The organism is Pseudomonadota bacterium (genome assembly GCA_038533575.1).
In the GTDB taxonomy this organism is placed as follows: Bacteria; Pseudomonadota; Alphaproteobacteria; order Rhodobacterales; family Rhodobacteraceae; genus Shimia_B.
On record JBCAYL010000002.1, the window covers coordinates 168824 to 284166 of the forward strand.

Below are 115343 nucleotides of genomic sequence, written 5' to 3' on the forward strand. Positions count from 1 at the left end.
TGCGCATCTCGATCACGTCGCGAAAGCCCTCGGTGGTCACGAAGGCCGTGCGTGCCCCGCGGCGCTCGATGAGCGCGTTGGTCGCGAGCGTCGTTCCGTGGATGATCTGGGTGATCTGGCTTGCCGCGATCCCCGCCGCGGCGCAGACCTCGGCCATCCCCGCCACGATGGCGTCCTCGGGCGCCGCATAGGTCGTGAGGACCTTGGTGGAGCGCTGGCCGAACGGGCCCTCGAGGACGACATCGGTGAACGTCCCGCCGATATCGACCCCCATCCTGATCTTGTCCGCCACGTCCGTCTCCACCTCGCCTCGCTGGCGCTGACGCTACCTGCCTCTTTCGGCGGCGGGAATGGCTTTCTGCGGCGCCCGGCGGGGCGCGGCGATCCCGTGCTTTGACCGGCGGCACTTTGACGGTAGGCCTTGGGCAACACGAAGGGTGCGCCAATGACCGAGTTCCTGCTTCTGGCCTTCACGTTTCTCGTCGCGGGGGTGGTTGCCGTGCCCATCGCCACGCGGCTCGGGCTGGGCTCCGTGCTGGGCTATCTCATTGCGGGCATCGTGATCGCGCCGCTTCTCGCGGCCCTCGGAGTGGACGTCATATCGATCCAGCACTTCGCTGAATTCGGCGTGGTGATGATGCTCTTTCTCGTTGGCCTCGAGCTCGAGCCGAAGCGCCTCTGGGAGATGCGGGGCACGCTGGCGGGGCTCGGTCTCGGGCATATCCTGACGACGACGCTCATCGTCACCGGGCTTGCCATGCTCTTTGGCCTGGCCTGGCATTTCGCGCTGACGATCGGGCTCATTTTCTCGCTCTCCTCGACGGCCATCGTCCTTCAGACCCACCAGGAAAAGGGTCTGATGCGGACGGAAGGGGGGCAGGCCTCCTTTGCGGCGCTCCTCACCGAGGACGTGGCCGTGATCCCCATGCTCGCGCTCCTGCCGCTCCTCGCGATGCCGGAGCTCATGGATGTGGCGGGCGATGTGGGCCATGGCGGCGATCATTCGGGTGATCACGGGGGCGGCCACGGAGGTGACCACGGCGACGAGCACGGGGATGACCACGGGTCGGGCATGAGCCTCGTGAGCGGTCTCAACGGGTGGCAGACCGCGCTCGTCTCCTTCGGGGCCATCGGCGCCGTCATCCTCGGCGGCAGCTACCTGACCCGCCCGCTCTTCCGCTTCATCAGCCAGGCCGGTCTGCGAGAGCTCTTCACCGCCACCGCGCTGATGCTCGTCGTGGGCATCGCCCTCCTCATGGGGCTCGTGGGCCTCTCGGCGGCGCTGGGCACGTTCCTCGCCGGGGTCGTCCTCGCCAACAGCGAGTACCGCCACGAGCTCGAAAGCGATATCGACCCGTTCCGCGGCCTACTCCTCGGCCTCTTCTTCATGACCGTGGGGGCGAGCATCAATTTCGGCCTGCTCTTCGAGGCACTGCCCTTCTATCTCGGTCTGACCCTCCTCGCGATGTTCATCAAGTTCGCCGTGCTCTTCGTACTGGGGACGCTCATCGGCATCCACGGCATGGACCGATGGCTCCTCGCGCTCAGCCTCGCACAGGCGGGGGAGTTCGGCTTCGTGCTGCTGAGCTTTGTCACCGCCAATGCCATATTGCCCGCCGCCATCGCCGATCAGGCGCTGCTCGTGGTGGCGCTCTCCATGCTCTTCACGCCGCTTCTCTTCATCTTCTACGAGCGCGTCATCGTCCCCCGCTCGGTGAGCGATCAGACCCGCGAGGCCGACGAGATCGAGGAGCCCGGAGAGATCCTCATTTGCGGCCGTGGCCGCGTGGGCGGGATTGTGGAGCGCATCGTCTCCGCGGCGGGCTACAAGACGACCGTCGTCGACTACAATTCAAAGCAGATCGCCAACCTGATGAAGTTCGGCATCAAGACGTATTACGGCGATGCCACGCGCCCCGATCTCCTGCATGCCGCGGGCATCGAGCGGGCGCGCATCATCGTCGTGGCCGTGGACGGCGAGGAAAGCATCAACACCATCGTGCGCCATGTGATCGAGCACTACCCCCATGTCCACATCATCGCCCGCGCGCGCAACAGGCACCACGTCTACGTGCTCTGGTCGCTCGGCTGCCGCGACATCATCCGCGAGACCTATGACAGCTCGCTCCGCATGGGTCGCTCGGCCTTCGAGGCGCTGGGCATCGAGCGGCAGGCGGCGGAGGAGATGGTCGAGGCCTTCAACCAGAACGACCGCGAGGGGATGATCGAGGTGGCCGGGCTCTATGACGCCTCCATCCCTGCCGTGGAGAACGAGCCCTACGTTCGGAAGGTGCGCGAGATGCTCGAGACACGGGTACCGCAACTCAGCCGCGAGATGCAGGAAATTCAGGCGCGCGCCCGAGGGTAAGTCAGGGCAAAGCCGGGTGTGAGGCTGTCGGTGCACGGTCGCATGCATCGCTGGAGACAATTCTTGCATTCGTTTGCAAAGAGGCGCATCCTGCCCGCGCAGAAAGGACGCACCCATGAGTCTCGACGACCCGAAAAAGATCACGAAAACCGAAATGGAAGCCCGCATCGTACGCTACGGCGACCTCCGGCCTTGCAAGACCGCCTTCATCGATGCCCACACGCCGGGTTCCGATCAGAAGGAGAACTTCACCATCATCGGCGGCGGGGTTTCTGAGGCCGCGGACCAGTTCGTCCATCTGCGCGAGACACCGGGCTTCAATATCGGCGCCGCGGGCCAGCCGCCCAAGTGCCGGAATTCGCTGCATTCCCATCGCACCGCCGAGGTCTTCTTCGTGCTCAAGGGCCGCTGGCGGTTCTTCTGGGGGCGCTGGGGAGATGCGGGTGAGGTCGTGCTCGAGGAGGGGGACATCTTCAACATCCCCACCGGCATCTTCCGCGGCTTCGAGAACATCGGCACCGACTACGGGATGATCATGGCGATCCTCGGCGGGGATGACGCCGGGGGCGGGGTGCTCTGGGCACCGCAGGTGATCTCGGACGCGGCGGCCCACGGCCTCGTGCTGGGCGACAACGGCAAGCTCTACGACACCAAGCAGGGCGCATCGCTTCCCGAGGGGGTGGCGCCCATGGCTCTGGCCTCCGACGAGGTGCTGGCGCGCATGCCAGAACCCACCACGCAAGACGTGGTGCCCCATTACGTCGCCCGCTACTGGGACCTCGTGGCCCTGAGCGACCGCCAGCCCGCCAAGGTCATCGGCGAGGCGGCCGTGCTCCGCGACAAGCCGGGCTTCGAGGTGGAGCTGTTGAGCCGTTTCTCGATCCAGGATGCGCCCTACGCCACCGATCGCCACGAAATCCTGATGCCCATGCGCGGCCATTGGCGGCTAAGCTGGGAAGGGGGCACGACGGTGCTCAACCCAGGCGACACGATGGCTGTCCCGCCGGGTCTCGAGCGCTCACTCGCCCCGGCGATGACGGGCGAGGCAAGCCTCTACAGAGTGCTGAGCACCGACGACCCCGCAGGCCCGACGCAGCCCCGCTGAGCGCAGCGGCGTCAAGGCCCGCGAAAGCTGCCCGCGTTAGGGCGGCAGAACTCGTACTCGGCGCGCACACAAGCCAAACGCGAAGCATCGGCAAAGGCCAAACGTCCAATCGCTTAAAGGTGCGCAGGGCCATAGCGCGCGTCGTTAAGACTTTGGCAATAAACGCTTGTGGACGCTTCAGGCCCTCAGCGCACGCCGTCGGATCTACGGCGTTTCCGGGAGCCGCTCTGACGCCCAGACCGCCGCCTGGGTCCGGTTCTTGACCCCGATCTTCTGATAGCAGGTGCGGAGATAGACCTTCACCGTCGCCTCGCAGATGCCGAGCGCGTTGGCGATGTCCTTGTTGGACCCGCCTTCTCGAAGCTTGAGCATCACGGCGCTTTCGCGCGGCGAGAGCGGCGCGACCTGGGGGCCGCTTTTCCAGGTCGTGGCCGCAATTGAGGAGCGAGGGTGCTGTTGCCTGCGGCCGTTGCCGAGCTTGAGCGTCTTGCCGTTACGGGCACTCGGCTCCACGACGCGGTAGCCCTGCATCGCCACGGCGAGCACACCGACGAGTGTCTCGGTGGGTTCGTCTTCGGGCATAACGGCGAGCACGTCTTCGTCGAGCGCTACGCGCAGCGCGGAGCAAACGTTCTCGGGTGCGATGATCATCATGCGGCACTCCGGGCAAAGCGCACGCACCTCGACGACCTGATTGGTAATTTCGCCGACGGGACGGCGGGTATGAAGAACGACGAGGTCGGTCGGGTCGATCTCCGTGACGTCCTGCGTGGTTGCGCAAACCTGCCGGATGTCAAATCCGCGTTGCTCGCAAGTGGACTTCAAAATGTCCCGCACCATATGAATTTTACTGATTATGCAAACGGCCATCAAACAAACCTCCAAAATCACACACGCTAATATGCGGTCTTCTACTAAATATGACCGTGAGGAGGAGTGGGGCGAAGTCGCAAGAAATCGCCCATTCGGCTCCGAACCACGGTTTGACCTTGTTAACCAAACGTTAGCTTGTAGGTCTCAATATCACCAAGGTGTTTGTGCGTCGGCTTAGGCGTACCACTTCGGTGCTAGGCTGGAGCTAAGCTCCGCGCGCAAAGCTGCGCGAAGCCCGTTAAAAAAGTCATTTGTTCGCAACCACTAGGCGCGCGCCTTCCCCCATCGGCGCAATCGTCTTGTTTTGGAAACAATTAGTTTCACATCTGAGTCGGATCGCGCTGTGGTTGCATGGCGGCATAGACTTGCTCGCTTGAGTGGGCAAAAGCGGTAATTTGATTCGTAAGATTTGCACCTTCACGGTGACCTAGTGTCACGAACCCACCTCCCAGTGGCAGGTTTCTGACCGGTCGGGTTAAGCCTCATGCTTCCTTACGTCACGTCGCCCCTATGGTACCTTGGCTGCGTTACACCGGGGGAAATTTGATGAATGTGTTTAGCTGGGGCGGGGTCTCTGCGCCTACGTACTGTCAGTCAGCTGCCCTGAGAAAAAATCTGACGACGATCTGTGACGGCGCATTTGTGCGCATCGATGTAAATGGTGCAAGGCTCCTCCTGAAAACATCCAACCGCTCGCCCTTGGCGGGCCCTGTCGACCTCGGTCTGCCGCGGTCGGCCGCAGCGCGCGTTGATGGCGCGCCTGGTGAAATCGTGGCGCTCGAGTTGCTCAAGCCCGACGCCAGCGACCTACCGCCGCTCACGGAAGCAGGCAGTGGTAAAAAATGGCTGGCCTTCGCCTGTACTTTCGCGAACGGCGCCGTCGACCACATTTTTCTCAGCCTGCGCAGCGATCAGGCGGACATCCACGTGGAAAGCATCCTAAGAGCCGTTTGGCCGGTCCTTCGGGCCGATTGTATCAAGGAAGTGCATAGCCCGGAAGCGGAGACGGCCATCAGCGCCATGCTCTGGACTGTGTCGAAGAAGAGCGACTCCGCGATCTTCGTCCTCAACATGACCTGCGAAGTCATGCACATGAATGCCGCCGGTCGTGACATGCTCGCCTCCAAAGAGCTGCTCTCAGAGAGCTGTTCAGGGTTGACCTGCAGCGCGGCTTCTCAGACCAGTGCGCTCCACAAGGCCGTGCGAACCTGTGCCCTTGAGACGTCGCAGGATACCGATTTCATCCTGCTTCTCGACAGTGCGGACGGGACCTCCCGCGTGCCGGTGTCGCTGTCGCGCCACCAGGCCTCGCAGACTTCGCAGCCGCTGGTCGTCGCGATCGTGCCGCAGCAACCGGACCGCCGCCGCATCGAACAGCTCGCGCTGACGATGGGGCTCACACAGTCCGAAGCGCGGGTCGCTGCGCTCATGCAGACCGGTCTCCCCAATCGTGAGGCGGCGCGTGTCGCCGGCCTCAAGGAACAGACATTCAGTACTTATTCAAAGCGCGTGCTCGCCAAGCTCAACGTGAGCTGCCGGGCCGAGATGGCGCATATGCTGACGTGGCAAGGATCTCTGGGGCGCGTGTCATGAACAAGATCTTGGCGAACGGCGAATACGAGAAGAGCACAACTTCGGACCTTCAGCCCCTCGTGGCCCGGTCCGACCAACGGGTCGATCCGAAATCGGAACCTGGCGACAGGGCCACCAAGGCCCGGGGCGCCGATCCGCGCGAGGCCGCAGCGCAGGATGGGTCGCGCACAGCGCCTCAGCCTGCGGCCACTGCTCGCCTGACCGAGACTGACCTCCGGGCACTGCAGCGCACGCTCCTGACCGGCGACGCCGCTTTGGCGCGGCGGTCTGATCTGGGGGAGTTGAACACCCGGATCGTCCGGATGTTCGAGACGCTCAAGAAGGGTGTCGGCGAGATGTATGTCTCCAAAGCCGAGGCCGACCGCTTGATGCTGAGCGAGCGGATCGACACGCTCGAAGACGCAGTGAACCGCATGGAAGGTGCGCTGCGAATCGAGCTCGAGCCGGTGCTTCGGGAGGCCGTCGCGCAGGTGATGGCCGAGCAGGTCGCGTCTCGTCCGCGTCGCGGTCGCTTCCTTTGGACAGGCCTTGTTTTGCTGGCGGGGCTGGCTCTTGGGGCGTTCTTCCAGGACCAGCTCGTGGGGCTCATGGCCCAGATCGAATCGCTGATCTCTATCGGCGCCTCGCGTTTCCTTGAGAATTCGTGAATTTTGTACCCAAAAAGGGGCATTTCTGAGGCGCTTGGTTTGGTTGTGTAATTTCAGAAGGCAATTTCTGCCTTTGTTTATCCGCCGGTCTGTGCCGGCACGTTTGGGGGAAGTTCAACAGTGGGCGGCTTAGCCGTCAGGTTTGATCGGACTCCGCTTATTAACGGAGAAGTGAGATGGCAAATCCAGACGGTACTCCCACCTGGAAGGTGTGTGATCCCAACTGTGACATCGAATACAGCGACAGCAAATTCGACGTAAACTACAACGATGGCACCTACGAATACGGTGACAACAACGCAGACCAGATTGACCTCAACGAACCGGAGTCGGCACACAACGCCGAAGCGGGCGCAGGCAACGACGCCGTTTACGGCGACGACATCTGGAACATCATCGACGGTGAAGAAGGCCAGGACTACCTCGAAGGTGGTGGCGGCAACGACCAGATCTTCGGTGGCACCGGCAATGACTTCATCTACGGCGGCGACAATGACTCGCAGACGAACGAAGTCGATCCCGAGAACGGCCTTTTCGACGACGATTGCATCGACGGCGAAGCAGGCTGCGACTATATCGACGGCGAGCAGGGCGACGACCTCCTCAAGGGCGGTCAGGACTCTGACATCATGTTTGGCGGTCTCGGCGACGACACCATGTTCGGTGACGACGGCGACGGCGACTACACCAACGACCTGAGTGCGGCTGCCAACGAGCGCGGCTCCGACGACTGGATGTCCGGCGGCGAAGGCGACGATTGCATGGACGGCGAGTCCGGCAACGACTGCATGTGGGGCGATGATGGTGACGACACCATGTATGGCCGCACGGGCGACGACCGCATGTCCGGTGGCGAGGGCAACGACAGCATGGCTGGCGGCCTCGGCGACGACATGATCGCTGGTAACGACGGTGACGACGAGATCTTCGGCGACATCTTCCCCGGCGACAACACGGGCGTCGGTGCTGATCCGGGCGAGGGCGACAAGGGCCCGATCCCTGGCGGCGACGACTGCATCTTCGGCGGAAACGGTGACGACACGGTCGATGCCGGTGAAGGCGACGACGTTGTCTACGGTAACGCCGACAATGACCTGCTTTTCGGTGGCCGTGGTGACGACACCATGGACGGCGGTTCCGGCCGTGACGACATGCAGGGCGATGCCGGCAAGGACCAGATGCGTGGTTCCGGCGGCAACGACAAGATGCACGGTGGTGCGCAGGCCGACGTTCTGTTCGGTGACTTCGCAATGTCCGCGGAAGTCAGCCACGCAGGCTACGGAAATCTCGACTGGGTCGGCGATTGTTGCGAAGTGACCAACGGCGAAGAATCCGTCCGTGAAGCCGTCTACTTCGACGACAATGGCGAACCTCTGTTCTGCCCGACTTGCGACTTCTCGGATATCCATGAAGACGCAGGCAACGACGTCATCCGCGGTGGCGGCGGCAAAGACAAGATCTTTGGCGAAGACGGCAATGACCGCCTCTACGGCAACAAGGGTGATGACGACATCTGGGGTGGTAACAACAACGATAGCGTCACCGGCGGCAACGGCGATGATGAGATCTGGGGTAACGACGGAGATGATTGCCTGTACGGCCAGAATGGTGAAGACACCATTGAAGGCAACGAAGGCGACGACAAAATCCGCGGCGGTGAAGACAACGATTGTCTGTTCGGCAACAATGGCGAAGACAAGATGCACGGGGATGATGGCGACGACTTCATGTCCGGCGGTGCCAATGCTGACATGATGTTCGGTGGCGAAGACAACGACCAGATGTACGGTGACGGCGGCAACGACCGCATGTTCGGCAACGAAGGCAACGACTACATGGAAGGCGGCGGTGGTGCTGACTTCATGAAAGGTGGTTCCGGCGATGACGTCATGCTCGGTAACGCTGGCTTCGACGAACTTGCTGGTGGGTCTGGCGACGATTGCCTCTACGGCAACGAGGGCAGCGACGATCTGTTCGGCGACCTCGGCGACGACAGCCTCTATGGTGGTATCGGTGACGATGACCTCGATGGCGGAGACGACAACGACTACCTCGTTGGCGGCGAAGGCAACGACGATCTCACCGGCGGCGAAGGCAAGGATGTGTTCATCATCGACCTGATCTGGAACGGCACCGACATGTCGTCCGTTGCAGGAGAGGACACCATCCATGACTTCGACATCGATGAGGATCTCGACACCATCCTGTACCGTGTGACCAACGTCGGCGCAGGTAAGGGCGCTAGCTCGTCCGATGCCTTCCAGGTGCTTCAGGGAACGGCCAGCGACATCGAAGAGCCCAACGGCCAGGCGGTTGTCATGGAAGTCAACGGCACCGACACTCAGATCGAGGTCAACGGGTCTCTCCTGCTGATCAAGGGTCTGACCAACGGTCCGAGCACCTACACGTCCATCGGCAACGATGCTCTGCCCATCGGCGGCGTCGGCATCAACTCGGCTGCCTCTGGCAACCCGAACTACCTGCCGATCGATGTCGTAGCACGGGACGCCATTGGCGACGATGGGTTCCCCTACGACGACGAGCACGACTACTTCGACACGTATGACATGCTCTGCGTGCACCCTGACACCGCGACCTAAGCGTCACGGCATAAAGTGGCCCGGTCCCAGCAATGAGGCCGGGCCACTTTTAGCCCTGGTTTGAGACGCTTGAAACTGGTCCCCCGGCCAAGGAAAGAACTTGGGCCAGGGCGCCGTTCAAAGTTTGGAAAAGAGTATCGGTTTTATTTCTAGTGTGTCCGGGGGGACGCGAGAATGAAAAGTAAAAGAGTTTTTGATGGGCAGCGCGGCCTGATTACATCGGTCTTCGTTGCGAGCCTCTTCATAAACATTCTGGTCCTGACGGCGCCACTGTACATGTTGCAATTGTTTTCCCGGGTCATGTCCTCGGGAAGCATGTCCACCCTGATCGCTCTCACCGTCGGTGCGGCGATCGCTTTGGTTTTCTTCTTCTTTTTCGATGTGCTGCGGCAGCGGCTCGTGGCCCGGCTGGGCACACGGCTCGAAGCCAGCCTTGGTCCGACGATCATGGCCGGCATCATGTCAAACGAGATGCCGCCCGAAGTTCACGGCGTTCAGCCGCTCCGCGACATCCAGGGGCTTCGGAACTTCGTCACCAGCCCCTTCCTTATCGCTCTCTTGGACGCCCCTTGGTCGGTGGCGTTCGTAGGTCTGATTTTCCTCTTCCACCCAATGCTCGGCACCGTTGCGCTCGTGGGCATCATCGCGCTCTTCATCATCGGCGTGGTTAACGAGTTCGTCGGGCGCAAGCCGGACCAAGCTTCGACCGAGGCATCGGCGGAGGCGACGATCGCAGCCGACGAGATGCTCACCAATGCCGAGATCGTGCATTCCATGGGCGCGACCCGGACGCAGATCGAGCGTTGGACGATGAAGTCCTTCTCCGCGATGATGTTCGGCACGGTGGCCACCGATCGCATGGCGACGCTGAGCTCCTTGGCCAAGCTGGTGCGGATGGCCATGCAGATCGCCATCATGGGCGTTGGCGTGATCCTTGTGGTCCGCGGTCAGCTCTCTCCCGGCTTGATGATCGCAGCGTCTATCCTGATGGGCCGCGCGGCTGCCCCGGTGGAGCAATCCGTCGCTGGCTGGCGCGGTCTTCTTCAGGTGCGCAACAATATCCGCCGCCTCAATCTCGTGCTGAGCCTCGTGCCGGACACCGACAGCCGCCTGGAGCTCCCCGAGCCCGAGGGGCGCCTTGCCGTGCAGGGGGCGAGCGTGATCGCCGATGGCGTGCAGGACCCGCTGCTCCTCGATGTGAATTTCACACTTGAGCCTGGGCAGGTCCTCGGTTTGATCGGCCCCTCCGGCGCGGGCAAGACGACGCTGGCGCGCGCCCTCGTGGGTCTGCAGGGCCTCGCGCGCGGTCATGTCCGCATCGATGACGTGGCGCTCACGGACTGGCCCCGCGCTCAGATCGGCAGCTATATCGGCTTCCTTCCTCAGAGGGTGGAGCTCTTCGACGCGACCATTGCCGAGAACATTGCTCTGATGGATCCAGACGCACGCCCGTCCGACATCGTGGCCGCCGCGAAGCTCGCGCAGGTCCATGACCTCATCGTCAAGCTGCCTGGTGGCTACAATGCCAAGGTCGGCGAGCGCGGCAACAACCTCTCCGCCGGTCAGCGCCAGCGGATTGGCCTGGCACGGGCGGTCTACGGCAACCGGAAGCTCATCGTGCTCGACGAGCCCAACGCCAATCTCGACCCGGAAGGCGAGGCCGCGCTGGCGCGTGCCATCAAGGCACTGTCCAACCGGGGCGCTATCGTCGTCGTGATCACGCACCGCATGAACCTCCTGCGCCAGGTGACCCATGCGGGCATGCTCGAGGGCGGGCGTCTGACCAAGTTCGGGGAGGCCAAAGCCGTGGTCGAAGACGCGGCCCGGTCGATCACGCAAGACGCGCAGGACGAGGCCAACGTGGCCATTTTTCGGCGTCGGAGCGGAGAAGACGGCGCTGGGCCAGACGCCGCGGCTGGAGGAGATAAGTAATGAGCATTGTTGAAGCCAGTCCGCGCGAGATCGCTGAGAAATCCGGTTTTGCCGACCGCATGCCGGATGTGAAGCTGCCCAAGGCACCGCCCATGCGCGTGCGCCAGCTCACCTTCATGCTGTTCTTCCTCGGCTTCGGGGTGTTCGGCGGATTGATGGCCTGGGCCAGCGTCTCCAACATCACGAGCGCCGTGGTCGCCAGCGGGGTCTTCCGCGTGGCCAACGAGCGGCTCGTGGTCCAGCATCTCGAGGGTGGTCTCGTCAACGAAATCCGCGTGGTCGAAGGCGAAGTCGTGGAAGAAGGCCAGATCCTCGCTGTCATCGACGGCACCCGGACGAAGTCGCAAAAGGGAATTCTGCGAAGCCAGCTTGTGAGCGCGCTGTCCCAGGAAGCGCGACTCACCGCCGAACTTGAAGGCGCGGAGAACCTCGCGCTCACGCCTCAGATCGCCAGCCTTATCGCGGAGGATCCGCGGCTCGAGAAGATCTTCGTGGCGCAGCAGAGCATCCACCGCTCCAACCAAGAGATGGTGAACGGCCGGGTCGGCATCATTCGCGATCGCAAGCTCCAGTTTCACGAACAGACCAACGGCTTCATGGCACGCCAGACCGCGTTCCAAGAGCAGCTCGACCTCCTCGAGGAGCAGATCGACAAGCTCGAAGTGCTCTACGAGAAGGGCCTCGTGACCGGCCCGCGCATGGCGTCTCTTCGGCAGAGTCAGGCGAGCATCCTCGGTAATATGGGCTCGCTCGACAGCAGTATCGCCAACGTCCAACAGCGCATGGCCGAGCTCGACGAGCAGGCTCTGCAGCTCCAGCGGGATCGCCTCAATGGTGTCACCGAGCAACTCCTGCGCGCGCAGGAAGCGGTCTTCGACATCGAAGAGCGGCTGAACACTGTAAACGACATGGAAGAGCGTCGCCTAATCCGCGCGCCGCAAGCGGGCAAGATCGTAGGCCTAACCGTCAACACGCCGGGCAGCGTGATCAGTGCCGGGCATACCTTGCTGGAAATCGTGCCGACCGATGCACCGCTAGTGGTCGAGGCGCAGGTCCGGCCGACGGATATCGACGAGGTTGTGCTCGGGGGGAGCGTGCAGGTGCGTTTGACCGCCTACAATGCCCGCAATACCGCCCCGGTGAACGGGACGGTGGTCCATGTCTCGGCGGATAGCATGACCGATTCCGACACGGGCGCGGACTACTTCCGCGTGGACGTTGAGGTGCTGCCGGAAGAGATGGCGACCCTCGGCGAGAGCAAATTGCAGGCGCAGCCCGGCATGCCGGCGCAGGTGATGATCGAGACCGGTGAACTCACGGTCATGGATTACATCCTCGAGCCTGTGCTTCTGAACCTCGAGACGGCGCTCAAGGAAGGCTCCTGATCATGTGCCTTGGCGCTTAAGCTCGTTCCCTGGCTGACGCCGGGGGCGGCTAGACAAGCTCCAGGTCGTTCAAGAGCAGGTCGGCGTCAAAAATACCGAGGATGTCCAGAGCTGCCCAGGTCGGCACATCGAGCTGTGTGCCGCCAGCGATCGGCGTTGCGAAAGAGGAGATGACGTCCTGCTTCGAGAGGCCGCCCCCCCAGATCGACGCGTCGAGCCAGATCGTGTCCACGTCGTCCTGAAAGTCGAGGATCACGTCCTTACCGTGACCGAAGATGAAGACATCGGCATCGTCGCCTCCGGTCAGCGTGTCGTTTCCGAGGCCGCCGTCGAGCGTGTCCTTGCCGTCGCCGCCTTCAAGCTTGTCCCGGTTGTCTCCGCCGTCGAGACGGTCGTTGCCGACCTCGCCCATCAGCACGTCCTTGCCCTCGCCGCCAGTGACGGTGTCGCCACCATTGCCACCCTGAAGGCGGTCGTTTCCATCTCCGCCGTCTAGGAGGTCGCGACCACTACGCCCGAATAGTCGGTCCTCTCCGTCTCCTCCACTCATGGTGTCTTCGCCACGTCCCCCACTGAGGCGATTGTCGGCGGCGTTCCCGATAATCTCGTCGTCGCCGTTACCGCCCCAGGCTTCCTCGATGACGGTGTCGCGCGCGATGATGAGATTGCCCTTGAGGCCTCCCACATCGGAGACTGCCTCGACATTCAGGTCGATCCTCTGGTCGGCGGTTTCGAATTTGAAATTGAGCCGGTCGATCCCGCCCGCGTCGTAAATGGTAAAGGCGTTCACGGTGCCCGATGTACCCTCGTTGAAAGCATCATCGAAGATCTCTTGTAGCGCGCCGCCGACGTTTGAGTTCGCACCGTAGACGGTATCGCCGATCTGGGCCTTGGACTTGCCGTAGAGATCCTGGACGGCGACGATATCGGCGAGCATCAGGGTTGCGGCGTAGGCTTTGTCGGCGTCGAGCCACTGGTTCTCTTCCTGGTCGAAATACGACATCAGGCTCATCTGCCAGCTCTCGTTGATGAAGTGGTTGTCGGTCCCCCAACTGGCCTGACCGTTGTAGTCGCCCGGGTGTCCGAGCCCGAGGGCATGGCCGATCTCGTGCATGAAGGTCTGCATCGAGTAGCTGCCGTAGCTGTTGCCGTGCCAGGGGGTGAACCAGCCCGTCGAAATGCTGACGAAGGCGCTGAGGATTGTATTGCCGGAGTAGGAGTGGCCACCCACGGCGCCGCCCGAATTGTGGTCGAAGCGGATGTCGCCGCCGCTCGACACCTCTTGGAATTGGATGTCGATCACGTTTTCCCATGCCTCCAGCGCCGCACGCGCGAGGCTTAGTCCGGTGCTGTTGAGGGCCGTGAGGTTTACGGTGATCGTGTCTCCGGGATCCGTGTCGAAGGCCCGCCATTCCCTGCCCGAACGATCTTCCCAGTAGCCGTGGACGAGGTAGTCCGCGATCTGGTCGGGAGAGTAGATGGGCAGCGGCATGTCGATACACCTTCGGTATGTGGCCAAGAAAACCCGCGGGGTCGGTGCCCCGCGCGGGCATGCGCACCGGCAATTATTCCGAGCGCTTCTTTCGGCCTTCTACGGTGGCGGTGCGAGGTGTCAGCCGTATGGCGAAAATGCGATGAGATTGGGCGATTACCCGCCAAATGGCGCGCGGCTCTCGCTGGATTCCGCCGAATCGCTGGCATCGAATCGTCGTCGGAGATCGGTGATTTTAGGCCCTGAAAAGAAGGCTCGACGCCCGTGATTCGCGCGCCGTGAAATGGCCGCGATACCCCGAAATGGGTACTGACCGTTTCACCGCCACGCAGTAGCTTTGTGTCATATCAGTGTCCGAAGGGGCGCGGTGCTGGCGATTTCCGCGCATCCTTTAAACATTGAAAAGAATTTTCAGCACGGACGAGGAGCCCTTGTTTTCTGGGCTTCGCATCCCCGGAGAATACAATGTCTTTTCCATTCGGCGGCAAAAGCTCCTTCTTCAAATCTGGTCGTTTCTTCAGGGCGGAAACACAGTTTCTGAAAGGGAAACAAGGAGGTTCAGGATCGCCTCTCGTCAGCCGCCGCCGGAGCCGTCGTGGCTCCCTAGGTGGGTCCGGGTTCAAGATGGAGGCACTGGAGCCGCGCTACCTGCTTTCGGCAGACGCCATGCCGTTCCTCGTCGACATGCAGGTCGACGGTGATGACCTCTCGCTGAAATACGATCGCCTGACCGAGACTGTGCAGCTCTATGACCGCACGAGCGGCACGCAGATCGGCCATCGCCTGGTCCAGGAGATGACCCTTGTGCGCGTCGCCGGCACGGCGGGCGATGACGTGCTCGAGCTCGATTTCAGCGACGGGTTTGTCTTCCCGGTCGAAGTGTCCTTCGAGGGGGGCAGCGGCTCAGATCAGCTGATCCTGACCGGCGGCACCATCGACGAAGTGCTCGTCGGCGCGGATGGAAGCGGCGCTGCCGACATCACCTTGCAGGACGATGCAAGCCTCGTGTCCATCAGCGTCACGGGAACAGAGGCCATTGCGGATCGCACGGATTCCGATACGCGGGTGTTCTCGGATCGGAGCGGGCAGGCAAATACACTGCGCCTTTCCGATGTTGCCGCGGAGCCCACGGGGGCCGCGCGGATCACGACAGGGGGCGCGCTGCTCGATTACAGCTTCGACGCGCCAAACGTCGAACTGAAGGTGAAGGCCGGCGCGGGCGACGATGTCATAGTCAACGAGGGCATCGACAGCCAGCTTGCCGGCAAGGTCGTGGTCATGGGCGGAGCGGGATCCGACACCCTAGCCGGGCCGCCGGATGACACGATCTGGAGTATCACCGGTGACAATGAAGGCGATGCCGCGGGCGTCGCCTTTGTCGCGGTTGAGAACCTCTTGGGCGCAGCCGACAATGAAGACATCTTCCGCGTCGCCGCTGAAGGCAGCGTCGACGGCGTCCTCGACGGCAACGACGGCGGCTATGACACGATGGAATTCACCGGCGGCACGTTCGCCAACATCGAGTACATCGCCTTCAACTCCCACTCGGGCACCGTCAACCGCGATGGTGACGTGATCGAGTATTCCGGCCTCGAGCCGATCTTCGACAATACGAACACCACGGACCGCGTCATCGACCTTTCGAACACCGAGTCCGACACCGCGACCCTCTCGCAGGATGCCGGAGGCACGCTCACCGTCGGCACCACGGCAGGGGCGCTGATGACGTTCGAGTCAGTGACGTTCAACAAGCCGTCGACCAGCCTTACGATCAACATGGGCGCCGACGAGGATGCTCCCTTCCTGTCGCGTGACGTGCTGACGGTGGACGGCACCGTGAACACGCTTGACCTCGCGGGCATCAATCTCATCGTCGACGGCCAGGACGGCGAGGACACCGTCGAATTCGTAGGGACCGTGATCACCGGCGACCTGACGGTGACCGCCGAGACGATCACCGTCGCGGGGACGCTCACTACCGAGGCGCTGACCTTTAATGCACTTGCAGAGGATGATGGAGAGGTCGTCCCCAACGGCGAGCTTGGCGGACTCTTTGACGGCCTTTTTGTGGCCGTACCCGAGGCCCTGATCGACCTCACCGGCGGCATGATCACCGCCGGGGCAGTGGACATGAACGCCACCGCGACCGCCACGATCAATGCGACGCCCTCCACGCTCGGCGGGACGGTCGACGCGACCGTGCTCACGCTCCTGCCCAAGGCCAACATCCTCTTCGACGGCACCACGCTCACGGCTGACTCCATTGCCGTGGATGCTACCGTCAACGTCACCGCGGCTTTCGAGGACGAGACCGACTCCGACGACGATCCCAACAATGGCGGCGACGCCACCTCCGACGCGGCCGTCTCGATCGTGGTCGTGGCCTCCAAGGCCGACGTCACCACGACCGGTGCCACTGTTATCAACTCCGACGGGGCCATCGGGCTCAACGCCACGACGAACCTGACGGTCAATTCCACCGCCGATGGCGGGGGTGATGGCAACGCCGTAGGCGCCACGGTCGCGGTGACCGAGATTTCGGCCGACACCAATGTCGAGGTGGGCGGCGCGACGGCCATCGGCGGCGGGGCCGACAGCATCGCCGTCGGGGCGGCGCTGACCTCTGACGTGACAACAACCGCCACCTCCACGGCCGGCGGCTCGCAGGAAGGCGATGGATCGAGCGAGAGCGAAGAGCGCCTCGAGGATCCCAACGACGACGGCGACGATAGCGACCAGGCACGGACCTCGGACGGGGCGGTGACTTTCGCCGGCGCGGTGGTGGTCTCCGATTATCGACCGGAGACGACTGCGATTATCAACACCAGCGGGCTGCTCGAGACCGACGGCACCCTCACCCTGAGCGCCATGTCGACCGACAGCGTGACCGCCGAGGCCAACGGCATGAACACCGGCGCGGGCTCGACCGGCGTGGGCGTGGCTGTCGTGGTGGGCGTGGTCGACACGGTCAACCGCGCTGTGATCTTCGACCAGGGCAGCCTCAACGCAACGGGTGGCGTGATCGTGAGCGCAGTCATGGACGCTGACGAGACCTTCGCCGTGAAGGCCGTCTCGGGCGCGGGCGGGGACGCCACGCAGACCGCAATCGCAGGCTCGCTTGCCATCCACACCGTGCTGAACAGGGTGGAGGCGGGTATCGCCGACGGGCCGGGCACGGGCGTCGACCTCAATGGCGGGAACCTGACGGTGACCGCCACCGCCGATACCAGTGTCAAGACCGAGGCCATACCGGACGAGGACGGCGCCACGGGCGAAAGCCTCGGCATCGGCGCCTCGGTGGCGCTGACGATCCTCGATCAGGACACGACAGCCAACATCGCCAACGGCGCAGATGTGCTCAACGCCGACGCGATTACGCTCGGTGCGACCGGCACCCATGCCGCCGAGACCCAGGCAACAGGCGCAGCGGAGGGCGGAGGCACCACGGCGGCGGCCGTCATCGCCATCACGATGAATTTCAACGACACCACGGCCTTCGTGGGCACCGGCGGCCTTCTGAGCACGAGTGCGCTCACCGTGACCGCGACCCATGACGTACAGACGATGAACAACGCCGAAGGCGATGCCGATGGCGGCAGCACGGCTTTGGGCATTTCCTTCGCACTCACGATCTCGGAAGAAAGCACCAGCGCGCAGCTGATGCGCGACGTGCTCGCCACCTCGGGCGCGGTTTCCCTGGTGGCGTCCGGCGCGGCGCGCTCGCGCAGCGCTGCGGCGGCCAGCGCGGCGGGTGCGAGTGACGATGATGGCGGCTCTGACGTGAATGCCGACAATCAGGAACAACAGAACTTCGCCAACAGCCAGGCCACAGCCCGGTCGGGCGAGACGAGCTCCGAGACCACGCCGCCAGACAGCTCCACCGGCGACGGATCGCTTGCCGTGGCAGCCGCAATCGCGCTCGACATCCGCAATTCAGATGTAACCACCGACTTGGCCGACGGCGTGACCGTGGAAGCCGAAGAGGGCGTGATCGTTCGTGCCCACGCGAACCATGACAGCTGGGCCGACGCCACGGGCGAGGCTGCCGATGGCTCCTCGGGCACGGTAGGGGCCGCGGTGGGGATCGCCGTCTCGAACGTGGACGTCACCGCCGCGACCGGCGACAGCGTGATCGACGCCGATGGCCTGACGGTCGAGACGACGGCGCTAGGCTCCGAAGCCGGGCTTTCTGTGGAGACCCGTAAGACCGTCGATATCGCCGATGACACGATCTTCGTGGGCCATGACGCCGAGATCGCCGTGGGCGACCAGGTCACCTATGACGCAGGCGACGGTGGCGGCGCCATCGCGGGTCTCGCCGACGACACGATGTATTTCGTGGTCGCCAAGGAAGACGGGCGTGTGAAGCTATCCGCGACCGAGGGCGGCGATGCTCTCGACCTGGCCAGCCAAGGCGCTGGGACCGAGCACAGCCTGACGAAGGCCGGCGAGGATGCGATCACCTTCGACCCGGCGGCGGACGTCTTCAACCTCGCCTCCGACGATCAGGACCGCCTGCGCACCGGCGACAAGGTGGTCTACACCTCCGGCGCGGGTGCCGATATCGGCGGGCTTACCGACGGCGAGACCTACTACGTCATCAATGACGGGACGACGCTCAAGCTCGCGGAGGATGCTGAAAAGGCGCGCGCCGGTGAGGCGATCGAGATCACCGGTACCGGCACGATGGACGAGCACCGGCTCACCGACACCACGAGCCGGGCGGCGGCGGATGCCGTCTCGGGTGCCTCGGGCGGATCGGTCAGCGTGGCAGGCTCCATTGCCATCGCGGTCGGCGAGACGACGAGTGAAGCGCGGATCGACGGCGGCGCCAGCGTCACCATGGCCGACAAGGGCGACGGCGGTAACGACGTGGGCGCGATCAACGTCCAAGCAGGCGCAGACAGCGCGGTCGCGACAAAGGCCGCCGCGGCGCAGAGCGCCGAGGAAGACGGCGCCACCGGAGTCGGGGCCTCCTTCGCGCTTACCATCACGGGCCACGAGACCCGCGGGGTCATCGAAGATGGCGCGGCCTTCTCTGGGGCCGCGGACATCTCCGTCGGCGCCAAAGGTACCTATGAGGCTGCTTCCGAGGCTGAGGGTGGCGCCGCGGGCGGCACTGCCGTTTCGCCTGTCGTGGCGATCTCGGTCATCTCCAACGAGACCTCGGCAGAGGTCGAGGGCGGCACGGCACCGGCTTTGGCGCTTTCAGGCGATCTTTCCGTCACCGCCGAGCACGACGCCGACACGGTGACCTCCGCCAAGGGCGACGCCGTCGGATCGGACGCCGCCGTGGGGCTGAGCCTGGGGCTCGGTATTTCCGAAGATAGCGCCAGCGCACTCATCTCGCGTGACGTCACCGCGGGCGGCGGTGTCACGCTCGACGTGACCGGCACGGCCAGCTCCTCCGCTTCTGCCGCGGCCTCCGCCAAAGGCGCCGAGGGCGATGACGAGCCCGGCACCGACGAGGGCGACGTCAATGCGGAGAACCAACGCCAGCTCGACAACGCCTCCACCGAAGCCGCCGACCGGCGCTCCTCGGGCGAAGGCGCGTCCGAGACCACCGCCCCCGACGCCTCGACATCGGACGGCGCGCTCGCCGTCGCCGCGGCCGTGGGTATCAACGTGGGCTCCGCGAGCTTCGAGGCGAGCCTCGCCGACGGGGTGACGCTCGACGCGCAGGACGCGACCGTGATCCGTGCGCGCGGCAATGGCGACAGCTCCGCGGAGGCCACCGGCGAGGCCGTGGATGCGGGCTCCATAGGTATCGGTGCGGCCGTGGCGATCAACGTGGGCGACATGGACGTCACCGCCGATACCGGCGCCACCACCATCATCACTGACGGGTTGACGGTGGAAGCCGGGCAAACCACCGACGGAGACGACGCGCGCCATGAACACACCGCCAAGGCCACATCGGGCGCGGGCGGCGGCAATACTGGGATCGCGGGCTCGGTTGCCATCAACGTGGCAGAGACCCAAGCCACCGCCGAGATCGACGGTGCGGCCAATGTCACGCTGCGCGACGGCGATGATGCAGATACCGACATCGGCGACAGTGCCGTATCTGCGACAGCGGCCAGCACGACCGTGACGGAAGCCAAGGCTGCCCAGACCTCCGAGGAAGAGGGTGCCACCGGAATCGGCGCCTCCTTTGCGCTCACCATCACCGATCACTCAACGCGTGCGACCGTGCTCTCGGGCGCCGCGATTTCGGGCGGCGGCAACCTCGCGGTGGCGGCCACAGGCAGCTACGACGCAAGCACCACTGCCGAGGCCGGTGCCGAAGGCGGCACCGCCGTTTCCCCCGTGGTGTCCATCTCCGTCGTGCGCAACTTGACCGAGGCCTCCGTGGAGGCGGGCGGTGCGCTCTCGCTCTCTGGCAACCTTGAAATCAAAGCTGCCCATGACGCCGACACCGTCACGATCGCCCGTGGCGATACCAAGGGCTCGAATGCCGCGGTGGGCTTGAGCCTCGGGCTCGGCATCGTCGACGACGAGGCCAGCGCACTTCTCGAGCGCGACGTGACCGCCGGCGGCGGCGTGATACTCGAAGCGACCGGGACGGCGGCGAGCCGGACTTTCAGCGAAGCGGGTGCCGAAGGCGCGGGAGAAGACGACGAGACCCCCGAGACCGAGGAGGGCGCCGTCGACGCCGAGAACGAGCGGCAGCTTGGCAATGCCAATACGCAAGCCGAGGCCCGGCGCAGCTCGGGCGAGGGGTCCGGCCAGACAGAGACTCCCGACGCCTCCACCGGCGAAGGCGATAGCGGCGGTTCCCTGTCTGTGGCCGCAGCCGTAGCGATCAATCTGGGCGATGCGGCCTTCCGCGCCGAACTCGTGGGCGCCGTTACAGTGGTTGCCACCGGCGCCGTCGTGCTGCGCGCGAAAGCCAATGCCGACGCCTGGGCCTTGGCCACTGGCGAAGCCGTGGGCGCAGGGTCTGCCGGGATCGGCGCCGCAGTGGGTCTCAACGTGGCGGATGCCGATATCATCGCGCTGACGAATGCCGCGACGATCACCGGCAACGGCCTGACCGTCGAGGCCGGGATGACCGAGCGCAGCACGGGCATATCCGTGGAAAGCGCCAAGGTCGTGGACACCGAGGAAAACACCATCCAGCTGGACGAGGACAACGGGTTCTCCACCGGCGACGAGGTGACTTACGAGCAGGGCACGGGCGGCACCGCGATCGACGGGCTCACCGATGGCGTGACCTACTTCGTCATCAAGGGCGAAGACGGAAAAATCCAGCTTGCCGCGGACATGGCCAAAGCGATGGATGGCGAAGCGATCGAGCTTGGCGATCAGGGCATGGGTTCCGAGCACACGCTCACCTCCGTCGAGCCCGACAGTGAACCTGTCACGTTCAATCCTGACGAGGATCTCTTCACGCTCTCCAACAAGGATGCCGACGGCTTCCGGACGGGGGATGCGCTCCGCTACGAGAATGGCGGAGGTGCCGATATCGGCGGGCTGACCGGCGGCACCACCTATTTCGCAATCACCGACGGGGAGGGCGGCTTCGCGCTGGCCGAGACCCGCGACGCGGCCATGGCCGGCGACGCGGTCGAGATCACCGGGACCGGCGGGGGCGATGCCCATACAGTGGCGGAATCCGTCCACCGCTCCGCCGCGGATGCCACGTCCGGCGCAGGCGGCGGCAACGTCGGCATCGCTGGCTCTGTCGCGATCAATCTGGGCGAGACACGTGCGCTGGCCGAGATCGATGGCGCGGCGACGGTCACGATGACGGGCGACGGCGACGTGGCCGTCATGTCCGAGGCTGCGAGCTTTGCGGGCGCGCGCGCGGCGGCAGCCCAGAGCGAAGCCGGCAATGTCGGCATCGGCGCAAGCTTCGGCCTCACGATCACGGATCACCTGACCCGTGCGGCCATCGCCGATGGCGCGACGGTCACCGGTGCCGACGACATCACCGTGGCCGCCACGGGCACCTATGACGCGCGGACCGATGTCGAGGGAGGGGCCGAGGGTGGCACCGCTGTCGCACCCGTGGTGGCGCTGTCGATTACCCGGAACCTCACCGAGGCGGTCGTCGGAACCGGCGGCCAGCTCACGCTGGGCGGGGACCTCTCGATCACAGCGACGCACGAGGCCGAGACTGTTACCGTGGCCAAAGGCGACGCCACTGGCAGCAGTGCCGCGGTTGGCATCTCCTTCGGACTGACAGTGGCCGAGGACGACGTGACCGCGACGCTCCTGCGCAATGTCGATGCGGGGGGCGGCGTGGCGCTCGTGGCGCAGGGACGGGCCACGACCCGGACCGAGGCCGAGGCCTCCGCGGCCGGGGCCGAGGGCGAGGACAACGAAGGCGATCCGCCCAACGATCAGAACGTGAACGACACGAACGCCGCACAGCTCGACAACGCCAACACCCAAGCAGAGAACCGGCGCTCCTCGGGCACCGGCAGCGACGAGACAGCGACGCCCGACGCCTCGACATCGGATGGGGCGGTTACGGTAGCTGCAGCCATCGCAATCGATCTCGGGACCTTCAACGCGACCGCCGATATCGCCGACGGCCTCGTCATCACGGCAGGCGGTGCCGTGGCCATGACAGCGCGTGGCAGCGTCGACGGCAAGGCGCGGGCCGATGGCTCGGCCAGCATGGGCGACAATGGCTCGGTCGGGGCGGCTGTGGCCATCGTGAAGGCCGACGGCACGATCACCGCAGACCTTGACAACGCGACCATCACTGCCGGCGGCCTGACCGTTAAGGCGCTGGTCTATGATGCGTCCGGCGACGGGGTCAGCACGTCGGAGGCGGGCGCCACGTCCGGCGCGTCGGGCGGCGGCCTCGGGGTCGCGGGCTCTTTCGCGCTGAACCTGTCGGCGGTTGAGGCGACCGCGAGCGTGGGTTCGGGTGTCACCTACACCGGCGACGACGCGGGCGACGTGACCGTTGCGTCGTCGAACGCGATGGAAAGCAACGCCATCGCCTCCGCGGCACAGGAAAAGACCGAGGCCGAAGAGGCCGAGGAGGAGAGTCAGCAGGGTCAGCAGGGCCAAACTGGTAATGGCGGGACCACCGACACCCAGCAGACCGGCAACACGCTCGGCATCGGCGCCTCCTTCGCGCTCAATATCGCCGACATGTCGACCACCGCGGAGATCACCGATGACGCTGCGCTCACCGGCGCAGGCGACCTCACGGTGCAGGCCGATGGCAGCCATACCGCCGTCACCAAGGCCGTCGGCGGCGCAGAGGGTGGCAACGCCATCACGCCGGTCGCTGCGATCACTGCCGTCCAGAACAACGTACGCGCCGCGATCGACACCAGCGCACCCGGGGCACTGACGGCCACGGGCGATGTGGCCGTGACAGCGTCGCTGACCGCAGACAGCTCCAGCGATGCCGAAGGCAGCGCGGATGGCACCAATGCCGCCGTAGGCGTGAGCGTCGGTGTCACGGTGAGCGAGGACGTGGTCCTCGCGCTCATCACCAGCCAAATCGAAGCCACGGGCGGCGTCGCTGTCAGTGCGACCGGTATCGCCTCCTCCCGCGCCGATGCGACGTCCAGTGCGGCTGGCGCCAAGGGCGAGAACAACGACGGCTCTACTGACGGCCCGACGACCCAGCAGACCACCGACCAGCAAGTCGGCACCGCCAACACGCGCGGGGGTACCAACGCGTCCTCGCCCAGCACCGAGACCTCCTCCACCGACAATAACGGCGGTGGCGCAGTGAGCGTGGCCGCGGCGATCGCGGTCAATGTCTCGAGTCTGAGCGTGCAGGCGCTGATCGGCACGCCGCAAGACGATGCGACCATCACGGCCGGAGGCCCCGTCTCGGCGACCTCGGCCGCCAATGCCGATGCCGGCGCCTTTGGCGACGGATCCGCGACCAACGAGACCTCAGGCACGACCGTGGGCGCCGCCGTTTCTGTCAACGTCTCGGACGTTCAGAACCTCGCCACTATCGACAACGCGACCGTCACGGGCGACGGCGTCCGCGCGGACGCTGTCATGGCTGAGCGTGACGTGGACATCGAGGTGACCGAACGCCAGATCGTCAATACGGAAGATAATACCCTCTTCCTCGCCCCAGAAGAGGCGTTCACCGCCAATGAGCAGGTGGTCTACAAGAACGGCGGCGGCGACGACATCGAAGGGCTCGAGAACAACGAGACCTATTTCGTGCTGCTGGGCGAAGACGGTTTCATCCAGCTCGCCAGCGAAGCCGATGGCGAGGCCATCGATCTCAAGAGCCAGGGCATGGGCGACGCCCACGTCCTGGAACGCACCGACAAAGACACTGTCACCTTCGACCCCGACGAGGCCCGGTTCGAGATCGATCTCGAGAACCCGCGCGGCCTGATCACTGGCGACCGGGTCGTCTATGACAATGGCGGTGGCACGAGCGTCGGCGGACTGAACCAGGGTGACACCTACTTCGCCATCGTGACGGGCGACGGTACCCTGGAACTTGCCGACAGCTTCGAAAATGCCTTTGCAGGCGACGCCGTTGAACTCACAAGCGCCGGGATGGGCGATGGCCACGTTCTGAAGAACGCGACCCACGCCATAGGTGTAGACGCGCGCTCCGGCGCGGGTGGCGGCAAGACCGGCGTTGCTGGCTCCGTGGCGATCAATATCGCAGGTGGCACCACCAAGGGTGAATTCGGAGAGACGGCCGATATCAACGTGACCGGCACCGGGGGATCGTCGATCACCGGCGAAGCGGACACGCTCGTTCTGACGCGCGCTGTGCCCTCGGTCGCGACCACGGGCACCAGCACGGGCATCGGTGTGTCCTTTGCGCTGGGCATCGCCGGGCACGACACGGACGCCACGCTGGCGGCTGGAGCGACCGTGGACGGGGCAGAGGATCTCGCGATCACGGCCAAGGGCGATCACGTTATGATCACGCTGGCACAGGCTGGAGCGACCGTGGCGGCCAGTGGCACCGGCGTCGGCGGGGCCGTGGGTCTTTCGGTGGCCGAGAACAGCACCGATGCAACTGTTGCGACCTCCGACAACGTGCTCGACGTGAACGGTGATCTGACCGTGTCGGCAGACAGCACATCACGCGTGCAGACAGAGGCGGACGCCGACACCAAGGGTGGCAAGACCGGCGTCGGGATTGCCATCGCGCTGACCTGGGTCGAAGACGACACCTCCGCACTGCTTGATCGCGACGTCTCCACGGGCGCGGCGGATGCCGATGATGTGTCGGTGACCGCCAGCAGTGCGGTGGACGCCACGACGTTGGTCACCGGCAGCGCCGAGGGCGCGGCCTCCCAATCCAGCGGCGGCCAGACGGCGAACCAGCGCACAGCGCAGGAAAGCAGCTTCGTCGATACGCGCTCGAATTCCAGCCTGTCGGATCCGCAGCCCGCGACGCAGGTGCAGAACGCAAACACGACGTCGCAAAACCAGACAAGTAACCCGGGCGGCGGCAACAATACGCAGAATTCCACGCAGAGCACCTCGGGCGGGTCGGTCCAGGTCGCGGCGGCAATCGGCGCCACGATCATCACTCCGGTGGTCACGGCCACCATCGCCGACGGGCGCAGTGTGAATGCCATGGGCGATGTGCGCGTCGCCGCCATAAGCGACGCGGATGCCGACACCCAGACAACCGGTCTGGCGATGTCGAAATCCGGTGGGACGACCGTGGGGGCCGCCGTGTCGGTCAACGTGGGCGTGATGGAGACGACCGCCTATCTCGGCGATGGTGGCATGACCGGAGATAGCCTCGAAGTAGAGGCCGGAACCTCCGAAGGAGAAGTAAACGAATTCAAAACCCTAGCCTTGGCCGGCGCGGGCTCTACGCAGAATTCCGGTGGCGGTGGTGGCAGCAACGGCGGTGCTACGTCGGTCGCCGGGGCGGCTGGCGTCAACGTACTGGTCTCCGACACAACTGCCGAGATCGCTGCCGACACGACGGTCGCGGCGGCCACGGGCGATGTGTCCGTGGTGACGCGGCAGGATATCGGGCTGCAGAACCTCGCAGGCGGCGTGTCCTTCGTGAAATCGAGCGGTGGCAGCGGCAGCTCCAATTCCGTCGGTGCGGCGGTGGGTGTCAACGTCGTCGATGCGACCACCGAGTCCTTTGTGGGCGAGGGCACCACGATCACTGCGGGCGGCGATGTGACGGTTTCTGCCAAGGGCTCGCTCAACCCCATTGATTTCGAACTGCCGATCGTCGGCGACGAGCTCGAGCTCGATATCTTCGACCAGCCGGTCACCAACATGGTTCTGGGCGCCGGCATCGACGGAAGCTCGAGCTCAGGATCCGGATCCGGCGGTGCGGGCGGCGCTGGATCGGCGGTGATCAACGTACTGACACCGATCACGCGCGCCGTCGTGGGCCAGAATGCCCAGATCAACGCCGGCGGTGATATTTCCGTGCTGGCCGAGGATGAAAGCAAGGTCATCAATATCGTTGGCGCCGTGGGCGCCTCGCTCAACGGTAAGGGCATCGGCGCCGGGCTCGACGTCACGGTATTGACCAAGACAACCGAGGCGGCGGTGATTTCCGCGTCTGGCCTTGGCGACACGACGACGCTTACGGCGGGCGGCACGGTCGCCGTGCGCGCTGTCAGCGTCGAGGACATCTTCAGCGTTGTGCTCAATGTCGGCATCGGCGATTCCACCGCTGTGGCCGGCGGTGCACTGGTGCTGGTGCTCGACACCGACACGCTGGCCTATGCCGGGCATGATGGCGATTTCGTTCCGGCGGCAGCAGGCAACGTTGTGCTTAGCGCGGGCGGATCCGTGATCGTAACCGCCGACAGCACCACCGAGACTGAGGCGAGTGCGGGATCTCTCGCCGTGTCGCTCAGCTCCGACAGCATCGGCGCGGCGGTGACCGTGCTGGTGGATATCGACGACACGATTGCCTTTGTCGGCGACGGAGCCGTGGTTACTGCCTCCGGCGTCGGGGCCGCTGTCGATGTCGCGGATATCGACGGCGATGGCGACCGGGTCACCGAGAGTGTCACGGGGCTCGCCATCGGTGCCACCTCGATCGAAGATCACTTCCTCTTGGCAATCGGCGGTGCGCTGTCTCTTGAATCCAACAAGGTCGGCCTTGCGCTCTCGGTGGGCGTTGGGGTCATTCACGGCCGCACGCGCGGCACACTCGGCCTTGGCGCGCAGGTGACGGATGCTAGCGCAGTGCTGCTGCGTGCCGCGGATCAGACTGACGTCCAGACCATCATCGGGGGCGCTGGGGCCTCCGGCGGACAGGGCTTCGGCGGCGCGGTCTCGGTCCTCGATGTGAGCAACGAGGCCTATGCCGACATGGAGGGCGCGAACGATGTGACGGCGAGCGGCGATGTTCGGCTCGATGCGCAGTCGGCCACCGACATCAACGCGCTGGCGATTTCCGTGGCCGGCGCGGTGTCCACTGGATCGCAGAATTCCTCGGGCGGTGTGGCCTTCGCGGGTGCTGCATCCGTAACCGTCAACCTCGTCGACAATGATAGCAGCGCCACGATCGGCGCCGGCAGCACGGTGTCCACGACCGGAGATGTCAGCGCAACGGCAGCTGACACGTCAGAAATCACGGCGGATGCCGGAAACGCGACACTTGCGATCAGTACCGAGGACAGCGCGGGCGCGGTCGGTGCCTCTGTCGCGGTCAACCAGATCGACCTCGGCATCGCCGCAGGTATCGCCGACAGCGATATCACCGCTGACGATGTCACGGTCACTGCCGACAAGGCCGCGTCGATCATGGTCCTCACGGTTGCAGGCGCGGCGACGGCGGCCACGAAGGGCGGCACCGCCGTGGCCGGAGTTGGCTCCGGCGCGGGCAACAGGATTACCCATTCGACCACGGCACTGATCACAGACAGCACCGTGAATGCCAGCGGTGCAGTGTCGGTTCGGGCGACGGATAGCGGCCTCATCGAGGCCGATGCGGGATCTGGTGCACTCGCGATCTCTGTAGGCGGCAACAGCACCAACGCCGCCATCGCGGCCGGGGCCGCGGCGGCCACCAACGAGGTTACCGGGACGGTCCATGCCCGCGTGCTCGACAGCTCTGTGACCGCGGGCGGCGCATTCGACGCGGAAGCCACGTCCGACACCGCGATCATGACGAAGGCGGTCGCCGTATCGGGCTCGATCACCAGCAGCCAAGGAACGGGCATCGGCATCTCCGGCGCGGGCACGGGCAACGGAAACGAGATCGGAAACTCCATCATCGCCTCGGTGGAGCGGAGCACGATAGAGGCGGATTCCGTCTCGCTGCTGGCCACCGACGATGCCGATATCACTGCGCTTGCGCTCGCCGTTGCGGGCACTGTCACGGTCAGCCAGGGCACGAATGTGGGCATTGGCCTCGGCATCTCGATCTCGGTCAACGAGATCACAAACGAGGCGCTGGCGATCATCGACGACAGCGATGTGATCTCCGCTGGCGCGGTGACCCTGGCCGCGAGCTCCACCGGAGACATCACCGCGCAGGCGGTGGGCGTATCCGTCTCCGTCACCACGAATTCGGGTAGCGGGGCGACGGTCAATCTGGATGGCACCGTGGCGGTGACGCTCAACGAGATCACCAATACGACCCGCGCCGCGATCGAGGATAGCGATACGAATTCCGAGAATACGCTGACCGCGCAGGGTGCCCTGAGCCTGTCGGCGACCGACAGCGGCAAGATCGAAGCAGATGCCGCCGCCGCAACGGCATCGGTCTCCGTGGGCAGCTCCTCGGGCCCCAACATCACTGGAAACATCTCCGTCGCTGTGGCCGAGAACACCATCACAAACGTCACCGAGGCGATCATCGACAGCGTCGACGCGAGCTCGCAGGGTGGCGTCGCGCTGACGGCGCAGTCCATCAAGGACATCGACGCTGTGGTCGTAGCGGCCTCGGTGGCCTTCTCAGGCGGCAGCGGGTCCAGCGCCAGCGTCGCCCTGACTGGCGCGGGAGCGCGCGCCACCAACGAGACCAATAACTCCGTGCTGGCGATCATCCGCAACACAGAGGTCGTCGACAGCGCGGGCGCTGCGGCGCTGAGCGCCACCGACGCCACCGACATCAACGCCGCCGTCGTCGCCGCGTCCGTCAGCGCGTCCATCGACAGTGGCAGTTCGGCTTCCGGCTCCCTTTCGGTCACGGTGTCGCTGGCCGAGAATAGCATTACCAACACCACTCGCGCGGTCGTCGAGAACGATGCGAGTGTGACGGTTCCGGGTGATTTCAGCGCCATGGCCGCGTCTTCGGGTGCGATCAGCGCGGTGGGTGTCTCGGCCTCGATCGGGCTCACCGTGGGCGGGGGCAACCTGAGCCTCACCGGGTCCGGCACGGGCGTCAATGTCACCAACGCGATTGCCAACACCATCGAGGCGGGAATCCTCGGAGGGTCTTCTGTCTCGTCTAACGCGGCTACCATCAGCGCGATGGACACAGCGGATGTCTCATCGGTCGCGACCGCTGTGGCTGCGACGATCGGGGCGGGGTCTTCCACCGTCAACGTGACATTGGCCGTGGCTGTGGCGATCGCGGAAAACACAATCACCAATACCGCAAGCGCGCGGATCGACGATTCCGCGCTCGACGCGAGCGGGGCCCTGACGATCTCGGCAGCCTCGACCAAGACAGTGTCCTCCACCGGTGTCTCGGCCGCGGTCTCCGTTTCCGCGGGCTCGGGCACGCTGACCCTTTCCGGGGCAGTGGGGGCGGCGCTTGCGACCAACACGATCGGCGGCACCGTCGAGGCGGTAATCCGCGATGCCGATGCCGGCGACGGCCAATCCGTCAGCGCGGGAGGACCGATCTCGGTCACCGCGGACAATACCAGCGATATCGATGCGACCCTCGTGGCCGCGGCTCTCGCAGTTTCGGTCAGCAGTGGGCAGGTCGCCATCTCGCTCTCCGGGGCCGTGGCGCTCGCTGAAAACACGCTGACCCAGGTCACTACCGCAGGCATCGACAATTCCGTTGTTTCCACGTCTGCCGGCGCCACCGAGATTGGGGCGATGGCCAATAGCAGCATCAACGCGGTGTCTGTCGCAGCGGCGATGAGCATCTCCGGCACGTCCGGGCAGGTGGCCATTTCCGGCGGCATGACCGCGGCCCGCGCGGCTAACCAGATCGGCGGCACCACGCAGGCTCTCATCACCAACGGCAGCAGCCTGACCGGGGCCACGGACGTGTCCGTGACGGTCGAGGACAAGGCATCTATCACCTCCGATGTGGTGGCCGCGGCGCTCACCATCGGTGCGTCCTCGCAGGTCGCGGCAAGCATTAGCGTCACCGTGACCCTCGCCGAGAACATCATCACCGGCGTGAGCCGCGCGGCGGTCGACGACTCCACCGTGACGACCGGCGGCGACGTCACGGTCGGCGCGACGTCGATGAACGCGATCGACGCTCTCGCAGTATCGGCCTCGTTCACGCTGTCGGGCAGCGGGTCGGTGGCGATCTCGCTCGGCGGCTCGGGCGCGAGCGCCCTCAACACGCTCACAAACACCGTTGCAGCAGACATCGTCGACGCCACGGTGACGGCGGGTGACTACGTCTCCGTGACCACGCAGGACATGTCGAGCATCCTGGCCGATGTGGCTTCGGCGGCGGCGACGGTCTCGCTCTCCGGCAGCGCGTCCTTGGCGGGCGTGGTGGCGATCACCATCGCGGAAAACACCCTGGCCGGAACGCACCGGGCTCTCGTCGATAACAGCACAGTCGCCGGCACGAGCGGCGACGTGACGGTCTCGGCCACGGCGCAGAACTCGATTGACGCACTCGGCGTCGCGGTGGGCTTCGCGCTTTCGGCCAGCGGGAGCTTCGCCGGAGCCGGCGCGGGCGCGGGGGTCGAGGCACGCAACGTGCTGACAAACACTGTCGCGGCCACGGTCGAGAACGGATCGGACGTGGATGCCGGCGGCAACGTGACCGTTTCGGCGGCGGACAGCTCGACCATTACCTCCGACACGGCGGCGATTTCCGCCTCTGTCTCGCTGTCCTCCAGCGTGGCCATCTCGCTGGCGATCAGCGTGCCGATCGCGGAGAACATCATCGGCTCGACCACCAAGGCGAGCGTCGACGGATCCGATGTGCTGGCGGATGACAACGTGTCGGTGGCCGCGCTGCGCAATACGTCGATCAACGCGTTCGGCGCCGCGGTTGCGATCAGCGGCGGGGCCAGCGGTTCCGTGGCGGTGACGGGCGCAGGTGCCGGTGCTGTTTCACGCAACACGATCACCGGCGGGGCCGAGGCCTCGATCATCGACAGCATGGTGGCTGCAACAAACGGCAGCGTCCTCGTGGACGCGGATGACACGAGCAGCATTGACTCCACGCTCTTCGCGGCCTCCGTCGCGCTCAGCGTGAGCGGTACGGCGGCGGTCAGCGTGGCGATCTCCGTCACCATCGCCGAGAACGTCATGTCCGGCAGCACGCTCGCCACGATCTCCAACTCGACCGTGACGGCAGGCGACGCGGTCACCGTTGAGGCGACCAACACCAACACCATCGACAGTCTCGCTGTCGCTGCGGCAGTTGCGCTTTCGGGCAGTGGCGCCGTTGCGATCAGCGGCGCGGGCGCGGGCGCATCCTCCAGCAACGTGATGAACAACGGCGTCGAGGCCTCGATCAAGGCGGCGTCAGACGTCACGGGCGCAGGGAACATCGGCCTCTCAGCGACCGACAGCTCGAGCATTGCCTCCACCACGGCTGCCGTGTCGTTCGCGGTCTCGGTGTCCGGCACCGTGGCGGCCTCTGTCTCGGTCGCGGTGACGCTGGTCGAGGTAGAGTACAATACCCAAACACGGGCCATCATCGATGACTCGGACGTCGAATCCACCGGCGGCGATGTCACCCTGGATGCTCTCGCCAATGGCAGCATCTTCGTCGAAGGCTTCGGCGTTGGCGTGGCGGTGGCCGGATCGGGCACTGTGGCACTTGCCGGCGCGGGCGTCGGTGTGGTCAGCAGGGTCTCGGCTGGCAGCGTGACGGAAGCAGCCATCACCGGGGGCTCGGATGTCACCGCAGACGGCCTGGTGCGGGTCAATGCGGTTGAGGCGATCGACATCGATGTCTTCGCGCTTGGTGTGACCCTCGGTGTGGCGGCCTCCGGCACGGTGGCCCTCGCGGGGGCGGTGACAGTCATCGAAGGGATCACGTCGATCCAGAGCACTGTTCGGGCACAGATTTCCGATAGCGGCGTCTCGGCGCAAGACACTGTGACCGTCAATGCCAAGGCCATGACCTCAGCTGAGACCGAAGCGAATGGTATCGCGCTGTCGGTGGCAGGCTCGGGCGGCTTCTCCGGCGCATTCGCGGCTGCAGCGGGCATTGTCCGAAACGAGATGTCCCAGACGGTGGAGGCGCTGATCATCGGCGCCGATGCGGGCGACGGCCAGATGGTCGGCAGCGCCAACGGTGACGTGATAGTCACGGCCGAAGATGCGGTGAGCCTGACGGCCATCGCGCGGGCGATCTCGGTCTCGGTCGCGGGCGGCATCGGTGCCGCTGCGATTTCCGTCTCCGCGGCGATCGCAAGCAACGGATTGCAGGGCAGCACCAAGGCACGGATCGGCAACAGCCGCGTGGCCGCTGACGGCGGTCTTGTCCGCGTATCGGCCACGTCGAACAGCGATCTCGTGACCACCCCGGTGGCCTTCGCGGTCTCCGGGGCCATCGGCATCGGCTTCGCGGCTTCTGGCTCCGGGGCGCAGGGCGTCAACACGGTCACGCGCGCGATCTCCGCGCGGGTGGACGACAATTCGGATGTCACGGCGGACGGCAGTGTCACGGTAGAGTCGCATGACAGCCTCACCGCACGCGCCGAGGTCGGGGCCGTGGCCGTGACTGCGGGCCTCGTGGGGGCCTCTGTCAGCGTGGCGCTCGGAAAGAACGTGATCGCCAGCCAGGTCGAAGCGATCGTCGAAGACAGTACCGTCGACGCTGGTGGCAATATTCTCATCGACGCCGACGCTGAGCATGAGGACGGCGATATCCAGACCATCGTGCGCACGGTTTCCCTCACGGCGGCGATCGGCGTGGCGGGCGCTGGCGGCGAAGCGGTTAGCGTGATCGATACCACCGTTGAGGCGCGGGTGCGCAATGCAGGCCTCACTGCTGACGGCACAGTGGATGTCGATGCCGACAGCAAGGACTTCGCGACGGCAGATATCTTCGGCCTCGGCGCGGCGCCGGGCCTCGCCATTGCCGCGTTGGTGGCGACCAGCCGGGTCGAGGGCGCGACGATCGCGGCCATCGACGGCACCTCTTCGGTCACCTCCTCAGGGGCGCTGGACGTCACGGCCGACAGCATCGCCAAGGCGCTGCCTGACGGCGATGCGATCGCCGTTGGTGGTATCGCGGGCGCGGTCACGATCATGGATGCCGATGTCACCCGCAGCACCGAGGCCTATGTCGGCGGCGCGGTTGACGTAACCACCGTGGCCGATACGCGGCTCAACCGGATTTACGTGCCCGGGCAAGACGTGCCCTTCGCCACCGGCGAGATCGTGACCTACAACAGTAATGGCGGCGCCGCCATCGGCGGGCTAACCAGCGGCCAGCAGTACTACGTCATCGCTTCCGAGACCGGCTACATCCAGCTGGCGCGGGTCCTGACGCCGGACGCAAACACCAATGCCGACGATGATCTGAACGCGCGCAAGGTGATCGACCTGACCAGCACCGGCACGGGCGGGAATCACAGCTTCAGCCGTGACACCACGGCGGCGATCGACGCGGTCGACGCCGACGACGATCTCCTGGAGTTCTCCGGCACGGCAATCCCGCTCCAGACCGGTGAACGGGTGATCTACACCACCACCGGCAGCGCCATCGGTACGCAATCCCCATCCACCCGAACCACGGTGGATGTGGGCGCTGACACGATCTTCGTGGGCAGCCCCGACAACCCCTTCAGCGCGAACGAGGAAGTCGTCTATAGCACCAGCGGCGGCACTGCCATCGACGGTCTCGTCGAAGGTGAAACCTATTTCGTGATCCTTGCCGGCAACGGGCTCATCCAGCTCTCCGAGACGTCGGGTGGCCCCGCCGTGGATCTCCTCGATCAGGGTCTGGGCTACGAGCACATTCTCGATCGCTCCGACGCCGGTCATCCGGATTTCGTGTTCGATCCGGTCGAGACGCCCATCGTGGTCAATGGCCAACTCGTGGATGGCGGCCAGTATTTCGCCATCGCCGGAGCCGACGGTGAAATCCGTCTCGCCGAGACCGAGGCCGATGCGCTGGCCAACAACTTTATCGACCTGCGCACCCTCGGGAGCGGCACGCAGTCGCTGCAGCGGCTCGACATCTCGACCGTCTCGGTTGCCCCCTCCGAACTCCTGGCGCCCGGCGCAGCTCCGGTGTCGACGACGCTCGACATCGGCACCCGCGCACTCAACATCGCCGCGAACTCGACTTACGAGGCCAAGGCGGACAGCCTCGCGGGCGGCTTCGGTCTGCTGGCCGGTGCCACGGTGACGAAGTCCGACGCTACAGTGCTAGGCCAGACCCTTGCCTATGTGGGCGAGGCGACCTCGGTGGATGCGGGTGAGCTCGATGTCGTGGCGAACGGGACCGACATCGCAGCCTCGCTCAACGAATTCTATGCCATCGGCGGCGCCCTCTCGGTGAACGTGACGATCGCAAATGCGAGCATCGAGAGCCGCACGGAGGCCTTCACGGGCACCTTCGCCGGCGAGACGCCCACCCCGGGCGCACAGACGATCATCACGTTGACAGACGCGGCAGGGGTGGATGGCACCGCGCGCATCGATGCCGATGGCAGCCAGACAGCCACGGCCTCCGCCGAGGGCATCGGCGCCTCCTTCGCTATCAGCGTCAACGTCTTGCTGCCCACGGCAGACACGTCGGGCACGATCCGAGCCTATGTGGGCGAAGGCACGACGCTCACGGCCGATGCGCTCAACGTGACCGCCGATGGCGACACCATGAATGCTACGGCAGCCGTGACATCGGGGACGATCTCTGGCTTTGCGAGCGTCAGCGTGTTGTCCTCGCTTGCCAAGGTCACCGGCGAAGTCGAAGCCTTCATCGGGGCACAGCACGACCAGGGATCCTCTGCCCTCTCAGCGCCTGTCCTGACGATCGCTGGCAGCAATGCCGGCGACGGCGAGGTCGTGATCGACACCGACGCGACGATGAACGCCAACGCCGACACCTTCCTCGTTGGGGCGAGCTTCGGTCTAACGGTCAACGCGGCTGAACCAAAGGCGGAAGTCTCTGGCAAGACCCGCGCCTATGTGCGCGACGGGGTGGCCATGACCGCCTCTGGTCTCGAGGTCGAAGCAGGCGAGAGCAGCGACCGCGTCGCCTACACCGCCGATGCCGATACATTCCTGCTCACACTGGCAGGAATCGCGGCGGTCTCGATCCTCAAGGCGAACGCTCTGGTCGATGGCGTGGTGGAAGCCTATGTCGGCGCGCCCGTGGGCGGCCCGGTGACCGGCGGCGCAGGTGTCACGGACATCTCCGGCGCCATCACCGTCAATGCCTGGTCGGACATGAACGCCGATGGCGGCATGGACAATTCCGGGTTCAACGATGGCGATCCGGAGTTTACAGGCTCCCTCGCGGGCCTCGCATCGATCAGCATCTTTGACACGCTGGCCAACGTGGCTGGCACAACGCGGGCCTATGTGGGGCAAGGCGGCACCCTAGAAGGCGCGTCGCTGAGTGTGGTCGCGGACGGCGATTACGATGCCAACGCCAACACCGTCGCGGTGGCAGTCTCCGGTCTCATCACCGCATCCGACATCAAGGCCACGGCCAAGATCACTGGCACGGTGGATGCCCATGTGGGCTCCGGCGCGGGCACAGAGCCCAACGGGCTCAACATCGGTGTCGTGGACATCGAAGGCGACATCACCGTGACCGCAACGGGCCGGATGCTGGCGACGCCGGACATCCTCAACGTGGGCGTGGCGGGTCTGGCGACCCTGTCTCTGCTGACGCAAACCGCCGAGGTCTCCGGCGCTGTGCTGGCCTACATCGGTGAGGGCGTCGACGTGGATGCATCCAACGTCACGATCAAGGCCGACGCACCTGAAATGAAGGCCGATATCCAGACCCAGAGCTTCACCGGCGCGGGCCTTCTGGACGGCAGCTTCGTCACATCCGACGCAACCGTCTCGGGCCGCGTTGAGGCCTTCATCGGCGCCAGCAGCGACCGCGATGCCAGCAATGTCACGACGGATGTAGACGTGGACGATGGCACGGTCTTGGTGGAGGCCGACAGCGACATGCAGGCCATCGCCAACCTGACGGGCGCGGGCTTTGCCGGGCTGATTTCGGCCGGTATCTTCAAGCCCACGGCCACCGTCTCCGGTCAAACCCGGGCCTTCGTCCGGGACGGCGTGAACATGGATGCCGATGTCCTCAACGTCTTTGCGGGCAAGCAGGCGGGTTCTGACCGAGTGGTCAACAAGGCCACGGCGACGGTCTTCGGTGTCAATGTCTCTTTCCTTGCATCCGTCCAGAACCTCGAGGCGACAGCGATCACCTCGAGCGTGGTGGGGGCATTCCTCGGTGCGCCGGACACGCGCGACGGCGGCGGCGACCCGTCTGCTGTTCTCGATATCGGCGACGGCGCCGCAAACGCGGTCACGGTCTCGGCCCGGTCCGATATCGATGCCGAGGCCAAGACCGAAGGCGGTTCCGGTGGCGCGGTCACGATCAATCTTTACAAGCCAACCGCCATCGCGGGCGGCAAAACGCAGGCCTATGCCGGGGCCGGGATCGACATGCGGGTCACCGATCTGACGCTGACCGCGGATGGCGACGTCAAGGCCGACGCGCTGCTCGACAGCGTGGCCGTGGCGGGCGCTGTGGCGTTCGGTGGCCTGTCGCCCACTGCCAAGACCACAAACGTGGTCGAGACCTATGTCGGACGCAGCCAGTCCTATGTCGACGACGTGCTGCCTGCCAACCGAAGCCAGGCCGAGATCAACATCCTGAATGCCGACGGCACCTCGCGCGGGGCGGTGAACGCCACCGCCACCGGACGCAGCCTGGCCGAGGCGACAACCACCGCGCTCGACATCGCGGGCTTGGTCGGGGTGTCGGTCACCGAGGCCAACGCCACCATGGAAGGCTCCACGCGGGCTTATATCGGCACCTACACCGATCTGACCGCTGGTACGGTTACGCTCAACGCCTCGGAGGCAACAGCCAAGGCCTTTGCCCAGATCTCCGATCAAGGGGGCGCGGGCATCGCGGACATCAACGTGCTGGAAGCCAAGGCCAATGCGGCGCGGGCCACGGAAACCTATGTCGGCCAGAATTCCGTCGTCGACCTAGGAGGTTTCTCGCTCACCGGGACGGCCACCACATCCACTGGCGAGGAACTCTCGAAATCCGACGTCGCAGCCTTCGGCGTTGCGGGCATCGCCAATGTCAGCGTCCTGAAATCGACGTCGGTGGTGGGCGACAGCGCAAACCAGCGTTCGGTCACCCGCTCCTTCGTCGACGACAATGCGCAGGTCACCGCCAACAACGTGACGCTCACCGCGACCTCGAACACGACGGCCGAGGCGGATGTACGCCGTGCCGGCGGGGCGGGCATCGCCGATATCTCCACGACGACGATCATTGCCAAGGCGGCGCATGATACGGAGGCCTATGTCGGCGACAGCGCCACGCTGATCCTGTCGGGCAACCTCTCAGCCAATGCCAATGCCATCTCCTCGGCGACGCCGCTGTCGCAGTCGGTTGGTTTCGGCGGTGTGGTACAGTTCGGCTCTGCATCGGTCACCACCGAAGTCGGCAGCGACACGTCCTCTTGGATCGGGGCTGGCAGCAATGTCTCCGCTGACGCGGTGACGCTGAACGCTGATGCCACCCATACCGCAAGTGCGACCGCGGTCGAGGCGGGGGGATCACTCTTCGTCGCGATCTCGAGCATGGATGCCATCGCCAAGGACACCGGGTCGGTCAACGTGCGCATCGGCGCGCTGGCCTCTGAGGGGCAGGCCACCACCACGGTGACGACCACGCAGGGCGATATCGACGCCGATGCCGACCTGACCTCGGACGTCGCCTCGACTGCCGAGGCCGTCAAGTTCGGTTTCCTCTTCTCGGCGGGGGACGTGAAGTCCGTGGCGGAGAATGCCTCCAAAGTGACTGGCCGGATCGGCGGCAACGCCAACATCACTTCGGCGGGCAGCTTCGACATGCAGGCTCGTCTGATCGGTGACGCCGTCGCCTCGTCCACGAATGTGGGCGGCAGCACGATCTCGGTAAATACCGCCAACGCGGATGCCGATTTCAACGCGATGGTCGAATTCACGACCGGCACCGGTGGCTCGATCCATGCCGACAGCAACATCAACCTAGCGGCGTTGCTGAACCATGACGGCGGCAGCTTCCTGTCCACCGATGACGGCGATTTCGCCACCGGGCGCGGCGCGATCGCTTCGGCCAGCAACACGTCTGGCGGTGTGGGCAACGTGCAGACCGGCAGCGTGAATGCTGAGGCCGACTCGAAGCTGACGCTCAGCGTCGCCACGGGCCTGTCGCTGACGACAGGCAACGGGACAACGACGGGCGGCAACATCAACATCGCTGGTCGGCACGCCAACAACGCCTTCGGCAGCATGTCCAACAAGGGCGGCGGCGTAGTCAACGTGACAACGGGCACGGTCACCGTCGAGGCGAACGGCTCCACCACCGTGGGCTTTGAAGGCAATGTCGACCGCGGCGTGGACAACAGCGGCAACAGCCTCAACGTCCTCGCCGAGACCAATTCGACCTCCGAGGCGATCTTGGCAAGCGCCGGCGGCGGCGCGGTCAACGTGTCCAGCGGCGGCACCATCGCTGCCAATACCGACACCACCCAGAACCTGACCTTTGCAGGCACTGGCAGCATCATGCGGCTGGACGGAAGTATCAACGTGTCCGCCAATCTCGTGACCGATGCAGACAGCAAGGCCCGCTCGGCCGGTGGCGGCATCGTCCAGGTAAGCGACATCAATCCTTCTTCGGACGGCAAGGGGACGGTCAACTTCAACGTCGGCAACTCGCAGTTGATCGAGGCCGGCGGAGACATCACGTTGACCGCCAATCACGGCGCGCCCGGACAGGACTTCTCGGACGGCACCGTGCAGTCGGTGGATGCCTCCAACTCCGGCACCTCCAGCCCGGCATCGTCAAACAGCATCGATTTCGGCCTCGACCATCTCTTGCAGGATGGCGCGTCGATCACCTTCACAGGCCAGGATTCCGGCGGCCTCGTGCAGGATCGCGAATACAAGGTCATCAAGCGGAACGAAGACGTCATCCATCTTGGCAACGTGTTCGGCAGCGGAGCCGTGAACCTCGCGCAGGACACCATCACCATCGCCAACCATCTCTTCGAGGATGGACAGCGGGTTTACTACCACTCCAACAACGCCGCGTCGGTCATTGACGGGCTGACCAACGGCGTCCTCTACGAAGTTAAGGTGATCGACCTCGATACGATCAAGCTGCAGACCCCCGGTTTCGTGGAATCGACGGCGACTGTCTCGCGCGGGAATGTCGACGCTGGTGCCGACACGATCTCCGGCCTCGGCGGCTTCGCCGGCACGCAGCCGATCACGTACCGGCCGGACGCCGCAAAGCTCTTTGCTTCGAACCTCGTGGACGTGAATATCAACAATCCGGACTCCGACTTCGAAATCGTGTTCGATGGTCGTAACCGCATCTACATCGAAGATCACGGCTTCAGCATTGGCGAAGAGGTAGTGTACCGCTCCTCGGGCGCTGCCTTGGGCGGGCTGGTCGACGGGCAGACCTACTTCGTCGCGGGCGGCAGCCAGAACCTCTCGGGAGGCTCTAACCCGACCTACACGTTCAACAGTGATTACATTCGTCTCGCGAACACACTGGAGGAGGCGACAGGCTTCTTGGACACCGGGCCCGACCCCGACGTGTGGGTGCCACCCTCAGAGATCAACCTGATACGTGCCACCAGCCAGTCTGCTGTCGCGGTCGAGCATTCGCTGCGCAACGTCGATGACGAGCCAATCGGCGGCCTCATCGAGGGCAATGTCTACTACGTGGTGAACGGTAACCAGCTCTCGACCACTGAAGGTGGCGGGGCGATCAACCTCTTCCTTGGTGGCAATACCGGCGGCGGCACGCATCGGTTCGTCGCCGAGGGGCTCGACCTCAAGAGCGGCGGGCCCGGGGCCGACCAGTTCCTCGTGGTCGATATCACCGGCAACCTCGTCGGTCTTCCGGATGGCAACGGCGGCACCCTCGCGCCTGTCTTCGACGGTGTGGGTGGCGCGGTGGGCTTCACCGACCCTGCAGCCGGTGACGGCACATACACCTCGTCGGCCACCGGCGCAGGCGGCGGCATTATCGAGGTCGGCGGGGCGTCGAGCGAGGCTGATGGCCTTGTCAAAACCAACCTCACAATCGCGGATGATGCCCATCTGAAGGGCAACAACATCCTCATCGAGAGCAACAGTACGATGGGGGTCACCGCGATCTCCGACGGCTCGGCTGGCGGTCTCGTCGCCGTGGGTGGGGCATTTGCAGAAGCCGACGGCACAAACGAGAGCACACTGACGGTCGGCGACTCGGCGCATATCGAGGCCTTGGGGGACCTGACGGTCTCCGCAAACCAGATCTCCAGCGTGACGTCCAAGGCGCAATCAACCCGCGGCGGTGTCGTGGCGGTGACCAATTCCACCTCCGACTCCGATCTCGACTTCGGCACCAAGCTTGTCGTCGACGGCGCTCTCTTGGCGGGTGGTGACGTGGTCGTGGACACCGAAGTGACCACCAACGCGGATTCCGATGCTCGTGCCTATGGTGGCGGGCTTGGCGCAAGCACCAATGTAACGGCCGGCACGAGAATCAATGCCGAAGACCAATTCGAAGGCAGCGAGATCGAGCTGCGTGACAATGCCGATATCCAGGGTGACACGGTCGTTATCAGCTCCGAGATCAAGAAGCAGCGGACCCGCTCCTACACCGACACAACTGCAGGCGGTGCAGGCGGCAAGGCCGAGTCTTACTCGACGAGCACCATGGACAGCGACAACCTCGTCGACATCCTCGACGGTGCAAACATCGTGGGCAACGAGTCGATCCTGATCGAGGCAGACTACTCCGAAACCAGCAACAACTCGCGTTCGAAAGCGCGGCTCTACGCCATCGGTGGCTCGACCCGCTCCAACGCTACCTCGACCGTGAACAACGACGCCAAGGTCGAGGCTGACTGGGAATCCACGATGACCACCGCACGCCTCGACGTGGATGTGCGGGACGAGAACTTTGCAAACAACCGGTCGCGCAGCGCGGGCGGGGCCTATATCGGTCCGGCGCGTGAAGGCGGCAGCGTCTCGGCGTCTCGCGCCCGCGACATATTCTGGGAGGCCCATGTCTTCCTGCGAGGTGAGCCCAACCCGGAACTGGTGGTGAACGAAAACGGGATCATCGAAAAGATCACCAACGTCACCCTGCTCGATGGCGACGGCGACGCCATTGCCGCCGATGTGGGCACAGATCTGTCCGGTCTTGCCCAGATCATCGTTGATGACCTCATCTACGACGAGGTCGGCAAAGCGGAATTCTTCGCCACCGATGGCGGTAATACGTCCAACATCTGGGGCAATCGCGGCGTCTTCGAGATCGCGCGCAGCTGGAGCAAGGTCCGGCTGGAGAATGCGTCCGACAAGGACCTGGTGGTCAACATCATCGATCCGGTCCTCGACGAACCCTCCACCTCCGGATTCAACCCGGCCGATGTCGAAATCCGGCTCGATAACGTGCCCGGCCCCGACGAGATGGACGGCAGCAACAACAACAATTCCCTGCCCTCCAATGTGGTCGGAAACACCTTTGAATTCGACGTGTTCAACAACTGGCGCCGGACGGTCATCGATCTGCTGAATCTGCAGACCGGCGGCACCTCTGCCTCCGACATCGTCGTCGATGGTTGGATCCAGAACCCGATCGGCATCACGAATATCCGCAACGAGCGAGGCAACATCTTCGCGGGCTCGGATAGCGCCGTCGAGGTGATCCGCACAAACGAGATCGACATCGATGCCACCGGCGGGAGCGTCGGCACAGTGGGCGATGCCGGCAACGCCGTGGCTTCCACGGGGCGCGCACCGCTTTCCATCGAGCTTGTCCGCTTCCAGGATGCGTCCGACAGCGACATCACGCCCGACATCGCGGCTGGCCAGGTCTTCACGCCCGACATCGAGGCGGATGCGACCGGCGACGTGGTTCTGGATCTGGCTTACATGGACCGAGCAGACGGTTTGGCCGGTGGAGATTTCTCGCAAGTGGCCGAAGTCCGGCACATTTCTGCCGGCGATGACGTCTCTCTGGTGGTCAACGACATGCGCGAAGGCACCGGTACGAGCGTCCTCGGCGTCCTCACGGTGGCCGACCGCGCCAACAACGACCTGCGGACTGTCGAGAACCACTTCCGCCCGGATCTCATGACCGGCCCGGATTACACCAATATCCTCCGCGCCTTCGGAACCGACTTCACCGAGATCGACTCCACGTGGAACTTCACGCTGGTGCGCGCCGGCGATGACATCGACATCGGTCATGTCGACGGGGACGCCGTCGGTGGCGAACCGCGCAGCTATGCGACGAGCAGCATCGGCATCGATACCGCTCCGAACCCGGACGGGCCCTATGGCAGCGCAGCCACCTTCGTGGACTCCGACACACAGGTGAACTTCATCATCAACACGGATGTGAACTGGACAGGCGGCGGGACCCCGGCGGACGTGGAACAGATCTTCCTGACCACTGACGGGGACATCACCGCGACCGAGGTCTCGGGCTCCATGCTGGTGGGTCATATCCACTCCACCGAGGGCGACGTGACGCTGTTCTCGCCGCGCTACATCACCGATGCGGATGCCCAGCCCACGATCGATGTGACGGGTAACAACATCACCATGATTTCGGGCACGCTCGACGTGGTCGGTGGGGCCGGTGGCATCGGATCACAGACGAACTTCCTCGAGATCAACACCAACCGCAACGCGGCGGGCGGCGTGCTCAACGCCTTTGATACCAACGCCAGTGCCAATGTGGTCAACCGCGGCATCTTCCTCGACGAGATTGTCGGCACGATGCCCGTCGACCTCGTGCACTCGCTGGAAAACGTCTCCCTGCGGACGGTGGACGGATCTGTCATCGATGCGCGGTCCGACGACAACGTCAACATCATCGCCCAAGCGCTCGATATCGATGTGTTCGGGGCAGGAGCGTCTATCGGGACGCTCATCGACGACATCGAGGTCGACACCTCCGTGGGCTCCGGTGGTCCGACCGGGGTGGCTCCGGGGGGCGACGACGTGTCCCTCGAAGCAACGGGCGACATCGTCCTGACCGAAATCAACGGCTATCTCCGGCTTGCCCTCGCGCACAGCTTCGAGGGAGATATTCAGCTTCTTGTCCTCGAAAGTGCCGACGTTACCAGCACGGGTGAGGATCTGATTCTGGTCGAGAGCGGCACTGCGCGGTTCGCTGAAAGCAACGACCGCGGGCCGTCCAACCAGGCTGACGCCGACCGCGTGATCGAGCGCGGGGCCATCTTCGCAGAGATGGGTTCCATCAACCTGCTCGTCGCCGACGATGTCCTGACCGACGACAACAGCGAGATGATTGCGGCTGAAGGCATTGATATCCGCGGCGACTACTTCGGCAACGATGCAGGGTACGGGAGCAACATCCTGCTGAAGGGCCGTATCATCGCGGGCGCGGACGTGACGCCGGGCAGCCAAGCCAACACCGATCCCCTGTCGACCGATGACGATGAGCCCATCGGCACGGCAGTCCCGACCTTCACGGCGCCGGTGCATACCACCCGGATCTTCGGGAACTCGGACATCGATAAGATCACCTTCGGCGGGGCCGGCGGCATCTCCGGGACGACCACCCAGGGCATGGATGACTACATCTTCCTCGGCTCCAAGTCCCAGGTCTTTGCCGGTGATGACGAGGATCTCGTGCAGGTCTTCTACCTGCAGGACACTGCCACGGTGACCTCGCCGTCCCAGCTCGCGGCGCTGGCTGCCATGGGCAAGGAAAACGCCGAACATACGCTGCGCCTCGACGGACAGGCTGGCACGGACACTTTCGAAGTGTACACGCTGGGCTCAAACGGACCGGACACGCGGAACTACATCGTCAATGTGCTCGATACCGGTGGGTCGGATGAAGGGGTGGATGAACTCTTCGTCTACGGCAACGCGACCGAGGACGACACCTTCCTCCTGCGGGAAGCGGCCTTCCTGCCGGGCGAGACAGCGGACAAGCCCGGCTACGTGGCGCTGATCCACGGTGACGAGGCAACCTATCGCGACGTGACCACCGGCAACGAGCCCTCCCCGAAGGTGCAGCGCATCGGCTATGACAGTGCGCTCAACGGCCGGATGACGATCCTCGGTCTCGGCGGTGACGATGCCTTCTACGGCGACGGCGTCACCGTCACGACGACCCTCGATGGCGGCGCGGGCAACGACAGCTTCCAGTTCGGACAGATCTTCGGGACCCAGCGGACCAGCGCGGATGCAGGCCTGCTGCCGCAGGACGAATTCCCCAACCTGATCGCCACGACCCGGGGCTGGCTCTCGGGCGGCTCTGACGCGCCTGTCCTCGCCCATGGCGGCAGCGGATCGGATGACTTCACGGTCTATTCCAACCAAGGCGAATTGCGGCTCGAAGGCGACGACGGAAATGACATCTTCACCGTTCGCGCCTTCGCGCTGGCGGCGGTTTCGACCGACGATTGGAATAACGACGGCATCATCGACGTGCTCGATCTCGATGCGGTGGACGAAGACACCAACATGGACGGTGTCATCAACCGGGCCGATGCGGACCGCACCCCGGGCGACACCAGCGACGACGTGATCGTGCTCGACGAAAACGGCGTTGCCTCGCCGATTATCGGTTCCGATTTCTCCGTCGGCGTGCCGGTGGACGTGCGTACGGGCGGCGGCAATGACGAGGTCCGCTACAACGTTAACGCGCCCGTCTCGATCGAAGGTGGCACGGGCTTCGACAAGGTCGTGATCCTCGGCACCGAGTTCGCCGATGACTTCGTTATCACCAAGGATGGTATCCTCGGCGCAGGGCTCAACGTGCGCTACAGCACCGTGGAGGTGATCGAGGTGGACGGCCTGCAGGGCGACGACGAATTCTTCGTCCAGTCCACAGCGTTCGGCGTGTCCTACCGCGTCATCGGGGGCCTCGGCTCCGATACGATCAACGTGGCCGGCGACGTGACCGAAGACATCGTGACGCGCGAGCTGGAAGGGGCCTCGGGCGCCGTCAACCACCTCGTGACCTCGGACGATCTCGCCTATGACGGATTGCTCGTCGACGGGTTCGACTACAACGTTCCCACCGATGATGGCGGGCTCGTGGTGATCGAGGAAAGCGACGGCTTCACGTCGATCCTCGAGGGCGGCGGCGAGATGGCCACCGACAGCTACACCATCCGCCTCGCCGAAGCGCTGGTAGCCGGGCAGGTGGTCTACGTCACCGTTTCCGGCGCGCGCTCGACGCAAGAAGAGCAGGACGGCACGCTGTCGAACCTGACGCCGCTGCCGGATGGCTCTGGCTTCTTCCAGCTGCCGGGCGGTGTGGGTGACAGCTTCTGGCTCTCCTCCACGGCCCCGGCCGATCCGATGGATCCGCAGAACGCCGACTTCCAGCGGACGGTGACCGTGGACGGCGTGATGCAGCAGCGCGAGAACCGCGCGCTGGTGCTGCGCTTCGACGAGACCAATTGGAACATGGCGCAAGAGGTGCACCTCTTCGCATTCGACGACATGCGGGCTGAGGGCGACCTCCGCGTCGTCGCGCAGCACAGCGTGATCGCTGTCAACGCCGATCAGTACGACGGGATCGCCGTCCAGAACGTCGAAGTCGATCTCCGTGACAATGACACACCGGGCGTGCAGGTCACCCAGATCGACGCCGCGCAATACCTCGCGGACGGAACCATCGTCGAGGATCAGGACACCACCGTAATCGAGGGTGATGCGACCACGCAGCTTAACGACCTCCTTGCCATCCAGCTGGCCAAGGCGCCCGCCAATGGGACCACGGTCGTCGTGAACCTCAATCTCGGTGAAGAGGCCGACAAGGACATCAAGCTCTCCAGCGCCGATGGCCGCTTCCAGATCGTGGACGGGGTGGCGCAGCTGACCTTCGATGACGCAGACTGGGACGACCCGGTGATCGTCACTGTCGAGGCACGAGACGACGCACGCGTCGAGGATCCGGGCGGCGCTGTGATCTCTATCGACTTGAATACCGATGCCACGACGGACGGGGACTACATCTTCCCGAACCTGCGGTCGGGCAATGGGCTCTTCGAGGTCAACGTTCTCGACAATGACAGCGCGGGGTCTCTGGTCCAGCAATCGGGCGGCAGCACTCTGCTCATCCCCGATGATGCCAGCACCCCCGCCAATGATCCGGTGCCGGACGACTACACGATCCGTCTGACCGGGGCACCCACGGCGGATGTGGACGTGGCGATCGTCACCGATGGCCTCGCTGACGTGATCGGCATCGGCGACGGCGAGGGCAACATCACAGCCATCACCCCCGACGATTACGTCGCTGTGGGCGGGCTGCGTGCAGTCCAGCAGTTCCAGGGCCAGGTGGTCGCCGAGAACAACACCATCACCCGGGACGGCGTGGCGCAATCCTTCGGCAGCTTCATCGACGAGGGCTTCACCGCCGGTCAGCAGATCCGTGTGGACAACCTCGGTATCGGCTTCGACGGCGATTACTTCATCGCCTCGGTGACGGATCTCACGATCACCCTGACTGAGGCCTTCGCGGACTCTGGCCAGGCAAGCTCCGAGACGGCGGTCCTGTCGGACCTGGCGCGGATCGGCTTCTTCGAGGGCGAGGTGAGCTATGCGCCGGATGCCGGCGGGGCGCTCGACGGAGAGCAGCTTGTCCGGAGCGATGGCTCGGGCTGGCTGGCCGAGGGCTTCCTCGAGGGGCAGTGGGTGCGGGTCACCGACGCCGCCAACCCCGCTAACGAGGTCGAGCTCAAGATCGAGCTCATCCGCGGCGACAACGACAACAAGGATGAGAAGCTCCAGTTCACCGCCACCACCGCTCTACCGGCCTGGCTGACGGGCAGCACAACCGAGGTGACCGTAGAGCGCATCGCGGCCTCTGTCAGCTTCGACGGGACCGATTACTGGAAGCAAAAGACCGTCCAGCTCGTGGCCGACCGCGACTTCGACGTGCCGATCACGCGCGAGGGGGCCAAGGTCTTCCCGGCGAGCGCGCATCTTCTGTCCAAGCTGCGCGGACCGCTGCAGGTCGAGGGCGGCGTGACCGGTGCGGACCGGTCGCTGAATAACGGGCTGAAACTGCCGGGCGAAGCGGATGACTTCCTGATCGCAATCGGGCAGCAACCGCCCGAGAGCCAGCAGATCGACGTGCTCAACATCTTCAACGACAGCTCCGTCGAGGACGGCTCCGGCCTGATGACGGAGACCACGCTGACCGGCTTCGGCATGGCTGACACGCTCGACTTCGGCCCGACGTCGGCCAATGATTTTGGCGAACCCACCGTGGTGCCCGGCGGCATCAGCTGGGGCCGGATCACACTCGGCGGCGGCGGCTTCGACACCAGCAACGGCGTGTCGACTATCGAAGTTGTCAACATCATGCTGGGCGAGGGCAACGACAGCCTCGATGTCACGGGCACGCTAAACAACGTGACGGGCGTCGATACGACCGGCGAGTTCACCATCACACCCGATGCCGGCGGCAATGGCGGCACGATTTCCCGCGAGGGGATTGACTGGCTGGGCCTCGGCTTCCTGCCGGGCCAGACCGTGCAGATCGAGGGGCAGACGGGCATCTGGACGGTGGACCGGATCGACGATGTCGTGACCCCAGAGGGACAGGACCCCAACGACAATTCGATCCTCGTACTCACCGGCGACCCGCTCCCGGCGCTCGTGGGCGAGATCACTGTGATCGGCATCGATGCGCTCGTGGAGACCATCGGCGCCTTCGCGGTGGCCACTCTCGGTGCCGAGACCCGGGTCACCCGTGATGACAACGTCTCCTGGGAAGAGGACGGCTTCATCGCCGGGCACCTCGTGCGCGTCGAAGGCGATGGACAGGACCAGTCCGTCCGGCTCATCGCGATCGAGGATGATGGTGCTACGCTTGTATTCGAGAATGCCACGCTGACGGACAGCACGGCGCTCGCGCTAGAATTGTCGGTACAAGGGCCCCATGGCGGCCTGACGGTTCTCCATGGCGGTGGCAACCGGCCTCTGGAGCTCTGCCTCGATCTCATCGGTGCCAACGAGGCGGGCGACAGCGTGTCGCTCACCCGGGTGGACGGGCTCGATTGGGCTGGCGACGGCTACAAGGTCGGCGACTACATCCAGCTGGACGGCGAGGCCGAGACCCGCCTCATCGTCGATATCGTGGATGCCGATAGCAGCTTGGAGCCCGATGATGCCTTCCAGGGCTGGGGCGTTGGCGCAACCTTGATCCTCGACGGCGGTCCGCTGGCCGCGACAGGCGAGATCGAGGATGCGAAAATTCACGTCGCCAAGCCAGCCGTGATCTCGACCGAGGTCGAGCTCGATCTCGATTGCTGCGACAAGGGTGAAGGCCTGTTGGAGCTTACCAGTGTCGACGACTGGGCGGCGCTGGGCTTCGAAGTCGGCCAGATGATCACCATCGAGGGGCTGCCCGGGACGGCCGAGGTTGTCTCGATCGATGGCAACACGCTCACGGCAGCCTACGATCGCATCGGTCTCACGGTCGAGGGCGTGGTGACCGTTTCCGCACTGCAGCCAAGGCTCGACGGCGGGATCCTCGTGGGTGGCGACACCTTCATCGTCACCGGAGGCGCCGGGCCAGACAGCCCGCTCGTGATCTACGGCGATACCAGCCAGGACGGCAATTGGTACGCTGGCCAGCCGTTTAGCGTGCTTGGGTACGATTACGGCGAGAAGCCCTTCGATCCGTTCCCGCTGCTGCCCGATGGCGACAACGAGGATGACGAGTGGGTGATGCCGCTGGCCAATCCCTTTGATCATTTCGGCAATGACGTGATCGACGCGTCGGCGCTCTTCGCAGGAGTGTCGAGCGATGCTCTGCCTTCCGTCGGGATCACCGCCTATGGCGGCGGCGGCGACGACCTGATCATCGGCAGCCAGGCAGGCGACCACCTGGCAGGCGGTTCGGGCGATGATTGGATCGAGGGCCAGCGCGGCACCGATCACATCTACGGCGACAGTGGCGTCAACGTGGACATCCTGACGCGTGCACTCTTCATCGCTACCGATGATCAGAGCCCACTGCCGACCGTGAATCCGCTGATCCAGTCGGACGGCACGACGCTGCAGCCGGCCCCGTCGCCAGTGCGCGACAGCCTCGTGGCTGGCAATGACGTCATCTTCGGAGACGGCGCCGGGAGCACTGATGGCGGCGCGGAAGCGCCCGAGGAGCCCTTCCGCGACCTGATCTTCGGCGACCACGGCGAAGTGCTGATGAACGTGGAAGATCCTAACCTGCCACCGGTACCCTTGCAGCGCATCCAGACGATCGAGCTGGGACTGGTCACCGAGGTCATCGGTGTCGGGTCAGACAATGGCGGCAACGATACGATCTTCGGCGGTGAAGGTCGCGACATCCTGATGGGTGGCGCGGGTGACGACGTGATCGACACGGGCCAGCTGCAGAACCTGCGCGACATCGTCTTCGGCGATAACGGCCGAGTGACGCTTAACGGCTCGGAGAGCTTCGATGCGCCGGATGCAGACGATCTAACGGGCGAAGAGCACACCATCCTCGGCTTCAACTTCGACAGCCGCCCCGGTCAGGCGACCGTGGACGGCGTCGCAGGCACCAACGACTCCATCTCGGTGAACGGGGCACCTGCGCCGCGGGCCGACAACTGGATGAACTTCGACAATGCCGGTGGTGTCTGGGGTAACGAGGCAGGCGAGTTCGTGACCGACGAAAACGGCACCCATCTCGAGGGTATCGTTTTCCAGTGGCGCCAGAAGAACAAGAACCTGCCGATCTACGACGACGAAGATCGTAATGATGGCTTCGGCTACACCGATGACCGGTATGATGGCCGGGATTTGTTGTGGGATTTGGAGGACTACTACGAGGACGAACGCTACCTCGGCGAAAACAAGGCGAGGTTCGACGCACACAACCAGATTCCCAACAAGAACTCCTCGTCGGATGACCGGTTGTTCGAGGGCTACATGCACGTCAAGCGCACCAAGACGATCGAGATTGTCGTCGATGGGCTCGACAAGCACTTCTCGTCCTACGATGTGTACATCTACCTCGATGCCGACAAGGGTAAGACGCCGGACGAGGGCCCGGCGGTCCGCGTGGTGTCGATCGGCCCGGACAACAGCTACTATCTCAGCGACCCCCAAGGCGTGCACTTCCGTGGCGAGTATATTCAAGCTACCTCGACGGATCCAAATGCACCGACCGAGGGCAATTACGTGGCCCATGGCGGCCTCACCGACGGGCGCCTTGTGATTGAGATCACGACGCTGTCTGACTCTCTCATCAGAACACGCCCAGTGATCTCCGGCTTCCAGATCGTGGGGACATCCCATCCGATCGATCGGGCCGAGAGTGTCGATGCCGAGGTTGGTGGCAACGATGCGATCTATACCGGTGGCGGCGATGACCTCGTCTTCGGCGGGACCGGCAGCGATTGGATCGACACCGCTGGCGACGCAGATGTGGGTCACCTAGACTATGATGCGGTCTTCGGCGACAACGGTCGAGCCACCCTTCTGCTGACGCAGGCGCCCGAGACCTACGTGGGCGGCGACATTGGCGAGTTGCGCCACATGGAGACGATCTCCGTGGCCGACACCTTCAACACCAATGACATCATCCTCACCGGCAACGGCGACGATATCGTGATCGGTGGCCAGGGAGAGGACTGCATCGAAACTGGCGATACGGGGGTCCACAATGGTGTCGATGACGCGCTTTCGGGTGACGACATCGTGTCCGTGGGCATCAACTTCACCGCCGGGCGCGAGGAGAGCTTTGTCGAAGGCACGCTGGGCTACGTGGCCGCTGACGGCTGGAACAATCTCGACAATGGCAGCTTCACCGACCCGAACGATCCCACCGACGGGATCGATAACGAGACCGGGTTCAAGACATCCGATCCCGAGCTCTTCACCACGAACGAGGGCGTATCGGTGCTAGTGGGTCACAGCCTGGAGAGCAACGATCCGCAGCGCGCCGGGCGCGTCACGCAGAGCCTGTTCGATCCGGACACGCAGAACGGCCGCCTCTACAACGGCTACGTCAACGCGCCGAAAGACAAGACGCTCGGCATCAATGTAGGGTCGTTGGATCAACGCTTCGGCGAGAACGAGCCCTACGACGTCTATCTCTACGTCATGCTGCAGGCCGGGAATAACACCCGTGACAAGTTCTCCAGCGACATCGTCCTGATCGACGAGAACGGGGTGGAGTACCTGATAGACGACCTGCGCGCGACCGGCTTCGACGGCCAATTCGTGCCTTACGATGACGCTGATCCTCTCGGGCGCTCCAACCTCGTCGTGTTCCGCAACGTGACTGGCGACAGTTTCAGCATCCGCATTCTGGGCTCAGACGATACCGGCGAAACGGATCGGAACCGTCCAAGCATCTCGGCGATGCAAATCGTCGGCGGCGCTGACAAGGACAACATCGTGCCACAGGGCGATGATGACAGCGATCGGGTCCTTGGTGACCAAGGCATCGTGAGGCTGCTCGACCGCGAAGTGTTCGAGATGACCTCGGAATCTCGCGGCATCGACTACGCGGGTGACGTGATTCTCACGGGCGAAGACGGAGACGTCGTCGTGGGCGGCGATGGCGCCGACCACATCCATGCGGAAGACGGCAATGATGTCCTCACGGGCGACAACGCTCGGATCCGCCTCTCTGGTGGCGAGGTCATCCAGATCAACGTCGAGGACGCGGAAAAGGAAAACGCGAGCCAGCTCGTGACGTCCCCTGATTTCGATCCGTTCTCATCCACGGGCGTGCGTCTCCTCGACGTGTCCTCCGGCTGGGGTGACGTGATCGAAGGCGGACGCGACGACGATTGGGCCTGGGGCGGCGCGGGCGATGACAACTACGTCTTTGCCGGCGAGCGTCTCGGCTTCGATAGTCTGGTCGAGGCCGGGATCTTCCCCGCGAACATCCAGGACCCGGATGATGACGGAGACGGCGTGAAGGGAACGGATGTGCCCGCAGGTCTCGACAACGACACTGGGGATGTCCTCGATTTCAGTGGCTACCTGCACGAAATCGACTTGCGCCTCGAGAACGTCGAGCCTCGCAGCTACAACGACGACGTTATCTTCGGCGATCTGAACGGCTCGCTGCGGCTCTTCTCGTCGGATGCCTTCGAGGATGTCGTGGGCTCGCAGTTCGACGACCGTATCCGAGCCAATGTTCGCAACAATGCGATCATGGGTCTCGACGGCAACGACACGATCCTGTCGGGCGCTGGCGATGACTTCGTGGACGGGGGCAACGGCAACGACGATATCTGGATGGGCCTCGACGCCGGAGAAGAAGACTTCGTGGTTGAAGGTGCCGATGAGTTCACCCAGTGGTTCCATCTCGCGCTCGGCGGTGCTGGCAATGACGAGTTCTTCCTCTCCAACGGTATCGACCTCGTGGATGGCGAAGATGGCAACGACCGGATCTTCGGCGGCGGAGCCGACGGCGAGACCGGGGTCAGCCTCGAGCCCACTGACCTGCTCTTTGGCAGTGACGGCAGCGACCGCATCGAAGGTGGGCGCGGGATCGACACCCTCGCCGGCGGAGCCGGTGCGGACAACGTGAACGGCAATGGCGGCGACATCGAGATCGAGCGGGCACTTGATCCCGAGGATCGCGACGACCTCATCGCTGGCAAGCTCAGCGACTTCGCGATTGCCTTTGACCGGGTCGATTTCATCACTGTGCCCGCCAATGGCGAACCACTGCGTGGCAAGGTCGCGCCGTTCATCGAGACCATCCCCGCCCCGGAGAAGTGCCCGGAAGAGATGGAAATGGTCGCTCTGACCGCTGCCTATGCGGCCGAAGGTCTGGGCGAGCCAGATGACGTGCTTACCTTGAGCGAGGCCAAGGCCGGGCTGGCTGCCGCCCGCGGCCTCTGGGAGGACAGCGAGTACGTCGATACGGAGCAGTCACGAGCCCTGCAGGAAGTCACCATCGAGATTACCGATCTCGGCGGACTGGTGCTGGCGGAAACGGATGGCGATGTCATCCGGATCGATGCCAACGCGGCAGGTCATGGCTGGTTTGTGGATGTCACTCACGCCGGGGAGGATGCCTTCGACCTTGATGACGCGGGTGTTCTTCGCGCCGCGAGCGATAGCCCCGCCGCGTACCGGATGGACCTGCTGAGCACGCTCACGCACGAGCTCGGCCATGCCCTTGGCTACGACCACATAGATGTTCTGGATCCCGGTCACGTGATGAACGAGACGCTGGAAAGCGGAACACGCTTCGCGCCGCCGTCCACGCTGGTCTTCGACGAGGCGACGGGTGAGTTCGTCGATCCCGATACGGCCCGGGGCCTCGGTGCACTGCCCAACGGCCCCGTTCAGGGCGCCGCTGCGGACGCTCCGCTGGTCCTCAGCCAGGGCGCACCGGGAGCCGACGGGGGCAGCGTCCATTGGCGGGGCATGGCCAACACGCTCATGCAGCGCTTTGCAGGATTGTTCCGCTCCTAGGGGCCCTCTGAGTGTGCTACTGGAATGACGCAGGGGCCGCTTCTCGACCGTGGGACGCGGCCCCAAGCTTGCGCGGTGAAGCCCACCTATGCTTGCTTAGGCTGTGCGGTATCGATGGGCGCGTTGTCCCCCGGTGGGCAGAGGCGGAGAGACGATGGAAGGTGAAACCAGGAAAGAGGTCGGGTCTGCACAGGTGCGCACGAGCAGCGTGGCCGTGCTGGATCAATCCCTTTGGTCTCAGTTCCATGAAGCGGATTCCGCGCAGTCATTCCTGCGTGCTTGGCTCGGTCTGCAGTGTCGCCATCTGTCTGGTGCTATCGCATCCGTAGTGGTCCTCGGGGAGCCCGATGTAGGTCCCTTCACACCGCTTGCCACATGGCCGCGCGACGATGACGTGTCACCTGATCTCATGCATGCCTGTAACGAAGCCATGGCCAAGCGTCAGAGCGTCGTCGTCGAGGCGAAGCAGAGTGAGGAGGCGACACTCGCGCTGCCAGTGGAAATGGACGGCAAGATCTACGGAACGGTCGCGGTTACCATTGGGGCCGGTGGAAACCGTTCGGTTGAGTCGTTGCGCCAGCTGCGCTGGGGCACGGGGTGGCTCGAAGCATTGCTGCGCCGTGACCAGAGCGCGACGGATACCGCGCTCCGAGAGCGCACGATGGAAGCACTCGATTTCGTCTCGATCGTTCTCGAGAACAAGTCTTTTAGCGATGCGGCCTCGGCGCTGGTCACCGAACTGGCTGGTCGCCTCGATTGCGGGCAGGTCGCCCTCGGTCTCATGCGGCGCAAGCGCTGCAAGGTGACGGCGATGAGCCATGTCTCGGACTTCAGGGCACGCATGAACCTCGTGCGCGACCTCGGGCTCGCGATGGACGAGGCGATGGATCAGGAGGACATCGTCCTCTTCCCGCTGCCAGAGACGTGGGATTACCGTGTGACGCGTCACCACGAGGAGCTTGCCCGCTCGCACCGGGCGGGATCGGTGCTCACCATTCCGCTCCTCGTGAATGAGACGCCTTTCGGCGCGCTGACCTTCGAGCGGCCCGAGGGAATGCCCTTCGATGAGAATACTGTCGAGCTCTGCGATGTCGTGGGCAGCATGGTCGCGCCAGTGCTTGCAGAGCGCCGCAAGAATGACCGGTGGTTGATCACCAAGGCTGTCATTGCAATGTGGCGTCAGGTGTCGCTGCTTCTTGGGCCGCGCTACCTCGGCCGTAAGCTCGCGACGATCGCCTTCGCGATCCTCGTGTGGCTCGGGGCGACGACTTACACCGACTTCAAGATCCCAGCGCCTGCCCGGGTGGAAGGCGCTGTGCAGCGGACCATGGTCGCGCCCTTCAATGGCTACATCCAGTCGGAGACGGTACGCGCCGGCGCGCGGGTATCGGAGGGAGAGATACTCGCCACGCTCAACGATCAGGACCTGACGCTGGAGCGGCTGCGCTGGACGACCGCGCGCAGCCAGCGTGAGATCGAATTCAGCCGAGCGCTCGCCGAAGGGCAGCGCGCCGAGGCAAACATCATCCGCAGCCAGATTGCCCAAGCCGATGCGCAGCTCGGTCTCATCGATGCGCAGCTCTCGCGTACGCGTATCGCTGCGCCGTTCGACGGCATCGTCGTGGCCGGGGATCTCAGCCAGTCTGTGGGCACCGCCGTCGAGCGCGGTCAGGAGCTCTTTCGCATCGCGCCGCTCGACGCGTTTCGCGTGGCGCTCGAGGTCGATGAGGCCGATATCGCGGAGGTCGAAGCCGGGCAGGAGGGTGAACTGCGTCTCGCTGCCAGCCCGGATCAGTCCCTCGCCTTCAGGGTGACGCAGATCACCCCCGTGGCCGCACAGCAGGACGGACGCAATTTCTTCCGCGTGGAAGCATCGCTCGACCCCGCCGCCGACGGCACTCTCGACTGGGTCCGGCCCAGCATGGAAGGGGTTGCCCGCATCGACGTGGAGGAGCGGCTCCTCGTGGCAGTCTGGACCCGCCACCTGCGCAACTGGCTGCGCCTGATGGCGTGGCGCTTCAGCCCTTGATCCCGCGCCATGTCCAAGAGCTTCCACAGCAGCTACTGGTACCGCGTGAAGGACAAGCGGCCGCGCCTGCGCAGTCACGCCCGTTTTTTCCGGACGGAGTATCGCGGCCAAACCTGGTACGTGCTTCAGGATCGGAGCTCGGGACGGTTCCACCGCTTCACCGGGGCCAGCTACTTCATCGCGTCGATGCTTGATGGGCAGCGCACCCTCGACGAGATCTGGCAGACGGCCTGCAGCGCGCTTAACGAAGAGGACGCGCTGACGCAGGATGAAATCCTGCAGCTCCTGAGCCAGCTTCACACGGCCGACGTGCTGCATTCGGACGAGGCGCCCGACATCGAGGAGATGGTCAAACGCGGCAGGAAACAGCGCTTCAAGAAGCGGATGATGAGCGTGCTCAATCCGCTGGCCTTGCGCATTCCGATGCTCGACCCCGAAGGCTTCCTCAAGATCACCATGCCGCTGGTGCGCCCTCTTTTCTCCATCTATGGGCTCGTCGCCTATCTGGCGCTGCTCACCTATGGCAGCACGCTGGCGGTGCTGAACTGGGACGGGCTGACGGAGAATGTGCTCGACCGGGTTCTGAGCACCGAGAGCCTCATGCTGCTCCTCGTGACGTACCCAATTGTGAAGGCGATCCACGAGCTTGGCCACGCTTACGCGATCACACGATGGGGTGGCGAGGTCCACGAGATCGGCATCATGTTCCTCGTTTTCATGCCGGTGCCCTACGTCGATGCCTCCGACAGCCTGTCTTTCCCGTCCAAGTGGAAGCGGGCCTTCGTTGCCTCGGCAGGCATCCTCGTGGAGCTCGGCCTTGCCGCTGCGGCCATGGTCGTCTGGGTGAATGCAGAGCCCGGCCTCGTACGCGCTTTCGCGTTCAACACGATGCTGATTGGCGGCCTGTCGACGCTATTTTTCAACGGCAATCCGCTCCTGCGCTTCGACGGGTACTTCGTGCTCAGCGACCTTCTGGAGATTCCAAACCTCGGCAACCGGTCGAACCGCTACATCGGCTACCTCGTCCAAAAGCACATGCTGGGCATCAAGGAGGCCGATAATCCGGCCCATGCGCCAGGCGAGCCGTTTTGGTTCGTCACCTATAGCGTCCTCGCGTTTCTTTACCGGATCTTCATCACCATCGCGATCGTGCTTCTCGTGTCGTCGAAGTTTTTCTCGCTGGGGATCATTCTGGCGATCTGGTCGCTGGTCCTCATCTTCGGCGTCCCCATTGCCAAGCAGATCTGGTTTCTTCTTGCCTCGCCCAAGCTCCGGGGGCGCCGCGCGCGCGCCATGGGCGTCGTTCTTGGGTCGCTCGGCGCGATCGTAGGCGCGCTGCTCTTTGTGCCCTTGCCCTACTCGACCATCGCCGAGGGCGTGGTCTGGGTGCCCGAGCACGGGGCTGTCCACGCCAATGGCGACGGTGTGGTGGTCGAGGTGCTGGTGGCGCAGGGCGAGCAGGTGGTTGCGGGTCAGCCACTCGTGCAGCTGGCCGATCCGCTGCTTGCGGCGCGTGTGGCGCTTCTGGAGGCGACGGTGGCCGAAACGACCCTGCGGCGCGACAGCCTTGCGGTCAGCGATCCGGCGGCGGCGCGTATCGCCGCAAGCGAGCTGGAGCACGCCATGGCCGACCTCGAGCTTGCCCGCGAACGCGAGACCAACCTGACGGTTCGCGCGACGACGGCAGGCAGCATCGCACTGACCGTGACGTCGGACCTGCCTGGTCGGTATCTCACCCGCGGCCAATTGTTGGGCTATGTCAGCGCATTCAAGGACCCCGTGATCCGCGCGGTGATCTCCGAAGGGGACGCGGATTTCGTGAAGCAACGCACCAAGGACATCGACATTCGCTTCATCTCCGCCCCGGCCGAAGCGCACCCGGCCCGGATCATCCGGGAGGTGCCCGCGCTGGAAGCCTCGCTGCCGAGCCTCGCCCTCGCGACGCAGGGCGGTGGCCGGATCGTCCTCGATCCCAACGATTCGACCAGAAGTCGCACCCTGCAGAATCTGCTGCATCTCGACCTTAGGCTCGATGCAGCCCACGAATTCGCAACAATCGGTGAAAGAACCTACGTTCGTTTCTTGCATGACCCGGCCTCGCTGGCCGAGCGCGTGTACCGTCGCGTGCGTCAGGTGTTTTTGAGCCGCTTCAACATTTAAACATAGATTTTAGAGGGCTGATCTGCTGGATTTATCTCGGGGGGCAGGCCGGTTGGCGTAATCCTTTGGGGAATTTGACCCACCCGAACCGGAATTTTAACCCGAGCCAAGGAGAATATTATGGCTACGCAGTTGCTATTCTATGAGAAAGCCGTCCCGGTGAGCGCCAAGAAGCACGCCAAGATGTGTGTGAAGGCGGGCGATAGCTATGCCTTCGCGAGCAAGGTGAACTCGGTCCCGCTGACAGCCTCGGAATTTGCCGAAGCAGGCGCGGAATATCCCATCGTCTTCGCGGGTGAGGGCGAAAACGTCATCCCCACCGCCATTCTAGGTGTCGCTGGCGAGAAAAACGCATTCGTTTCAGAAGAGGGCGGCTGGGGTGGCCGCTACATTCCCGCCTTTATCCGCCGCTATCCCTTCGTGTTCAGTCAGCAGACAGCGGACAACCAGCTCGTGCTGCACATCGATGAGAGCTTCGAAGGGTGTAACACGAAAGGCCGGGGGGAGCGCCTCTTCGACAGTGACGGCAGCCAGACCCAGTACCTCAAGAATGTCCTCGCATTTCTTCAGGATTACCAGGCGCGCTTCAATCGTAGCCAAGCTTTCTGCAAGCGCCTTGTAGAGCTCGAGCTGCTGCGCCCGATGCAGGCCCAGTTCACATTGCCAGACGGCGAGCGCCGCTCGCTCACCGGGTTCATGACGGTGGACCGCGACAAGCTGAAGACTCTTGAAGGCGACATGCTGAGCACGCTGATGTCCACGGACGAGCTGGAATGCATCTTCCTGCATCTCGCTTCGCTGCGCCATTTCGGACAGGTCGCCGACCGCGCCGCCAATGATGGCGGTGGCAAGCTGACCTTCCAGTCGTCCAACAGTGGCGGCGAGAAGGCAGACGCCGAAGCCGAAACCGGCAAAGAGGATGCCTGACGGCACCAGCCCCTCGAACTTCTTGATCGGGGGGCACGCCGACGATGCCATGGGGCCGGTTTCGCTTGACGTGTTTCCGGCCCGCAAGGACGAACGCCTCGACAAGATAGATCAGGCCGTACAGATGGCGCTGGGCGAGATCACCGGGCGCACGACGCTGGTTCAGAGGCTGAGGGCGGACCGGCGGACTCGCAGGGTGATCGCGCGTGAAACGGCGCTCCAAGGGATGGATGACGCCGCGCTCCGGCGTCACTTGGACGCCATCCGGACAGATCTGGTGCGCGGCGGGCTCACCGGTGCGCCCCTGTGCGAGACCGTGGCCATCGTGCGTGATGTGGCGCGGCGGACACTCGGGCTCAGGCCCCATGATGTGCAGATCCGCGCCGCGCTGATCCTGCTCGACGGTGCCCTTGCCGAGATGGCGACAGGCGAAGGAAAGAGCCTCGTGGCAGCGATCGCCGCGGCCACGGCGGGGCTGGCCCGTATCTCGACCCATGTGGTGACCGTGAACGATTACCTCGCCGAACGCGACGTGGAAGAGATGCAGTCCTTTTTCGAGTGGCTGGGGCTACGCGTGGGTTGCATTCGCCACGAGGACGACCCCGCCTCGCGCCGCGAGATCTACGGTCGGGATGTTGTCTATGCCTCGAACAAGGAAATCTCCTTCGATTACTTACGTGACACCCTCCGGATGCCTGGCGAGCAGGGCAAGCTGCGCTTCAAGCTGCGGCGCCTGACAAAGGGTGAAGCCCGCCCGGTAATTCGGGGTCTTCAATTTGCGATCGTGGATGAGGCCGACAGTGTGCTGGTCGATGATGCGCGAACGCCGCTGATCCTGTCGCGCGAGACCGATGTCGCCGCTGAAGCGGAGTGGGCTGCGACGGCGTATGGTCTGGCCGACAAGATGTACGAGGGGCTGCATTACGAGCAGAAACCTGAGCGCCGGCAGATCGAGCTTACTGACTTCGGCAAGGACCGGCTGGAGGACTACGCCGCGGCCCTCGAGCCACTTTGGCACAACAGGGTGCAGCGCGAGCAGGCCGTGTGTCAGGCGCTCTCGGCACGGCTCTTCTTCCACCATGGGGACCAGTATGTCCTACAGGAGGGCAAGGTTGTCATTGTCGACGAATACACCGGGCGTCTCATGCCCGAACGCTCCTGGAATGATGGCTTGCATCAGCTCGTGGAGATGAAGGAAGGCGTGGAGATCACGCCGCGCAAGCTGTCCATTGCGCGCACGACCTACCAGAGGTTCTTCCGTCGCTACCTGCGGCTGGCGGGCATGTCCGGGACGGCGCGCGAGCTCCGCGCGGAGATATCCGCGGTCTACCGGATGCCGACGCTGCCGCTGGCGACGAGGCTACCCGTGGCTCGACGGAACCTCGGCACGCGGGTATTCGCAAGCGAGCGCCAAAAGTGGTCTGCCGTGATCGACCGGGTGATCGAGCTTCGCGATGCTGGCAGGCCTGTGCTGATCGGAACTCGGACGGTGGCGGCATCCCAGGCCTTGCACGCGGCGCTCGAGGCAGCGGAAATCCCCCATGTCGTTCTCAACGCGCTCAACGATCATGAAGAGGGCGCGCTCGTTGCCGAGGCCGGTCAGCCCGGCCAAGTAACGGTCGCGACCAACATGGCCGGGCGCGGTGTTCATATCGGGGTCAGCGAGAATGTTGTGGCAGCAGGCGGTCTCCATGTGATCCTGACGGAGAGGCACGATTCCGCGCGCATCGACCGGCAGCTGATCGGCCGGACGGCGCGGCAGGGGCAGCCGGGCAGCTATGAGGCGATGCTCGCGCTTGATGATTTCCTTCTGCAGAACGTGCGCGCGCCGCTCCTGCGGATGTTTGCCGGGTCGAATGGGCCCCTGGGGCGGACGGCGGCACGGCTTCTCTTCCGAAACGGCCAGCGCCGTGCGGAGCGTGCAAACGCGCGCGCGCGGCGCGCCTTATTCACGCATGACCAGCGCCTGCAGGGCTGGTTGGCTTTCGCGGGTGTCGAAGAATGAGATGTTCGATGGTCATTGGTCACCTCGTGGCCGCCACCTTCCTGATGCCGAACCCCGGGCGGGCGGAGATCTTCGATTGCGTGATCGAACCGGCGCTCGTGGTGGAGATCGCCAGCGCATCCGGCGGGCTGATCCGCGAGCTCAATGTCTCGCGCGGGGATCTCATCAGCCGCGGGCAGGTTCTCGCCCGTCTCGATTCCGGCATCGAACGCACGACGGTCGATCTGATGCGCGAGCAGGCTGCGTCGGACGCCGAGATCGAGGCGCAGAGAGCGCGGCTGGAGCTGGCCCGGAGCCGGGCGGAGCGGACGAACAGCCTCGTGGAACGCAACATCGCTCCGCAGGCGGATCTGGACGAGGCGGAGGCCTCTGTCTCGGTGTCGGAGCGCGAGTTATCCATCGCTGCCATGCGGCAGAGAATTGCCGGTATGGAGCTGCGCCGCGCGGAAGAAATCCTGCGCCAGCGGACGGTCGTCAGCCCAATTGATGGCGTGGTCATCGAGCGGCTTCTCTACATCGGCGAGTTCTCGGATCAGGATCGTCCGGTGGTCCGGATTGCCCAGCTGGACCCCTTGCACGTAGAGGCGTTTCTGCCGATTTCTGTCTTTGCCGGGCTCGAGGAGGGCATGACTGCCCTCATTCGCCCGGCGGAGCCCGCCGGTGGAGAATACGAGGCGGAAGTCACGGTAATCGACAAGGTTTTCGACCCGGCGTCGAGCACCTTTGGCCTGCGCGCGGTGCTTCCGAACCCCGATCTCGCGATCCCGGCCGGCAATCGCTGCACGATCGAGCTGGTTGCGGAAGGTAAGTAGTGCTCGCCAAGTCTTGCTGGTATGGCTGACGCGCATCATCGTTAAGGCCTCGACATGACAGCACCATCAAGCGTGAAGACGGACAAGAACACCTCGCGCTACTCCAGCGGTGATTACTGGCGGGACAGGTCCGATCTTCTGTACTACCGCTACATCGAATACATCCTGCGCGTCGTTGGGCGCGATGCCAAAAGCCTTCTCGATGTTGGGTCAGGCAACAGCCCTTATCTCGAATGGTTCGATTGGATAGAGGACCGTCGCTCGGTCGATATCCGTGTGCCCTACAGCTCGGACAATGTGCAGGGGATCAAGGGCGACATCCACAAGCTCTCATTCGACAAGACTTTCGATCTCTGCACCTGTTTCCAAGTGCTCGAGCATGTTCCAGACGCCGCTGCCTTCGCGCGCCGGTTGCAGGAGCTCTCCGAAACGCTGATCATCTCGGTTCCTTTCAAATGGCCGGAGAATTGGACCAAGGGCCACATCCATGACCCTGTGGACTACGAGAAGCTCACGGGATGGATGGGTCGTAAGGCCAACTACAAGATGGTCGTGCGAGAGCCTTTCCGCCGCAACCAGCACCAGAGACTGATTGCCATCTATGATCGTGATCCTGACCGTCGCTTTGGGCGCCCTGACATCGATCAGCGTATTCGGCGCGACCAGAGAATGGATTAGTTGACGGCCCAGATGAAGGCTCTCAAGGCAGGCGCTGTCTGACAAATACCGGCATGAATATCTGCAGGGAAACAAGCTGATGAGCAGGCGGACCGCAATCATCCTCGGAGCCATGAAGGCCGGCACGACGACCCTGCATGGCATGCTTTCACAACATCCCGAGATTTGCCCCGGGCGGAAGAAAGAGCTCGATTTCTTTCGGAAGGATCGGGGTCCGATGCCCGAGGCGTATCTCAATGAGTTTCCGAAATTCGACGAAGAAAGGCACTCCGTTCAACTCGACAGTTCGCCCAACTACACCAAAGTCCCAATGATGTCGGGCGTGCCGGAGCGGATTGCCGACTATACTGGCCCAATCCGCATGATTTACATTCTGCGAGATCCTGTCGAGCGCATACGCTCTCACATCTACCACAACTTCAAGCAGGGCCGCTGGTCGCCGGAAACGCTGACGCCAAAGCAAGTGGATTTCTGCATCAGTGTTTCTACGTACCACATGCAGTTGGAGGCATATGCGCGTGCCAACCTTGAGGACGACATCATGCTCGTTGATTTTCACCGAATTGTTGAAAATCCGGAAACGGTGGCGCTCGAAATTCATCAGTTCATTGGGATCGAGAGGATTGCGCCCAAAAGCACCAGGGCCCGCCATGTGAATGCTGAGCCCAAGTCCAAGGATGAATTCATCGACCTTGAGCGGTGTCGTGATGCGCTGTCCGGGGAGGCAGAGATCCTGGAAAGTAGATACGGATTTCGACCGAGCATTCCTTGGAGCTAAACCGTGCAACTATGCAACGCCAAGTTGGCGCCGCCGCATCGAGGCGTTGCTCGAGTTTCGTCGATGCATGTACGCTGTTTCATGACTGAATGCATTTTTCACGGAGGCCAACGTGGCGATCTTTTATCTGACATACGACCTGAGCCACGAAGATGGCCTGAAGCATTACCAAGCCCTTCGCGAGGAGCTGACCCGCCTTCGGGCGCATCAGGTGGGCGAAAACGGCGCCTTCATTAATCTCAACACCGTGGACCCGAAGAGGCTCGTGGAAGCGCTGCAACCGCTCGTGGAAGACCGCGACAGGCTCTTTGCCGTGCGGATGGAGCCGCGCTCCTACTGGTATATCAACGCGCGCCGCGACACGAACGACTGGATCAAGGCCAATCCGCCAGTCCCGCTTGAAGAGGCCATGGCCGAACTCCAGGCGCGCGCCGAACAGAAGCCGCCGACACAATAGAGCTCTCCGCTTCGGCGCGTTTGCCAGGCGCGGGTGATGAGTGCGGACGATTGCACTCCTGCGACATGCGGGAATCGCCCTCAGGCGTCCTCGGTCGTTTGTCTGTTCTGCGCGAAAACGCCGGGGAGGAGCGCATCCGAAGCTGGCCTGAGGTGGCTCGCAAGGCTTGCGAGCTTTGCGACCGCCCCTTCCGCGCCTTCCCCGAAAATGCGGCCGATATTTTGCTGGGTCCGGGCGTGATAGCCCTCCGCCTGCTGCAGCATGCGGGACCGGTGGGCATCCGAGAACAGCTTCACCAGCTTGTAGTGAAACACCGGAACGATCGGGTTGAGGGTCCAGATGTCTGGCCCCGGTTGGGGCGTGTCATCTGTGTAGTGAAAGCTGTGAAAGCCTTGGTTCAGATGTCGACCCGGTTGGTATCGGCAGATTGACAGTTTGCGCAGGGAATCGAAGGTTCCAAAGGCGTGAAACCGGGCATCAAAGCGCCAGGACAGGTCTGCATAGGGCCCGAAACCCCAGGAAATAGATCCGGTTTCTCGATAGGTCTGCGATGCCGGGCCGGGCATGTCGCAGAACCAGCCAAAGGTGGCTGTGACATCGTCCTCGCTTATGTCCGTGCCATCGGGCGGCATCCGCAGATCGGGCAGCATGTCGAGTAGGAGGCAGGTGGCAAAATCGCGACCTTGCTGCGCAAGGTGGCCCGTCAAATCGCCGAGGGTGCCGAACGGCGCAGGCAGCTGAAGCATTTCATCCGCGTCGAGGATGCAGAGCCAAGTACCAGCGGGAACGAGGGCCTTGATCAAGCCCTCCATCCAAAGTGTCTTGCAGGTCCTGAAAGTGCCGATCTTGGGCCGCAACGCGAGAACATTGTCTCCCAGATCGAGATCCCTGACAGGCTGGGTCGAATGATCGTCGATGAGCAGAAAATGCGTAACCCCGAGCTTGCGATGATGGTTCACGAAGCTCGATAGGAAATCCTGCTCGTTATGCACACAGGCCACGGCGCAGATGCTCCGCTGTGTGATCGGGTCTATCTCCGGGAGCGGCTCGATATGGAACAGGTCTCGCAGGATGCCGTCTGCCGGGAGCGCCTCGATCAGCCGATGTTTGTAGGTCTGGACGCGGGACCGATACTTCGGCGCCAAGTCCTCGGATTTCGAATGCCTCTGGACGCTCAGGGCGGCATTGAAATTTCCCATCTCGCGAAAGAGCGCCTCTGTGCTCACGTAATCCGCGCCACGTGGGTTCAGCGGCGATCGATGGTCCGCCACTTTTCCGATGAAGGCCCTCCTGTTTGGGAGCTTCTCGTCCTGCAGATAGTTCCGTGCGCTCCCCGAGATCTTGAATATGTGCTTTCCTTCGCTGACCCCGATGAAGGGCAGGGCGGGGAACTCGGTCATGGCCCCGAGGATAACGTCGATCTCATCGAACTGGCGCGGCATGGAAAGTCCATGGTATCCAACATGCCTGTAGATCGAGGTGGGCATGCTGATCCGCCCGCTCGTGCCATCTCCCCAATTCCCGCTGAAATGGTGAAAGATGAACCCCGCCGGATAGGCCATGAGGAGATCGAGCAGCATGCGGGTTTCGCCTGCTGTCACAAAGTTATCGGCATCGAGGCTAGAGTAGACCTGCCCGCGCAGATGCGCTCGGAAGGCGTTCTTTGCCTTCCCGAAATGCCAGCTGTCGAGAGTCTCGACATCGCGCACAACGCGCAGATAGCCATCGCTTATGGCTTCGGGAAAATTGCCCGCGATCCAATCTCGGATCTCGGTGTCCGCGTCGAAGACCACGATGAGGAACTCGACCTGATCCCGAAATTCAGCGTTCGCCTTGAGGTTCCAGTCAAGCGTGCCCTTGAGGTCATCGAGACGGCCCATGACCGGAGTGCAGTAGGAAATTTTGCGAGAGGGCGGCGCGCTGGGGCCGTCGGCGCACCACTGCTCCCGCATGTCCCGCTCCAAATCCGTCATGCGCGCCAGAAGAGCGGCGCGTGTCACAGGGCGCCTGTCACGGTCATGCGCGCGCAAGTGCGTAAGGAGCGGATTTCCTGCACCTGCATCGGAGTAGGTATCAAGGTAAAAGCCGGTTTCGAAGCCAGGGCCCGGGTCGCGCCGCAAGAGCCGTCCATACCGTAGGAAATGCAGGCACGGGTCCATTCCAAGGAGTTCCGTGTCTGGGTAGGTCGAGCAGTACCACTTGGGGTCGTAGTACTCCGAGGCGCGCACCATGGCGATGTCCTCGGCGGACGGTTCGAAGACGAGATCCGCTCGAGCAAGCTTTGGTTGTGCAAGCTGGTCCGCCATGCGGTCGGCTACCCCCGGTTCAGGAGAGTTTCAAGTCAGCCAAAAGGGGATAAACCCCCATGTTGTGAGCAGGATACTGGAAGTTGTCGGCATTCGCCAAAGCAACGTCGCCGAGGACCTCCATGAAGAGGTCGTGGACCCACATCGGCCGTGGGCCGGGCTCCAAACGGAAGAGGGCCATGCGTCCGCGCGTTTCAGCAGGGCGGGCCAGCTTTTCGACGATGTGGTAGGCCGCACGGTCGACGTAGTCGTCGAACAATACCGTGGTCGGTTTCTTGATCCGGAGAAATGTGGCGATGAAGCACGCGGCCCGAAACCGTCCGTCGACAAGGACCAAGTCGGGGTCGCGAAAATAGGTCTTGCTCCAGATATCGGAGGGGTATCGGTAAAATTTGCGCCAATGCGCCACTCCTTCGGGGCGCCCCCACATGCCGGTGGGGCCGATATCGCAGAAATGTATCACGCCCTGACCCTGCAGATCCTCTGCATCCAGCCAGCGCTGCAGGTTAAGCGCCCATTGTTCGTCGCTTTCCACGCTCATGATAAAGCGTCCCGGGAGTCGTGCGCCGTACAGTGTCGATCCGCCTGACCCGTATTCCAATATTACCCGGGCATTGCCGTAGTGATGCTTGAGAAAAGCCAGTTCCTCGTCGGGGAACGTCAGTTGCGGTTCGTGGGACGTGTCGATCTTCATGTCTCCTCGAGCTGTGCTTCGAGCGCCCGCGTCAGGGCCGCGATCTCCTCGAAGCGATCTCGCAAGAGCGCCTTAAGGTCAGCAGCGCTTGGTTGCCCCGCAGCGCCTCCGATTTCTATAAGTCTCCGCGCCTGTGCCTCGTTCACGGACGCCATCGCCGCGATCTCGTCCCTGTAGTAGCGGACCGTATCGGCATGGTCTTTCTGAAGAGTTGCAATCTGGCCCCGCAGCGCCTCGTTATGCTTTTTCTGTCCTTCCAGCGCGGTTTTCAGGGCTGCCGTTTGCTCCGCGATGCCCTCAGCGGACTGGTGCGACACAACGCGATCCAGCTTCTGACGGTTTCTCAGCTCGACCACTTCGGACCTGCGGTCAAACAATTCGGCCTGCAGTCGTGCGGCGGCCTCGTGGCGGGTCTGGTAGGCAACAGACAGTGTTTCCTTTTCTGACTTTAGGCGCATCGCCCAAGCGCGATCGCCTCTGCTCGCCTCTTCCGCCCTGTCTCGTGCCGCCTTGAGTACGTGAAGCTCGGAAATGCGTTCGAAGAAGCGCTGCACCGAATGCCAGTGTTCTGTCGTCTGCGATAGATCGGCGAGCCGCGGCGGCGGAGCACTGCCAATCATCAACACATCGAGTCCGCGACCGTGAGAGAACGAAACGCTCGGGTAAGTGCCACGCAGCGTGGCCAGCCGGTCCGCGCTGGCTTTGTCGAGGTCCGGGTCGGCGAAGCCCGGGATTAGCAAAACCGCTCGGGAACTGAGCCGGGGGAGCCATGCCTCCTCGAATGCCCCTAACACATCCGTCGAGGGGAAACGCTCAAGTATCAGCAGGTCCACGCTTCCTGCGGTGATCTGGTCCGCGGCGTTTTCCGTGTCGGCAAATGCAAGCGTGGAGAAGTCTGCGTAATGCTCCGCATTTTGGGCCTCGAGCGCAGCCTGTCGGTCCTCGTCTTCGACAGTGCAAAACGCGAGGCAGGTCGTATCAAGTCCCAATTGATCTACTGCCTGGCAGGCGGCGAAGTACGCGGTTCCCTCGGAGCCTTCCACGCCAACAATTCTACTGGGCTTGAGATCGCTTACCAGCCAGAACAGGAAAGAAAGATGATCGAGGTAGGCTGAAGGAGCCAGGTGCCTTGCACGCCAAAGAAGCGGCGCCTCCCAGAGGGATCGCATGGTGGCCGCTGAAACTGAGAAGTCACTGGACATTTGCGCATCCGGGTCTGCCACGGTCTCACCGCTTCAGCGGAAAGTCGCAGTATTCGAGGAGGTGAGCAAGTTGCCGCTTCTAGAGCAACCCTTAAGACCATAGTTCGCGGTTGCATATGACGCGTTTTGGCGGGTAAGCCACGATTGCCCCGTGGGCAGCGAGTGAAGTTCGAGGCTGGTATGCCAAAATCCACGATATTGCTCTCTTCGGCGCGATCCGGGACGAATTTCTTTTTGGCAGTGTACAAGAAGTGCTTTCCCGACGACTTCGTCGTGAAGGAGATCTTTCGGAGGGGCGGCGACAATCTGGACGCGTTAGCCGAGCAGCTTGGTGTGTCCCGCGAGCAGGTGATCGACCTCCAAATATCGGATCCGTTGACGCTCTGGAAGAGGATCAAGCAGAGCTGTGAGAGCGGGAAGAGCGCTGCGGTCGCCAAGATCTTTTACTACCATGACGCCGAAAACACCGCTCTGCGGGAGCACTTCCGGGACAACGACCGGGTGGTCCACTTGATCCGTCGCAATGCGTTTGACGTGTTCCTTTCGGAGCGCATGGCCCGAAAAACGGGGCAATGGCAGGAGTTCAAGAGAACGCCTGCACACGAAGTCGAGTCAATCGAGCTCGATCCAGAGGAACTGGCAGCGTTCCGGCAACGCCAGACAGACTTTGTGTCCCGAGCACGCGAATTCTTTTGCACCGCCGACTACACGGAAATCTTCTATGAAGATATCGCCGGATCTCCGGGCGAATGCGCTACGACGCTGGAGAGGATTTATGGGTCCTTGAAAAGCCCGGCTCCGAAGCAGGTCGGCCTCATCCGTCAGAAGAAGAAGTCGAACCGCGAGCTTGTTGCAAACTACGATGCTGTAAAACATCTTGATGGTGCAATTTTCTGAACCACGTCTCACGATAGGAATTCGCAATGTCCGCGCCTCTTTTCGACACGCCCTTCGTGATATGGACCCTGCAGCGCACGGGCGGAACAAACCTGAACAAGCACCTCAACATGCATTCAGGGAACGAGAAGTATCAGGATGAGCCGTTCAACCGCCGTCGGGAATGCGGGGCCGTCACGCAGGCTTGGCTGGATGACCAGAACGAGGACGCGCTCCATCGGTCGATCAACGTCATCTGCGCCAAGCGCAAGAACATGAAGCACTGTGTCGAACGGATCCCTTGGCCCATCAGCGAAGCGTTGATCGCAGCATCTCATCGCGCGGGCTACGCCCCTGTCTTCCTCTTTCGCGAGGACCCGATGCAGCGGCTCCTCTCGATGGAATACGCCATGCGCACAAAGGCTTGGGGCCCCAAGAAGGCTTCGGAGAACTCTGAGGATCCTTCGGCGTTCGACAAGCCCTTGGACGTGGACGCCCTCATCGCGCATGAAACGCGGGCAAACAACAAGCTCAAGAAGGCTTGGCGACAGCTGAAGAAGGCGGGCGCGGCTCCAGTCGCCGTTTCCTACGAGGAGCTCTATTCAAGCGATCCTGAAGAGATGCGAACGGCTACGAAGCGGGTGTTCAAACGGCTGGGCGTTCCTGCCCTCGATGAGAAGGTCATCGAGGGGATCCGGAAAACCGGAGACCAGCAGACGCGCGACAGATACAGCAACTTCAAAGGCCGCGATGAGCTTCAGTCCCGGCTGGTGGAGCTGCCGAGACTGCCGTTCGCGCGACAGAAGGCCGGTGTCGAACCGACTGAATGAAGCGGCTCATCCTGCACGCCGGCATGCACAAAACCGGCACGACGGCGATCCAGAGCATAGCGGCCAAGAACCGGGACGATCTTTTCAAGAAGGGAGTCTACTACCCGAGGAGCTGGGAGTTCTTCGGTAATCCCTCGCATTTACCAAGCGCGAATGCGCATTTCAGCCTGTTCAATGCCCTTGCCGGGCTTCGTCCGCGTGACAAGAAGAACCTCCAAAGGTTTCGAACGCATCTCCTCGAAGAGATACCGGATGACTTTACAATCCTGCTCAGCGCAGAGTCACTGAACAGGCACGTCGTGCCACAGGCTGCGTCATTTGCAGAAGGCCATAGGGCCTACATTGCCCGCGTTGCAGAGTATTTCGCCGGGTTCCACACCGAGGCCGTCGTCTATTTTCGGCAGCCGAGCGATTTTGCAGAATCCATGTATGCCGAGAATGCCGTCTCCTATCCGGTCATCGAAGGCTTCAAGAAAGCACAAAAGAGCTTCGTGAAAAGGTTTCAGTATCGCGAGTTGAGGGAGGGGTACGCGGTTCATTTCCCGATTTCATGTCGGAGCTTCGAGGCGGAAAAAGACCGTTTGCCGGGGAGTTTCTGGCGCGACTCGGGCCTACCGGCGCCATCCGATATCTTGGAGAGAACGCGCCGGCCTTCGATACCCAAGGCGGCGGTGCGCTGGATCTACCGGGCAAAACGGCATCGGGGCGCACCCATGGAGCGGCCAGAGAGGCTGCGGAGGTGGCTCTTTGCCTATCAGGACGAGAACGCCCAGCTCTTCAGGAGCAGCGTGGCGTCTTCCTTCTGGGATGGCCTGTCGGACAGCGCGGCATTTCATGACCAGATGCTGGACGGTTTTGGAGATATTGCCTTTGCACGTCCGGCATCCGTCCCGCCACGCTGCGCTTGGAGCGCGCAGGACCATGCCCAGGCCGAGGCGCGCTTCGCAGCATGGCAGACAGAAAGGGCTGATTGGCTACGAGAGCGGGCCGAGAGGGGCGTTCCACCCTTCATCGACCCGGAGGCGCCTTAAGGCCACCTACGCAAGCGCAACGAGAGAGCCGTGGGAGTGTTCAGCTGCCGGGAATGCGCACTTTCAGCGCGAGGGCCTCGGGAACGAGCGCGTTGATTTGGGCGACGTGCTCGGGGAGGCATCGCGTGGCGAAGTCATAGCGCTCCACTGTCTGCGCCCGTGCTGCAGGGCCGATATGGGCATAGTCATCCGGGCGCGCGAGAACGTCGACGACCTGCCGCGCCAGCGTCTCCGGGCGGAAATAATCGGCCAGAAGACCTGTTTTTCCGTGCTCGATCACCTCGCGGACCGGCTCTGTGTCCGAGCCGATGACCGTGGCCTCCATCGACATGGCCTCAAGGAGGGACCAGGACAATACGAAGGGCATCGACATGTAGAGGTGGCACCGCCCGAGCTTGATGACGTTGCAAAAGTCAGGGTAGGACACACGTCCGAGGAAATGGACACGGCTCCAGTCCACGTTCGTCCCAAGCTCCTCGGCCAGTTGGCCGCGCAGGCCTTTCGGGTGTTCGATATCACGACCGTAGGACGTCTCTTCACCCCCCACGATGATGACACGAGCCTTCGGCCGCTCCTTGAGGATTTGCGGCAGCGCACGCATTACGACATGGAAGCCGCGCACGCGCTCGAGGTTTCGCGCCACATAGGTCACCACTTCGTCATCGCGTGTCAGCGGTCGTTCGAGGCGCTCCAGTCGCAAGCTCACCTCGCGATCCGGCTGGAGAAGGTCGGTGCGGATGCCGTCGTGGCAGACAAAGAGCTTGTGATGGAAGCTCTCCGGAAAGCGGTCTCGTTGCCAGTAGGTCGGGCAAATGCCCTGGTCGACCGTCTCGATGTTCATATGTGGGACGACATTCCGGCCACGCGCGAAGTAGGCCGCGTGTGGGCCCACGGGCTCTTCGGGATCGTAGCCGACGATGCCGCCCGTGAGCTGGTAGTAATATTCGAAGAACCCGATGATCGGAACGTGAGGCCATACATCCTTGAAGAATGTCAGCTCGCCCCATCCGGTATGACCGATGACGATATCGGGCACGAACCCGTCGTCGTCCTCGAGCTTTCGGGCCGCCGCCGCCGCGCTGTAGCCGGCGGCCGAACTCTCTTCCCATGGTTTGGACAATCCAAAGGCGTCGTCCGACGGCCTGTGGATCGGGGAATAGACGCGGACGGCTACCCCTTTCAGCTTCACATCGCGGCGCTGGGTCAGGAAGACGATCTGATGCCCCCCGATCGCCACCAGCCATCGCAGCATTTCGCGATACTGGCCGGGCATGTTCTGATGCACGAAAAGTAACTTCATAACTCATCCTTGCCGCACCATGTGCTACGAAAACCGTCGTCATGAGCGCGCTCATGGGCAGCGGACCCGCCTTCACTATGCGCGATCATCCCGTTCATTCAGCAAGATCAGAGCAGTCTCGCAACCTGCTTCGCGGCTCGACCATGGGTGACTGCCGCGCAGCGAGATAGAAATGTCACTGGAGGTGCCTGCTAGCGGACTTCGGCGCGTGGGGGGGCGGATCTTCATTGGCAGGCGACGCGCCGTTGGATTGCTGGCTTTGGCGCACTTTTGGTCCGCCGCTCCTCGATACAGAAAGTGCGCTGTGGCTTCCGCCGCCGGCCGCCACGGCCGCTGAATTGCATGTCGAAGCCCGAACAATTTAAGCGCATTCCGAGGCACTGTTCATAGAATTGCCACATTCGAGTAACTGAACGATAGCCCCCGCCATGACAGGCCACTCCCTGCTGTCATCGGGGGACAAACGAGATGCCTGGGCTCGCTCCGGTCGTGACCTTGCATGGGGTCGACGCTTTCGGCCAACTCAGAAACATCACCAGCCTCGCCATCCTCACGCGGGCCGAAGAGGGCTGGCTCTATGCCGCCAGTCGTGATGGGGCCATCTATGCGTGGTCTCTCGGCGCAGGCATGGATTCACCGACGCTCCTACAGCACATCGAAGCGCCGGCCGCCCCGAGCCTGCAAAACCTCACGCGGCTCGAAGTCCTTGATGGCCCTGCGGGCCCGCATCTTCTCACTGGAGGCGTCTTCGGACATCAGGCAGGCGCCTATGAAATTGAGAGCGGGACGGGAGAGCTTGAGGAGAGCCGCATCGCGGTGGACAACGCCCTGGGGGCTCATTTGAGCAGCGCCCTCACCGCCGATGGTCAAAGCTATCTCTTTACCGCGGATCGCGGCGGGCAGAGCGTCCAGGGGACGCGGATCGACTCCGATTTCGGGATGTCTGGCGCAGATGATCTTGACGCAGGCGGGCAAGTAACCGCGCTGGCGACGTCTCTCATCGGCGGCCAAGGGTACGTTTTCGTAGCCGAGAACAGCGAGCAGACCATCAGCAGCTACCGTATCGAGGCCGATGGCGACGTGGAGCACGCGAACACGCTCGCAGCGGAAGAGGGGCTCGCCTTCCGGGAGCCCACCGCGCTTGCCGTGGCCGAGGTGGACGGTGTGCAGTTCCTCGTCCTCGCCGCGGCTGGGACATCCTCCCTCAGCGTGATCCGCATCGATGAAACCGGCGCTCTGACCGCAGTGGACCGGGTGTTCGATACGCTCCGGACCCGTTTCAGCGATGTCGTTGCCCTCGATGTCGTCACGCTCGGGGATGATGTCTTTGTCCTGGCGGCAGGCTCCGATGACGGGGTCAGCCTTTTCGCCCTTCTGCCGGGCGGGCGCCTGCATCACCTCTCCGCAATCGCGGACGGCACCGACACCTCCCTCCAAAACGTGGAAACCCTCGCATCAAGAGTATCCCCGGCCGGGCTCACCGTGTTCGCGGGCTCCTCGAGCGAGGCGGGGATCACTGTATTGGAGGCGGACCTGACGAATTTCGCAGGGGCGCAGCGCAGTGGTCCGGGACAGACCACGATGGCAGGCGGTGAGGAGGTCGATATCCTGATTGCCACCGAGGGCCCTATCGATTTGACGGGCGGCGCGGGCGCGGACGTCTTCATTTTCGATCCGGTTCTCGATCCGGATGTGGCACCGAGCGACGGAGATCTCGGGCGGATCATGGATTTTCAACCAGACGAAGACCGGATCGATCTCTCGCCGATCTTGGCCCTCTATGAACTCGGGCGCGTCGATTTCTACGACGCGTCGACCCGCGCGAACATCGAGGTTGGCCCGTACAGTTTCGAAGTCATTGCAGCGACAGGCGCTGCACTCGATCCGGCTGATTTCACCGCGTCGGCGCTGAAGCTTTCCGATCGCCCCACGATAGACCCGCTCAACCATCCTGCGCTGGAGGGCGCCGATCTCAACCCGGATCCCGAACCTGACCCGGATCCCGACCCTGACCCAGATCAAGATCCCAACGTTGGCGTCACGCTAATAGGTACGGAAGCCAGAGATACTCTCGTCGGCAGTGAGTGGGACGATTTCATATTCGGCCTAGGCGGCAACGACAGGCTCGAAGGCGGAAACGGAAGCGATGTGCTGGACGGTGGAGATCAGGGCGACCTCATCCTCGGCGGCAATGGTGGTGATCAAATCGAGGGAGGCGAGGGCAACGACGAGCTTCGAGGCGAAGCTGGGGACGACACGATCGCGGGGGGCGCAGGCGCGGACTTCATCATCGGAAATATCGGCGATGATGTGATGACCGGATCGGGGCTCTCTGACTTGGTGTTCGGCGGCCCCGGCAATGACTTCGTCAATGGTGGATGGGGTTATGACCGGATCAACGGAGGAACCGGCGCCGACAAGTTCTTTCACATTGGTATCTTCGATCACGGGTCAGACTGGGTGCAGGATTACAATGCCTCGGACGGTGACGTTCTCTTTTTCGGAAACGCTAGCGCCGAGCGTGACGACTTCCGTGTCTCGGTGGTGGAAACGCCCAGAGCGGGGATCGCCGGCGTCGAGGAGGCTTTCATTGTCTATATCCCGACGGGTCAGATCATGTGGGCCCTCGTCGACGGGAGCGCTCAGTCAGAAATCAATCTTCAGATTGCCGGCGACAGCGCGATCTACGATCTCTTTGGTTAGGGCATGTCGGCTGGCCAGCTCCGTGGGGCAATGGTATGCCTCGCAACAATCAAGCACCTGTCGGGCGCGCCATGTTTCGCAGACGGCTTCCCCTTTGGCCCCGTGACCAGCGGCGCATTGTTCGGTCATTGAAGCGTGATGCAGCGCCGCTGCGGATAATTCTCAAGACCCGCAACGAGCCTTTCTTTCTAAGGGACTGGTTCCGTCACCACGCGGCAATCGTGGGCCCGGAGCACTTGATCATCGCCGACAACATGTCCGACGATCCTGATGTCCTTTCGCTGCTTGCCGAGCTGTCTCATCGCGCGCACGTCTTTCAATTCGACGCCTTCCATGACGACCTGCACAAGCGCGAACTCTTTCAGCCGTTCTATTCGGCGCTTGAAGACACGTGCGATTGGTCGATGCTCCTCGATACCGACGAACGCCTGACCTGGATGGACCGTTCGGGCTGGATTGCCGACCATCGCCTCGTCGATCGCGTTATGCAGCGCACAACGGACGCGCACGCTTTGCCGGGGCTTCTTGTCGAAAACCAGCCTGGCTCCCGCGATCATCTGCGCTTTCCACAAAAGACCGACCGCCTAGCCTCGGTGCTTCATTGGGGCAAACCAGCGCTTGCCTCGAGTCATGGCAGGAAGCTGACTGGGGCGCAGTGCCATAACATTCAGTTCCCAAGCGAGATGTTTAGCGCGGACGTGCCGCCATGCCTTGTTGCGGTGCATCTTTGCAACCTCGACCCCCAGCAGCGCATGCGGGCGAACCGCGAGAAACTGGCGGCACGCGGTGTTTGCGGATGGGATACCCCGTTCATCGAGATCGCGCGAATTGATGTCTCCACTGAGCAGCGCAGTGTGATACGGCGCTGCGTTCTAGAGATCGACCGCTTGCTCAAGGCCGCGCCTATCAAGCCGGATAGTCGGGGCGCCGTCGTTATGCGCGCGGATGGCACTCTTGGGTTTTCGAGCAGCGCGGCGGAACAGGCATTCGAATATGTTCAAAGCAACGGCGCGGAGATGCTAAGGGCTGCCTCTCGTTAGGCCCAAGGCGAAGGCGCACATGGTGCTCTAGCCATCGTCCTCGCTTCCGATGACCCCGTGGTAGTAGTCGATCGCGTTTCCCACGTCGTCAAAGTACCGTAGCTTTCCATTCTCGAGGACGGCGCCTGCGTCGCAAATCCGGCGCAGCATAGGCGTTGTGTGGCTCACGACGATCGCCCCGCTCTTTTCCATGCGCGCTTTGAAGACCTCTTCGCTCTTGTGTTTGAATGCCGCGTCGCCGACCGAGGTGACCTCGTCCACCAGGTAGGTATCGAACTTGATCCCCATGGACGTGCCGAATGCGAGCCGGGAGCGCATGCCTGACGAATAGCTTCGGAATGGCAGGTGGAAATGCTGCCCCAACTCCGCGAAGTCTTCGACGAAATCGAGCAGCATGTAAGTATCGACACCGTAGATCCGCGCCACGAAACGCACGTTCTGAGCGCCGGTCAGCTCCGGGTGAAAACTGCCTGCGAACCCTACAGGCCATGAAATCGTACCGTTCGAGATCACCTCGCCGCTGTCTGGGTCCATCGTGCCTGCGATCATCTTGAGCAAGCTCGACTTCCCGGCTCCGTTCCGGCCCAGAAGCGCAACGGATTTGCCGGTGGGGAAAGTGACGTTCAGATTGTCGGCCACCACCTTGCTGCGACCATTCAGGAAGTATGTCTTGGACAGACCTTGCAACCGGATCATGGGACTCAGCGGCGATCCTTGATGCTGTAGTAGACGAGTACGCCGATGGCCCACATCAGCAGCAGGAATGCCGACGCGACGATCGCCGTGATGAGCCGTTGCGGGTAGAGGGCCTGCTCCGGCAACGTTGGGGTGACGTAGGCGGCGAGGTAGCGCGTCTTTCGTTGCCCTTCGGCCAGCGCGCTGTCATGCGCCGCGAGCGCTGCGAGGTAGGCCTGCTGTGCAAATTCCTGGTCCACGGTGAGCCGTTCGAATTCTGACAGGACCCGGACGTAGTCTTCCTCGGAGTCGGCCTCACCGCCGAGCACGAATTTCGATCGTTCCTCGGCGATCCGGTTTCGGATGACCTCGATGCGGCGATCGGCCTGCGTGATCCGCGGATCGCCTGCGCGCGTTGTCTGCGCGAGGAGATCGCCCTCGATAAGTGCCGTCGCCAATTGCTGTTGCAGGTTATTGAGAAGACCCATCTGGCCCTGGATGTCTGCCTGCGGATCGACGATCCGTGTCAGGCTGCGGAATTGCGCGAGGGCTTCCCGTGCGTCCTTGAGCCGTTCAACCGATTGCGCAAGCTCTTCGCGGGTGTAGCGCGTGGTATCGTCTCTCGCGATCACGCTCAGTTCATTGATCATGGCCGCGCTGTCATCGAAAATCGCTTGGGCGATCTGCTGCGCTTCTTCTGGATCAAACGCCTTAACCTGCAGCTCGATCAACCCGCTGCCGGTGTCGTAGTAGATCTTCACCATCCGGCTCCAGTAGCTGACAAGCTCCTCGATGGTGCTGTCAGGGGCTAGGGAATAGACCGGATCGATCTCCCGATGGCGCGAATAGAGGCCGCGCAGGTCCAGCCGCGCGTCGATCTGGCTCACCAATTGCTGACTTTGGATGAATTCGTAGAGGATGTCGGTGTCCGAGGAACTTGAGCCTGAAAGCTGCGTCAGCCCGCCGAGCAGTTCAACCGCGGAGCCGACCTCTTCACGGCGCACCACGAAGCCCAACGTCGATGCATACTGATCCTGTGCGCGGGTGTAGAGATAACCCGTCACGAGCGAGGACGGGGCCAGCACGACGAGAAGGAAGCTAAGTGCAATCAGGAGGTGTCGCACACCACTTCGCGCCGGGCGCGCCGGAGGGCGCACATTGCCGGACTTGCCTGTGCGCTTGGAGCCTGGCTTGCCCTTGCTGCCCGCTCCGGACGCTTTGCCGGCTTTGCCGCGTTGCTTTTCGGCCTCGCCCGGTCGTGCCTTTGGCCGTCGCTGGGGCGCCTCCGCAGCCTCGGCTCGCGCGGGGTCCGCCTCTTGAACGGCCGGTGAGACCGCGTTCTCATCGGGCTTCTCTGCAGCCATGCGCAGCTGCATGACGGGCCTGCTTCTGGGATTTTTCTCTGCCACGAAAGTGCTCCGACGGTGCTCGTTGATTGCGCCGTCCTTTGTCTCATTGCATATAATAAATGCAGTATTACAGCAACATGCTGCGCCGAGAGGATGCAAGGTCAACATGCCCCGGGTATCATCGGGTGTACGCACTCGGTCCTTTGCCAGTTTGCGAACGATCACCGCACTTGTTCTGCGTGAGATGTCGACCCGCTACGGGCGTTCTCCTGGCGGTTACATTTGGGCGGTCCTCGAACCGGTCGGTGCGATCGCTGTCCTGTCGATCGCATTCAGCCTCTTGCTGCGTGCACCGTCGCTCGGGACGAATTTTGCATTGTTCTACGCGACCGGCTACTTGCCTTTCGCGCTTTATCTCACTCTGGCGGCGACGATCTCGCAGGCCATTCGCTTCTCGCGGCCGCTGCTAGCCTATCCCAGCGTGACGTTCATGGACGCGATTCTGGCCCGCCTACTGCTCAACGTGCTCACCCAGGTCATCGTTTTCTACATCATCGTTACCGGCATACACCTCGTCTATGATCTGCGATCGATCCTAGACTTTCAGGCGATTGCCCTGAGCCTATTTATGGCAACTTCCCTGGGCTTCGCGGTTGGCGTCCTGAACTGCTTTCTGATGGCGATCATCCCGGCCTGGGAAAATCTCTGGCTAATCGTCAACAGGCCGCTATTCATTCTTTCTGCGGTCCTCTTCATCTACGAGGACCTTCCCGAGGTCGCGGCCAACTGGCTCTGGTACAACCCGCTCGTTCATATGACTGGCGTAATGCGGACGGGGTTCTTTCCCACCTACGAGGCGACCTATGTTTCGTTGGTCTACTACTTTGGTATCGCGCTGGTTCTGTCGACGCTGGGGCTGGTGTTTCTCGGGAGGTATCACCGGTATATTCTGAACGAGAGGCGCTGAGGTCAGCGTGATTTCGCCTCGCAACGGCAATGAATTGCATGTGAGAAACCCCATTGGTACACCCAACAGCGGTATAACCTCGCGGACAGCACTCTCTCCTTGTTGAGCGTACTTTTTCATAAGACCCGGAGGGCGGCGCGCTTCTTTTCTCTCAGTCCGATCTCGCTTTACGCAACTTGGAGAATCTGGCGCTCGGGGGAATTTGACAGGGATTTCTATCTTGAGTGTCACCCCACGCTGAACCAACTCTTCCGTCTGTTTCCTGAGCGCCACTACGTTGTGTTCGGAGAAGCCGCCGGTTTCCAGCCGAGCCTTGCCTTTTCGCCGAGAGCCTATCGCGAATTGAACCCGGACCTCAGCGATGTGCAGGCGCCTTTCCTGCACTACGTGCGCTACGGCAAGCGCGAGAACCGCCTGACCCGGAGCAGCCCGAACGGGGGCGCGCTGAAGGGCGAGATGTTGCCGCCTGTTCTGCGCCCGGCTCCTCTCGGGCAAAAGACTGCCCGCGTGGCCGTGGTTGTGCATATCTACTATGCCGACCTCTGGGAGGAAATATCCGGCACCATCGAGAGGGCCGGACTGGATCACGACCTCTTCGTGACGATCACAGATCATGGAACGCTGAGCGAAGGCCTCTCGGACCGGATCAGGCATACATGGCCAGACGCCCGTGTCGTCACGATGCCCAACCACGGGCGTGATATCTTCCCGTTCGTGCATCTTCTGAATTCGGGATTGCTCGCGCCCTATGAGGCGGTCTGCAAAATCCACACAAAGCGCTCACCGCACCGGGAGGACGGCGATGTATGGCGCAGGCATCTGATCGACGGGTTGCTTCCAGCGGAAGCGGCCGCGGAACGCCTGGAGCGTTTTCTTGCAGATCCCCGCGCGGCACTCTGGGTGGCAGACGGTCAGCATTACGAGGGCAAGCATTGGTGGGGCTCGAATTACGAGAACACGGTCGCCCTACTCGCCCGGGTCGAAATCCGCCCCGATCCGGATCGTCTCTCCTTTCCGGCGGGTTCGATGTACTGGCTCAAGCCGCCGGTCCTCGCAATGATCCGTGGCATGCAGCTCGATCAGGATGATTTCGAGCTCGAGGCCGCGCAGGTCGATGGGACGCTGGCGCACGCCTTCGAGCGGGCCATGGGGCACATCGTGGCCGCGGGCGATCTCAAGATCTTGCAAACGAGCGACTTGTCCGAGACGCGCACGGCCGAGCCCGCGCCGGTCGGCCCCACCTATGTCAGCGCATTTTACCTTCCGCAGTTTCACCGTATCCCTGAGAACGATGCGTGGTGGGGACAGGGATATACCGAATGGCAGGCCGCCGCTTCCGCACGGCCCCAATTCGAGCACCATGCGCAGCCGGCCTTGCCCTCGGCGCTCGGCTTCTACGATCTGTTGCAACCGAGGATTATGGCCGAGCAGGCCTCCCTTGCCCGGAAATCCGGCATCGATGCGTTTTGCGTCTACTTCTACTGTTTCGACGGCGAGACGCTGCTCGAAGGGCCGCTACGGAACCTGCTCAACGAGCCTGAGGTCGACTTCCCGTTCTATCTCTGCTGGGCCAATGAAAGCTGGCGTCGCAACTGGGATGGACTGAGCGGCGAGGTCCTCGTGGATCAGACCTATGCTGCGGGTTTCGAGGAAAAGCTGGTCGAGGCGGCGGTGCCTTATCTGAAGGATAGACGCTACCAGCGGCCGGACGGCTCGCGTCCGCGCTTCGTGATCTATCGCCCCGAAGACATGCCCGACCCCGAGGCATCCGTGGCCGCCCTACGCGCGGCATGGAGGACCGTTGGCGTGGGCGAGGTGGAGCTTGGCGCAGTGCAATTCCACGTCTCGGGAGGCAGCGACGTCCCGCCAGACCTGTTCGACTTTCTCGTCGAGATGCCGCCACACGGGCTTGTGACACCCGCGGACTACCTTGTCGGGGGGCCAACGTCACAAGATCTGGATGAACCGGGTGCCATCAAACCTTCTCCCGGCTTTTCGGGGCTGATTTACGATTATGAAGCCGTGATCGCGAACTCCATCGCAGAAAACGATGAGCGCCCCGTCAATCTGATCGCGGGGGTCATGCCCTCATGGGATAACACCGCTCGCCGTGGTCGGCTGGCGCATATTGCATACGGAGCCAATCCGGTCCGCTTCGCGCGGTGGCTGTGCGAACTCAGTCGTCATCGGCTGGCTGGATCCTATCGCAGAGAGCTGATGATCAACGCGTGGAACGAATGGGGCGAGAAGGCAGCCCTCGAACCTTCTCGACAATACGACACGGCCTGGCTCGACGCGCTGCGTAGCTGGCGCGACGCCACAAAGAAAGGGGAGCCCTAACCTTGGCAAGGCTCGTCATACATGTTGGCACCCACAAGACAGCCACGACCACGATCCAGAAGACCTTTCACGCGAACCGGAAACTGCTCGCGAAGCACGGCATTCACTATCCGAACATGGGACGGGTGCCAGGGCACCATGGGTTGGTCACGGATTGGGTCAATCTCCCGCCGGTCTTCCATCTCCCGGAAGGCTCGGCTGCGGCTTGGCAGAGGCTTGTTCGTGAAACCGCCAAGGGCGATCAGACAGTCTTTCTGAGCAGCGAGGAATTCTCCCGGGGGCATCCCGACAACCGCATTGACCTCGCGAAGATCCGGTCGTGGCTCGACCCCTTCGAGGAGGTCCGAGTGATCTGCACGCTCCGGGACCAAGTCTCGTTCCTGCAGTCGGTATATCTCGAGATTTCGAAGAAGAAGGCCCCGATGATGTGGGCGACGTACCTAAGCAACGCGATCAAGCGGGGCTACGCGGCAGGATTGCTCCTCGACTACACGCAGCTCGACGACCACCTTCTGACAGCCTTCTCAGAGCATGAAATTGAATATCTCGACTACAGCACGGCGTGCGAAGGCCCGGGGATCCTAGCCACCGTGCTGGACAAGGCGGGATGCGAGATGGATCCCGCGCTGCTTGCCAATGGCAAAAACGTCCCGAGCGCCAACGTCTCTCCCGACCCGTTATCCGCGTGGATCGCCGGGATGATTGTCCGACCGAACGTGCCCAGCACAGAGATGATTGCATTCGTGAATGAGAAACTCCTCTCTGCACTCAAAGGCCCAAGCGACACGACAATCTTCACCCGCAGCGAACAAAAGCGGGTGGAGGCGGTCGTCGAGCCGAAAAACGCAGCATTGCATCAGAGACTTGCGGCCCGGCAACCGAACTTTCGCCTGAGCCCGACCAGCTTTCCGAAGGGGATCGCCTATCGCAATGATCTGCCGACCGGATTCTGGCTAAACCTGTCCAAATCACTGTACAAAGGCGATGCACCAGACGCTGCCTAGCTCCTCGGATTGCGCGCGTCGGACGACGCAGAGAGAAGATCGAGATGGATACTCACCTGCCTGCCCTCGAGAAGCAGTCCGTCGCCTCGGACGGCGTCGGCCTGCAGGTGCTTCGTTCCGAGAGTCTTTTCCTGCCGGCCGCGTACAGCGAGGGCGGCCCTGCTCTCGGCATCCTACCCTTTCTGTTTTGGGTGATCGAGAAGACGGCCCCTCGTCGCTTGGTCTGCTTCGATCCGCACCCTGGCGAGGCGTATTTCGGGCTTTGCCAAGCGATCGATCACAATGGTCTCACGACCGAGGCCTTCAACATTACAGATCCCACGGGCCTCGCTGCGCTCGCAAAGACGAACGGCGCGGCATATGCCCGCTTCTCAACGCTTCTTGACGCCTGGGCCGAGCCGGTCATCGAACGTTTCGAACCGGCTTGTGTCGATGTCATCTACATTGAACTCAATGAACCTCCCCAGGACTTGCAAGACTGGCGAGAGAAGCTCTCCCCAGGCTGCATCGTACTCGTGCATGGCGCAAAGGATCCGGAGCGGCAGGGGGCTTTAGGGGACGTGCTGAGCCAGCTGCAGCTTGGCGGTGTGGATTTCACGCTGGCGGCCGGCAACGGTCTCGCCGTGGCGCTGGGGTCTCAGGCCCCTGCGGCGCTGCAGCTCATTCTCCAAGAGACCACGCCCGGCCATGCGGAGGCCCATCATGCCTTCATTCGCCTTGGGCAGGCGCAGGTCGACGCCCACGCTGTGCGCAGTGAGCGAGCCGCTCGGCGCACTGCCGAGGTACAACTGGAGGAGATGCGTCAAGCCGAAACCTCCCGCGGGCTCGCGCTCCAAGCACTGGACGAGAAGACCGTAGCGCTGGAGCGAGCACATGCCGCGCGGCTGGCGGAAGTGGAGGCGCTGAAAGCTCTGTTGGGCGAGGCCGGTACATCGAGTCACCAAGTCCAAGACCGCATCGCCGAACTCGAGGCTGCGTTGCGTTTGAAAGATCACGAGCTGAGAGAGCTCCGCGAGACGTCCTCGGAGAAGATCGAAGCGCTTGAGAGCAAGTGCACCTGGCTCCGCAAGGAAGCTGCAAAGACGACTGCAAACGCGGCAGAGCTTAAAGAGGCGCGATCAAGGCGTGCCGCGCTCGAGGATGATCTCGCTCGGCTCACAAAGTCGGCTCATGGAGACAAAGCGGCCTCGGCCACTCGAATTCAGGACCTAGAGACCCGTCTAGCCCAGGCTGAGGCAGCGCAAGAAAGAGTTGCAAAATCGGCTCGCGCGAACCAGTCGGCGTCAAACGCCCAGATTTCTGAGCTTAAGGAGCAGCTCGAAACTCGCGTGGAAGAGCTCGTCGCACTCACGCAACTCTTCGAAACCGAGGTCGGGACGCTCAGGGACACGCTTCGCGACAGACAGGAATGGCACGAGATCCAGATGGAACTTCGCGATGCCGAGATCGCGATGCGCCGCGGCGCGCGTGGTCTCCTGCGCCGGGGCGATCCTGGCGTCCACGCCGGTCTGCCCAGTCTGAAGCAACAGGTCGCGTTGCTCACGGCATGTCCGCTTTTCGATGCCGAGTGGTATAGGCAGACATATCCGGACGTCGCCGAGGCGGCGATCGATCCAGCACGCCATTACGTCCTCCACGGCGCGCTCGACGGACGCAATCCAAGCCCACAGTTTGACACGATGTCATACTATCGCACCAACCGTGACGTGGCCCGGAGCGGTATGAACGCGCTTGTGCATTACGAGATGTTTGGCCGTGACGAGGGGCGCGGCCTGCATCGGTCCGGAGATTAGAGCATGGACTTCGCGGCCCAGGTCAAAGCGATCCGAAAGACCGGTCAGGTCCACAGCCAGTGGTACCTCGATGCGTATCCGGACGTAGCACGCCTCGGGATGGAGCCTGCCGAGCATTACCTAAAGTATGGGGCCGCCATGGGTCGCAACCCAGGTAAGAACTTCGACACCCGGTTCTACCTCGAACGCTATCCGGACGTCGCCGAGACCGGCATGAACCCGCTCCTGCACTACGCCCGCTTTGGCGAACGAGAAGGCCGGGACTGCAAAGGGTCTGACCTCGAAAAGGACATGGCGCGCCTCAACCACTACCTTTGGGGAGGCGGCCCGGCGGAGCGCCTGGTAGCTTCGATTGAAGAGATCGCAGACAATCCCGAGGCTCCCGCAAAGGTGCGGCTGACCGCTGCGCGTAAACTTGCGATTTGGCACGCCTTTCAAGGCGATCTTCCTGCCGCGCTCTCACGGATTGCCGCCCTTCCTGACATTACACCGGAGCAGGTGAACGAGAAATCCTACCTCGTTACGCGTGCATTTTTGCATCTGTCAGACAACGATCAGATCGCAGCTCGCGCGGCGCTGCTGCAATTCCTCGGCACTGCTGCGGGGCAAGACGATGCGGATGCGCTCCTGGCGCTCGCGAATACGGGCGCCAGCGATGCCGACCGGCTCGCGACCATCAATCGGGTCTATTCCAATGCCGGGCTGGCGCGCCTGCGCCTGAGCGATCCCGCGCAACCTCTCGCCCTCGGCAATGTCACGGGCGACGCTGTTCCGCCATGTGCTGCCGATCACGGCTTGGTCTCTGTGATCATGCCGATTTTTAATGCCGCGGAGACGCTAGAGACCGCGATCCGGTCGCTGTGCGAGCAAAGCTATCGCAATATCGAAATCGTAGCGGTGGACGATTGTAGCAGCGACGAGAGCTTTCTCCTCCTACAGCGTTTGGCAGCTGCGGATCCGCGGATCCGATTTGTTCGCCAAGAGGAAAACGGCGGCGCTTATCCGGCCCGCAACCGCGGGCTAAAACTGGCGCGCGGAGATTTCGTTACCACCCATGATGCCGATGACTGGTCGCATCCGCAGAAGATCGAAACTCAGCTGCGAGCGCTTGTTTCTAGCAAGGCCAGCGGCGTTGTGGCCCACTGGGTCCGCGTTAAACCCGACCTGACAGTCACGACGAATTGGCGCGTCAGTTCCGAGGCGCTGCATTGGAGCCATTCGAGCTTCCTCGCCCGGAAAGCGCTCTTCGATGAGCTTGGTCCATGGGACAACGTGCGCATCTCCGCCGATACGGAGCTGATCTGGCGCATGCAGGCTGCCCATGGATGGCATTCGCTGAAGAAGGTCATGCCCCACGCGCCACTTGCACTTGCACTCGATGACGAAACCTCCCTGACCCGCACCAAGCAGACCCATGTCAGCACGATCTATTATGGGCTGCGCCGCTTTTACCGAGAGATCGCGCAGTACTGGCATCGCCAGCCGGGTGGTTTGAGCCCCGAGAACCATGCAAGACGCCTGAAAATGGTGCCGGAAGAAATGTTCGGCAAAGTCGAGGAGCAGGTGTCGCTTCATCTGGTGCTTCGGGGTGATTGCAGCGATCCACAGGTCGTGGCGCAAATGGCTTCGATCATCGAGGATCCGGCACGCGAGGGTCAGCGGTTTGGCCTTGATCACCGTCCCAACCTCGACCGGACACCCAAACGCTTCTGCAACGGGTTCTTCAAGCTGCTGGAGCGCGAGGACGTGAGGCTGATCGTGCCCGGTACGCCGATCCGTGCGTCCGAGGAAATCGACCTAAATGGCTAGGACCGTTTTTTGTCAGGAGACTTCCTGCCTCGGCGGGGTTCTCCTCGCATGACTAGCCCGAACCCGTCTGGGCAGGCCGCGGACTTCGATCCGCACTGGTATCTCTGGGCATACCCTGACGTCGCTGCCGCCGGGCTCGACCCATGGTTTCACTACGACACTTATGGGCGTGAAGAAGGGCGGCTTGGTCGAGCGCCCCCTGTCACGGCGGCCGAGCGCGATCTCTGGTCGGGCTTCGCAGAGGACGGGATTCTCGCACTGGAGGCAGAAACGCGAAGCCAGAACCGCGAAACCAGTGACACGGCGCACTGGGCACTTGCCCGCTGGTATTTCGCCGAGGGGGATCTCGATCAGGCCGCCGCGCATTGCCGCATGATGCTGCCTGACGATCAGACCGTCTCGCCTGGTACGGATGTTGGAAGGCTGGTTCTCGCGGCGCACGTGGCGCTAGGCCATGACGATCCTGCCCGAGCGCGAGCGATGCTCGGGCTCGCCCGCAAAGCCAAGCTTTCACCGGCTGAGTGTGACCTTGTCGATGCCAATATTTCCGGCCGGCCCCTGGAGGCGCTCAATGGCATCTGGCGTCGCGCGGGGCTCGGGCGCCTGTGCCTACCGCCGGGGGCGCACCCGGCCTTTGACCGGCTCGCGCGACCCAAGCTCAGCCTCCCCGACCGACCGCGCCGCAAGGCGCCTGTCGTCAGCGTGGTTGTCCCGGCATTCAACGCCGGGGCCACGCTTCCTACGGCGCTTGCCTCGCTCGCCGGGCAACGGTGGAAGGCGCTCGAGGTCATTGTGGTGGATGATGGCTCCACAGATCAGACCCGGGCCATTGCCGACCGCTTCGCAGATGCTGATCCGCGCTTCCGCGTCGTCTCCTCGCCCAGAAACGAAGGCGCCTATCCCGCGCGCAATCGCGGGGCCGCCGCGGCACGGGGCGCCTACATCACCGTGCTCGATGCCGATGACTGGGCCCATCCCGACCGAATTCTGCAACAGGTCCGACCTCTGATAGCTGACCCCTTTCTCAGGGGTAGCCTGTCCCACTGGGTGCGTGCGCGAGAGGATCTCTTCTTTACAGATTGGAGGATCGAGGAAGGAGGGCTCATCCACCGCAATGTCTCGTCCCTGATGATACGACGCGCTGTTCTGAACGAGCTCGGTTACTGGGACCGGGTTCGGGTTGGCGCGGATACCGAGTACTACTATCGTCTCATAGCAGCCTACGGCAGTGCGTGCCTCAGGGAGGTCCTTCCCGGCACACCCCTCTCGCTCGGCCGGATACAGGCCGACAGCCTGACGACCCAGCCTGAAACGCATATCCGCAGCACATTCGGCGGGCTTCGCGCCGCATACCACGATGCCTCGCAGCGCTGGCACGCCCGTGCGCAGAAATCGCGACCTTCACATGCCGGTACACATGCTCTCCACTTGCCGGAGCACCCTGCGCGAAGACCGTTTGCCGCCCCTGCTGGCATCACGATCGGCGCGCAGACCGCCGAGGAAGACCGCGATGACGTCATCCGAAATTCACCTCTCTTCGACGCGTCTTGGTACCTCGCGGCTCATCCGGATGTCCGGCATTCGGCCATGGATCCCGCGCTCAACTACCTGAATGGCGGCGCTGAAAATGGCCTCGACCCCTCCCCCAGACTGAGCACGTCCGGCTACCGACTGGCCTATCTCGAGCAGTCAGAGGAGAAGAACCCGATCCTTCACTGGCACAAGGAGGGGCAGGCGCAGGAGTTGGCCCCGCTGCCGACCTTCGAGGGCGCTTATGCCAATGAAGCGCCCACCTGCCTCTTCTTCGGGCATCAGGCCAGGGCGGAACTCTTCGGGGCGGAGCGCTGCTTGCTGGTCGCCCTTGATCGCCTTGTCGCAGACGGTGAGATGCCGGTTGTCGTGCTGCCGCAGATCTTCAATCGCAGCTATCTTCAGGCCCTCTTGGAGCGATGTGCACGTGTGAAAATTGTTCCCTACCCCTGGCGGCACGCCCAGCGGATATACCACGCAGACACATTGGGAGCGCTGGACACCCTGGTCAGAGAAGTTGCGCCGCGCGAGGTGCACATCAATACGCTCGTGGTGGACGCCCCCGTGCAGGCGGCGCGGGGACGCGGCATTCCCATCATCTACCATGTGCATGAGAGGCCTGACCACGACCCGGCCCTTTGCGAAGCCTTGGGCGCCGATGCGTCGACCATCCGGGGCTGGCTGCTGAGCGAGGCAGATCGCTTCGTCGCAAACAGCGTGGGTGTCCAGGCGTGGCTTGCTGACCCGGAGCGCACCACGATCGCGGCCAACCGTATCGATCCTGCCCTTTTCGACATGCCTCTTCCGGGGGAACGTGCACCGAGCGTGGCGATGATCAGCAGCAACATCGCCAAGAAGGGCATAGCTGATTTCGTGGACATGGCCGAGCAGATCGCCGCGCGCGGTCTGGACAATCCCTGCCTGCTGATCGGGCCAGAGAGCAGTGACCTCGCAGCGTTGCGCCCATTGCCCGCGATCGTCCAAACGCCAGGCTATGCCGACGCGCCCGCGAAGGCGCTGGAGCAGGCCGATATCGTCGTCAATCTTTCTCGCTTCGCCGAGTCTTTCGGGCTGACCGTGTTGGAGGCCATGGCCGCGGCGCGCCCTGTCGTTTGCTACAGCCGGGGCAACCTCGAAGAGCTTGTGGAAGACGGGGTCAGCGGGTTCCTCGTGCCGCCCGACGATCCCGTGGCAGCGGCACGGGCGGTGATCCGCCTCCTCGAAGACCCGGCGCTGCGTGCCAAGATCAGCGCGGGCGCGCGCGAGAGAGCCCGGGCCCTGCTCCCGGTTTAGTGGTGCGATCAGAGCGATGTCTGCTTGCCCCGGAATGCGCCGCTGCTAAGAGTTCGGGGCGTCCGGCCACCGCCGCGGAGACGAGCCCTGTCCCGAGTCCAGATCCTTCTCGCGCTTCACAACGGTGCAGCCTATCTCGGCGCTCAGCTCGGTAGTTTGGACGCGCAGGGCTTTCGCCATTGGACTCTGCTCGTCAGTGACGACGCGTCAACAGACCACGGTCCCGAGCTGGTGCGGAGCTTCGCGGCACGTCATCCTGGGCGCGTGCGGCTGATCGAGGGGCCAGCGCAAGGCGCCACGGCCAATTTCGTGCACCTCATCCGGATGTCAGACGACGAGGCGACCTATCTGGCCTTCTGCGATCAGGATGATGTTTGGTTGCCGCACAAGCTTGAAGCGGCAACGGCCGCCCTCCACGCGCTACCCGAGGACGGGCCCGCGCTCTACTGCAGCCGCACCCTGGTCTGTGACGCCGCATTGTCCGCGCGGCGTCCGAGCCGGATGCCCCCGCGCGCGCTGGGGTTCCGCAATGCATTGGTGCAGAACGTGGTGGCCGGGAACACGATCGTGCTCAACCCCGCCGCGGCGCGTCTTGCGCGGGAGGAAGCGGGGCATGGGGTTGGGGTAGCGGCGCATGATTGGTGGCTCTACCAGCTCATTTCCGGGGCGGGCGGCGCGATCGTCTTCGACCCGGAGCCCGGTCTGCTCTATCGCCAGCATGGCGGCAACGAGATCGGCGTGAACCGCGGATTTCGCGCGGGGCTTTGGCGTGTCCGCGAGGTGCTGCGCGGGCGGTACAGCCGATGGAACGCGGCAAACACCGCAGCACTCGCCAAGTCCATCCATCGCTTCACCCCCGAAAATCGAGCGCTTTTGCAGGATTTTAGCGCGGGGCGAAGGGGCGGGCTGCTGCAGAGGCTCGCCATGCTGCGCCGCACGGGCGTTTACCGCCAGGGGCGCGTGGGGCAGGCGGCTTTGTGGCTTGCCGCCTGCATCAACCGGCTCTGACGCGCGCAGCCACGCCGCGGGCGCGACACGGCCCACAGCCGACACTACGGGGCAGGCCGAGCCCCGTAAACCCCGTCTCGCGGGGTCGAAACGGCCAGCCAGAAATCGTATGGCAAACGTATGGTTCGCGTTTGGCTCGGGAGCCCGCCTCGCGGCATTAAACGTTTCCGCGTCAGATGGCGGCGGGTTAACGGGTGGGTAAGAAAGTCATCCCGCCCGAGACGCCGAGGTCCACGCCGTAGGGTGGGCATTGCCCACCGCCGTGAGTGGAATTGGCACGCTAGGCTCACCTCCGTCGCTCGTAGAATTTGGACGGCAGATCGCCTCTCACCGTCACAGGGTTCGGCGCTCGCGATGGTGGCGGCGTCGGATGGTGGGCAGTGCCCACCCTACGCTTGCTCGTAGTATCGGTTTGGTATCAGCTGCCAGAAATGTAGCACCGTCGGAAGCCGCTCATCTACGAAGTTTGTATCAGAAGCGTTTGTTGTATTCACTAATTGTCATAGCGCTGACCTTGTCACTAGTGATGACTGCCACGGCAGGAACGTCACGAGCCGGAGTAAAACGAGCATCCGTGGGCGAAAGCATCCAAAACTGCCCCTCCACAAGCTCTTTGCTGACACTGCAAGATCGAAGATTTCCCAGGTTTACCGAACCATCGGTGAAACTTGAACGGTTCTTTGTGACGCAAAAAGACCACGCGTTATTTCCAATTGAAGGCGCAGGCGCGCCAAAGACGGTTCGCCCGTCCCGCTCAATCACGCGCAGACGCATGCGCTGACTACGTGAACCCGTGGTATACAGAACGACATTCGCCTCTGAAACGCCGTCACCCCTTACAATTTCATCGCACTCGCCAGCCGGTAAACTAAAAAATCCACGCACGGTATGATTATGACCCATCATTGCGAACCCAGCTTTCACTGAGAACGCGTACATCAAATCCAAATTACTGTGATTACACAAATACTGTTTGGCATTTGCCTTATGTGACATCAAAAATAACGCAGAAATTGTCGCAAGCAAAGGCAGGAAAAGGCGCACGGTAATCCCTCACTCTCAGGCTTAAGCGTGTCAGGATAAGCTAAAATTGTCCTTTTGCAAGAGCTGCTTGACTCTGAGAACAATCATCTCTGCGGTCGCCGCGCCTCTAAATTGACACACCGTCTACATCAGTCAAAAACACTGTGGGGCAGGGTAAGGGCCTGCGGGGCAATTCATTGTGTAAATTGAAGTGTGACATAAGTCACGAATTTGCCTGGCGTTGGGTTTTGGTGCTCTCCGCATTTGAACTCATAATTGTGCAACGGCCAAGGCCATCGGTACTCTATTAGAGGTAGTCGAGCAAACGCAGCGGAATGGCGCCGAGATCGCGCACCGGAGGTCCGAGAGCCTTGCGATCTAGCCGCCGCGTCGCATGGTCGGATACATGAAGCTATAGCGCTACGGCAGACACCGTCACGCGCGTCGGGTCAGGGCCGATAGGCCGTGGCGGGCTGAGGCCGCATATCCGCGCCCCTCTTCCCTTCCCCCCACAAACCCCCTACAGCCGCCGGGCCTGAACGGAAGGACAGATCATGGGCTATAATGTCGTCGTTGTCGGGGCCACGGGGAATGTGGGCCGCGAGATGCTCAATATCCTCAGCGAGCGGGCGTTCCCGGTCGACAAGATCGCGGCGCTGGCATCGCGGCGCTCCAAGGGGACGGAGGTCTCCTTTGGCGACGAGACGCTGAAGACGGCCGATCTGGACACATTCGATTTCACGGGCTGGGATATCGCGCTCTTCGCGGTGGGATCAGAAGCAACGAAGATCTATGCCCCGCGGGCTGCCAAGGCTGGCTGCGTGGTGATCGATAATTCCTCGCTCTACCGCTACGACCCGGATGTGCCGCTCGTCGTGCCCGAGGTGAACCCGGAGGCGGTGGAGGGCTATGCCAAGAAGAACATCATCGCGAACCCGAATTGCTCCACGGCGCAGATGGTCGTGGCGCTGAAGCCTCTGCATGACCGGGCGAAGATCAAGCGGGTGGTGGTGTCGACCTATCAGAGTGTCTCGGGCGCGGGGAAAGAGGGGCTCGACGAGCTCTGGGACCAGACGAAGGCGATTTATAACCCGACGAGCGAGGTTGAGCCCGCGAAGTTCACCAAGCAGATCGCGTTCAACGTCATTCCGCATATCGATAGCTTCATGGAAGACGGCTCCACCAAGGAAGAGTGGAAGATGGTCGTGGAGACAAAGAAGATCGTCGATCCGAGCATCAAGGTGACGGCGACCTGCGTGCGCGTGCCTGTCTTCGTGGGCCATTCCGAGGCGATCAATATCGAGTTCGAAGAGTTCCTCGATGAGGTCGAGGCGCGCGATATCCTGCGCGAGGCGCCGGGCGTGATGGTGATCGATAAGCGCGAGGACAAGGGCTACGTGACGCCCGTGGAATGCGTGGGCGATTACGCGACGTTCATCAGCCGGATCCGGCAGGATGGGACGATCGAGAACGGGCTGAACCTCTGGTGCGTGAGCGACAACCTGCGGAAGGGCGCGGCGCTCAACGCCGTGCAGATCGCGGAGACGCTCGGGAACCGGGTCCTCAAGAAAGCCTGATATTGCCTAGCGGCGCGGAATGACGGACCCTTCCGGCAGCGGCCGGGAGGGTTTTTTCATGCATGCATTGGCGGTTTTGTGTTTGGTGTCGGGCGCGGGTCTCGTGGCCGCCCTGCCGGGGATGGGCCGGGCCGACGTGGTGGAGGTGCCCTTTCCGGTCGTCGCCGCGGAGGTCTTTCCCGAGGGCGCGCGTGTGACGGCCCGCGCCGTCGTTGCGCTGCCTGCGGGCGACCATGAGATCGTGCTCCTCGTGCCACCGGCCTACTTGCTAGACGGTTTCCGCGCCGAAGTGCAGGGCGCGGTGCTCACGGGCACGCGCGTGGAACAGAACACAGCCTACGCCCCCGAGATCTTCGATGCCCCGGCGCAAGCCGCGGCGCGGGAGGACGTGCGGGAGGCGGAGGCCTCCTTGGGCGCTGCCGAGGCCGCGCTGGCCGCGCAGTCCGCGCAGATCGAGGCGCTGGAGGCCGCCGAGGCGCTCTTGCGCTCCATCGGTGGCGGGGAGGCGCTGCCCTCGCCGGTGGAGCTGTCACAGATGGTCGATCTCGTGAGCGCGGAGCTTTTGGACATCGCCGAGGCCAAGGCCGCGCTCGAGCGCGAACTGCCGCCCCTCGTCACTGGCGTGGACCGGGCCGAGGTCGCGCTCACCCGGGCCGAGGCGCGGCTCGCGCTGCTTGGCGCGCCGCAGGCGGCGGGCTGGTCGCTGGCGCGGCTCGACGTGCAGCTCGTGGAAGCGGGCGATGTCACCGTCACGCGGGACTTCACCGATGTGGGCGCGGGCTGGTCGGTCTCCTACGACGCGGCGCTCGACACCGGCGTCCGGCTCGATCGCGTGGTCGATATCCGCCACGGTGGGGGCGTGCCCTGGATCGACGCGGAGGTGACGCTTTCCACGGCGATGCCCTCGGGCCAGATGGAGGCCCGCCCGGTCACGCGGGACGTTGCGCGGATCGGGGACCGCGCGCCCGCGCCTCTCATGCGCAGCACCACTCTCGATACGGCCGGTGCGCCGGAGATGCTGATGGAGGCGGCCCCGGCCTTCGCCGTGGTGGACACGGACGGGCCGGTCGTGTCCTACCGCTTGCCGGCCCCGGCAAGCGTCCTGCTCGAGGGACAAGTGAGCGTGGCGCTCGCGCCGCTCGAGATGGATGCAGACCGTTACCTCGCCGCGACGCCCCGCTTCGACGGGACCGCCTTCCACATGGCCGACATCCGCAACCTTTCGGGGGAGCCGATCCTGCCGGGGCCGGTGCGTCTCTCTCGGGACGGGGCCTTTGTCGGGCAGGGCTTTTTGCCGGCCATCGCGGCGGGGGCGGAGGCCACGCTGGGCTTCGGTCCCGAGCCCGATATCGCGCTCTCGGTTCGTTTCCTCGATCAGCAGGAGGGGGACAGGGGCATAATCCGGGGCCGCGCCGTACGGCAGGACGAGATCCGGCTCTCGGCCGAAAACCTCGGCGACGCGGCGCGGGAGGTGCGGCTGCGCTACGCGGTGCCGACCTCCCAGCAGGAGGACCTCGAGATCGACGTGGACCTGTCGCTGCCGCCAAGCGAAGTGGATGTGGAGGATCAGCGCGGCGTCATGGAGTGGCAGCTTGCGCTGGCACCGGGCGAGACGGCGGAGATCGCGCTGTCATTCGATCTGAGCTGGCCCGAGGGGCAGGCGCTCTTCTGGGCGCCGTAGGGCCACAGTCCCTCGTGTGCGCCTCCCGTGCGCTCAGGACGTGACGCCGGAAAAGAAAATGCCGCGCTGTCGGCTTCAGCGCGGCATTTCTGTCTTCCAAGTCAAAGGTCGCGGACCCTTGATGTTGGCTACTGGCAGGACGTTAGCACAGCTTTGGCAAATGTCAGAATCTTTCTGCGCGGAGCACTTCGGCGTCGGTGACGCAGACCACGCCGATCTGTTTCTCGACCACGCCAAAGGCCGCATCGAGGAGCGCGTCGAGCCGTTCGGGGCGGATGATGGCCACGAGCTGCACCATCCCGGAGCGCCCGATCTGGCCTTCGCGGGACCAGCCTCCCGAGCGCCCTGAGCCGCCGAGGACGGGCAGGATCGTGTAGCCGGTGATGCCCGCATCCTCCAGCGCTCCGCGCAGGCGGCGCTCCATGATGGCCTCGATCGTGATCTCGACGCGTTTGGCGGGATGGGTCTGCATGGGTCAGCCTCCGGTGAGCGCCGTCGCGGCGAAGAGATAGATCGGGATACCGACGACGAGGTTGAAGGGGAAGGTCACGCCAAGCGAGAGCGTGAGGTAGATGGCGGGCTTTGCCTCCGGCAGGGCCACGCGCATGGCGGCAGGCACCGCGATGTAGGAGGCCGAGGCCGAGAGCACGGCGAGGAGCATGGCACCACCCGTGCTGAGGCCCAGAAGGAGCCCGGCGGCGAGGCCGAACGAAGCGCCAACGAGCGGCATCAGCAGCCCGAAGGCGATGGTGCCCGCGCCCATCTCGCCCCGGGTCTCGCGCAGGCCCCGGCCCGCGATGAGCCCCATGTCGAGGAGAAAGAGGCAAAGCACGCCGTTGAAGGGGGCCACGATGAAGCTCGCGATCATTTCGAGCCCATCGGTGCCCGTGCCGAGCCCGATGAAGAACGATCCCACGAGGAGGACGATGGAACCGTTGAGGAGGATCTCGCGCAGGAGGTTTGCATCCATCCGGCTCTTGCCCGAGCCGCGGGAGGCGAGCCAGAGCGCCGAGAGGATCGCGGGCGCTTCCATGATGGCGGCGGTGGCGACCATGTAGCCCTCCGCGCGGAGCCCCGCGCTTTCGAGCACGGAGGAGCCCGCCACGAAGGTCACAATGGAGATCGAGCCGTAATGGCCCGCCACGGCAGCGGCGTTGAGCGTGTCGAGTCGCGTCATCACGCGGAGCAGCGTGAAGGCCATGAAGGGGATCATGGCCGACAGGATGAAGCCCGCGGCAAGCGTGCCGATGAGCTGCGCGTCGACGCCGTTTTCGGCCACGGCCACGCCGCCTTTGAAGCCGATCGCGAAGAGGAGGTAGATCGACATGGCCTTCGCCGCGGCTTCGGGGATCGAGAGGTCCGAGCGGGCCAGTGCCGCGAAGAGCCCGAGGGCGAAGCTCAGGATGATGGGCGAAAGCAGGTTCTGTGCGGCGAGGTCGAGCATGGGCGGGCCTTTAGCCACGTGCTCGTGCGACGTCCAGACCGGAGAAGGGAGGGGCACCTGTCGCTCGATCAGGCACGGTCGCCCGGGCGGGCTTCCACGTTAGACCTGGGCGAAGCCTTTCGTGGCCCCGTCGAAGGCGAGGAGCTCGCCGCTGCCGATATCCGTCCAGAGGCCATGGAGCTCGAGGAGGCCTGCATCGACGGCCTCGGCCACGTAGGGGAAGGTGAGGAGATTGGTGATCGAGACCCGCACGGCCTCGTGTTCGAGGGCGCGGGTGCGCTCGGCCTCGTCGGCGATGTGGGCCACGCGCGCATGGCCCTCGCGGAGCGTGTCGATCCAGCGGCCGACGAAGCTCTCCTCGGCTTCGAGCGCCGGGGCCTTGCCCTCGCACATGTCCCGGCACCCGGCCACGCCGCCGCAGCCCGAATGGCCCATGACGATGATATGGGGCACCTTGAGCACGCAGACCGCGTATTCGATCACCGCCGAGGTGGCCTGCTGCGTGGCATCGGGGCGATAGGGCGGCACGAGGTTCGCGATGTTGCGGTGCACGAAGAAATCCCCCGTGGCCGCGCCGAAGATCGAGAGCGCGTTGACCCGGCTGTCGCTGCAGGAAATGAGCAGGGCCTTGGGGTGCTGGCCCTCATCGGCCAGGCGCCGCATCTGCGCGGCATTGATGGCGAGCGTGGTCTCGCTCCAGCTCCTGTATCGCTCGACAAGCTCCTGGGGGAGCGGCTTGGCCCTGTGCATGGCGTGGTGACGGCTTTCTTACGCTTTCGCCCCCGGGTTACATCAAATGATTAAGACAGTCATGGACGCCGGTAACTTTTCTTAAACAGGCCCCGTGCAATACCCTTGCCAAGTCGTGGGGGCGACGTGAACGAAGGGTGATGAAGATGCAAAACGTGATTGTTCTCGCGCATGATGAGACGGTCCGGCTCGACATGGAGGTCTATTGCGCGCTCGAGGCCCAGCTGGGCGAGGCGGGAGCCGAGGGGGTGCTGAACCGGGCCATGGAAGAGATGGCGAACCGGCTCTCGCTCATCGAGCGCTGCTATTACCACGATGATCTCGCCGCCCTCTGGAAGGCCGCCAAGGGCCTCGTGGGCATTGCAGAGCAGATCGGCGTCTTCTCTCTCGCCCGGGCCGCGGCCGCGGTGGCCGATTGCGCGGGCCGGTGCGATCCCACGGCCCTCGCGGCCACCATGCACCGCCTGATCCGGCTGGGCGACCGCTCGCTCACGGCGGTCTGGGACATGCCCGAGATTTCCACGCGCTGAGCGTGCTTTCCACCGCCGGAGCACTTGGCTAGGCTGCGCGAAAGACGCGTGCCTCAGCCAGGAAAGAGCTCCCCATGTCCCTGACATTCGCCGCCGCCACTGATGCGGCGCTGCCCTTGAGCCTCGTGGAGCCGGACGGGTTCGAGGCCTGGGTCCGCATGCTGCCCGCGGGCCTCGGAGCCTGGGTGGCGAGCCAGGGCTTCACCGGCCAGCTCGGCCAGGTCGTCTCGCTCCCCGGTGAAACAGGCACCGGCGCGGCGGCCATGGGCCTCGGCACGGCGGAGGCCCGGGCGCGCAAGCGCTTTGGCGCGCTGGCGGGCGTCGGCACGCTGCCGGAGGTCATCTACCGGGTCGACACTGCGCCTGAGGACGCCGATCTCGCGAGTTTCGCCCTCGGATGGCTCCTTTCCGGCTACCGGTTCGACCGCTACGCGAGCCAGCCCAGCCTCGACGCCCGGCTTGTCTGCCCGGCGGGGCTCGACGCCGCCCGCCTCGAAGCCATCGCGGCGGGAGAAGCGCTCACCCGCGACCTCATCAACACGCCAGCCTCTGACATGGGACCGGCCGAACTCGAAGAGGCGGCCCGGACGCTGGCGCGCGACTTCGCGGCCGAGATCGACGTCATCGCCGACGCGGATCTCCTCAGCGAGAACTTTCCCATGATCCACACCGTGGGGCGTGCCTCGGCCCGCCGCCCCCGGCTCATCGATATCCGCTGGGGCGGTGCGGGGCCCACGTTGACGCTCGTGGGCAAGGGGGTCTGCTTCGACACGGGCGGGCTCAACATCAAGCCCGGCGCCTCCATGGGCCTGATGAAGAAGGACATGGGCGGCGCCGCGGCGGTCCTCGGCCTCGCGCGGATGATCATGGCGACAGACGTCGCCCTGCGCTTGCGCGTGCTGATCCCTGCGGTGGAGAACAGCATCGACGGCTCCGCATTCCGGCCGCAGGACATCCTCACCAGCCGGAAGGGCCTCACCGTTGAGATCAACAACACTGATGCCGAGGGCCGGCTCGTTCTCGCCGATGCCCTCGCGCTGGCCGAGGAGGAAAGTCCGGACCTCCTCGTCTCCATGGCGACGCTCACGGGCGCGGCCCGGGTGGCGGTGGGCCCCGATATCGCGCCGTTCTATACCGACGATGCCGCGCTTGCCGCCGCGCTCGAAGCCGGTGCCGCGCGGGCAGAAGACCCGGTCTGGCGGATGCCGTTCCACGCGCCCTACGAGGCGATGATCGAGCCAGGCATCGCAGATCTCGACAACGCGCCGAAGGGCGGCTTCGCCGGCTCCATCACAGCGGCGCTCTTCCTGCGGCGTTTCGCGAACGATGCACCCCGCTACCTGCATTTCGACATCTATGGCTGGCAGCCGAGCGGCGAGCCCGCGCGGCAGAAGGGCGGCGTGGGGCAGGGCACGCGCGCGCTCTTCGAGGCGCTGCCGGATGTGCTCGGGCTTTGAGGGACCCGAGGCTCACGCCGTGGAACGGTCGCGTGGCGCACACCTCCCTCGAAGGGAGCGTCGCGGCGGAGATCTTCACCGACGGGCATCTCGCCTACACGGGCGTGCCCATCCTCGATGTGCTCGACGCGCCCAAGGGCAAGCGGCAGTGCCAGCTCCTCTTCGGGGAGCCCTTCCGCGTTCTCGATGACGCGCAGGATGCCTTCCATGCCTTCGGCATGCGCGAAACGGACGGCTATGTCGGCTGGGTGAGCAAGGCGGGGCTTCACACCCGAGGTAGACAGCGGTTCGAGGCCGCGGAGTACCGGGTCTGCGTGCCGCGCGCGCCGCTTTTCGAGGAGCCGGACATCAAAAGCGCGCCCGGTGGTATCCTCTGGGCGGGGCAGCTTTTGTCCCTTGGCAGCCGGGTCTGGCATAGGCCCTTGAACCACGAGGGACGAGAGCAGGAGCTCCACGACGGCGGCTGGTTCGTCACGATGGAGCGCGGAGTGAAGATGGACCGCCCGATGCACATGCGCTGGTCCCACGTCGTGGCCGTCGATCATGTCGAGGGCGATCCTGCCGGGGTGGCGAAGCGGTTTCTGCACACGCCCTATCTTTGGGGCGGCGAGTCAGGCCACGGGATGGATTGCTCGGGGCTCGTTCAGAGGGCCCTGCAGGCGTGCGGGATTGCTTGCCCGCGGGACAGTGACCAGCAGGCGGCAGCCTTCGCAGCGGCGCCGGAGCCCTACTGTCGCGGCGACCTGGTCTTCTGGGAGGGGCATGTGGGCATCCTGCTCGACGCCGAGACGCTGCTCCACGCCAATGCCCATCACATGACCGTTGCGAAAGAGCCGTTGGCGGAGGCCGTCACCCGGATCGGGGCGCGTGAATTCGGCGCGGTGACGAAGGTCGCGCGGCCCGGCTAGTCCACCGCGCGGATCAGCTTGCGCTCGAGGACACGCAGGACGCCCTTGAGGTCATGACCGCGCTTGAGCACCTGGCCTTCGGCGCCGATGACAGCGTACATCCCCTGCCGGCCGCGGAGCTTGGGCCGCTTCTCGATGCGGTAGAGCGGATGCTCGGCCGTGCGCCGGAAGACCGAGAAGACAGCCACGTCCCGCAGGGTGGAGATGCCGTAATCCCGCCATTCGCCCGCAGCGACCATGCGACCGTAAAGCGAGAGGATGAGGCTGAGTTCGGTGCGGTGGAAGGCCACCTGCTCGGGCAGTCGGAAAGGCGCGGGCTGCATGTTCATGGCGCAAGAGTTGCCGTGCCGGGCTGCGAAATCAACCCTGTCTCGGTTTTGCCCGATATTTGCCCGCGAAGTTTCACGCACGCGCCCTACCGCCGCCCCCTGCGAGGGCGAGGCATGTCGGGCAACGCAAGGCGTCCCGGTGGGCCGCTCAATTGCCCCCACCCAGTGCGGTCGGCCGGGATGTCCTTGCGTGCGCCTTCCGCCTTCGGGCGGTGCGCAGATGAGGGCCGGCGTGGGGCACGCCGGCCCTTTTTGCGTCAGCCGACACGCCCTGATACATCCCGGCGTCCTCTCGCGCGCTTCCAATCGGTCTCCGCGCCCATTGCGACACCGGCCCCGCCCGCCTCCCCCTCACGCTGGCGCGTTCGGCCTTCGGTGGCCTCGCTGCGCTCGGGGGCGCGCAGCCGAGGCTGCGGTGAGGGGGGTGTGGCGCCGGGATCGCCTCCGGCGGAGGTACGGGGCACAAAGATGCCGCCTGATCGTTTTGGTTTCTTTGTGCTCTTGTACCTCGGGGGTCCGGGGGCTGGCCCCCGGTCCGGTGCAGCCTTTGCGGGGCGTCAGGCGAACTGGCCGTGGCAGAACCAACCGCCTGTCTGCGTGCCACCATGGGCGTAGTAGAGCCACAGGCGTTCGCCCTCACGCGTCATGACCTGCCAGTAGTCGCGCGTGCCGGTACGCCAGGGACGCTCGTCGAGCCACCATTCCGGCGCGATGCGTTCGGGGCCTCGGGCGCGGGCCGTCTCGAACCAGCGGCCACGCCATTTGAAGCGGGCGGGGAGATGGGGCGCGTCCGGGGTGTCGGGCACGTCAACGAGTTCCACGTCAAAGAGCGTGAGCGGGCGCGGCGGCTGCTCGCGCGGCCAGTCGGTGGCGGGCTCCGAGAAGGCGGCGGCCAGGGTCTGGGCGGCCTTCTCGGGGATGTGGGAGGCGCCCGGTGCGCGGCGGGTGACGGCCTCGAGCCCGATGCGGGCGCCGAGGCGGCCGATGAGGTCGTCGATCTCGCTCACCGCCTCGGGCGGGGCCTCGCCGGGGAGGCGGCGGTGTTGTTCGGGGCGCACGGCCTCGTGGGCCGGGGCGGAGAGGCGGAGCATGTCGATGCCGAAGCCCGCGTCGATCTCCGGCAGTTTCATGGCCAGCAAAGGGCGCATGCGGTCGGCAAGCGCCGAGGGCCGGGCGAGGCCCACCTCCACGGCCTGCGCGGTGCCGTCGGCGCGGTGCGCCTCGAGGCGGAGCCTGCGCGCGCCGCGCCCCGCCTTGGCGAGGCGGTCGGCGAGCGTGGGCAGCATCCGGTCGAGGGCCGCGGCCACGTCTTCCTCGAGCCCGATGGGCTCCGGCAGCGACATCCGGCAGGCGAAGATCCGGGGCGGGCGCGCGGGGCTGATCGGCTCCGCCAGGAGCCCGAGCGCCTGGTCGATCCGCTGGCCAAGAACGGCGCCGTAGCGGCGCACGAGGGGCGCCCGGGGCTGGTTGAGGAGATCCTCCACCCGGCGCAGGCCCACGCGGCCCAGTTCCGTCACCACGTCCTCGGGCAGGCGCAGCGCGGCCACGGGCAGCGTGGCGAGGGCCTGGCGTGTCTGGCCTGGCGCGGCGATGCGGGCCTGGCGCGCGCGGAGTGCCACCACCTTGGGCGCCGCGCCGCCCCGCTCCCAGTTGCGGCGCTTCACGGCGCGGGAGCGCGTGGCATAGGCCTCCTGGTCGATGGCGTCGCCGCTCCGCGCCGCGCCCACGCCCTGGCCGGCAAAGCGCGCCAGTGCCCAGGCAGCGCCCGGCGTGTCGGCGATGCCGAGCTGCACGGTGAGCCCGAAGCGCGCGCAATCGGCCTCCACGAGATCGGCCACGCCCTCCTCCCCGCCGAAGAGGTGGCTTGCGCCCGTGAGGTCGACGAAGAGGCCCCCGGGGCTTGCGCCGCTCACCCAAGGTGAGAACTTGCCGGCCCAGCGGCGCAGATGGCCGAGGAAGGCCTCCTCGGCGGGCACGTTCTCCTTCTCCGTCAGAAGCTCCGGGCACATGGCCAGCGCGTCGCGGAGCGGTTGGCCCGCGCTGAGGCCCGCCAGCGACGCCTCTTCCGAGAGCGAGGCCAGCACCTGCATATTGCCGCTCTCGCGCACCACCGCGAGAGGCCCAGCGACGGCGCCGCGCGCGCGGCGGATCGCCCGCTCCGCGCCGAGGCGCGGGAACCAGAGCGCCAGGATGCGGCGCGGTTTGGCGGCTGCGTTCTGCATTTGTTCACATTCGGTGATTCCCCGCGCGGAGTCGAGGCGTGACGCAAAACCTGCGGCAGACTGCGCGGTCAGCCGCAGCTCACCCGGGTGACGCGCTCGGCCGCGTCGAGGGTGATGTTGAGGCGCGCGGGCAGGAAATCCATCGTCACGGCCATGCCCGGGCGGATGATGCGCACGGGGCCGAGGATCTCGGTGCGCATGAGGTCTTCGCGGCTCTGGCCCACCAGGCCTTGCAGCGCGTCCGCGCCGCAGGGCGAAAGTGCCGCGCCCGTTGCCGGAGCCTCAATCGGCTCAACCGGCGCCATCGGCGCGCAGGCCGCGAATGCGCAGGAGGCGGCGAGCGCGGCGGAAAGGATGGTCGGTCGGATCATGGCAGGATCGTCCGTCAATCGGGCCCGCGCCGCAAGACGCTTCAAAATCATTGCATTGCACAGAATGCTCCGCCTAGGCTCCGAGCGATTGGCCAAGGCCAACGGACAAGGGGAGGAGACCGTAATGCGCACCAAGGCAGCAGTTGCGACCGCCGCTGGCAAACCGCTCGAGATCATGGAGGTCAACCTCGACGGCCCGCGAGAGGGCGAGGTTCTCGTGGAGATCAAGGCCACGGGCATCTGCCACACGGATGAGTTCACGCTCTCCGGCGCCGATCCCGAGGGGATGTTTCCGGCGATCCTCGGTCATGAGGGCGCGGGCGTGGTGGTGGATGTGGGGGCGGGCGTGACGAGCCTGAAAAAGGGCGACCATGTCATCCCGCTCTACACGCCCGAATGCCGGGAATGCGATTACTGCCTGAACCCGAAGACCAATCTCTGCCAGGCGATCCGGTCCACGCAAGGACAGGGCGTGATGCCGGATGGTACGTCTCGGTTCTCCACCTTGGATGGCGATCCGATCCTGCACTACATGGGCTGCTCGACCTTCTCCAATCACACGGTGTTGCCCGAGATCGCGCTGGCCAAGGTACGCGAGGACGCGCCCTTCGACAAGATTTGTTACATCGGCTGCGGCGTGACGACGGGGATCGGCGCGGTGATGAACACCGCCAAGGTCGAGATCGGCTCACGCTGCGTGGTCTTCGGGCTAGGCGGCATCGGGCTCAACGTGATCCAGGGCCTGCGCCTGGCAGGCACGGACCAGATCGTGGGCGTCGATCTCAACCCGAGCAAGGTGAATATGGCCACGGCCTTCGGCATGACCGATTTCGTGAACCCGACGGACGTGGAGGGCGATCTCGTCGCCCATCTCGTGGAGCTCACGGGCGGCGGAGCGGATTACTCCTTCGACGCGACGGGCAACGTCAAGGTCATGCGCGACGCGCTGGAATGCGCACATAAGGGCTGGGGCGAGTCGATTATCATCGGCGTGGCGCCCGCAGGCGCGGAGATCTCCACCCGGCCCTTCCAGCTCGTCACCGGCCGCGTCTGGCGTGGCACGGCCTTCGGCGGGGCGCGGGGGCGCACGGATGTCCCCAAGATCGTGGATTGGTATATGGACGGGAAGATAGAGATCGACCCGATGATCACGCACACCATGCCCCTCGAGGAGATCAATACCGCTTTCGACCTGATGCACGAGGGCAAGTCGATCCGTTCGGTCGTGACCTTCTAGAAGGGGGTCGCCGGGCGGCACTGTTTCTGCGCGCGCCGTGCGGCGTGCTCGAAAGGCGCCCGCCCACCGACCCGGCGACCGGCCTGCCGACAGAGGCGGGGCGCGCTCAGCTGTATTGCGGGAAGCCGGCGACGAATTCCACGGTGTTGCCCTCCGGGTCCTCGATGAAGATGCCGCGCCAGCCGATCCAGTCAAACTGCTCGGTGCGGTGGGGCACGCCCTTGCGGTCGAGGAAGGCGCGGAGCGGGTCTTGCGCAGCGTGGTCTACGGTGAGCGCCAAGTGGTGGAGCGAGGAACCCGCGCCAGTGGCCGGGATCTGGCCCGTCTTGTGCCCGCGGGCGGCGCCGGCGGAGGGATCGAAGAGCGCGAGCACGGTCGTGTGGCCGCCATGGCCCGGCGCGATTCGGAAGAAAACGATGCCGCTTTCTTCGGAGAAATCCCGCAGGATCTCGAGCCCCACGATATCACGGTAGAACGCGCGCATCGTCGGGAGGTCGCGGCAGCGGATGGCGATCTCGCCCAGTGCGTGAATGCGGGCGGGGTTGCCGCCCCCGGTCACGCGGTGCCGTAGCGAGCGAGGAACATCTCCACCGCGCCGGTGATGACGCGGTCCTTCTCGGCGGTGGTGAACGCGTCCTGCAGGTGGAGTGTGCGGCGCGGGAAGATCCAGCTCTTGCAGAGCTCGGCGAACTGGTGCGCGGCCAGTTCCTTGTCGGGGATCGAGAGCTCTCCACGCTCCTCGGCGATCTCGAAATAGGGCACGAGCTCGCTCACGACGAGGGCGGGCCCGGCATCGTAGAAGGCCTGCCCCAGCTCCTTGAATTCGCCGCTTTCGGAGATCGAGACGCGGTAGCTCTGCTGCCCGAAATCGGAGAGCATGATATCTAGAATGACGCGACCGGCGAGGGGCATCACCACGTCAGGCGCCATGGATTTGTCGATAAACGCCTCGGCGGCCTTGGCGCGCGCGGCGCATTCCCGCTTCATCACCTCCACGAAGAGGAGGCGTTTGTCCGGGAAATAGGAATAGAGCGTGGCCTTGGAGACCCCGGCCCGCTTGGCGATGTCATCGACGGAGGCGCGCTCGAAGCCGACGGTCAGGAAAACCTCGGTGGCTCCCTCGACGACCTGATCGAATTTGCGGCCCTTGCGGACCTCCTGCATTCCGTCTGGCATTTGGACTCCCTTGCCGGGGTTATAAACGGGTGAGTTCATTTCCGGCAAGGGAGGAGGCGAGGCTCGGGGGGAGGAGCCTCGGGGAGCTTACTCAGAGAGCTTACTTGCCGTTTTGCGTGGCGATGGTGCTGGTCGTGTCCGCGGGCGCGTCCGTCATGGCCTCCGGGAAGGTCAGGTACGGCAGCTGGAAGGAAAGCGTGTCAGCCGCGGCGGCGGTGGCGGAGACGAAGAGCGTGGCAGCGATAAGAAGCGGTTTCATGGTCGGGTCCTTCTGGTCGGCGTTTGTTTCGAACTGAACCGTTCGGTTCATGTCGGTATAACTAAACAACTCGGTTCAGGTTTCAAGAGAAATCTGAACTCTGCGGTTCATTTTTTTCCAACGCGCTCACTTGCTGCCCTCCGGGCGCAGCGCTACCGATGTCGATATGCTCGCCGTCTTCCTGAAAACGCTCCCCTTCTTCGCGCTCATCGGGCTCGGATACTGGGCCGGGCGCACGAAGTTCTTCTCCGAGGACGCCACGGCCTACCTCACGCGGTTCGTCTTCTACTTCGCGTTGTCGGCGATGCTCTTCCGGTTTTCGGCGACGCTCTCGGTGGGAGAGGTGTTCTCCTGGCCCTTCGTTCTGGCCTATCTCTGGGGGACGGCGCTCGTCTATCTCGTGGCGACGGCGATCGGGCTCCTCCGGCGCATCTCGGTGGCCGAGATCGCCGTGGAGGCGCAGGTGGCCGTGATCGGCAATGTGGGCTTCCTCGGGATCCCCATGCTGGTGCTGCTCCTCGGCGAGGCCGCGATCGGGCCCGTGATGATGGTGCTGGCTGTCGATCTCATCGTCTTCGGGTCGCTCATCGTGATCCTCATCACGGGCTCGCGGGACGGGCGCGTGTCCTTCGGCATCCTGAAGACCGTGGGCCTCGGGCTCCTGAAGAACCCCATGATCGTGTCGATTTCGCTGGGGCTGATCTGGGCCGCCACGGGGCTCACGATCCCCGCGCCCGCCGAGGAGTTCCTTGGCATTCTCGGGGCCGCGGCCACGCCCGGGGCGCTCTTTGCCATCGGGGCCTCGCTCGCCTCGAAGCAGGCCGATCGCGTGGCGCTCACGGGCTATCTCAGCGCCCTGAAGCTTTTTGCCCATCCCGCCGCCGTGGCCTTCGCAGCTCTCGTGATCTTCCCGGTGGAGCCCTATGCGGCGGGCGTGATGATCGCGGCCGCGGCGCTTCCGGTGGCGGGCAATGTCTTCATTCTCGCCCAGCACTACGGCGTGGCCCCCACCCGGGTCTCGGCGGCGATCCTGATCTCCACGGCGGTGTCGGTGGTGACGGTGTCGCTCATCATCGGCTGGGTCGAGACATCGGTCATTTCAGAGGAGGGATAGGGCCATGCAGACGGTCTCGGAAAACGCGTGTTTCGGTGGGGTGCAGGGTGTCTACCGCCATGCCTCGGAGGCCTGCAGCTGTGACATGACCTTCGGGCTCTTCCTGCCGGAAGAGGCGCGGCGCGGCCCGGTGCCAGTGATCTGGTATCTGAGCGGGCTCACGTGCACCCATGAGAACGCCATGACGAAGGCGGGCGCGCAGGCTTGGGCCGCGCAGGCGGGCGTCGCGCTCGTCTTTCCCGATACCTCGCCCCGCGGCGGGGACGTGGCCGATGACGAAGCCTACGATCTGGGCCAGGGGGCGGGTTTTTACGTCGATGCCACCGAGGCGCCCTGGGCCCCGCATTTCCGGATGTGGAGCTATGTCACCGAGGAATTGCCACTGGTGGTGGGCGAGATGGGCTGTGACCTCGAACGGCAATCCATAACCGGGCATTCCATGGGCGGGCACGGCGCGCTCACCATCGCCATCTCCCATCCGGGCCGCTTCCGCTCCGTCTCCGCTTTCGCGCCGATCACGAGCCCGAGCGAGAGCGACTGGGGCAGAAAGCAGCTTTCGGCCTATCTGGGCCCGAACCCGACCCTATGGGCCGAGCATGACGCGACGATCCTGATGGCGGCTCACGGGCTCGACGCGCCGCTCCTCGTGGATACCGGGACGAAGGACCAGTTCATCGATCTCCTGCGGCCCGAGGCGCTGGCGGCGGCCATCGCGCTCCGGCGCAACCGGGCGGTGTTCCGGATGCAGCCGGGCTACGACCATTCCTACTTCTTCGTGTCGAGCTTCATGGCCGACCACGTGGCCTTCCATGCCGAGGCGCTCTTCGCGTGATCTATGTCGATGCCGATGCCTGCCCGGTAAAGGAGGAGGTGGAGCGCGTGGCCACGCGGCACCGTCTCGCCGTGGCGCTTGTGGCCAATGGCGGGCTGCGGCCCTCGCGAAACCCGCTGGTGGAGGTCGTGATCGTGCCTGACGGGCCCGACGAGGCCGACAAGTGGATCGCCGAGCGCGCCGGGTCAGGCGACGTGGTGGTGACCGCCGACATCCCCCTCGCCGCGCGGGCCGTGGAGGGTGGCGCGCTCGTCATCAAGCCCAACGGCGAGGCGCTCACGGCCAAGAACGTGTCGCAAGCGCTGGCCACGCGGGACCTCATGGCCGACTTGCGCGCCGCGGACCCGTTTCGCCAGGGTAAAGGACGGCCATTCACGAAGGCCGACAAGGGGCGCTTTCTCGACACGCTCGAGCGGCTGGTGCGGCAGGCAGCGGCAGGCCGGTAGGCGGCTCTGTTCCTGCGCGCGCCGTGCGGCGTGCTCGAAAGGCGCCCGCCCACCGACCCGGGGACGGTTGACGATCCCCGCGCGCGGCTGTGAGGTGCGGCCATGGTCAAGGCAGTGATTTTCGACATCGGCAACGTGCTCATCGAGTGGCAGCCCGAGCGGTTCTATGACCGTGTCTACGGGCGCGCGCGGCGGGAGGCGCTCTTCGCGGCGGTGGACCTGCACGAGATGAACAACCGCGTCGACATGGGCGCGCCGTTCCGCGAGACGATCTACGCCACGGCGGAGGCCCATCCCGCATGGGAGGCCGAGATCCGCGACTGGCACGACCGCTGGGGCGAGCTCGCCACGCCGGTCATCCACCGCTCCGTGCGGCTTCTGCGCGCCTTGCGGCGCAAGGGCGTGCCCGTCTTCGCACTCACGAATTTCGGGGTGGAGAGCTATGCCTTCGCGCGGACGCGCTTTGACTTCCTGAGCGAGTTCGACAGGGAATACGTGTCGGGGCACATGCGCGTGGTGAAGCCCGATGCGGCGATTTATGCCGGTGTCGAAGCCGATTGCGGCGTGGCACCCGTCGACCTGCTCTTTGCCGATGACCGGGCCGACAACATCGAAGCAGCCGCGGCGCGGGGCTGGCGGACGCATCTCTTCGAGGGGCCCGCGGGCTGGGCGGCGCGGCTCGTGGATGAGGGGCTCCTCACGGCGGAGGAGGCGGCGTGAGCCCGCGTTTCATCTCGTTTGACGACGGCGAGGCACGGATGGACTGGCCGGGGCTCGTGGCCGCGCTCGAGGCGGGGCATGGGCTGCCGAAAGCCTCGATCGAGGATTCGTTTCTCTATCGCGGAGCGGACACGATCCTGAGCAGGGCGGCATGGATCGACGGGCTCGGCGCGCTGGTGAAGACGGCGACGATCTTTCCGGGGAACGCGGCGGCGGGGCGGCCTGTCATCGACGGGGCGGTGACGCTTTTCGATGACGCGACCGGCGCGCCGGCGGCGTTCATCGATTTTAAGCTGGTGACCAAGTGGAAGACGGCCGCCGACAGCCTGCTCGCGGCGTTGAAGCTCGCGCCCGGGGCGCGGGCGATCCTGATCGTGGGCGCGGGCACCGTCGGGCGCTCCGTGAGGGAGGCATTCGGGGCGGGGTTTCCCGGGGCGAGCTTCGAGGTGTGGAACCGGACGGAGGCCGCGGCAGACGCGCTGGCAGCCGAATATGACGCGACGCTGCCCGTGGGTGATCTCGAGCGCGCCGTGGGGCGGGCCGACATCGTCGTGGGCTGCACGATGGCGACGGAGCCATGGCTCAAGGGCGCGTGGCTCCAAGAGGGGACCCATGTGAGTCTCATCGGGGCCTATCGGCCCGACATGCGGGAGGCCGATGATGCCGCGCTCCTCGCGAGCCGGGTCTTCGTGGATGCGCGGGACACGACGCTGGGCCATATCGGGGAGTTGAAGATCCCGCTGGAGGCAGGTGTGGTCGGGCCTCAGCACGTGCTGGGGGATTTCTACCAGATGGACCGGCTGACGCCCGGGGGAACGACGCTCTTCAAGAACGGGGGCGGGGCACATCTCGACCTGATGACGGCGCGCTACGTTCTCGACCAGTTCGGCTGACGGCGGGTCAGTCTCTATTTGCCCAGTGGCAAAGACGCCCCGCTCGCCATCCCTTTTCGCTCTTCGTCGTTAGAAAAGGCCCGTGGTGAGGGTGACGGTGGCCATCCCCACGAGCATCGTGGCGATGATGTTTCGCGTGGCGATGGCGGTGAGGAGTGCAGCGGCGGCGGCGAGGAGCTCCGGCGGTCCTCCTTCGGCCAGAGCACTTGCCACGAGGGCCACGATGAGGCAGCCGGGGAAGACTTCCGTGAGGCGACGAAACGCGGGGCGTTCCATAAGGGCGGCGCCGGCCAGATAACCCAGCACGCGCAGGCCGATGGTGGAAGCCGCAAGCGCCGCGATGAGAAGCCAGTGATCAGCGGTCATGGCGATTGGTCGCGAAGTCTGTGCCGACGCCCGTGAGCGCACCCAATACGAGCGCGGCGGCGCTGGGCAACCCCGCGCGAATGAGGAGCACCGTCAGGGCGAAGGTCACGGCCCAGGGCAGGAGCGCGCGGCGGCCCGGCCAGAGGGCGCGGGCCATGGCGATGAAGGCGGCGGTGAAGGCAAAGCCGATGCCGAAGCGCTCGAGCCCGGGGAGGGCCCCGCCCACGATGCCGCCCGCCACGGTCGAGGTGATCCAGGCGAGCATGAGGCCGAGCGCCGTCCCGAGGAGGAAGGCGCCGCCCACCCTTGGGTCAGCCTTGCGCGCGGCGAGGGTCAGGCCGAAATTCTCGTCGGTCGTGCCCTGGATCGCGATGAGGCGGGCGGGCCACGGCACCTCTTTCAAGACCGCGACGGTGGTGGCCACGATGCCGATGTAGCGGAGGTTCAAAGCGGCCCCCGCCAGCGCCGCGCCGAGCACCGTGCCGGTGCTCAGAAACTGGTCCACGGCGGCGATCTGGGAGCTGCCGGCGAAGACGATGAGGCCCATGGCGGCGATGCCCTCGGGCGAGAACCCGGCCTCACCAGCGAGGATCCCGAAGGCGAAGCCGTAGGTGGCCACGCCGAGCGCCAGCGGCAGGATCGCGATCAGGCCCCGGACCATGGCGCGTCAGGCAGCGGCCGGTTGGCTGCGGGAGCCGAGCGGGCTCTCCTTGATGGGCAAATGCACGATGGCCGAGAAGGCGCCCACGGCCACGCCCACCCACCAGACGGCGGTGTAGTCGCCGTAGATGTCATAGAGCCGCCCGCCGAGCCAGACGCCGAGAAAGCTGCCGAGCTGGTGCGAGAAAAAGACGATGCCGTAGAGCGTGCCCATGTAGCGCAGCCCGTAGATATGCGCGACGAGGCCCGATGTGAGCGGGACGGTCGCGAGCCAGAGCGAGCCCATGGCGATGGAAAAGAGGATCACCGAGGTGGGTGTGATCGGGAACATGATGAAGAGCGCAGCGACGATCGTGCGGCCGGTATAGATGCCTGCGAGGAGGTACTTCTTCGTGAAGCGCTTGCCTGCCCAGCCGGCCGCCAGCGTGCCCGCGATGTTGGCGAGCCCGATCAGCGAAATGGCCACGGCACCCAGCGCCGATGTGCTCGTGATCCCGATGGAATAGAGGGCGCCGCCCGGCAGGATCGGGCCGCAGAGCTCGGTCACGAAGGCGGGGAAATGCGCGGTGATGAAGGCGAGCTGGTAGCCGCAGGAGAAAAACCCAAGGAAGATGAGGGTGTAGCTCGGGTCCCGCGCGGCCTTCACGAGGACCTGGCCGAAGGTCTCCTCTAACTCGGCACGGCTCGCGGCCTCCGGTGCCTTCATGGCAGGGAGCACGAGGAGCGCGGCGAGGATGCCCGCCGCGAAGATGAGGAACACCGTCTGCCAGGGAAGGAGCGCGAGGAGCGCCTCTGCGATGGGCGCGCCGATGACCTGACCTGCCGAGCCCGCGGCGGTGGCGATTGCGAGCGCCATGGAACGGTTCTCGTCGGAGGCCGCGCGGCCCACGACGGCGAGGATGACGCCGAAGCCCGTCCCCGCGATGCCGAAGCCGATCATCCAGTTGAGCCATTGATGCGCCTCGGGCGTCGTCGAGTAGGCGCTGGCGACGAGGCCCACGGCGTAGAGCACGGCGCCCATGATGATGGCCTTGCGATCGGTGAGCTTCTCGGCGATTGCGCCGAAGATCGGCTGCCCGATACCCCACGCGAGGTTCTGGATGGCGATGGCCAGCGAGAATTCCGTGCGCAGCCAGCCGAATTCCTCGGCGATGGGGATCTGAAACACCCCGAATGAGGCGCGGATGGCGAAGCTCACCATCATGATGACGCAGCCCGCCACGAGGACGGGGGTGATGAGGGGCGCGGATTTGCTCATGGGCCCAGTGGTGCGCGCCGGAACGGCGTCAGTCAATTCAGCAATTCTGCGGGCTCGCATCAGGATTCGTGAACCGCTAGAGCGGACCCATGGGAGTGACCGCCAATTACGAACGCCGCGTGTCGGAGGGCACGCTAAAGCCTGACCCCGCGCAGCGCGCGCTCTTGCCGGAGCTCGAGCGGATCGCGGAGGGGCTAGCGGCACCCGCGAAGAAGGGCTGGTTCGCCAAGGCACCGCCTCCGGTGAAGGGTCTCTATATCTGGGGCGGCGTGGGGCGCGGAAAGTCCATGGTCATGGACCTCTTCGTCGAAAGCCTCGTGGATATCCCCGTGCGCCGCGTGCATTTTCACGCCTTCATGCAGGAGATACAGGCCGCGCTCCACGAGGCGCGCAAGACCGGCGTGGATGACGCTATCGCGCCGGTGGCCGCCGACGTCGCGGCGGGGCTGCGCGTGCTGGCCTTCGACGAGATGCAGATCACCGACATCGCCGATGCCATGATCGTGGGCCGCCTTTTTGAGAAGCTCTTCGCGGCTGGGGTCACGGTCGTCACCACCTCGAACCGGCCGCCGGCCGATCTCTACAAGGACGGGCTCAATCGCCAGCTCTTCCTGCCCTTCATCGAGCTCATCAGCACGCGGCTCACGGTCTGGGAGATGGCCTCGGACACCGATTACCGGCACGACAGGCTCGCGGGCGAGACCGTCTACTTCACCCCGAACGGCCCCGAGGCGCGGGCCGCGATCGAGGGCATCTGGGAGGATCTCGCAGGCGGTGCCGAGCCTCTCACGCTCATGGTGAAAGGCCGCGAGGTGACGATCCCCGCCTTCCGCAACGGCGTGGGCCGCACCCATTTCCACGGCCTCTGCGGGCAGCCGCTTGGCCCCGCCGATTATCTTGCGGTTGCGCAAGCCCTGCGAGTGCTCATCCTCGAGAACATCCCGCAGCTCGGACGCTCCAACTTCAACGAGGCCAAGCGCTTCGTGACGCTGATCGACGCGCTCTACGAGGCGCGCGTGCGCCTCATCGCCAGCGCCGCGGCTGTGCCGGAGATGCTCTATGTCGAGGGCGCCGGGAGCTTTGAATTCGAGCGCACGGCCTCGCGCCTGAGGGAGATGCAGGCGGCCGATTGGGGAGAATGAGTTCACCCGGCCTTTACTTTTCTCTGCGCAGATCGACCTTGGGGAATGTTGTGTTAACATGGTTTTATTTGGGAGGGCACCATGTCTAATGCTCCTGACGAGCTGCGGTGGGTTTTGCGCGAGGCCACGCGAGACGACCACGCGCGCCTCGACGCGCTCGTGGTGGGGCTCGACCTCGGCACGGAGGCGGGTCTCCTCCCTTTCCTGACGGCCAATGCGCGCGCCTACGGCGCCCTCGCCGGGGCCGACGCGGCCCTCGACGGGCATGTGGCGCGCCGCCACGCCTTGCTGGCCGCGGATCTCGCGGCCCTTGGCGCCCCCTTCGCCGCCGATCATGATGCCGCTGCCCCGGATCCCGGCGAGATGCCCTCGGAGGCCGAGGCGCTGGGCTATCGCTACGTTGTGGCGGGCTCCGCCCTGGGCGGCACTGTCCTGGCGCGCAGCCATGCCCGGGGCTCCGATGCCCGCGTGCTCGCCGCCGGGCGCTTTCTCGGGGACGTGGAGCTCATGGCGCTTTGGCGCGCCGTGATCGCCGAATTGGCCGCCTATGACGGGCCGTCCGCGCCCGTCATCTCCGGTGCGCGCCGGTGTTTCGGTCTTTTCGAGCGGTGCTTTCAGACCGTCTTTCGTGAGGAGTTGAGCCTTGTCCGGTGATCTCAAACCATTCCCCGAAGGCGAGGCGCTCGACCTCACCAACTGCGACCGGGAGCCGATCCACGCCCTCGGGCGTGTGCAATCGTACGGTGCGCTTCTGGCGATCTCGTCGGACTGGATCATCCAGCACGCCTCCGAGAACATCGACAGGTTCCTCGGCGCGAGCGCGAGCGCTCTCACGGGGACCATGCTCACCGATTTCGTCCCCAAGCACCTGGCTCACGATGTCCGCAGCCGGATGCAGATGCTGGCCGGGCCCGATGCCGTGGAGCGGCTCTTCAACGTCACGCTGAAGGAGGGCGAGGACGGCGGGGAGGACACCCTGGTGGACCTCGCCATCCACCGCTCCGACCGGACCATCGTCATCGAGCTCGAATCCGCAGACGCCAGCTCCGCGTCGACGGATTTCATCTCGCAGGTGCGCCCGATGATCGACCGCATCTCCAAGGGGCGCGACGTGGAGCATCTGTGCCAGCTCGCCGCGCGGCAGCTGCGCGGGCTGGTGGGGTTTGACCGGGTGATGGTCTACCGCTTCGAGGAGGACGACACCGGCACCGTGGTGGCAGAGGCGCTCCGCACCGGGCTCGAGCCCTATCTCGGCCTGCGCTACCCGGCCTCTGACATTCCCAAGCAGGCGCGCGCGCTCTACAAGCGGAGCCTTCTGCGCACCATCAGCGACGTGAATGACGAGGGCTTTGCCATCGTGCCGCCGCAGAGCCCGGAGGGCGCGCCGCTCGACCTGTCGCTCTCGTCCACGCGGGCGGTCTCTCCCATCCATCTCGAATATCTGCGCAACATGGGCGTGCAGGCCTCGCTTTCCGTCTCCATTCTCAAGCGTGGGAAGCTTTGGGGCCTTTTCGCCTGTCACCACGAGGCGCCCCGCGTGCTGCCCTATTCCGTGCGCACGGCCGCGGAACTTTTCGGGCAGCTCTTCGCCTTCGTGCTCGACCAGAAAGAGGCCGATATCGAGCGCGAGGAGCGCGACGCCGCGCAGCGAGTCCATGACCGGGTCATGGCGCAGCTCGCCGGGGGCCGCTCCATCAGCGCGAATTTCGAGACGCTCATCGACTCGATCCAGACGGTCATCGCCCATGACGGGGCGGTGGGCTGGGTCGACGGTGAATTCGTCTCCCGGGGCGCCACACCCACGCGGGAGGAGTTTCTCGGCCTCGCGAAGTTCCTGAATACGACCGCCACGGGCTCGATCTTCACCACTGACAATATCGAGGCGCTCTACCCCGCCGCGGACAGCTTTGCCGACCGTGCCGCCGGTCTCCTCGTCTTGCCCGTGTCGCGCCGCCCGCGGGACTACATCGTGCTGTTCCGCCGCGAGATCGCGCACAGCGTGACCTGGGCCGGCAATCCGGAAAAACCGGTGGAGGCCGGGCCGAACGGCGTCCGCCTGACCCCGCGCAAGAGCTTCGAGGCCTGGCAGCAGGTCGTGCGCAACAAGAGCGCGCGCTGGACTAAGCAGGAGGTGGGCTCCGCCGAGGCGCTGCGCGTGACCCTCCTTGAGGTGGTACTCCGGATGTCGGACGAGGCGCTGGAAGAGCGTGGCCGGGCGCAGGAGCGGCAGGAGCTGCTGATCGCCGAGCTCAATCACCGGGTGCGCAACATCCTCAATCTCATCCGGGGCCTCGTGGCGCAGAGCGCCGTTGACGCGCATTCCGCCGCCGAGCTGACGCAGGTCATCGGCGGGCGGATCCATGCGCTGGCCCGGGCCCATGACCAGATCACGCGCGAGAATTGGTCTGCTGCCTCGCTTCGCGATCTCGTCGCCACGGAATGCGAGGCCTACATCGATGACGATCAGCCTCGTGTGGAGGTCGTGGGGCCCGATATCATGCTGGAGCCCATGGCTTTTTCCACCATGGCGCTCGTCGTCCACGAACTTGTCACCAACGCCGCCAAATACGGCGCGCTGTCGGTCCCCTCGGGCCGCGTCACGCTCACGGCAGCGCCTGAGCCCGACGGCGACATCAAGCTGCGCTGGCGCGAGGAGGGCGGCCCGCCGATCCAGGCGGCACCCGAACGGCGCGGCTTTGGCTCCACCATCATCGAGCGGTCCGTACCCTACGATCTCAAGGGCGAGGCCAAGATCCATTTCGACGTTTCCGGGCTCGTGGCGGAGTTCATGCTGCCCGCGCGCGCCGCGACAGTGACCGAACGCAAGATCGCCGCCGTGCGGGATATGGCGCCCACCGAGGCGCCGGGCGAAGCCCGGGACCTCACCGAGCTTCTCGCGGACGTGCTCATCGTCGAAGACAACATGATCATCGCCCTCGACACCGAGGACACCATGGCCGAACTGGGCGCGCGGCAGGTGCGTCTCGCGGCATCTTCGACGGATGCACTGAAGGAGATCGACGCGCGTGCGCCGAGCTTTGCACTGCTCGACGTCAATCTCGGAACGGAGACAAGCGGGGCCGTGGCCATCGCGTTGGCCGAGCGGCAGGTGCCCTTCGCCTTCGCCACGGGCTACGGCGAGGAAACGGAGCTTTCCAAGCGCTTTGTGATGGTGCCGGTGCTGAAGAAGCCCTACGGCAAGGCGGACCTCGCGGCGCTCCTGGCGAAGATCTAGCCCGCCGCGACTTGCTGGTGCACCTCGATGATGTTGCCCTCCGGGTCCTGGAAGAAGACCTGGTGCCACTCGGCTGAGAAGGTGGTGCCGTAATCCGAGTAGGGGATGCCCGCCGCGTCGAGCCGGGCGAGGAAGGCGGGGAGGTCGTCCGTGCGGAAGGCCATGTGGCCGCGCTCCACCGGGTTGATCACCCGCCCGTTCTTGAAATGCACGGTGAAGTCGCGCTGGGCGATGTGCATCTGCATGGAGCCCTCGGTGGCAAAGCGGATATCGCCGTCAAACCCGCGGTCGCCGTCGGCGGCGGTGCGGGGGAAATCCTCCACCGGCATGTCATCGAGGCCCATCACGTCGGTATAGAAGCGGTGCAGCCGGGGCACGTCCTCGGCGACG

The 115343-nt window shown here is 64.3% G+C and carries 64 protein-coding genes and 1 pseudogene (2 of these 65 running past the window's edge); 42 read left to right on the forward strand and 23 right to left on the reverse strand.

Going from position 1 to position 115343, the window contains the following annotated elements:
• Positions 1-292: pseudogene (locus AAFM92_12790) on the reverse strand (hydantoinase/oxoprolinase family protein) (it extends 1772 nt beyond the left edge of the window).
• Between the two features lie 153 nt (positions 293-445).
• Between AAFM92_12790 and AAFM92_12795 the strand changes: the two are divergent.
• Complete coding sequence (locus AAFM92_12795) at positions 446-2368, forward strand: cation:proton antiporter (GenBank protein ID MEL7301252.1); 1923 nt, start codon at positions 446-448, stop codon at positions 2366-2368.
• Between the two features lie 115 nt (positions 2369-2483).
• Complete coding sequence (locus tag AAFM92_12800) at positions 2484-3473, forward strand: cupin domain-containing protein (protein MEL7301253.1); 990 nt, start codon at positions 2484-2486, stop codon at positions 3471-3473.
• 204 nt (positions 3474-3677) lie between these two features.
• On the opposite strand, the gene AAFM92_12805 is transcribed toward AAFM92_12800, so the two are convergent.
• A complete protein-coding gene (locus tag AAFM92_12805) occupies positions 3678-4313 on the reverse strand; it encodes a response regulator transcription factor (GenBank protein ID MEL7301254.1) in 636 nt (211 codons plus the stop codon).
• A 543-nt stretch (positions 4314-4856) separates the two neighbouring features.
• On the opposite strand from AAFM92_12805, the gene AAFM92_12810 reads away from it, so the two are divergent.
• The 5 genes from AAFM92_12810 (at position 4857) to AAFM92_12830 (ending at position 12503) form a co-directional block, all read left to right on the forward strand.
• Positions 4857-5939: a helix-turn-helix transcriptional regulator gene (locus tag AAFM92_12810; protein ID MEL7301255.1), complete on the forward strand. Its 1083-nt coding sequence runs from the start codon at positions 4857-4859 to the stop codon at positions 5937-5939.
• Positions 5936-6586 (forward strand): hypothetical protein, encoded by a 651-nt coding sequence (locus tag AAFM92_12815; protein MEL7301256.1) that lies wholly within the window; start codon positions 5936-5938, stop codon positions 6584-6586. Before AAFM92_12810 ends, AAFM92_12815 begins: the two co-directional genes overlap by 4 nt.
• Positions 6587-6762: 176 nt before the next feature.
• Positions 6763-9186 (forward strand): calcium-binding protein, encoded by a 2424-nt coding sequence (locus AAFM92_12820; protein ID MEL7301257.1) that lies wholly within the window; start codon positions 6763-6765, stop codon positions 9184-9186.
• A gap of 174 nt (positions 9187-9360) precedes the next feature.
• Complete coding sequence (locus AAFM92_12825; protein ID MEL7301258.1) at positions 9361-11118, forward strand: type I secretion system permease/ATPase; 1758 nt, start codon at positions 9361-9363, stop codon at positions 11116-11118.
• Positions 11118-12503 (forward strand): HlyD family type I secretion periplasmic adaptor subunit, encoded by a 1386-nt coding sequence (locus AAFM92_12830; GenBank protein ID MEL7301259.1) that lies wholly within the window; start codon positions 11118-11120, stop codon positions 12501-12503. Before AAFM92_12825 ends, AAFM92_12830 begins: the two co-directional genes overlap by 1 nt.
• A gap of 49 nt (positions 12504-12552) precedes the next feature.
• On the opposite strand, the gene AAFM92_12835 is transcribed toward AAFM92_12830, so the two are convergent.
• Positions 12553-13995, reverse strand: coding sequence for a M10 family metallopeptidase C-terminal domain-containing protein (locus AAFM92_12835; GenBank protein ID MEL7301260.1), 1443 nt, complete (start codon positions 13993-13995; stop codon positions 12553-12555).
• A 624-nt stretch (positions 13996-14619) separates the two neighbouring features.
• Here AAFM92_12835 and AAFM92_12840 point away from each other — a divergent pair.
• The 9 genes from AAFM92_12840 (at position 14620) to AAFM92_12880 (ending at position 63573) form a co-directional block, all read left to right on the forward strand.
• Positions 14620-53727 carry an LEPR-XLL domain-containing protein gene (locus AAFM92_12840; GenBank protein MEL7301261.1) on the forward strand — a complete coding sequence of 13036 codons (39108 nt, stop codon included), beginning with the start codon at positions 14620-14622 and terminating at the stop codon, positions 53725-53727.
• Between the two features lie 394 nt (positions 53728-54121).
• Positions 54122-55756: an HlyD family efflux transporter periplasmic adaptor subunit gene (locus AAFM92_12845; GenBank protein MEL7301262.1), complete on the forward strand. Its 1635-nt coding sequence runs from the start codon at positions 54122-54124 to the stop codon at positions 55754-55756.
• Between the two features lie 9 nt (positions 55757-55765).
• Positions 55766-57916, forward strand: a complete 2151-nt coding sequence (locus AAFM92_12850) for an efflux RND transporter periplasmic adaptor subunit (protein MEL7301263.1) — start codon at positions 55766-55768, stop codon at positions 57914-57916.
• A 120-nt stretch (positions 57917-58036) separates the two neighbouring features.
• Complete coding sequence (locus AAFM92_12855; GenBank protein ID MEL7301264.1) at positions 58037-58843, forward strand: SapC family protein; 807 nt, start codon at positions 58037-58039, stop codon at positions 58841-58843.
• On the forward strand, positions 58836-60848 hold the full coding sequence (locus tag AAFM92_12860) for a DEAD/DEAH box helicase (protein ID MEL7301265.1): 2013 nt from the start codon (positions 58836-58838) through the stop codon (positions 60846-60848). The genes AAFM92_12855 and AAFM92_12860 overlap by 8 nt, the downstream gene beginning before the upstream one ends.
• 8 nt (positions 60849-60856) lie before the next feature.
• A complete protein-coding gene (locus tag AAFM92_12865) occupies positions 60857-61660 on the forward strand; it encodes an efflux RND transporter periplasmic adaptor subunit (protein MEL7301266.1) in 804 nt (267 codons plus the stop codon).
• A gap of 54 nt (positions 61661-61714) precedes the next feature.
• Positions 61715-62338 (forward strand): methyltransferase domain-containing protein, encoded by a 624-nt coding sequence (locus tag AAFM92_12870; GenBank protein MEL7301267.1) that lies wholly within the window; start codon positions 61715-61717, stop codon positions 62336-62338.
• Positions 62339-62417: 79 nt separating this feature from the next.
• Positions 62418-63116, forward strand: coding sequence for a sulfotransferase (locus AAFM92_12875; GenBank protein ID MEL7301268.1), 699 nt, complete (start codon positions 62418-62420; stop codon positions 63114-63116).
• 112 nt (positions 63117-63228) lie between these two features.
• On the forward strand, positions 63229-63573 hold the full coding sequence (locus tag AAFM92_12880; GenBank protein MEL7301269.1) for a hypothetical protein: 345 nt from the start codon (positions 63229-63231) through the stop codon (positions 63571-63573).
• 80 nt (positions 63574-63653) lie between these two features.
• Here AAFM92_12880 and AAFM92_12885 read toward each other — a convergent pair whose 3' ends face one another.
• From AAFM92_12885 to AAFM92_12895, 3 genes are read right to left on the reverse strand one after another with little or no spacing between them, the layout of a single operon-like run.
• Entirely contained in the window at positions 63654-65879 is a 2226-nt protein-coding gene (locus AAFM92_12885; protein ID MEL7301270.1) for a glycosyltransferase family 2 protein, read from the reverse strand.
• Positions 65880-65898: 19 nt separating this feature from the next.
• On the reverse strand, positions 65899-66573 hold the full coding sequence (locus tag AAFM92_12890; GenBank protein MEL7301271.1) for a hypothetical protein: 675 nt from the start codon (positions 66571-66573) through the stop codon (positions 65899-65901).
• Positions 66570-67796 (reverse strand): hypothetical protein, encoded by a 1227-nt coding sequence (locus tag AAFM92_12895; protein ID MEL7301272.1) that lies wholly within the window; start codon positions 67794-67796, stop codon positions 66570-66572. The genes AAFM92_12890 and AAFM92_12895 overlap by 4 nt, the downstream gene beginning before the upstream one ends.
• 159 nt (positions 67797-67955) lie before the next feature.
• On the opposite strand from AAFM92_12895, the gene AAFM92_12900 reads away from it, so the two are divergent.
• The 3 genes from AAFM92_12900 to AAFM92_12910 are packed head-to-tail and all read left to right on the forward strand — an operon-like array spanning position 67956 to position 70512.
• Positions 67956-68672, forward strand: a complete 717-nt coding sequence (locus AAFM92_12900) for a hypothetical protein (GenBank protein MEL7301273.1) — start codon at positions 67956-67958, stop codon at positions 68670-68672.
• A gap of 26 nt (positions 68673-68698) precedes the next feature.
• On the forward strand, positions 68699-69481 hold the full coding sequence (locus AAFM92_12905) for a hypothetical protein (GenBank protein ID MEL7301274.1): 783 nt from the start codon (positions 68699-68701) through the stop codon (positions 69479-69481).
• Positions 69478-70512, forward strand: a complete 1035-nt coding sequence (locus tag AAFM92_12910) for a hypothetical protein (GenBank protein MEL7301275.1) — start codon at positions 69478-69480, stop codon at positions 70510-70512. Before AAFM92_12905 ends, AAFM92_12910 begins: the two co-directional genes overlap by 4 nt.
• 40 nt (positions 70513-70552) lie before the next feature.
• Here the strand turns inward: AAFM92_12910 and AAFM92_12915 are convergent, their stop codons facing one another.
• The gene (locus AAFM92_12915) at positions 70553-71812 is read right to left on the reverse strand and encodes a glycosyltransferase (protein ID MEL7301276.1); all 1260 of its coding nucleotides are present in this window, start codon (positions 71810-71812) and stop codon (positions 70553-70555) included.
• A 468-nt stretch (positions 71813-72280) separates the two neighbouring features.
• Between AAFM92_12915 and AAFM92_12920 the strand changes: the two genes are divergently transcribed.
• Both AAFM92_12920 and AAFM92_12925 read left to right on the forward strand, forming a co-directional pair.
• Complete coding sequence (locus AAFM92_12920) at positions 72281-74515, forward strand: hypothetical protein (protein ID MEL7301277.1); 2235 nt, start codon at positions 72281-72283, stop codon at positions 74513-74515.
• Between the two features lie 128 nt (positions 74516-74643).
• On the forward strand, positions 74644-75555 hold the full coding sequence (locus tag AAFM92_12925; protein MEL7301278.1) for a glycosyltransferase family 2 protein: 912 nt from the start codon (positions 74644-74646) through the stop codon (positions 75553-75555).
• A gap of 27 nt (positions 75556-75582) precedes the next feature.
• Here the strand turns inward: AAFM92_12925 and AAFM92_12930 are convergent, their stop codons facing one another.
• Together AAFM92_12930 and AAFM92_12935 are read right to left on the reverse strand one after the other, a co-directional pair.
• Positions 75583-76251, reverse strand: a complete 669-nt coding sequence (locus AAFM92_12930) for an ABC transporter ATP-binding protein (protein MEL7301279.1) — start codon at positions 76249-76251, stop codon at positions 75583-75585.
• 5 nt (positions 76252-76256) lie between these two features.
• The gene (locus AAFM92_12935; GenBank protein ID MEL7301280.1) at positions 76257-77606 is read right to left on the reverse strand and encodes a sugar transporter; all 1350 of its coding nucleotides are present in this window, start codon (positions 77604-77606) and stop codon (positions 76257-76259) included.
• 139 nt (positions 77607-77745) lie between these two features.
• On the opposite strand from AAFM92_12935, the gene AAFM92_12940 reads away from it, so the two are divergent.
• The 7 genes from AAFM92_12940 to AAFM92_12970 all read left to right on the forward strand — a co-directional run bounded on the left by AAFM92_12940 (position 77746) and on the right by AAFM92_12970 (position 89323).
• Positions 77746-78546, forward strand: coding sequence for an ABC transporter permease (locus AAFM92_12940; GenBank protein ID MEL7301281.1), 801 nt, complete (start codon positions 77746-77748; stop codon positions 78544-78546).
• A 99-nt stretch (positions 78547-78645) separates the two neighbouring features.
• Positions 78646-80886, forward strand: a complete 2241-nt coding sequence (locus AAFM92_12945; protein MEL7301282.1) for a glycoside hydrolase family 99-like domain-containing protein — start codon at positions 78646-78648, stop codon at positions 80884-80886.
• Between the two features lie 2 nt (positions 80887-80888).
• Positions 80889-81890: a hypothetical protein gene (locus AAFM92_12950; GenBank protein MEL7301283.1), complete on the forward strand. Its 1002-nt coding sequence runs from the start codon at positions 80889-80891 to the stop codon at positions 81888-81890.
• A gap of 44 nt (positions 81891-81934) precedes the next feature.
• Positions 81935-83683 carry a hypothetical protein gene (locus AAFM92_12955; GenBank protein ID MEL7301284.1) on the forward strand — a complete coding sequence of 583 codons (1749 nt, stop codon included), beginning with the start codon at positions 81935-81937 and terminating at the stop codon, positions 83681-83683.
• Positions 83684-83686: 3 nt separating this feature from the next.
• Complete coding sequence (locus AAFM92_12960) at positions 83687-85492, forward strand: glycosyltransferase family A protein (protein MEL7301285.1); 1806 nt, start codon at positions 83687-83689, stop codon at positions 85490-85492.
• Positions 85493-85540: 48 nt separating this feature from the next.
• Positions 85541-88315, forward strand: coding sequence for a glycosyltransferase (locus AAFM92_12965; GenBank protein MEL7301286.1), 2775 nt, complete (start codon positions 85541-85543; stop codon positions 88313-88315).
• 24 nt (positions 88316-88339) lie between these two features.
• The gene (locus AAFM92_12970; protein MEL7301287.1) at positions 88340-89323 is read left to right on the forward strand and encodes a glycosyltransferase; all 984 of its coding nucleotides are present in this window, start codon (positions 88340-88342) and stop codon (positions 89321-89323) included.
• 471 nt (positions 89324-89794) lie between these two features.
• Here the strand turns inward: AAFM92_12970 and AAFM92_12975 are convergent, their stop codons facing one another.
• Complete coding sequence (locus AAFM92_12975; protein ID MEL7301288.1) at positions 89795-90367, reverse strand: hypothetical protein; 573 nt, start codon at positions 90365-90367, stop codon at positions 89795-89797.
• A 533-nt stretch (positions 90368-90900) separates the two neighbouring features.
• Here AAFM92_12975 and AAFM92_12980 point away from each other — a divergent pair.
• Complete coding sequence (locus AAFM92_12980) at positions 90901-91923, forward strand: aspartate-semialdehyde dehydrogenase (GenBank protein ID MEL7301289.1); 1023 nt, start codon at positions 90901-90903, stop codon at positions 91921-91923.
• 58 nt (positions 91924-91981) lie between these two features.
• Positions 91982-93604, forward strand: coding sequence for a DUF4139 domain-containing protein (locus AAFM92_12985; GenBank protein MEL7301290.1), 1623 nt, complete (start codon positions 91982-91984; stop codon positions 93602-93604).
• Between the two features lie 163 nt (positions 93605-93767).
• Here the strand turns inward: AAFM92_12985 and AAFM92_12990 are convergent, their stop codons facing one another.
• The 3 genes from AAFM92_12990 to AAFM92_13000 all read right to left on the reverse strand — a co-directional run bounded on the left by AAFM92_12990 (position 93768) and on the right by AAFM92_13000 (position 95798).
• Positions 93768-94076: a transcriptional regulator gene (locus tag AAFM92_12990; protein ID MEL7301291.1), complete on the reverse strand. Its 309-nt coding sequence runs from the start codon at positions 94074-94076 to the stop codon at positions 93768-93770.
• Between the two features lie 3 nt (positions 94077-94079).
• Positions 94080-95048 (reverse strand): sodium-dependent bicarbonate transport family permease, encoded by a 969-nt coding sequence (locus tag AAFM92_12995; protein MEL7301292.1) that lies wholly within the window; start codon positions 95046-95048, stop codon positions 94080-94082.
• 99 nt (positions 95049-95147) lie between these two features.
• Positions 95148-95798 carry a carbonic anhydrase gene (locus tag AAFM92_13000; protein MEL7301293.1) on the reverse strand — a complete coding sequence of 217 codons (651 nt, stop codon included), beginning with the start codon at positions 95796-95798 and terminating at the stop codon, positions 95148-95150.
• Positions 95799-95938: 140 nt separating this feature from the next.
• On the opposite strand from AAFM92_13000, the gene AAFM92_13005 reads away from it, so the two are divergent.
• The 3 genes from AAFM92_13005 to AAFM92_13015 all read left to right on the forward strand — a co-directional run bounded on the left by AAFM92_13005 (position 95939) and on the right by AAFM92_13015 (position 98693).
• Positions 95939-96328: a hypothetical protein gene (locus AAFM92_13005; GenBank protein ID MEL7301294.1), complete on the forward strand. Its 390-nt coding sequence runs from the start codon at positions 95939-95941 to the stop codon at positions 96326-96328.
• Between the two features lie 74 nt (positions 96329-96402).
• Positions 96403-97785 (forward strand): leucyl aminopeptidase family protein, encoded by a 1383-nt coding sequence (locus AAFM92_13010; protein MEL7301295.1) that lies wholly within the window; start codon positions 96403-96405, stop codon positions 97783-97785.
• A 32-nt stretch (positions 97786-97817) separates the two neighbouring features.
• The gene (locus tag AAFM92_13015; GenBank protein MEL7301296.1) at positions 97818-98693 is read left to right on the forward strand and encodes an NlpC/P60 family protein; all 876 of its coding nucleotides are present in this window, start codon (positions 97818-97820) and stop codon (positions 98691-98693) included.
• Here AAFM92_13015 and AAFM92_13020 read toward each other — a convergent pair.
• From AAFM92_13020 to AAFM92_13030, 3 genes are all read right to left on the reverse strand, one after another.
• A complete protein-coding gene (locus AAFM92_13020; protein ID MEL7301297.1) occupies positions 98690-99022 on the reverse strand; it encodes a DUF2794 domain-containing protein in 333 nt (110 codons plus the stop codon). The genes AAFM92_13015 and AAFM92_13020 overlap by 4 nt on opposite strands.
• 557 nt (positions 99023-99579) lie before the next feature.
• On the reverse strand, positions 99580-101244 hold the full coding sequence (locus AAFM92_13025; protein MEL7301298.1) for a DNA polymerase Y family protein: 1665 nt from the start codon (positions 101242-101244) through the stop codon (positions 99580-99582).
• 68 nt (positions 101245-101312) lie between these two features.
• On the reverse strand, positions 101313-101615 hold the full coding sequence (locus AAFM92_13030; protein MEL7301299.1) for an I78 family peptidase inhibitor: 303 nt from the start codon (positions 101613-101615) through the stop codon (positions 101313-101315).
• 124 nt (positions 101616-101739) lie between these two features.
• On the opposite strand from AAFM92_13030, the gene AAFM92_13035 reads away from it, so the two are divergent.
• Positions 101740-102852 carry an S-(hydroxymethyl)glutathione dehydrogenase/class III alcohol dehydrogenase gene (locus AAFM92_13035; GenBank protein MEL7301300.1) on the forward strand — a complete coding sequence of 371 codons (1113 nt, stop codon included), beginning with the start codon at positions 101740-101742 and terminating at the stop codon, positions 102850-102852.
• A 106-nt stretch (positions 102853-102958) separates the two neighbouring features.
• On the opposite strand, the gene AAFM92_13040 is transcribed toward AAFM92_13035, so the two are convergent.
• From AAFM92_13040 to AAFM92_13050, 3 genes are all read right to left on the reverse strand, one after another.
• A complete protein-coding gene (locus AAFM92_13040) occupies positions 102959-103411 on the reverse strand; it encodes a VOC family protein (GenBank protein MEL7301301.1) in 453 nt (150 codons plus the stop codon).
• On the reverse strand, positions 103408-104028 hold the full coding sequence (locus tag AAFM92_13045; GenBank protein MEL7301302.1) for a TetR/AcrR family transcriptional regulator: 621 nt from the start codon (positions 104026-104028) through the stop codon (positions 103408-103410). The genes AAFM92_13040 and AAFM92_13045 overlap by 4 nt, the downstream gene beginning before the upstream one ends.
• Before the next feature lie 100 nt (positions 104029-104128).
• Positions 104129-104338, reverse strand: coding sequence for a hypothetical protein (locus AAFM92_13050; GenBank protein ID MEL7301303.1), 210 nt, complete (start codon positions 104336-104338; stop codon positions 104129-104131).
• Between the two features lie 115 nt (positions 104339-104453).
• On the opposite strand from AAFM92_13050, the gene AAFM92_13055 reads away from it, so the two are divergent.
• From AAFM92_13055 to AAFM92_13075, 5 genes are all read left to right on the forward strand, one after another.
• Positions 104454-105401, forward strand: a complete 948-nt coding sequence (locus tag AAFM92_13055; GenBank protein MEL7301304.1) for an AEC family transporter — start codon at positions 104454-104456, stop codon at positions 105399-105401.
• Between the two features lie 4 nt (positions 105402-105405).
• The gene (gene fghA / locus AAFM92_13060) at positions 105406-106233 is read left to right on the forward strand and encodes an S-formylglutathione hydrolase (protein MEL7301305.1); all 828 of its coding nucleotides are present in this window, start codon (positions 105406-105408) and stop codon (positions 106231-106233) included.
• Complete coding sequence (locus AAFM92_13065; protein ID MEL7301306.1) at positions 106230-106679, forward strand: YaiI/YqxD family protein; 450 nt, start codon at positions 106230-106232, stop codon at positions 106677-106679. Before fghA ends, AAFM92_13065 begins: the two co-directional genes overlap by 4 nt.
• Before the next feature lie 102 nt (positions 106680-106781).
• The gene (locus AAFM92_13070) at positions 106782-107399 is read left to right on the forward strand and encodes an HAD family phosphatase (protein ID MEL7301307.1); all 618 of its coding nucleotides are present in this window, start codon (positions 106782-106784) and stop codon (positions 107397-107399) included.
• Entirely contained in the window at positions 107396-108292 is an 897-nt protein-coding gene (locus AAFM92_13075; protein ID MEL7301308.1) for an ornithine cyclodeaminase, read from the forward strand. The genes AAFM92_13070 and AAFM92_13075 overlap by 4 nt, the downstream gene beginning before the upstream one ends.
• A gap of 69 nt (positions 108293-108361) precedes the next feature.
• Here AAFM92_13075 and AAFM92_13080 read toward each other — a convergent pair whose 3' ends face one another.
• Genes AAFM92_13080 through AAFM92_13090 form a run of 3 tightly spaced genes read right to left on the reverse strand, consistent with a single transcriptional unit; the run spans position 108362 to position 110576 of the window.
• Entirely contained in the window at positions 108362-108658 is a 297-nt protein-coding gene (locus tag AAFM92_13080) for an AzlD domain-containing protein (protein ID MEL7301309.1), read from the reverse strand.
• Complete coding sequence (locus AAFM92_13085) at positions 108648-109319, reverse strand: AzlC family ABC transporter permease (protein ID MEL7301310.1); 672 nt, start codon at positions 109317-109319, stop codon at positions 108648-108650. Before AAFM92_13085 ends, AAFM92_13080 begins: the two co-directional genes overlap by 11 nt.
• Before the next feature lie 6 nt (positions 109320-109325).
• The gene (locus AAFM92_13090) at positions 109326-110576 is read right to left on the reverse strand and encodes an MFS transporter (GenBank protein MEL7301311.1); all 1251 of its coding nucleotides are present in this window, start codon (positions 110574-110576) and stop codon (positions 109326-109328) included.
• Between the two features lie 89 nt (positions 110577-110665).
• On the opposite strand from AAFM92_13090, the gene zapE reads away from it, so the two are divergent.
• The 3 genes from zapE to AAFM92_13105 all read left to right on the forward strand — a co-directional run bounded on the left by zapE (position 110666) and on the right by AAFM92_13105 (position 114953).
• Positions 110666-111718 (forward strand): cell division protein ZapE, encoded by a 1053-nt coding sequence (gene zapE / locus AAFM92_13095; protein ID MEL7301312.1) that lies wholly within the window; start codon positions 110666-110668, stop codon positions 111716-111718.
• 81 nt (positions 111719-111799) lie between these two features.
• Positions 111800-112372 (forward strand): biliverdin-producing heme oxygenase, encoded by a 573-nt coding sequence (locus AAFM92_13100; protein ID MEL7301313.1) that lies wholly within the window; start codon positions 111800-111802, stop codon positions 112370-112372.
• Positions 112362-114953: an HWE histidine kinase domain-containing protein gene (locus AAFM92_13105; protein ID MEL7301314.1), complete on the forward strand. Its 2592-nt coding sequence runs from the start codon at positions 112362-112364 to the stop codon at positions 114951-114953. The genes AAFM92_13100 and AAFM92_13105 overlap by 11 nt, the downstream gene beginning before the upstream one ends.
• On the opposite strand, the gene AAFM92_13110 is transcribed toward AAFM92_13105, so the two are convergent.
• Positions 114950-115343, reverse strand: the 3' portion of a protein-coding gene (locus AAFM92_13110; protein ID MEL7301315.1) for a VOC family protein. Its footprint extends 29 nt past the window's final position; the window shows 394 of its 423 coding nt (coding positions 30-423); its start codon lies beyond the right edge, outside the window — the gene reads right to left on this strand; it ends in the stop codon at positions 114950-114952. The two genes, AAFM92_13105 and AAFM92_13110, sit on opposite strands and share 4 nt — an antisense overlap.

Coding starts and splice junctions, on each gene's coding strand:
- AAFM92_13085 (MEL7301310.1), bottom strand. CDS start 109,319: ATGGTCCGGGGCCTGATCGCGATCCTGCCGCTGGCGCTCGGCGTGGCC.
- AAFM92_12800 (MEL7301253.1), top strand. CDS start 2,484: ATGAGTCTCGACGACCCGAAAAAGATCACGAAAACCGAAATGGAAGCC.
- AAFM92_12940 (MEL7301281.1), top strand. CDS start 77,746: ATGCCCCGGGTATCATCGGGTGTACGCACTCGGTCCTTTGCCAGTTTG.
- AAFM92_12805 (MEL7301254.1), bottom strand. CDS start 4,313: ATGGTGCGGGACATTTTGAAGTCCACTTGCGAGCAACGCGGATTTGAC.
- AAFM92_12810 (MEL7301255.1), top strand. CDS start 4,857: ATGGTACCTTGGCTGCGTTACACCGGGGGAAATTTGATGAATGTGTTT.
- AAFM92_12860 (MEL7301265.1), top strand. CDS start 58,836: ATGCCTGACGGCACCAGCCCCTCGAACTTCTTGATCGGGGGGCACGCC.
- AAFM92_12840 (MEL7301261.1), top strand. CDS start 14,620: ATGGAGGCACTGGAGCCGCGCTACCTGCTTTCGGCAGACGCCATGCCG.
- AAFM92_12995 (MEL7301292.1), bottom strand. CDS start 95,048: ATGCTCGACCTCGCCGCACAGAACCTGCTTTCGCCCATCATCCTGAGC.
- AAFM92_12915 (MEL7301276.1), bottom strand. CDS start 71,812: ATGAAGTTACTTTTCGTGCATCAGAACATGCCCGGCCAGTATCGCGAA.
- AAFM92_12875 (MEL7301268.1), top strand. CDS start 62,418: ATGAGCAGGCGGACCGCAATCATCCTCGGAGCCATGAAGGCCGGCACG.
- AAFM92_13050 (MEL7301303.1), bottom strand. CDS start 104,338: ATGAACCGAACGGTTCAGTTCGAAACAAACGCCGACCAGAAGGACCCG.
- AAFM92_12990 (MEL7301291.1), bottom strand. CDS start 94,076: ATGCAGACCCATCCCGCCAAACGCGTCGAGATCACGATCGAGGCCATC.
- AAFM92_12830 (MEL7301259.1), top strand. CDS start 11,118: ATGAGCATTGTTGAAGCCAGTCCGCGCGAGATCGCTGAGAAATCCGGT.
- AAFM92_13080 (MEL7301309.1), bottom strand. CDS start 108,658: ATGACCGCTGATCACTGGCTTCTCATCGCGGCGCTTGCGGCTTCCACC.
- AAFM92_13020 (MEL7301297.1), bottom strand. CDS start 99,022: ATGAACATGCAGCCCGCGCCTTTCCGACTGCCCGAGCAGGTGGCCTTC.
- AAFM92_12920 (MEL7301277.1), top strand. CDS start 72,281: ATGCCTGGGCTCGCTCCGGTCGTGACCTTGCATGGGGTCGACGCTTTC.
- fghA (MEL7301305.1), top strand. CDS start 105,406: ATGCAGACGGTCTCGGAAAACGCGTGTTTCGGTGGGGTGCAGGGTGTC.
- AAFM92_12885 (MEL7301270.1), bottom strand. CDS start 65,879: ATGGCGGACCAGCTTGCACAACCAAAGCTTGCTCGAGCGGATCTCGTC.
- AAFM92_13010 (MEL7301295.1), top strand. CDS start 96,403: ATGTCCCTGACATTCGCCGCCGCCACTGATGCGGCGCTGCCCTTGAGC.
- AAFM92_12820 (MEL7301257.1), top strand. CDS start 6,763: ATGGCAAATCCAGACGGTACTCCCACCTGGAAGGTGTGTGATCCCAAC.
- AAFM92_12965 (MEL7301286.1), top strand. CDS start 85,541: ATGACTAGCCCGAACCCGTCTGGGCAGGCCGCGGACTTCGATCCGCAC.
- AAFM92_12900 (MEL7301273.1), top strand. CDS start 67,956: ATGCCAAAATCCACGATATTGCTCTCTTCGGCGCGATCCGGGACGAAT.
- AAFM92_12985 (MEL7301290.1), top strand. CDS start 91,982: ATGCATGCATTGGCGGTTTTGTGTTTGGTGTCGGGCGCGGGTCTCGTG.
- AAFM92_13030 (MEL7301299.1), bottom strand. CDS start 101,615: ATGATCCGACCGACCATCCTTTCCGCCGCGCTCGCCGCCTCCTGCGCA.
- AAFM92_13025 (MEL7301298.1), bottom strand. CDS start 101,244: ATGCAGAACGCAGCCGCCAAACCGCGCCGCATCCTGGCGCTCTGGTTC.
- AAFM92_12870 (MEL7301267.1), top strand. CDS start 61,715: ATGACAGCACCATCAAGCGTGAAGACGGACAAGAACACCTCGCGCTAC.
- AAFM92_13100 (MEL7301313.1), top strand. CDS start 111,800: ATGTCTAATGCTCCTGACGAGCTGCGGTGGGTTTTGCGCGAGGCCACG.
- AAFM92_12980 (MEL7301289.1), top strand. CDS start 90,901: ATGGGCTATAATGTCGTCGTTGTCGGGGCCACGGGGAATGTGGGCCGC.
- AAFM92_12835 (MEL7301260.1), bottom strand. CDS start 13,995: ATGCCGCTGCCCATCTACTCTCCCGACCAGATCGCGGACTACCTCGTC.
- AAFM92_12910 (MEL7301275.1), top strand. CDS start 69,478: ATGAAGCGGCTCATCCTGCACGCCGGCATGCACAAAACCGGCACGACG.
- AAFM92_12795 (MEL7301252.1), top strand. CDS start 446: ATGACCGAGTTCCTGCTTCTGGCCTTCACGTTTCTCGTCGCGGGGGTG.
- AAFM92_12815 (MEL7301256.1), top strand. CDS start 5,936: ATGAACAAGATCTTGGCGAACGGCGAATACGAGAAGAGCACAACTTCG.
- AAFM92_12955 (MEL7301284.1), top strand. CDS start 81,935: ATGGATACTCACCTGCCTGCCCTCGAGAAGCAGTCCGTCGCCTCGGAC.
- AAFM92_13070 (MEL7301307.1), top strand. CDS start 106,782: ATGGTCAAGGCAGTGATTTTCGACATCGGCAACGTGCTCATCGAGTGG.
- AAFM92_12850 (MEL7301263.1), top strand. CDS start 55,766: ATGTCCAAGAGCTTCCACAGCAGCTACTGGTACCGCGTGAAGGACAAG.
- AAFM92_12935 (MEL7301280.1), bottom strand. CDS start 77,606: ATGCAGCTGCGCATGGCTGCAGAGAAGCCCGATGAGAACGCGGTCTCA.
- zapE (MEL7301312.1), top strand. CDS start 110,666: ATGGGAGTGACCGCCAATTACGAACGCCGCGTGTCGGAGGGCACGCTA.
- AAFM92_12960 (MEL7301285.1), top strand. CDS start 83,687: ATGGACTTCGCGGCCCAGGTCAAAGCGATCCGAAAGACCGGTCAGGTC.
- AAFM92_13090 (MEL7301311.1), bottom strand. CDS start 110,576: ATGAGCAAATCCGCGCCCCTCATCACCCCCGTCCTCGTGGCGGGCTGC.
- AAFM92_12930 (MEL7301279.1), bottom strand. CDS start 76,251: ATGATCCGGTTGCAAGGTCTGTCCAAGACATACTTCCTGAATGGTCGC.
- AAFM92_12855 (MEL7301264.1), top strand. CDS start 58,037: ATGGCTACGCAGTTGCTATTCTATGAGAAAGCCGTCCCGGTGAGCGCC.
- AAFM92_12825 (MEL7301258.1), top strand. CDS start 9,361: ATGAAAAGTAAAAGAGTTTTTGATGGGCAGCGCGGCCTGATTACATCG.
- AAFM92_13005 (MEL7301294.1), top strand. CDS start 95,939: ATGAAGATGCAAAACGTGATTGTTCTCGCGCATGATGAGACGGTCCGG.
- AAFM92_13045 (MEL7301302.1), bottom strand. CDS start 104,028: ATGCCAGACGGAATGCAGGAGGTCCGCAAGGGCCGCAAATTCGATCAG.
- AAFM92_12865 (MEL7301266.1), top strand. CDS start 60,857: ATGGTCATTGGTCACCTCGTGGCCGCCACCTTCCTGATGCCGAACCCC.
- AAFM92_13035 (MEL7301300.1), top strand. CDS start 101,740: ATGCGCACCAAGGCAGCAGTTGCGACCGCCGCTGGCAAACCGCTCGAG.
- AAFM92_13055 (MEL7301304.1), top strand. CDS start 104,454: ATGCTCGCCGTCTTCCTGAAAACGCTCCCCTTCTTCGCGCTCATCGGG.
- AAFM92_13000 (MEL7301293.1), bottom strand. CDS start 95,798: ATGCACAGGGCCAAGCCGCTCCCCCAGGAGCTTGTCGAGCGATACAGG.
- AAFM92_12890 (MEL7301271.1), bottom strand. CDS start 66,573: ATGAAGATCGACACGTCCCACGAACCGCAACTGACGTTCCCCGACGAG.
- AAFM92_12905 (MEL7301274.1), top strand. CDS start 68,699: ATGTCCGCGCCTCTTTTCGACACGCCCTTCGTGATATGGACCCTGCAG.